Here is a 115,343-nt window from a genome sequence, read left to right as displayed (position 1 = left end):
TCTTCTGCACGAAGTAATAAATCTGTAAATGGAATTGTTACCTCGATACGTTGCTTGTCAGAGTATACTTTTAAATTAACCTTAATCTCTGGGAATGTATCAAAATAACGCTCTAATTTACTTAGTTTTTTCTCTACATATTCCTTTAATGCTGGAGTTACTTCAATATTTTCACCACGAATGTTGAATTTCATAGATGAATTCCTCCTTTCAAGCCTATGTACTATAATTTCGACATTGGCTTAAAAACTCCTTCTAATTTTTTTGAAAAATTAGTGGAATTGCGATTTTTTTATCGTTTTTTGTTGAAATGAAAAGATGCATCGTTTCTATCTTTATTTTATCCTATTAACATCATGAATAACGAATGTAACTGTGGACAATTAGTTACAGAAAAGAAACAACTTTTTGACAACTTACCCACAACAAAAAAGCCCTTGTTACGAGCAAGAGCTTTCGCCATCTATATAATGCTGTTAAAAATACAGCTCTATCTTTTCCAAAAACTTAATTTTTACAGTTTCACAACATTAGCCGCTTGTGGCCCACGTGCTCCATCAACAATATCAAACTCCACTTGTTGACCTTCTTCTAACGACTTATACCCATCTTGTTGAATAGCAGAAAAATGAACAAACACATCGTCACCATCCTCACGCTCAATAAACCCAAATCCCTTTTCTGCATTGAACCATTTTACTCGTCCTTGCATGTTCATTCCATTCCCTTCACTCTTAAAATCAGGGCATTCGCCCCATATTCTGACTATAGCGAATGACAAGACTGTAAGTCAAAGAAGACCTGTCGTCTTTTTATTACTCCTTTCGACATTCACATATTAACCTCTGCAAAGCGTCAAACAAGAAACCTCTCTCGCTCCTCGATCATACAAAAGGCTTCCAATTTGCCTAACAGTAATTCCTGTCGTATACACATCATCCACGATTAAAACATGTTGCTCATGAAACATCTCTTCTCCCTGAAAATAAAAAGGATTAACTCCCGATATCCTTTCTTTACGCTTCTTCTTACTTTGTTTTTCTGTTTCTATTCTTCTTAATGATGTACAAAACATTTTGATAGGCAAACAAGAAGCTAGTAACTCCGCTTGATTAAAACCACGCTCGTATTCTCGCTCTTCACTAAGAGGAACAGGAATGGCAACTGAAACATTCGCAAAATATTTTTGAAAAAGACTTCGAAAAGGCTGATGAAAAATATGCACTAATTCAGCATCTCCTCGAAATTTAAACTGTGCTAATATTTCTTTCATCGCTTCATCATACACATACACCGAACGATTTATGAGAGGCGGAAACCCCTGCTCGTTCGTCCACCTTATGCAGTCCATACAAATATCCCCGTTTTTATATTCAGCTGGTACAAGTTCTAAAGGCCGACCACACTCCTTGCAAATATCTCCTATAATATAGGAAAGTTTTTGTTCACATCTATCACATATATACTTTTTATGAAGCTTAACAAAAAAAGTGTACCAACTAATCGCATATGAAATATACTCATCACAAAGTAGACAATGCATCAATCTATCAGTCCTTGTTCTTTAGCATTCTTATTCATACTTTGAATATGTTTTTTCGCACGCACCATCGCCTCTGTCTTTCCATAATGAAAATAGGTAACATCTCCATGCGGTTCATCAGAGCTTCTGCCAGCACGCCCTGCAATTTGAACGAGAGCACTTTCTGAAAATATTTCTTCCTCAGCTCCTAAAACTGCAACTTGTAAATTTTTAACAGTTACTCCTCGTTCCAAAATCGTCGTTGTAACTAATAAAGGGATTTCTCCTTTTCTGAAAGCTGTTACCTTCTCTTTTCTCGCCGGATCTTCTGCATGCACACCGTCAATTTGATTGTTTAATGATTTTAATAACTGGCTAATTTCTTCTACATATCGCACATGAGGAACAAATAAAAAAATGGGGTATCGTTTCGATAAGTACAGATTTAACCATTGTAATAAAGCACGAGGAATTTTTTTACGTATAAGACCCTTTTTCCAATTTCCGCACCACCGAAATATCGGAACTGGCAATGGATGACGATGGTATCGCCCTGGAATAATAACCCCTTTTTGCTTACCACTTCGCAACTTACGCTTCCACTTTTCATCTGGAGTTGCAGTTAAATAAATACATGCTGCCTTCTCTTTCATCGCTTCGTTTACTGCATACTGCAACATCTTATCTGCATGATACGGAAAAGCATCTATCTCATCTACAATCATGACATGGAACGTCCTATAATAACGTAACAATTGATGTGTAGTTGCAACGATTAACGCCGCATCTTTTTCTCGGTCTAAACTCCCTCCATATAAAGCAGCTACATTTATATTTGGAAACACTTCTTGTAATCTCGGTGCTAATTCAAGTACAACGTCCGTTCTCGGCGTTGCAATACAAACCCTTTCTCCCTTTTGTAGTGCCTCTGCAATTCCGCGAAACAACATTTCTGTTTTTCCAGCCCCGCATACCGCCCAAATAAAAAATGATTCTTTCTGCTTAACAGCGTCAACGACACTTTGCGCAGCTAACTCCTGACCGTCAGACAAAATGCCTTCCCACTGTAACGGATTCAAATAACTTTCTCCGCTTATTTCAGCAATCCCGCGAACAAGTACAGTACATTCACTTACCCTGCCCATCGTTATACATTTCCGGCAATACGTACATACTTCATTGCACCTTTTACATAGCAATGATACAAATAGTCGCTGCTCTATATTTCCGCAGCGCTGACACATATATTTTGAAGACTTCTTAATTACCCCTTGTACACAAACGACGTCTCGATTCCTTTTCAGATGATCCAATTTATTCTGCAAATCTGAAGAGAGTTCTTCTAACAGTAACTGTCTACCAGCTAACATCATCAATAGCCACCTCCAGCACTACTATAAATCCTTCTCTTTATCTCGTAAAAACTCAAAAAAGCCGATAACCTACTTATAAAATAGTAAGCTATCGACTTTATACACGTTTTTTATTCAGTTATAAACCCTAGAATCTACCGTATCCTAAGAAATGTTTTTGGTTGTAGCTACTGCTTAAGCTAGCGTAAGCAATCCCTTTATCACCTGCATGAATCATCTGGTCGTTACCAACGTAAATACCGATGTGAGATGGACCGTCTTTATAAGTATTTTGGAAGAATACTAAATCTCCCGGCTGCGGGCTACTTACTTTCGAAACTGAATTCCAATATCCATTAACATCTTGACGTCCTACACCAAATACGTAAGAAATGAATCCACTACAGTCAAAACCACCGTTTGATGGAGATGCACTTGCCCAAACATATGGCATACCTAAGTATTGTTGCGCTTTACCAATTACGCTAGGAGCCGGAGTTGGACCTGGTACTGGCTCTGGTTTTTTGTTTTCTTGTTTAGGTGTCTCTTTTTTAGGCTCTTCTTTTTTAGGTTCTTCTTTTTGAGCTTGTCCAGCATTGTTTGCTGGTGCAGCTTGTTCTGCAGGCGCTTGCGCTGGTGCAGCTTGTTGAGCTTGTGCTTCTTTAGCAGCTTGTTCTGCTTGTTTTTGAGCAGCAGCTTCTTGTGCCGCTTTTGCTTGCGCTTCTTCTTCCGCAATACGTTGTAATTGCAGTGCTTGTTTCTCAAGATCCTTCAATTGACCTTCCGTACTTGTCATTGTAGTTACAACTGTATCCATTTTACCGCTTAAATCGTTTACTGCTGTTGCTTTTTTCTCTTTTTCAACGTCAAGTTCTTTCTTAGCAGTTTCAATTTGAGCTTGTGCTTCTTTTAATTCTTTTTGTTTTTCTTTTACTGTCTCAACATCTTTTTTCACGTTCGTTTGATCTTCTTGTTGTGTTTTCATGATATCTTCGTCAGATTCCATAATTTTAGACACAGAAGCTAAACGATCAACTAAATCTGCAACGTTTTTAGAGTTTACAAGAACTTCTGTTACAATGTTCGTATTTGGCTGTTCTTGTAGTGCAACTAAACGTTTTCTTAATAACTCTTCACGTTTTGCAATCTTTGTTTGTAGTTCTGCAATATCTTTATTTTTATTTTCGATTAATTGCTCAGTATCAGAAACTTTTTTTGTTGTTTCATCAAGTTTTGAAGCGTTCTCTTGAACAGACTTATCCAAACCTTGGATTGTTTTGTTTAAGTCATTCATTTGTTTTTGTAATTCATCACGTTCTTGTTGTTGTTTATGTAAAGTATCATTTTGTGTGTTAATTTGTGATTTCACGTCAGAAATTTTATCTTCTGCAAATACATTTGGTGTTAGCCCAGAAAACATTAACCCTGCAACTAATGCGCAAGATGCCATTTTTAGCTTTTTCATTTTATTTTTTACACCGCTTTCTTTTTTCATTTTCCGTATATAACCTATTAAAATTTATACCATAATTCGGGAGTTTTTTTGCTAATGTTACGGTTTTGTAAAATAAATGTAATATTACATTTATCTCTATAGCAAAGTATATCTAAATTTGTATATATATGTAGAATTTTAAGAGCCTTACACCGTTTTTTATAGGATTGAAAAAAAACGTAAGGGAACCCCTTACGTTTTGAAAATACTCCAATATGAATGAAATAGAAACGTTACTTCATCCATTTCTCAGCCCAATTTTGGACCTCATCCATAACACTTTCCAACGCTTTCCCTTTATCAGTTACACCGTACTCGATTCTAACTGGTACTTCTGGATAAACATTACGAACTACAATACCTTCGCCTTCTAATTCCTTTAAACGTTCTGACAACATACGATCGCTCATATTCGGTATAATATCTGCGATTTCTCTGAAACGTTTCGGCTCTTCGAGCAAAGATTTAATAATTAAGCCAGTCCATTTCTTACTAAGCATTGTAAAAGCTGACTCAAACTTTGGACATAAACAAGAATCATGCTCCATATGTTTCACCTCTCTTCTATTATAATATAGTTTCTTGTAAAAAGTAAGTAATAAAACTTTCCTCATTATTTAATTTTACATACATTTTACCATTTCCAAATATTAACTTGTCAAATCCCCGTAAAATACCCGTAAAAAAACCCTCTTCAAGTAAGAGAGCTTTTATATCTTTATCACTTCGTATACCAACCTAAACCAAGCGCACCTTCACCTAAATGCGTCCCAATTACAGCTCCGAAATAACTCGTACGAATTGTAACATGAGGGTATATCACTTCTAATTCTTGTTTCCATTCATTAGCTTCCTCTTCACGATTCGCATGAATAATAACAGCTTCCATAGGCACACCTTTATTTGCCTGCTCATCAAAGATTTCAACGATACGCTTTAACGCTTTTTTACGCGTACGAATTTTTTCGAATGGAATAATTACTTTATCTCTAAAGTATAATACTGGTTTTACTTGTAACAAACTACCAATGAAAGCTTGTGCACTATTTAATCTTCCACCACGTTGTAAATGATGTAAATCATCCACTACAAAATAAGCATCCATCGTTTGCTTCATTTCATCAAAGCGAGCGATAATCTCTTCTGGGGCTTTCCCTTCACTTACTAATTTCGCCCCTTCACGCACGTAAAACCCTTGTACTTCACAACTAATTTCAGAGTCGTACGTATATACATCAATACCATCTACCATCTGTCCAGCTGCCGTTGCTGTTTGATATGTACCACTAATTCCACTGGAAAGGTGAATGCTAATAACTGCATCATATTCTTTAGATAACTCTTCATATAACTCTAAAAACTTTCCAATTGCTGGCTGCGAAGTTTTCGGAAGTTCTTCTTGTTCACGTACTTTTATATAAAAATCATTTGCTGAAACTTCAGCCTCTTCTTGATAAGATTCCGTTCCAAACACAACGTTTAATGGAATCATATATATATTGAGTTCGTCACGAATATGCTTCGGTATATATGCTGTACTATCGGTAACAATAGCTGTTTTCATTTTCGTACCTGCCTTATAAAAAATTTTTATCCCCTAATTTTACACGAAAACTAGAAAAGGTGCATCCATACATAAAAATGCCGGCTAGAAACTACAATCACTCGCTCGACAAATTACAACAAAAAGATAAAATACTCACCAAAAATTTCAACATATTTGTAAAAAATGTTTGAATATAAAAACGCTCGCTTTTAAAATGTAAAGTACTAGTTATTTTGAAAGATAGGGGCGTATACCATTGTTATTACAATATTTAACAATAAAAGGCTATGGAGAGCACGAAATTGTGATTCAAAAATCAAGATTCATTTGCTATGTAAATCGCGCCACAACGGAAGAGGAAGCTCAAGCATTTATACAAAAAATAAAAAAACAGCATTGGAATGCAACACATAATTGTTCCGCATATTTAATCGGTGAACAAGATCAAATTCAAAAGGCAAACGATGACGGCGAACCGAGCGGCACAGCTGGTGTACCTATGTTAGAAGTATTAAAAAAGCGAGGTCTAAAGGATACTGTCGTTGTCGTCACGCGCTATTTTGGTGGCATTAAACTTGGTGCTGGTGGATTAATTCGCGCATATGGAAAATGTACAAATGAAGGACTTAATCACGTAGGTGTTGTTGAGCGAAAACTAATGCGCGTTATGGAAACAGAAATTGATTACACATTGCTTGGCAAAGTTGAAAATGAATTACGTAATTCAGAATATAACATTAAAGATATACGTTATCTAGAAAACGTCACATTCGATACGTATGTAGAAGAAAATCGAAAACAAACATATACAGATTGGATGATTGAATTAACAAACGGGAAGTGTACAATTAAAGAAGGAGATATGTTGTACTTAGAACAAGGTGTTATCTAAGAATAGCTAACGTCTCGCCTTTAAAGATTAATGTAGTGAATTAATTCCCTACAAATGAACTAAGGAGATTATATATGGAAGAACGTTATAATCATCTCCAAAATAGCAGAATAAAAAAGAAACGTAGAAGAAAGTTTTTCTTCTTTCTTATTTTCGCATTTTTATTTGGTAGCGTAGGACTTTATATGTTAAATTCCTACTCTTCTCTCATGGGGATGTACAGTGGATTTAGCCGTGAAAAATCTAAATTACGAGCAGCAGATGTGGAAATCACAAAAAAACCTTTCACAATACTCATTATGGGTATTGAAGATTATGCAACTGACGGTCAAAACGGTCGAACAGATTCACTTATGTTCGCGACAGTTAATCCAAACTCAAAAAAGGTTTCACTTATGAGTATCCCGCGCGATTCTCGTGTTAAGATTGTTGGCAAAAATAAAGAAGACAAAATTAACGCTGCTCATGCTTACGGTGGAGAAAAAATGACAGTCGACACCGTCGAAGAGTTTTTAAAAGTTCCTGTTGATCATTATATTAAAATTGATTTCCAAGGATTTAAAGGTATCGTTGATGCTGTTGACGGTATTACCGTTGATGTCCCCTTCGATTTCTGGGAACGCTCTGACGTGGATTACTATAAAAAAATCCAATTTAAACAAGGTCAACAGAACTTAAATGGTGAAGAAGCACTCGCATACGTCCGTATGCGAAAGCAAGATCCTAACGGTGATTATGGTAGAGCTGCTAGACAAAGACAAGTACTGGCTGCTGTTGCCCAAAAGCTAAACTCTGCTTCTACCGTATTTAAAATTAAAGATTTAACAAAGGTAGTTGGAAAATATATAAAAACCGATATTCCTATTTCAGACGGACTTGCTCTTTACAATAAAATCTCTGGATTCGACCCTTCTACAATACAAACGTTAAAACTTGAAGGAGAAGACAGAAAAATTGGCGGTATTTATTACTTCCTTCCAGATCCAATCAGTGTAGAGACTGTACGTAACGAAATTGAAAAGGAAATAGGAGAAAAAGCAAAAGTCCCAACAGAGACTACGAAAAATGAGAATACAAATTCCGATTCAAATTCTAAATCCAGCGCAAAAGCAAAGAAGGAGCCGAGTGAGAACAAAACACCACCACCTCCTCCCCCTTCTACAAATGCTCATGCAGAGTGGATTATGAGAAATCAGCAATAATAAAAAAGAGCCAAATCAAATACGATTTGGCTCTTTTTTCATTTCCCACGATTGGTGCGAGCTAATAATCAGTGGGATAAACACCCCATTGATTAAAGTTTCACTTTACTTCTTAAAATGTTGTAAAATCGCTTCTACAATACGCTCAGACGCACGGCCATCACCGTAAGGGTTAGATGCTTTCGTCATCTTATCATGAGCTTCTTTATCAGATAACAACTCATCAGCAAGACCAAAGATTGTCTCTTCATCTGTTCCTGCTAATTTCAACGTACCTGCTTCGATACCTTCTGGGCGTTCCGTCGTATCACGAAGGACAAGGACTGGCACACCTAGTGATGGTGCTTCCTCTTGTACACCACCAGAATCAGTTAACATTAAGTATGAACGAGCTGCAACGTTATGGAAATCAATTACATCTAACGGCTCAATTAAATGAATACGGCTATGCTCGCCTAAAATATCATTCGCTATTTCGCGAACAACAGGATTCATATGAACAGGGTATACAACTTGTACATCTTCGTGCTTATCAACAAGACGCTTAATTGCACGGAACATATTGCGCATTGGTTCTCCTAAATTTTCACGACGGTGTGCTGTCATAAGTACAAGACGATCATTTCCAAGTTTCTCTAACACCGAATGGCTATAAGTTTCTTTTACAGTTGTCTTCAGTGCATCGATCGCTGTATTTCCTGTTACGAAAATGCGTGACTCATCTTTATTTTCTTTTTGTAAGTTCGTTGCTGATTTTGTTGTAGGTGAGAAATGAAGATCCGCCATTACACCTGTTAGTTGGCGATTCATCTCTTCTGGATATGGAGAATACTTATCCCATGTACGAAGTCCTGCTTCAACATGTCCTACTGGAATTTGATTATAGAAAGCAGCTAAGCTTGCAATAAATGTCGTCGTTGTATCACCATGCACAAGTACGATATCAGGCTTCGCTTCTTTCATTACTTTATCTAAACCTTCTAAACCACGTGTTGTAATATCGATTAACGTTTGACGATCTTTCATGATATTCAAATCGAAATCTGGCGTAATTCCAAAGATATTTAATACTTGATCTAACATTTGACGGTGTTGTGCTGTTACAGTCACAATTGATTCAATCTTTTCTGGGTGCTTTTGCAACTCTAATACAAGAGGTGCCATTTTAATTGCTTCTGGTCGTGTCCCGAAAATTGTCATTACTTTTAAACGTTTAGTCATTTCATTGCCTCTTTTCTTTCACTAGTTAAAACTTCTATTATCGCATATAAAAATATGCATGTGAAAATACAGTTTTTAACGCGCCTGAGAAACATTACTATTACAGACGTCTTTTCGCCCAACTGAGTAATAATCTAATCCATGCTTCTCGGCATCCTCATTAGTATAACAATTTCTCCCATCAAATAGAATAGGTTCCCTCATAAGCTGTGCATACTTTTCTAGCGGATAGTTTCGAATTGATTCCCATTCTGTTACGATAAAAACTGCCTGCGCCTCTCTAATCGATTCATCTATACACTCAGCGTATCGTATCGTATTTCCAAATAAACCTCTTACATTTTGAATGGCTTGCGGGTCATATAAAACCACATCCGCACCTACAATAATTAATTCCTCTATTATAATAAGTGATGGTGCTTCCCTAATATCGTCAGTATTCGGTTTGAATGCTGCACCAAGAACCGCAATTCGCTTCTTCTTCATATCTATAATTTTCTTCGCTTTTTCAACTAACAACAACTGTTGTTTATTATTCACTTCAATGACTGCTTTCAACAAGCGAAAATCATGAGAAACATTCCCTGCAATTTGCACAAGTGCTTTCGTATCTTTTGGAAAACAAGATCCTCCATATCCAATGCCTGCATTTAAAAAAGATGCACCAATTCTCTTATCCATCCCCATCCCTGTAGCTACATCTACTATATCTGCACCCACTTGCTCACATATATTAGAAATTTCATTAATAAAACTAATCTTCGTAGCTAAAAAAGCATTAGATGCATATTTAATCATCTCAGCACTTCGAATATCTGTAATATACGTTTGTAAGCTTAATTTACTGTACAAATTCTCTACTTGCCTTGCAGCTTCTTCACTACATGCTCCAATTACGATACGATCACCCTGAAAAAAATCATAAATACCAGAACCTTCTCTTAAAAACTCTGGATTCGATACAATATATAATTCATGTCTACCTTGTAGTTTATCCTCAATCCATTCTCTCATTACATCATTTGTCCCTACAGGAACCGTACTTTTCGTAACAACAATAATATCGTTATTCACATATGTTCCAATATCATCACAAGCGCTACGAATATACGTTAAATCTGCTGTTCCATCTAATAAAGATGGCGTTCCAACTGCAATAAATATAAACTCTACATCATTAAATGCCGCTGATTTACTTGCTGTAAAAGTTAAATGATTATTCTCGTATGCTTCATTTATTAATTCATTTAATCCACATTCATAAATAGGTAACTCGCCTTGTTTAATCCGTTCAATTTTCCCACTATTTATATCGAAACATGTGACTGAATGTCCCAATCTCGCCAATCCTACTCCTGTAATCAATCCAACATATCCGGTACCTATTATCGTAATTTTCATTTTCTTTTCGCACAGGAATATACATAAGAAAATATACGAATACATAGAACTCCCCTGTGCTTCCCCCTCTCACACTAAGAATGAGAAAACTCTTTCACTTCTTTATTATATGAATCGTTTTTTTATTATTTTTTAAGATTTTGTAAAGTTAAATGATGCAATATATACAAAATGTAAATTCCCACAATTTAACACGGAACTTACTCATTTTACGTGCAACACTTATAATACTGAAACAAAAGTCATCGCTATATGAGAGGAGAGTACAATGTCATATTACAAGCCACAATATGAAATCAACCTTCTCAAAGGACACAACATTCCATATCCAATTGTCATATATTCTATTCACTCCCCTTTACAGTCAAAAGAAAAAAAGATTGAATTCTAATCTTTTTGTGATACCATATGTTATGAGCCTGTAAACAAACATCATAATTTTCAGATAAATACGATTGAAAAAATTACGTTAAACTATAAAGGGTGGGGTATTAATGGACTCACAAGTGATTTATGCCATTTTGGCATCTTTCATCACTGTACTCGTCGTTACTCCTTTAGTTATTAAATTAGCTTTCAAAATAGGAGCAACAGACAAGCCAAATGCGCGTAAAGTACACCAAAAAATTATGCCTCGTCTTGGCGGGTTAGCAATTTTCATCGGTGTAGCCGTAGGATTTGTTGTCGGTGGATTGTACGAACAAAGAATGTTATCGATAACTTTAGGTGCTATCATCATTGTTATCATCGGGATTTTAGATGATATGTACGAACTATCTGCGAGGGTAAAATTCGGTGGACAACTATTAGTTGCCATCATGATTGTAAAAAGCGGATTATTAGTGCAAGTATTATATATTCCAATTCTTGGAGATACTGAACTCGGATGGCTTGCTTATCCAATTACTGTATTTTGGATTGTAGGTATTACAAATGCCATCAACTTAATTGATGGATTAGATGGATTATCCGCAGGGATTTCATCTATCGTACTTGCAACGCTAGCATATATGGCCTTCACTAGCCCATGGGGTACTGGAGCAGCTATTATATTACCTCTAGCACTGATTACATTAGCAAGTACAATTGGATTTTTATTCTACAACTTCCATCCAGCAAAAATTTTCATGGGAGATACAGGAGCACTATTTTTAGGATACTGTATTTCTGTTATATCGTTACTTGGATTATACAAAAGCGTAACGTTATTCAGTTTTATCGTTCCAATCATTATTTTAGGTGTACCTATATTTGATACGACATTTGCAATTATCCGCCGTATCGTAAATAAAAAGCCTATTTCAGCACCTGATAAATCGCATTTACATCACCGTTTGCTTGCAATGGGATTCTCTCATCGTAAAACGGTACTAATTATTTACGCATTGGGTATTTTCTTTAGTGTAAATGCAATTATTTTCAGTAGTGCAACATTATGGTTATCCATTATTCTTCTTTTCATTTTAATCTTCTTTACAGAAATCATTGCTGAAGTAATCGGTCTTGTACACGAACGTTACAAACCAATTATTTCCTTCTATAAAAAAGTGAAAAAACGCGAAGACTAATTGTAGTATAGCCTTTACTATTATGAAATATTCAAATAGCATCCTCTTTTCATAAGAGGATGCTATTTTTTATTTTTTAATCCTTATTCCCCATTTCCAAAATATAGATTGTTTGAGAGTGCCTCTATTGGAGAAAGATATACGTATAACGAAAAAAGTATCAAATTTTCATTTTTACATCTTGATTGTCAAACTGAGGGTGAATGTTATGATCAAGCGATTACTTCAATGTATAATTTTATTTTTAACTATTACTATGTACGCATCATCGAATACAAAAGCAACTACAGACATTCAAGTAAAAGATTACCAAAGTACTCAAACTACCTCTCCTACAACAAAAATTGCGTACTTAACATTTGATGACGGACCAAATAAATACACACCACAAATTTTAAATATTTTAAAAGAGAAGAACGGAAAAGCAACTTTCTTCGTTATTGGCGGAAAGGTGCCACATTATAAAAAAACGATGGAGCGATTGATTAAAGATGGACATTATATCGGTCTCCATAGTATGTCGCATGATGTAAAACGTCTTTATACTGGCGATCCATCTGTTTTAATTGCAGAAATGGAGCAAACCCAAAGCATTGTCCAGCAAGTTACACATTTAAATACACATCTCGTTCGGGTCCCATACGGTAGCATGCCTTACTTAAAAAAGAATTACCGTGACGCACTCGTATCGGCCCAGTATAAAATGTGGGATTGGACAATTGATACATATGACTGGAAAAGCTATGATAATCCTTCCGCAATACTAGAAAGAGTACGAAATCAAAGCGATGAACAAGTAGAGGTTATTTTAATGCATGATTCTAGTGTCACAGTGCAAATACTCCCAAAAGTAATTGATTATTTACACTCACAAGGATATAAACTACTTCCCTACAATCCATCTTCACATCTCGAAGTGAATTTTTGGAAAGACACAAGATTGTAACAGCTTTAGTGCCTATGTACTAAAGCTGTTTTACCCCGCGTTAACGGGCAATTGGTGAAGGCTAATAATCAGTGGGAATGAACAAAAACCCCACTGATTAAAGTTTCACTTTATTTTTCTCTTCCCACACTTCTCATTTTTGTGTAAAATTTTAAATAGTGATGAAGTTTCGAGGTGAATAGAAATGAAACGAATAGATCTCATTTTTAACGCAATACAAAAAGGGAATTATACAGAAGGTATAACAGCATCAGAAATCGCTACACTTCTACAGTTAGACCGTGCAAATGTTAGTAGCGATTTAAACAAGCTTGTGAAAGATAATCGTTTATTAAAAACGAGTACACGCCCTGTCCGTTTTTATATAGAAACGAACTCTTCATTGGAAACGCATTCAACAAAGGGCACTTCATTAGATACATTTGCTATTGAAAATACAAGCCTAAAAATTGCAATTGAAAAAGCAAAAGCTTCTATTCTCTATCCTCCAAACGGTATGCATACTTTATTACTTGGAGAAACAGGTGTCGGAAAATCGATGTTCGCTTCTTTAATGCACGAATACGCAATTGAAGTGGAACAACTTCCAAAAGATGCACCTTTTATCGTCTTTAACTGTGCTGATTATGCAAACAATCCACAACTACTACTTGGACAGTTATTTGGGATAAAAAAAGGAGCTTACACAGGTGCCAGTGATCAAAAAGGGTTAATTGAAAAAGCACATGAAGGAATCCTCTTCTTAGATGAAGTACATCGCCTTCCTCCAGAAGGACAAGAGATGCTCTTCACATTTATTGATCGCGGAGTATACCGCCGCCTTGGAGAAACGGAAAATGAACGTAAGGCACGAGTGTTGATTATTACTGCAACAACCGAAGAACCGAATTCATTTTTATTAAAAACATTTACAAGACGTATTCCGATGACCGTTACGCTTCCACCACTTCGTGAGCGAACACATAAAGAACGGTTTGCTTTACTACAGCTATTTTTCACAAATGAAGCAATTCGTCTAAGGAAAGAGATTCATGTTAGTCCAAATACAATGCGTGCTTTCGTCTTTTACAATTGTCCAAATAACATCGGCCAATTGAAAACGGACGTACAAATTGCCTGTGCGAAAGCTTATTCTGATTTCGTAACAAAAAAACGTGATTCTGTCTGTGTTTCAAGTACAGATTTACCTTGGTATATGAAAGAAGGATTATTTATTGAAAGAAAGAGCCGTCATCTATATCAAATACCAAATGAAACATTTGTATTTACAGGTGATGAAGGTTGGAGTAAACATACAATAAAACCCGAAGGAAGTCGCTCTTCTATTTACGATTATATTGATTATAAATATGAAGAACTTCAAGCACGCGGCATTGAAGAGGAAGAATTAGAATTACTAATAGAAAATGATATTCAAAGCTTTTTCGTCCAATACTTTAACCAAATATCTAAAAAAACAAGTCATGAAAATGTATTTAAAATTGTGGATCGTAATATCGTTTCCGTATGTGAAAAAATTGCGGAACTAGCTGAAAAATATTTATCTAAAACTTTCGATGAAAAAGTATTTCTCGCTTTAAGTTTACATGTACAGACAACTCTACAACGTTTACAGGGCGGGAAACAAATTCACCACCCACAATTAAATCAAATTCGCACGAAATATAAAGAAGCTTTTTCCGTAGCTATGCAATGTATTCAGCTATTAGAAGAAGAATTACAAATAACAATACCTATTGATGAAGCTGGCTTTTTAACAATGTTCTTCGTTGTTGATCCAATTCCTGCCTCACAAACAGAAGTAAAAGTATTAATATTAGCACACGGTAATGGTATCGCAACAGAAATGGCAAACGTTGCAAACGAACTTCTCGGTATTGATGAAGTAACTGGTATCGATATGCCCTTGCATGAATCACCAAAAGACTTCTTAGAGCGTGTTAAAGTGTATATGAAAACACTTCAAAATGTAAACGGGCTTCTCTTACTTGTTGATATGGGGTCTCTCGCTTATATTGGTGATATATTAGAAACTGAATTCAAAATCCCTGTACGTGTTCTTTCCATGACGAGTACACCACACGCACTAGAAGCAGCTCGAAAAGCTCAGCTTGGCTATTCATTAGATGCACTATACGAAACAGTGAAGAACTTAACGCCGTTCTATTTAAACGTACAGGAAGAAAAGAAAAAGCCACTATCGCCAATGAAATCCGTGATTTTAACAGCTTGTTTAACCGGCGAAGGAAGTGCTTTAGCAATTCAAAAAATGTTAGAGAACTATTTACGCTTTGATAAAGACTTAATTGAAATTATTCCGATTAGCATCGTTCATGAAAAAGATTTAACTAAAATGATCGAGAACATAAAAAAAGAGCGTAATATCATTTGTATCGTCACGAATTTCGATATGCAAATACCTTGCTTAACATATCATTTCCAAGACATTGTGAACTACACAGCTATTCAACCAATTCAAGAATTGATTACGTATGAAGAAACATATGCAAAAATGGCTGATATTCTTGAACAACAAATGCAGCGTAACGATGGAGCATTACTTATTAAAACAATTCGTTATGCATTAAATACAATTCAAGAATTGATTTCTTTACAGCTAACTCCCGACAGTTTAATGGGTGTGATTTTGCATATGAGCTGCATGGTTGACCGTCTTCAAAAAGGCGAAAGTCTCCTCCCTCATCCTGATAAAGAGAAACGAAGACAAGATGAGTACTGGATGTATATGAAAGTGAAAAAAGCATTGCAACCTATTGAAAATACATTTGAAATACAAATCCCAGATGACGAAGTATTTTATATAATGGACTTCTTCATTAAAAATCAGCCTGTAAAAAATTAAACTAGGCAGTTTTTTAAATATATCGACCGTAACGCGAATTATATCAGCGATTTTTTAAATATATCGGCGTAACCCGGATTATATCAGCGATTTTCAAAATATATCGATTTACTGACAATAATCGCTAAAATTTGCACCTTATAGCAGAAAAGACTGTTCCAAAATGTTTTTTGGACAGCCTTTTCTCTTACTTCTTTACTTCCCTTATTCTCCCCCTTATTTCTCCCTTTTTATTAGATTTCGTATTAACATTTACATATACATTTGCTTGCATTATCTCTTGAAACAAGCTGTCAAATGCTCTCCCCTGTAAAGGCCCTTCAAAATCCTCTACTCTAGCTACACCAGTAACGACTCCTTCATTCACACTAATTCCTTGCTCTAACGGACCAAACAAACTTAAAATAACTGGACCAATTTGATTCGCTTTTCCTAAATGAATTTGGCATGACGTGATTTTTTTTATATTTTTTAATATGACCCGATATTGCAACTTCTTTAAATCTTCACTAAAAATGAGCTCTGTTACACCGTAAGCTTCTGTATTTACAGGAGGTACTTCCCTCTTCCCTGTTAACCTAGCAAAGAAATGTGTTGTCATACGGGCATTCTCCTCATATAAATTTCCCAGCACTACTTCTACTACTTTATGGTTTAGACATAATCATTTATGACTTTTTCAAATTTTAATTACGAAGAAAAGATTCACACAATATTTACATTAAAATCGTTTCTTTTGCTTTACTCGCTCTTGTATAATGCACTTAGAAAAACAGTCTAGGAGGAAATTTTGAAAAATAATAACTACTCTTTCCAATCATTAATAGAGATTTTTCTCGTATCATTTAAATTAGGACTTACTTCATTTGGTGGTCCCGTCGCCCATCTTGGTTATTTTCATCATGAATACGTGCAAAAAAGAAAATGGATGGATGAACGAAGTTACGGAGACTTAGTAGCACTATGTCAATTCCTTCCTGGCCCTGCTAGCAGCCAAGTCGGGATGGGAGTTGGCTTATTGCGCGGCGGATTATTAGGAGCCATTATTTCATGGATCGGATTCACTCTCCCATCTGTGCTCGTTTTAGTTTTCTTCGCTTCATTTCTTAACCAATTCGAGCTTGGAAGTACTGGCTGGATTCACGGGCTGAAACTTGTAGCGGTCGCAATTGTCGCTCATGCAATATGGGGAATGGCTCAAAAGTTAACACCAGACCGAAACCGTGCAACAATCGCAATTGCAACTGCCGCAATCGCCCTATTATGGCCAAGTAGCTGGACACAAGTAATTCTCATTATAGTAGCTGGTTTCATCGGTTGGTTTTTATATCGCGATCAACCAGTTAGCCAAGCTCATAAAATAAACGTACCTATTTCAAAGATGGTAGCCATATCTTGTCTCGTCTTATTCTTCGGACTATTAATACTGTTACCGATGTTACGACCATACTCTTATTTCATCTCTTTATTTGACAGCTTCTATCGCTCTGGTGCACTTGTATTTGGCGGAGGGCACGTCGTACTTCCTCTTCTTGAAAGTGAGTTTGTACAAAACGGGATGATGACAAAAGAACAATTTCTTGCTGGATACGGATTAACACAAGCAGTGCCAGGGCCACTATTTACATTCGCTTCTTATATAGGAGCAGTGCTAAATGGAACCGCCGGAGCAGTTGTTGCAACGATCGCTATCTTTCTTCCCGCCTTCCTGCTCGTTGTTGGCGTTTTACCATTTTGGGACAGTGTAAGGAGAGTATCTTACATACAAGGTGCACTACTTGGAGTAAACGCAGCCGTTGTCGGCATTTTACTTGCAGCTTTTTATGATCCAATTTGGACGAGTACAATTATGAATTCTGTAGATTTCGTTTTTGCTTCTCTTCTATTTTGCTTACTCGCTTTTTGGAAAACACCACCTTGGGTTATCGTTATAATCGGGGCCTTCGGTGGATATGTTCTATCCATTTTGTAAGCACAAAAAACTTCACAAGCTCCATTCCCTCAGGCAACTCACTCTCCGTTAAAATACGCAACTCTTTCACGCGATCCATTACGTAAGAAGAACGCTTCACAAGCTCTGGGTCAATATAAGCTGGATGCACCATAATTTCTACCGTTTGCTCGTCCTGCACTCTTTCCTTTAACTTCACAAAGTAATCTTCCGTCACACCGTCAGCGTAAAAGTCACTGTAAAATACATCTGAAAATGGGTGCACCGCTCGCTCTTCCTCACAACGACGAATTGGAACATTGTATTTACTTGCTAATCTCTCAAGAACGTCGTGTAAAAGCGGTAATCCATGCACGTGATGATGACTATCTAAATGAGTTGGTGTTAATCCGTAAGATAAAAACTTCTCTATTTGAGCAGTCCATTCTTTTTCTACCTCTTCTGGATTTATATTTCCTTCCCATACAACACTTTGTTTATGAAACAATCCATCGCTACTTACAAGTGATGGAACGTCTTTAAGAAGCGGTTCTCCTGCCGTTAATACGAGATGAACTCCTATCCCTAACGTTTTATACTCTTTCGCTAAGCGTACGGCATGCTCTGTCCCTGGCATATTCATCATCATCGTCGTTGAATTTACAATCCCGTTTTTATGTCCATCAATAATTCCGTAATTTGTACCTTCCGTAAGACCGAAATCATCTGCATTTACAATTAGTTTAATCATCGCAATACCTCCTACTAGAATTAAAAAAAGCGGGCTAAACAGCGCCGCTTTTTATTTCTCTATCTTCTTAAAGAATTGTGGAAGATGTTCTTTATGTGCTTCCAACATTTCATCTAAAATTTGTTTTGCAACTTTATCTGATGGTACAAGTGGGTTAATTGTCATAGCAAGCAGCGCCTTATGATAATCCCCTGTAACAGCAGCTTCAATTGTTGTGCGCTCAAATGATTTAATTTGCTGTACTAAACCGCGAACTGGTACCGGTAAGTCCCCGACCGCAATTGGTTTTGGACCTTCTTTCGTAATAATACAGTTCACTTCAACAGCCGAATCATGTGGCAAGCTTGCAATTGTTCCGTTGTTTCGTGTATTAACAGGCTGGATATCACCTTTATTATTGTAAATAGACGTAATTAAGCTACATGCTGCGTCACTATAATAAGCTCCGCCGCGCTTTTCTAATTGTGGTGGCTTAATATCTAAATTCGGGTCTTTATATAGCTCGAATAAATCATCTTCTAATTGTTTTACTACTTCTGCACGTGTACCTTTTTCAATCGAAGCTGCTTTCTCTTCTTCCAACATTTCACGTGTTTTATAGTAGTAACGATGATATGGACACGGAATTGCACGAAGACCGCGAATAAAGTCTGGCTCCCAGTTAAGCGCAGCAATGTTTTCCATCGTAATTTGCTTTTCTGGATCTGTTACAAGCTCTAACACACGATCCATTACGCTTACGCCATCCAAGTATACATCTAATCCGTATACCATGTGATTTAAACCTGCGAAATCAACGTGTACCCGGCTTGCATCTACTTCAAGTAATCTCGCAAGACCCATACGAATTCCAATCGGAACGTTACACAGACCAACTACTCTTTGAATGTTTGTATAACGAAGGACAGCTTCTGTTACCATACCAGCCGGATTCGCAAAGTTAATTAACCATGCATTCGGACAAAGTTCCTCCATGTCCTTACAAATATCTAAAATAACAGGAATCGTTCTCAGCGCTTTGAACAAACCACCAGGACCATTCGTTTCCTGACCAATTACATCATATTTTAATGGAATTGCTTCATCTTTTGCACGTGCTTCTAACAAACCAACGCGAAGCTGCGTTGTTACGAAGTCAGCATCTTTTAATGCCTCACGGCGATCAAGTGTTAAATGAATATCAATTGGTAAACCTGATTTTTTCACCATACGTTTCGCTAAGTCACCAACGATTTCTAACTTCTCTTTTCCTGCCTCAATATCTACTAACCAAATTTCACGAACAGGAAGCTCGTCATAACGTTTAATAAACCCTTCAATTAACTCTGGTGTATAACTAGAGCCACCGCCGATTGTAGCAATTTTAATTCCAGTCATGCTTTATTCCCCTTTCGCTTCTAGCTTTTTATAAAGGTCAATAAATTCTGCTGCTAATTCTTTTACCGTAATAGAATTCATTAAATGATCTTGCGCATGAATTAAAAGAACACTAATCTCTGTTTTTTCCCCTCTTGCTTCTGATTGTATGAGCTCTGTTTGGAAATGATGCGCTTCATTAATCGCTTCTTTCGCCTTTACCATCGCTTCATCAGCTTCTGCCATTTTCCCCTGTTTGGCAAATTGCAGTGCCTCCATTGCAAAGCTTCGTGCATTACCACTATTTAAAATCAATTGGAATGGAATTTGTTCTGCTGTAGTCATCATAATTACCGCCCTCTCTATTATGGTTCAACCGATTTAAATACCCCTTCAGTTTGAACATGTCTATTAAATTATTATTTTATTAATGATAGTTTGGTGTTCTTGTAGATGGGTTTCATCTTTTTGAACATGATATAAAGGTGATTGTTCTCACAGATAATGTTACCTGTGAGAACAATTACTATGTTACATAGGTACAGAGTTGTTATTTCCTTGTGCTGCTGCTTTTTCAGTACGAACAACAGAACGGTCAGATAATACAACGAATGGATAGTAGATTACCATCGCAATTACAAAGTTGAATAACTGTAGAATTGCACCTGAAAGATGTCCACCTGTTACAAGATAACCACTAATAATTGGTGGTGTTGCCCATGGGATCATCACAACTGTTTTTGGTACCCAACCAATAGATAGAGCTGTATAAGAAGTAATTACTAATACAATTGGTGTTAGGATAAACGGTAAGAATAAAATTGGATTTAAAATAATTGGTGTACCAAAGATTACTGGTTCGTTAATATTGAATGCACCTGGTCCAATTGATAAGCGAGATACACCGCGTAATTGTGCACTTTTCGCTACAAGTAATACGACCACTAAGAACGCTAATGTTGCACCAGAACCACCAAGATATACAAAAGTATCAAAGAATGGTTTTGTAATAATGTTTGGAACATCAAATGCAGATGTACCACCTTTGAATAACGTCATATTTTTCTCTAATGCCGGTAAGTATAATGGCTCAATAATACCACCAACGATATTTGGCCCATGTAAACCGAAGAACCAAAGAAGATGAACAAGGAGTACAATGACAATTGCACTTGGTAATGTCCCTGCTAAACTTTGCAGTGGTGATTGAATCGTGTTAAAGATAAATTCATGAACACTTGTACCAGCTAATTTCACTGCTAATTGAATACCTGCAACTACTGTTAAGATAACAAATGCTGGAACTATAGCTGCGAAAGATCTTAAAACTGCTGGTGGTACTCCATCAGGCATTTTAAAAGTAATGTTTCTTTGTACAAAGAAACGGAATACCTCAGTAACAAGGAGTGCCACGATAATTGCTACAAATAGCCCTTGCGCCCCTGTCCAAGCTAAGTTCAATCCGCCTTCTTTCGGTGTTGTTGGCGTAAGAATAATTAACGCACCAAATGAAATAATACCTGCTGACAAACCATCAACGCCGTAAGATTTTGCTAAGTTATAACTTGTTGTAAATGCTATGATTAGTGCTAGAATTGCGAAAGAACCAGTCCACATTCCACCGCCAACTTGTTTCCACGTTTCACCAAACAAACCTTTCATGAACTCTTGGAAAGCTTCAGACGGAAAACCATTAATTAGTGATGCCAATGCACCAACTAAAATAAGTGGCATAACTGCAATAAATCCATCACGGATCGCAGCTAAGTGACGTTGCGATCCGATTTTACCAGCGACAGGAACAATATACTTCTCCATAAATGCAATAAATTTTTGCATTTCGCTTCCCCCCTAATTATTTTTTAAGTGTTAATGCGTGATCTAAAACTGCTTCTCCATTCATCATGCCGTAGTGCATTGAGTTAATAACATCGACTCCAACATTTTTCTCATCGGCAAGCGTTTTCATTGTAGAAAGCATGTAACGAACTTGTGGTCCTAGTAATAATACATCTGCTTGATCGATATTGTTTTTTACTGCATCCCCAGATACAGCCCAAATTTTACCTTCTAGACCACGAGCTTTTGCAGCCGCTTCCATTTTTGTAACTAGTAAACTTGTAGACATCCCTGCTGAACAACATAATAAAATATTCATTTATAAATCCCCCTTGTGTAGTATAAAAATTTTATGTTTTATTTATTTTTCTTTACGCTATTTATTAATGCAATTAGCGTGCCAACTTTTCAAAACGCCTAAAATCAGCGTTTTTTCGAGTGATTTCTTTGTGTGTTACCGCTTTCAATCAGTGTGTCCCAAAAAAACACACAGTGTGTTATAAAACACCTCACTTTTAACACATAACTGTATGAAAATAGATTAGTGTTTAGTTGTCTAGTTGTGTTTAAACAAAAAAAACACTAAATTATTTTTTAACACATAAAAAAACCTTGCATATGCAAGGTTCATTTATCATCTTCTAATTTCCTATATAATTCTACAAACTCACTCGCCAATTCCTTCACCGTAATTGCATTCATTAAATGATCTTGCGCATGCACCATCAGAAGGGTAACTTCGGTTTTTTCCCCGGCAGCCTCTTTCTGTATGAGCTCTGTTTGTAAGCGATGCGCCTCTTGCAATTCATTTAAAGCTTCTTGTAGTTTAGCTTCCGCTTCCTTAAATTCACCGCGCTTCGCACAATCAATTGCTTCCATTGAACAACTTCTCGCATTTCCTCCATGCAAGATTAAATGAAAAGCTTTCGTCTCTATCGTATCCATGTTATTTCTTTACTCCCCCTTTTCTTCCGCTACTTTTTGTTTATCCCATATTTTTAAGAATGGCAAATAAATAAAGAATGCAATCGCAAAGTTAACGAGCTGCAAAACAACTCCTGAAATTTTCCCACCTGATCCTAAATATCCACTAAAAAGAATAGGTGTAGTCCAAGTTACAGCAGCTCCGCTCGGACGTCCAACCCATCCCCATTCCATTGCAAAATAAGAAACAACCGTTAACACGACTGGAACCAGTATAAATGGAATAAGTAAAAGTGGATTCATTACAATCGGCATTCCGAAAGTCACCATTTCATTAATATTAAAAATACCAGGTGCAATCGACAATCGTCCTAAACTTTTTAATTGCTGACTTCGTGCAAATAATAACATTCCGACAACTAAAGCAAGTGTTGCACCAGATCCACCCATATAAATCCATAGGTCAAAAAACTGTGCTGTAATTGTATTCGGTACGTCTTGCCCAGCCTGAAAAGCAATTCGGTTTTGATCCATTAACGATAACCAAATTGGGCTCATTACACCACCTACAATTGTAGCCCCATGAATTCCGCATGCCCAAAGGACATGAACGAGAATAACCGCTATAACAGCTCCCCAAAGACTAGCACCAAGTACACTAAGTGGTTCTTGCAGCAACTTCCCTACAACATTATGAATGCTACCGAAAGTCGTGTGTTCAAAGATTAATCTAATAATCCAAACAACTGTCACAACAATAAATCCTGGAATAAGTGCTGCAAATGAACGTGTTACTGCTGGTGGAACTGTCTCAGGCATCTTTATAATCATCTTTTTCTGTACAACAAATCGATAAAGTTCAGTAGATATAATTGCAATAATCATCGCTACAAATAAACCTTGGCTTCCCATTAATGCCGCTGGAATTACTCCATCTACCAGTATACTTTCTTTCGTACCCGGAACGATATATGCAACTTGAAATGGAGTTGCAAGCAAGAAGGTTACAAGCGATAATGCACCAGATGCTAAAGCATCTACTTTATAATACTCACCAAGTCTGTAAGCGATTCCAAAAACAGCTATTAAAGCCATTATATTAAAAGTTGCACTAACTGGATACCCTAATGCTACGTTCCAATTTTTCCCGAACAAACTCGCCATGAATTCATTATACCCGGGGATTGGTAATGTACTAAGAATAAGAAAAACTGATCCTATAATTAAGAAAGGCATCGTCAATACAAGTCCATCACGAATTGCTAGCAAATGCCTCTGCTCTGCAACCTTCCCTGCCACTGGCATCACATATTTCTCTAAAAACTTTATCATCTATCCCACTCTCCTCATGGTTTCATGGACAAAGCTGCTTGTAAGATAGCCTCTCCATTACAAAGTCCGTAATGGACGGATTGAATGACATCAACAGGTATTCCCTTCTCCTTACATAATTCCTTCATTTTCGGTAATAAATAACGTACTTGCGGTCCAAGTAAAAGTACATCTGCAGTATCAATATGATTTCGCACTTCTGAACCTGATACTGCCCAAATCTTTACCTGTATCCCTCTTGCCTCTGCTGCTTTCTCCATTTTTGTAACAATCAAACTGGAAGACATTCCCGCTGCACAGCAAAGTAAAATATTCATCTCGCTCCCCTCCCCCTTTTTCCAAACCTAAGTTATGGTGTAGCCCTTGCCACTACTAGGTTACAAATATATATGTCTAGATTTCTAACTGTATGCCGAGCTTAAAAACAAAAATTTCTCGGTTTTCACGCTATTCCATCTATCCGTATTTTCCTAGTAAAGAAGTCTCTAACTCGCTATAATGATTCAGTATGATTTTTTATAATCGATAGGAGGGTATATTTATGAAGGCATATCGCTTTCCGCTTATTTTATTATCTTCTATCCTAATTGGTGGTTTCATTGGTTATTTCATGGGTGCCGATGCAGTTGCTTTAAAGCCGCTTGGTGACATTTTCTTAAACTTAATGTTTACGATTGTTGTACCTTTAGTATTCTTTAGCATCGCGTCATCTATTGCTAATATGGATGGATTAAAACGTTTCGGTAAAATTATGTCTAGTATGGCTGGAACTTTCTTATTTACAAGTATTTTAGCTGCTATTTTTATGATTATTATCGTGAAAGTATTCCCGCCAGCACAAGGTGTTGTATTAGAACTAACGCAGCCTGATAAAGCTGAAAAAGCAGTTAGTGTTGCTGATCAAATTGTTGGTATCATAACAGTATCAGACTTTTCAAAGTTACTATCTCGCGAGAACATGCTAGCTCTTATTTTCTTCTCTATCTTAATGGGGGTTGCAACTTCAGCAGTTGGTGAAAAAGGGAAACCATTCGCTACATTCCTACAAGCTGGTGCAGAAATTTCAATGAAAGTTGTATCTTTCATTATGTACTACGCTCCAATCGGACTAGCTGCCTACTTCGCAGCATTAGTTGGTGAATTCGGACCACAACTTCTTGGAACTTACTTCCGAGCAGCAATGGTATACTATCCAGCTTCTCTTATTTACTTCTTCGTATTCTTTACATTCTATGCGTACCTTGCAGGTCGCAAACAAGGTGTACAAATATTTTGGAAGAACATGGTCTCTCCTACAGTTACATCACTTGCAACTTGTAGTAGTGCCGCAAGTATTCCATCGAACTTAGAAGCAACGAAGAAAATGGGTATTTCTTCTGACGTTCGTGAAACAGTTGTCCTTCTTGGATCTACACTTCATAAAGACGGATCTGTTTTAGGCGGGGTATTAAAAATTGCTTTCTTATTCGGTATTTTCAACATGGAATTCGAAGGACCGAAAACATTAGCAATCGCACTTGTCGTTTCTCTATTAGTAGGAACAGTAATGGGTGCTATTCCAGGCGGCGGTATGATTGGGGAAATGTTAATCGTTTCTCTATACGGATTCCCACCAGAAGCATTGCCAATTATCGCAGCAATTAGTACAATCATCGATCCTCCTGCAACAGTGTTAAACGTAACAGGAGATAACGCTTGTGCCGTAATGACAGCTCGCCTTGTAGAAGGTAAAAACTGGATCAAAAATAAATTTGCTTAATATATAGAAAGAGGATGCTCCTAACAAGCATCCTCTTTTTTGTTGTGATAGATATATTGGAATAATCGTTGATATATTTAAAGTTGTGATACATATATTTCGAAATAATCCATTCCGCCACAAATTTGTTATAATCTTCACAAATACTCCACACCTATCATCCATTCTCCGTACTATAATCATGTATGGAAAAGGAGATGGATATAGTGACACAAAGCGCACCAGAATTCAAAGTTTTGCAAAGCATTGCATTTCTTGCTGTCGTTTTGCAAAGTTCCTTATTATATACAATGAATCAAGGAAATGTCTTACTCGAGCAATCCCTCATTATGGGCATGCTATTTAATCTTGCAAAATTTTCAGCACCTGCATTCATATTTATCGTCGGCTTCCATTTAATTCGGCAATATACGAAGAAACTCGTTTATACAGAGTATATTTATGAAAAATCCACACATTTACTCATCCCTTATTTCTTTTGGTCTATTCTTTATCTATTAACAACAAACGATGTCATTACACTACAAGGCGGAATAAAAAGTTTATTACTCGGAACAGCTGCACCTCATCTTTGGTACGTTATTATGATGTTCCAAATTCACTTATTGTTCCCTTTACTATGCACACTATTTTATTGGTTTCAAAAACGAACAGAAAATAAAAAAGACATATATAAATATATGATCATTTTCGCTTGTCTATATTTCTTCTTAATGTGGTACTCTTCTCACTACATTTTTAATGGAGAGAAACTGACTAGTTCAACCATTTTACATTATACAGATCGTTCCTTCTTCTTCTACTCATTCTATTTCGTCATGGGAGGAATAGCTGCTGTATCATTAAAAACTTGGCGTATATTTGTCATGAAACATATTCCGCTTATCACAATACTATTTTTCATCTTATTTTTATTCATCAATTATGAGTTATTTAGTTTTTACGGCGCCAATTCTATTCATTTAACGGTTTCTACTTATTTAAAACCGTCCATGTTTTTATATATTGTTTGTGAAATTATGATACTGTACGTGTTATCTATTACAATTGTACAGCGACGTGGTTTCTTATATAAAGCTTTACGTTTTATCGGGAATTACACGTATGGCGCTTATTTAGCTCATTTTTTCTTCTTGCAACTATGTACAAAATTTCTTTCCTTATTCGCACTGCAAGAAAACACAATATTATATAGCCTATTATTATTTATATTAACGACCACAATCTCTATTTCAGCAATGGTCATTTGCAGTACACTACCACTTCATACGTGGATTACAGGGCCTTCCCCTACGACAAATATGAAATGGGCGAAGATTGCCATTCGGAAAAATCATGAAAAAGTATTTAAACCATATATTTGATATAATAGTATTTCATATAAGAAAAGAAAGTAGGACACACCTATGATTAATCAAATTGGACAAATTATGTTATATGTAAATAACCAAGATGAATCAGTACAATTTTGGACAGAAACAGTAGGATTCCAAATCGTTGCGGAAGAAAATAACGGTCAAGGATTTCGCTGGATTGAAATTGCGCCGGCAAAAGAAGCCGGAACAAGCATCGTCCTTCACGATAAAGCGTTAATTGCGAAGATGCAACCTGAATTAAACTTAAATACCCCTTCACTTATGTTCTTCTCTAATAACTTAGATCAACTGTATAAAGATCTTTCTGAGAAAAGTGTTACAGTTGGACAAGTTGTAGATTTACCTACTGGTAGAGCATTCAACTTTGCTGATAATGAAAATAACTACTTTGCAGTTATGGAAAAGAAATAAGAAAAAGCTATCCGAAAAGGTCATAATAAAACCTTTTCGGATAGCTTCTTTTATTAAGAAACTTGCTCTGCATTCGTTTCCTTATACTGTATATGACTCGTAACCCATGTGATTCCACCAGCGACAACGAGATAGCATAATAAAATTAAAATTTGCATTCGTAATTGCGACCAATCTCCTAAAGAGATAACATCTTGTAATCCTCTAAGAGAATGAGACATTGGAAGAAACTGTCCAATTTTGCTAAGCACAGCTATATTTAACTCTCCTGGGAAAGTACCTCCGCTCGTCGCTAATTGAAGAACGAGAAGCGTTACCGCTGCGAACTTCCCAACAATGCCGAATACCGTTACTAACATAAGAATAAATGTCATGAACGTAAAGGAAATAACAATACTTGATAAAATAAAGAGTGATACACTTGCAACTTCTAATCTCATAACCCCTAACACTACCACATCTACAAGTAGTGCTTGAATGAGTCCAATTAAATATACTAATCCTAGTTTATTAATAAAATGTACTGTTCCGCTTACCTTCATATTTTGTCTACGGCCAAGAGGTAAAATATTCGATGCCATAATTCCACCAACATAAAATGCCAGTGATAAAAAGTATGGTGCAATACCTGAACCGTAGTTAGGCACATCAGAAACTGTCGACTTCACTAATTGAACCGGCTCTGAGAACATCGTATTGCGTGCATCATCATTGCGAACATCCGCTATCTTCTCTGCGCCCTCTCCCAATTTCGTAGAAAGTTCTTTCGCACCATCGTCAAGTTTAACAAGTCCGTTCGTTAACTTATCAGCACCATGATTCAGCTCTGTTCCGCCACTCGCAAGGTGATTTACACCTTCTTGTAATGATGTAAATCCATTTCCCCACTTCGTAAATCCATCAGCTAAATTCGAAGTACCATCTGCTATCTTTTTCGTTCCAGCGGTAGCTTCGTTTAACTTAACTCCGAATGTATTCATGCCTTCCTCAATCTTATGCTGACCATCAGTAAGCTTCCGCGCACCTTGTGTCAATTGTTGCTGGCTATTATTTAAAGTGTTTGTTGCTTTAGCTAATCCGTTAGAAGTAGCAATGATCTTTTGAAAAGCAGGATCTTGCTGCACTTCTGGATGACTTTTCACGTACTCTTCTAATTGTTGTTTTACACTATTTGCTGCATTGTCCGCTTTCACTTGCCCTTCAGCAAGTTTCTCACTTCCGTTCACCCATTCATTTGTACCAGCACTTAATTCACTAACTCCTGATTGTAAAGTTTTTTCACCTTGCGCTAGTAACTCCATACCACTATGAAGTGATGTCGCTCCTTGACTAAGCTCATTTGCACCGCCACTTAAGGCAGATTGGCTAGAAGCAAGTTTTTCACTTCCCTCTTTCACTTTTGATGTCCCGTCACTTAAACGATGAATACCATCTGCAAGCTGATTTGCCCCATTTCTTGCATCTATCGTTCCTTCATGTAACTTCTCAGCGCCATTTCTTGCATCACTCAACCCTTGTGCCAAATCTTGAAACTTTGAAAAGACACCTTCTGTATAAGATTTCGTAATACTATTTGAGATTTTTGTTTTCATATTTTCAACAGCTGTCGTTCCAATTTGAGCTGCTACAAAGTTTTTCCCTGGATTTACTTTGTACTGCAGCCTCGCCGGCTCTGGTTTCTCATCCATTAGTGTACTTACCTTTTTAGAGAACTCCTCCGGAATCGTAACCACCATATAATACTTATCTTCTTTTAGCCCTTCATCAGCATCTTTTTCTGATACGAAATGAAACGCCAATTCCTTATTCTCTTTTAAATTTTTAACAAAATCGTCTCCAGCCTGGATTGTTTTTTCATCCATCACAGCACCCTTATCTAAATTAACAACTGCAACAGGTAATTTATCTAATTTTCCGTACGGATCCCAATATCCAGCTAAGAAGAATCCTGAATAAATTAAAGGAACGATTAATAAAAAAATTAAAGCGATACGTCCATGTTTATGGTTCCACATCGCCTTCCAATCTTTAAATATAAGTTGAATTCCCTTCATGAAACATACTCCTTCTCCTAATTTAACACCCTTCGAATGGTTTAACAGATTTACTATACACGTCACTTTCCATACTGTATAATACATCTTTAATTATCAATTCATTCCTTTTGGTCTATAGAAAGGAGATTCGAAGTGGAACTTCTTCAATTAAAATACTTTCAGACAGTCGCACGACTAGAACATATGACAAAAGCAGCTGAAGAATTGCATATCGCGCAGCCTTCACTCAGTAAAACAATCGCTAGACTAGAAAAGGACTTAGGCGTCCCCTTATTTGATCGCCAAGGTCGACAGATTACATTAAACTCTTTCGGCAAAGTATTTTTAAAACGAGTAGAACGCATTTTTCATGAATTAAGTGAAGGGGAACGCGAAATTAAAGATTTAGCTGAATTACAACAAGGCTCTATTACACTTGCAGTTTCTATTCCAAGAATATTACCCGAGTTACTCGGTTCCTTTTTACTAGAACACCCTAACGTTCGATTCCAACAATTTCTCGCATCTACTCCTTCTATGAAACGGCAACTAGATAATATGGAAATTGATTTTTGTATCTCCTCTGTACCAATTGAAGGCGAGGAAATGGTTTGGGAACCACTTATCACAGAAGAAATTTTCTTAGCTGTTCCTTCAGGACATCGGTTATCAAACCGCGAAAGTATCTATTTGCATGAAGTAAAAGACGAATCGTTTATTAGTATGAACACTGGTTACGGATTTCGGCACTTAACAGATGAATTTTGTAAAAAAGCTGGTTTCACTCCACATATCGCTTTTGAAGTAGATGAACCAACCGTGATTAGCGATCTCATTAAGCAAGGTCTTGGCATCGCCTTTGTCCCAAGTTTAACTTTATTAAAAAACTCTACTTTAGCATCAAATAAGTTACGTATTATTGAACCTAATTGCGAACGAACTATCGGCTTAAGTTGGTCGAAGAAGCGCTATTTATCAAACACCGCCCAGCAATTTCGTGAATTCGTGATTGATTACTTCTCCAATATTAGGGCGTAAAATTATATCGCTTTACAAACAAATAACGACACAAATAAAAGGTACCATCCCCATAGGGTGGCACCTTCTATTTTTTACTCTTATCCAATTCCATTTCCGCTAAAAGCGGCAATACGTTATCGAAAATATGTGTATTATTATTCTCACCTGTTACATATCCACCATAATATCTACTAAATACATTATCATTTCGGAATGTATTCATCCGCTCATACAATTCCTTCGCAAACTTTGTATCACCTGTTTGTAGTACGTACAAAATTGTTAATCCGTAAGATGCTGGTGATTCATAGTTCACAGCTTGTTTTCCCGTTTCTAAGTTATAACGACCATATAACTTTTCGTCTTCGCGAAATTTCTTCTTTATAAATTCCAAATAAGCATCTGATGAAAGACCGCCTAAACTACGATGATAAGCAACGTATGATTGATCAATAAGATTCACTTCTTTATCGTACGTAAATGTCCCATCATCTTTATACTCTTTCGGGAATGCCCAGCCCTGCCTTGGGTAATCCGCTAAAAACTGAACAACTTCCTGATACTGCTGTGCAGAAATTTTCCCATACTTTTTCATATAAGAGAATGCATGCGGATTTATGTAAGATGTTGTTGCAAAGTTATTTTGTTTCCCTGTATCTGCATCGTAATAATCAACGTAATAATTACCTTTTTTATGATAACGAAGTACAGAATCACTCAATTGATCTGCAAGGTTTTTATAGCGATCTTCCTTGTACATTTCATAAGCACGATATAATTGTTCTATAATACGAAGATCATCGATAAGTGCATTAGTAGCTGACTGCATTTCTCCCTTTTCAGAGATTTTCCATATAACGATGCGATCCTTGTGTACAAAGTTATTTTGAATAACCTTCACTTGTTCATCAAATAAAGCTTGATCATCTTTATCAAGTGTATATTGTAGCCATAACCCTGCAGATTCTGATAAAGCTTCACGGCCCTTCGCTTCACCCTTACCTGCCTTTGTATCCTCTAAGCGATACGTTGCAAGTGTCCCATTTTCATTCACCATATGTCGTAAAATAAAATGCTCGGTACGATTTCCTTGTAAAGCTGACCAAAATACAACTCCACCTAAAGCGATTAAGAGAATAACCCCAATCCCTATATATAAACGTTTTCGCAAGCTTTTCACCTCCTTTTAAGGCTAACCTTAATTTTACCAGAACATACGCAAATATAAAAAAGACAATCCTTTAGATTGTCTCTCTCACCTTATCCTTCGCAAGCCTCTTTAGAAGGTCTATATAGCGATTCCACAAGTCGATCATATTCACGACGCGTAATTTCTTTATTATACAACTTTAATAATAAATCTCTATGCTCTCTTGAAAATGCCATCTTTTTAATGACTTCAGGATACATAAAACACCCTCTCCATTTCACATAAACTTCTTCATCCCGGAAATAGAACTTACGTTCGCATAAAAGATTATAAAAGATTCAGCCCTAAAAAACAAATAAAATATTACCAAATATCAATTTCTTTTTCTTTAGAATATTTAAACATTAAATTATCGTACTCATTTTTTAAATACATATATATTTTTGGTAGTTTTTTGAATAAATTTTCCAATTAAATCAGAAAATAATGGCAAAAAGAAGAGGAGTATACATATGGATACCGTAACATTAGCAAGGGCATTTTTTGGTTCTTCATTAGCATTCCACATTATCTTTGCAACGCTTGGAGTCGGGCTTTCTTTAATGATTTTTATAAGTGAAATACTCTATCACTGGAAGAAAGATTCCGACTATGCCATTATGGCAAAAAGATGGACAAAGGCTTTTGCTATCCTTCTCGGTGTAGCAATTCCAACTGGAACAATTGTTGGTGTACAAATTTCACTTCTTTGGCCTGGTTTCGCCAAAATTGTTGGGCAAGTTATTTCCGTTCCGTTTCAAATTGAGATTTTCGCCTTCTTTTTAGAGGCTTTATTCATGTCTATTTACGTATATGCGGCTGATAAACTCCCTCCAGTTATGAGATTAATCTCGCTATTTTTCGTTATGATTGGCGCCACTGCATCCGCCGTGCTTATTACATCGGCAAACACATGGATGAATACACCTGCGGGCTTTTCAATGAATCCAGATGGCTCAGTCTTTAACGTTGATCCGTGGAAAGCTTTCTTTAATCCGAGCTTTGGCACAAGTGCATTCCACGTCGTTATTACGGCCTATACAACTGGAGCAGCTGTTATCGCTTCTATCGCTGGATTTAAATTATTAAAGAAAAATTTAAGTGCTCGTGAAATTGCTTACCATAAAAAAGGATTATTGCTCGGGCTTGTCGTTACATTTATCACAGGTGCTACTATGTGGCTTTCAGGACACGAATCTGCTATTGCCTTACATAAACATTCACCTGAAAAACTAGCATCTGCTGAAGCTTTGTTTGAAACGACATCACACGCGCCTTTATCGATTGGCGGGGTTGTGGACCCTAACACACTTGAACTAAACTATGCCCTTGAAATTCCGAACATGCTTAGCTTATTAGTGGGACTAGACCCTAACACCGTTGTAAAAGGTCTAAAGGAATTCCCACAAGAAACATGGCCACCATTTTACACACATACACTGTTCAACTTAATGGTTGGCACCGCTGCCTTTACCTTTGCAGTTGCAGCTATTGCCCTCTTATATTGGTACTTTGTTTACCGAAAAAAAGGAGTAGAGTTACCGAAGTGGCTTCTTTGGGGAGCTGCCGCCTGTGGACCCGTTATGTTGCTCGGTATTGAATTCGGATGGATTTTTAGTTGTAGTGGTCGTCAGCCATGGACAATTTATGGCATGCAACGCACGGTAGATGCTTCTACGCGCGCTGATTTCGTCGGTCCTTTATTTGTTTTATTCATCATTTTATATATCGGACTCGGTATTTTAACAGTCTTTGTACTACGGACATTCTTTAAGAAACATCCATTAAAGAATGATTTACATCACGAAGGAGGCGATTCTCGTGCATGAGGAAAGCATTGCAATCATCATCTTATGGGCTCTTATTTTCGTATATAGCATACTAGGTTCTATTGATTTTGGAGCTGGTTTTTGGGGCATGGTATACGCTAAACACCCGACACTTGCTGCCAAGCTTGCTAATCGGTACTTATCACCAACTTGGGAAGTAACAAATACGTTTCTTGTCTTTGTCGTCGTTGCTTTTCTCGGTTTCTTCCCAAAAGCGGCCTTTACCCTTGCAACCGTTATGTTTGTACCAGTTATGTTAATTTTAGTACTTGTTGCGATTCGTAGTACTTTTATGGTATTTGCTTACTCCCTGCCAAAATACCAACACCTTCTTCGGATTATTTCAGGTATTACTGGGCTCTTAATCCCAGCTCTATTAATTACCGTTCTGCCAGTTACAGAAGGTGCCTATATTACGATGTCTGAAGGAAAAGAAGTGCTCCTTTACGGAAAACTTCTTTCTAGTCCCGTTATTTATTGTTATATGCTCTTCGGACTAACTTCGGAACTATTTCTATCATCTCTCTTTCTTGCTGATTTTGCTAGGGAACAAGGTTCTGAAGATACGTACCGAATTTATAGAAGAAATGCCATCATACTTGGTCCTGCAACGCTCGTGACTGCTATTATTGCTCTCGTTGTAATGGACCCTGAAACACACTGGCTTATGCAAGGACTCATAAAGCAATTCCCATGGTTTACAGTCTCTATCATTTTATTTGTTATCGGATACTCTTCCCTTTGGTGGACAAATAAGAAATATGGCACACTAGGCTTTCCTCGCATTGCAGTTTTAGCTGTCGTCGCTCAATATGCATTTGCAAGCTACGCTTACGGCGTCGCCCATTTACCTTATATCATTTACCCGGACGTAACTGTATTTACAAGCTTTACGACGGTCGAAACATTCTATGCACTTCTTATTCTTTACGCAATCGGGATTGCAATTTTACTACCAGGATTTATTTTCTTCTGGAATTTATTCTTAAAAGATCGAACATTTTTAAAGGAAAAATAGTAAATGAGGGGCATTCACACATTGAATGCCCCTCATTTATTAGACTCCTCTCCTAATAGTTATTACACTACTACTTATACTTGCCTTATTGCTCAAAATACACATATTCACTAGATTCAGGTAGATGCCTAGTTCTTCTTATTTTCTTTTGAATATAATGCTATATAAACTTGAGACAAGCTACATTTGTTCAAGGGAAAATAGAAAGGTAGGTTAAATATGAGCATTGAAATATGGATTACTATTATTGTATTCTTCTTAACGATGATTGTTATCTTTTGGCGCCCTCGTGGTATAAATGAGGCGTGGCCGGCAGCAGTCGGCGCCGGCATTATCCTCATTACTGGACTTGTATCAAAACCAGACGTCATAGACATTATAAGTAAAATTGGAGGCGCCTCCATAACAATATTAGCGACCATCGTTATGGCAGTTATATTAGAAAGCTTCGGCTTCTTCCACTGGTCCGCAGCAAAACTCGCAAATTTAGCGAAAGGTTCCGGACACCGCCTATACTGGTACATTCAATTACTATGTTTTCTTATGACTCTTTTATTTAATAATGACGGTAGTATTTTAATTACAACTCCAATTTTAATCCTTCTTCTGAAAAATCTTCAATTAAAACCTCATCAACAAATCCCTTATTTATTAAGTGGCGCTCTAATTGCCACTGCATCTAGTGCACCAATCGGTGTAAGTAATATCGTAAACTTAATCGCATTAAACATCGTCCATATGACTCTTTATATGCATACAGCTATGATGTTTGTACCTGCAACATTAGGACTACTGTTTATGTCATGGCTCATGTATACAGTTTTAAAGAAAAAACTTCCAGAAAGATTACCTGTTTCTTCATATGATATTGAAGAAATTTTCTTCACAAAAAACTTCCATCCGTTAAAAGGACAAAATTCTGTTAATACGAAACAAAAACGTACGAAATTCATGTTAAAAGTATTAGGCTTCGTCTTCCTTATGCGCTGTCTTCTATTCGTTGCATCCTTCTTATCGATTCCAATCGAAATTGTTGCCGTACTCGGTTCACTCGTTCTTCTCATCTGGAGATGGTACTACTTACGAACAAACCCAGTCGATATTTTGAAAAAGACACCGTGGCACATTTTAATTTTCGCCTTCTCTATGTACGTAATTATTTACGGGCTTCATAACGCAGGATTAACAGCGGCGCTTGTCCATTGGCTCGAACCAGTTGTAAGTCAGCATCTACTCTATGCCAGCTTTGCAATGGGCGGACTCGTTTCCCTCCTCTCTAACGTCTTCAATAACCACCCTGCACTTATGATTGGTACAATCACATTAACAGAAATGGGACTAGATCCAGTCACATTAAAAACGATCTACCTCGCAAATATCATCGGTAGTGACATCGGTTCACTATTATTACCAATCGGTACACTAGCTTCCCTCATTTGGATGTATATCTTAAGACAAAACAAAATTAAAGTGAAATGGAAAGATTATTTAAGCGTATCTCTCATCGTAATCCCACTCACAACAGTCGTCACATTATTCCTCTTATACTACTGGGTACAATTATTCTTCGCCTTATAGACGACAGAAGCCCCCTTTGCTACCGTCTTAGCAAAGGGGGCTTCTTCTATATTTAAGTTAGGTACAGTGTGATCAATCAAGTAAAGAGGTGTGACGTGTTATTGATATAAGTGACTACCAGTTTCTTTGAATTCTACCGCTTTCTCTTTCATTCCTTTTTCAATTGCTTCTGTCGTTTCTAAGTCATTTTCTTTCGCATATTCACGAATATCATGTGAAATTCTCATACTACAAAACTTTGGGCCACACATTGAACAGAAATGCGCTGTTTTCGCCCCTTCTGCTGGCAACGTTTCATCATGGTACTCCATCGCGCGTTCAGGATCTAAAGATAAATTAAATTGGTCGCGCCAACGGAATTCAAATCGTGCTTTTGAAAGTGCATCATCACGCTGATGAGCCGTTTTATGCCCTTTCGCAAGATCGGCTGCATGCGCAGCGATTTTGTACGTAATAACCCCTTCGCGAACATCATCTTTGTTCGGTAAACCTAAATGTTCTTTCGGTGTTACATAACAAAGCATCGCCGTTCCAAACCAGCCGATCATCGCAGCACCAATCGCTGAAGTAATATGGTCATAACCTGGTGCAATATCTGTCGTTAACGGCCCAAGTGTATAGAACGGCGCGCCCTGACAAATATCAAGTTCTTTCTCCATATTCTCTTTAATTAAATGCATCGGTACATGCCCAGGTCCTTCAATCATAACTTGCACATCATGTTTCCAAGCGATTTTTGTTAATTCACCAAGTGTTTCAAGCTCAGAAAACTGCGCTTCGTCATTTGCATCTGCAATAGAACCTGGACGTAATCCATCTCCAAGAGAGAACGAAACATCGTACTGCTTCATAATTTCACAAATCTCTTCAAAGTGAGTATATAGGAAGTTTTCTTTATGATGGAATAAACACCACTGCGCCATAATCGAACCACCACGCGAAACAATACCTGTCATACGCTTTGCAGTAATCGGAATGTAGCGAAGTAATACACCAGCGTGAATCGTGAAGTAATCAACACCTTGCTCCGCCTGCTCAATTAACGTATCACGATATACTTCCCACGTTAAATCTTCTGCAATTCCGTTTACTTTTTCAAGCGCTTGATAAATTGGCACAGTTCCAACTGGTACCGGAGCATTACGAATAATCCACTCACGTGTTGTATGAATGTTTTTACCTGTAGATAAATCCATAATCGTATCTGCACCCCAGCGAGTCGCCCACGTCATCTTCTCTACTTCTTCTGCAATAGAAGACGATACAGCAGAGTTTCCGATATTTGCATTTACCTTCACGTGAAAATTACGTCCAATTATCATCGGTTCCGCTTCAGGATGGTTAATGTTCGCCGGCAAAATCGCACGACCTTCTGCAATCTCCTTACGAACAAATTCAGGTTCTACCCCTTCACGAATCGCAACATATTCCATCTCAGACGTAATAATGCCATTACGCGCATAATGCATTTGCGAAACATTTGCACCTTGCTTCGCTCTAAGCGGCTTACGATCCATTTGCGGGAAAACAGGTATATGTTTTGAAGCCACTTTCACACCGTCATCCTCAGGTTTAATTTCGCGTCCTTCATAAGCTTCCACATCACCACGCCCCAAGGTCCAAGAGTGGCGCGGCGCATGCAACCCTTTTTCCAGCTCCACTTTATACTCTGGATCTGTATAAGGTCCACTCGTATCATACACACGGATTGGCGGATTTTGAACACCGTTCGTATCGCTTTGTTCAATCTCGCGCATTGGTACTTTCATACCTTCACGTGTTCCATCCACATACACTTTCTTACTTCCTGGTAAACTCGATTTCAATTCAATTTGCTCAGCTGAAACAGACTGTTTCATAACCTTTGTTGCCCCCCTGTTCGTGACAAGGACGAGATATGGCCAGCGCATGCCAAAATAAAAAGAGCCAGGTCCATAAACGAATAAGGACCTGGCTCATAAAGACATAATTATGTAAAGCCGTTAACTTCCCTACGCTGGTACGAGCCAGATCAGGTCCAAAGGGTTAAGAAGTTCACACACTTCTCTCTCAGCCTACGCATACGTTAGGCACCCCTAGTTTATCACTGATTTAATTTTCAATACTTTCCCATCATACACTATAATCTGAAAAATGAAAAGTTTATTTCTTTTGTTGTTTACGGAATCATCCAAGTTAAATAATAAGCCTGCACATACGTCATAATCCCAACAATAGTAACGAAGAATAAACTATGCTTCAATGTAAAGCGGAACAAATCTGACTCTTTCCCAGCAAGTCCAACTGCCGCACAAGCAATCGCAATTGATTGCGGAGAAATCATTTTACCTGTTACACCGCCCGTTGTATTTGCTGCAACGAGAAGTACTTCAGATACACCGACTTGCTGCGCTGTAATTGCTTGTAAATTCGAGAACAGTGCGTTCGCTGACGTATCTGATCCCGTTAAGAATACGCCAATCCATCCTAAGAATGGTGAGAAGAACGGGAATAGTCCGCCAGTTCCTGCAAGTGCTAACGCTAATGTAGAAGATAGACCAGAATAGTTTGCGATAAATGCGAATCCTAATACGAATCCAATAGATAGAATTGGCATTTTTAGTTCATTTAACGTTTCTTTAAATGTTGCTACTGCATCTTTTGCACTCATTTTCAAAATAAAGATAGAAATGATACAAGCAATTAAAATTGCTGTTCCAGTCGCTGATAAAATATCTAATTTCAAGATTGCTTCATAAGGTGTTGGTTTATTTACAATAGGCTCTGCTTTCATTACTAAATTGTGCAAGCCTGGAACTTCAAATTTAAATACGAGACTTTCTAAAGCGCCGCCCGGAGCGAATAACGCTTTAAAGAAACTCTGGCTCCAGATGACTACCATCACAGTCAAAATAATGAACGGAGACCACGCTTTTACTACTTTTCCTACCGTTAGTTTCGGCATAGATGTCGTTGTCGTCGCCGCGGCTACTTCACTATTCGCTTGCTTAGTTTGATAAATTTCTTTCGGCTGCCAAACTTTTAAGAATAGCGATAAACTTACTAAACTTACAAGCGCTGACGTAATATCCGGAAGTTCTGGTCCTAAAAACGTCGCTGTAATAAACTGTGTAATTGCAAATGAACTACCCGCTACAAATAAAGCAGGCCACGTTTGTTTTACTCCTTTAAAGCCATCCATTAAAAATACGATAAAGAACGGAACAAATAAAGATAAGAACGGTAATTGATGCCCAGCCATTTGTCCAATTTTATGCGGATCAATGCCTGTTACTTGTCCAGCAACTGTAATCGGAATCCCCATCGCTCCGAACGCTACTGGTGCAGTATTTGCGATTAAACAAAGACCTGCTGCATATAAAGGATTTAGCCCAAGGCCTGCCAGAAGCGCTGCCGTAATCGCTACTGGTGCACCAAATCCTGCTGCCCCTTCCAAAAATGCTCCAAATGAAAATCCGATTAAAATAACGAGTAAACGATGATCATTCGTAATGGATAATACAGATGCACGAATGACATCAAATTGACCTGTTTTCACAGAAATTTTATATAAAAATACTGACATAATGATAATCCACGCAATTGGCCATAATCCGTATAAGAAACCGTATCCGGTCGCTGCCATTGCCATTGTGAATGGCATTTTATACGCAAATAACGCCACCAAAATCGTTAATACAACTGTAATAAATCCTGCCACATACCCCTTCATGCGGAAAACTGCTAAAGCTAAGAAAAAAAAGATGATTGGAATAAGTGCGACTGCTGCCGAAATCCAAATGTTACCGAACGGATCGTAAACTTGTGTCCATGTGTTCATTGTTCTCTCCCCCTAAAGAATCCCCTTTTAAATAAGATATAACCTTATCAATAGACTATCAGGTCATCATACCTTTAAGTCTAAAAAAATATAAAACGTTTAAGAAAACGTTTTCAATAATTTTATCACAACAATTTTCATTTAAAAAGATTTTTTTGAAAATTTTATCATTTAAATAGAAAATCTTACAAAAGCGTCACGTTCTTGTAATGTTAATCGATAGGAAGCTCGCCAAATTTCCTGCATAATAAAAGTATAACAACGGACATTATTTATGAGGTGATATATATGAACGGAAACAAAATATTAGCAGCTTTATCATACTTTAGTGTATTATTTGCGCCCATCTTATTCCCTATTATCGTGTGGATTGTGGGCGACTCTGAAACGAAACCACATGCAAAACGTGCTCTATGGACACATATCATTCCAAGCATCGCCACATTTATTGGATTAGTTATTCTAGGAATTATGGGTATCGGATCTGATCAATCAGACGTAACACTTGGAATCGGAGCAATGATTGTCTTATGCATTTGCGGAATCATTAGCTTATACTACTTCATTTGGAATATTGTAAAAGGGATTAAGGTACTGAAAGCTTAGTTTTAAACAAACATTTGTTTAAAAAGAAACTGTCCAAAAATTGATGTCGCATGATGGTAAATAAAATTTTATCGGCGATTCGACAAGGAATATCGACTTAACTACAAAATACGACAAGAGTAACCTACCTATTAATAAGAAAGAAACCGTCCCAAAATACCTTTTGGGACGGTTTCTTTATCTTCTGCGTTTCTTCTTTTTTCTCATCATTTTCTTTCGGCGCGTATTCGCTTTATCCGCTATAATGTGGAGCGTACTTGCCACAACAATCCCCATTACAAACGTTACAATTTCAACCTCGTGTTCCTTCGCAATTTCTATTAAATTTCCGCCGAATGCGATTATATTTAATAGGAATAAAAACGGAGAAAACACGATTAACATGTATGCAATACGAATAATATCACCAATTATAATCGTATGTGTGAAGAAGGAACGATGGGGCATTACGCTCCTATATGGATACCAAAAAATACGGAGGAATCCCCATTTATTATACGCATTACTGTACGTATCTAAATCCGGTGTTAAAAATGAAGTACCTACTAAAAAGCCAATTGCAAAAGTTAATAAAAAATCAAAACTTGTTAATCCATACGAAAAGAGCATAAACAAAACAATCGGAAGGGATATTAAGTTTATTTTCGTATGCGTTCTTCCTGATGGCATAATGCACTTCCTCGCTTACGTTCGCCCTGTCATCCTATGACAGTTCTCACCTATTGATCTAATTTTTGATCGATAAATGATGTGTCTATATCCGAACCAAACCATTCTGCCAACTTCACTCGCGACTTATCTTTCACATCTTCATTTACGTATATCGATGCTTGTAATAGTGCGGCCATTAACGCACCTAAATCATCCGTATAACCGACTCCAGCAATGAAATCTGGAATGGCATCAATCGGTGCAATGAAATAAGCAAGTGCTCCGATTACAATAATTTTCACTCGTTTTGGAACATCCGGTCTTTGCAAAACGTAAAACAACAATAAACTCGCATAGATTACCGACTGCCCTGCCTGCTTCGCAACATGTTTTATTTTCTTCCAAAACGCTTCAACTGAAAATTTTTGTTTCATTCAAAAGCCTCCCTATTTTCAAAAGAAATAAGCTACAATATGTTATGTTATCAGTAAAAGTTCATCAAAATTACACATAATCTATCAATGAAATTTCATTGTAACAAACAAAACCAAAAAGAACAAGTGTTCGTTAATTTTTTCATATTTTCCTTCATATAATAGTTTTCTAGACAACCACTTAAAGATTTCTATTCCATATTTCTCAACCAAAAAACTTTCAATTCCGCTTAACATTCTTTTCTATTTTTGTTATATTTTCTAGTTGACGGGCATATAAACGAATGTTAAAGTTTTCTCTGGTAGAGACAAATCACATACAAAAAATGTAAATTGTTATAGTGTTTCTCAGAAATGAATTTTGTTGTATAATACAGAAATGACGTTATGCTTATGAGCAGCACAAGAAACCAAAAAGGGTATGCATAGTTAAAGTCGTATATGGGTGAATATAGAAACTCTAATTATGGCCAAGAAAACTATGTATTTTTTATTTTAGCATTTTTCGCTCCAAAATCGACCAAGCCTGATAGAGAAAGGGTGGAAATGAATGAAAGAAACCATGAAATCACAATTTCAAAACGTGCGTTTTACTTTATTCGTAGCTTTGGCCGTATGGCTAAAATCCTACATCATTACACGCACTAGCTTCGATTTAAAACTTGAATCTTTCATGCAAGAATTCATTTTATTCATTAGTCCATTAGCAGCATCATTACTGTTTGTGGGTCTTGCATTATTTGCAAAAGGGAAAAAACGTAACTATATAGCACTAGGAATTAACTTTATCTTAACGTTCATTCTTGTTGGTAACGTAATGTTCTACGGATTCTACAATGACTTCGTTACTTTACCAGTACTAGGACAAACGTCTAATTTCGGAAGTTTAGGTTCCAGTGTGAAAGAATTATTTAACTTCAAAATCATCCTTGCATTTGCGGATATTATCGTATTCTTCGTTCTATTGAAGAAGAAGAAAGATTTTGCACCGACAGAGCGTGTAGCACGTCCGATGCGTTCCCTATACTTCGTGTCAACAGTTGCTATTTTCTGCGTAAACCTAGGATTTGCAGAAGCTGAGCGTCCAGAACTATTAACACGTTCATTCGACCGCGTTATGCTTGTTAAAAACTTAGGATTATATGTACACCAAGCATACGATCTTGGCTTACAAGCAAAATCAAGTTCACAAAAAGCGTTTGCTGATAGTAGTAAATTACAAGAAGCAGAAAACTATGTGAAAACAACACAAAGTAAACCAGATCCAAATATGTATGGTACTGCAAAAGGGAAAAACGTAATTGTTGTCTCTCTTGAATCATTACAAACATTCTTAATTGGTGCGCAAGTTAATGGACAAGAAGTTACACCATTCCTAAACCAATTTGCGAAAGAAAGTTATTACTTCGATAACTTCTTCCATCAAACTGGGCAAGGTAAAACATCTGATGCTGAATTCTTAGTAGATACTTCGTTATATCCACTAGACCGTGGTGCTGTATTCTTCACACACGGTAACAACGAATATACAGCAACTCCAGAAATTTTGCGTGAGCAAGGGTATCACACATCAGTATTCCATGCAAACAACGCAACATTCTGGAACCGTAATATTATGTATCCGGCACTTGGTTATGATCGTTACTACAACGAACTTGACTACAAGATTACGCCAGAAACAAAATTAAACTGGGGACTAAAGGATATCGAATACTTCGATCAGTCTATCGATATGTTAAAACAAGTGAAGCAGCCGTTCTATACTCGCTTCCTTACTTTAACAAACCATTACCCATTCACTTATGATGACAGTACGAAATTAATCGACGAGTACAATTCTGGTGATGGAGTATTTGACCGCTATATGGTAACAGCTCGCTACTTAGACGAAGCAATGAAGCACTTTATTGAGCGTCTAAAAGCTGAAGGTATTTACGACAACTCTGTTATCGTATTCTACGGTGACCATTATGGTATTTCTGAGAATCATAACCGTGCAATGGCACAGTTCTTAGGAAAAGAAGAAATCACTACATTTGACCATATGAACTTACAAAAAACACCGATGTTTATTCACGTTCCAGGTCAAAAAGAGGGTAAAACAATTTCAAAACCAACTGGTGAAATTGACATTAAACCAACAATTCTAAACCTACTTGGTGTAGATTCTTCGAATCAAATCCAATTCGGTCATGATGTATTCTCACCAGACAATAAAGGATTCGTTGTTCTTCGTGACGGTAGCTTCATTACAGATAAGTACATGTACACAAACAGTACATTCTACGATCGTAACACAGGTGAAGTTGTACAATTACCGAAAGAAGAAGCTCAACCACTTATTGATCGTGCACAAAATGAATTGCACATGTCTGACAAAATCATTGAAGGCGACTTACTTCGCTTCTCTGAAAGCAATAAGATCAAAACTGGTGAAGTAAAAACGGTTATTAAAGAAGAAAAGAAGAGCGCTGAGTAACCTCAGCCTCTTTTTTATTTTCCTCTCTACACATTCTTCTATACATTAACTTTAAAATTACATAACCTTCACCTAATATTTACACCACATTAACGAAACATCTTTATAATAAAATATGTAAACAAGGTTCTACATATTTCTTATCTCTCATCTTCAATAAGATCCCTTAAAGAAATATGTTCATCATTTGTTTTCAACTTTCTTATAATTGTCTTTCCAAGTGTTTTGTTTGCATAAATGAAACCTTTAAAGACGATGTCCCTATGAAAGATAGCTACCCTCCTTTTGCAACATTCCATACGAATGTTGCTTTTTTTTTTTCAAAAAGCAGGATTCTTATTTCTCATTTCCGAATTTGTATATACAAAATGCTATAAAGTGAAACTTTCATCAGTGGGGGTTTTGTTCATCCCACACTGATTATTCGCCCTCACCAATCGGGCGTTTACGGGCAGTTAATGCAGGATAAATCACCACTACTTCTCTGTGATTTACAAATACATATACGTCATATGTAGAGAATTGCTTACATAAAAGTTACTATAGTGATTTTTATTCATGTACTAACGAAAGGATGGGACGAAAATTGGCATACGAAAGATTTGTACTATGGAATGATGCAGTTATTGATACAACAAAACATCGCGCGTACATAGAACTTGAAGAAAGAGGTTTACAATTTGGTGATGGCGTCTATGAAGTTATTCGCCTTTATAACGGAAACTTTCACTTATTAGACCCACATTTAACAAGATTATATCGATCCCTTGAAGAAATAGAATTATCACTTCCTTTCTCAAAAGCCGAACTCATCATCTTACTCTACAAATTAATTGAAAACAATAATTTCCACGAAGACGGAACAATTTACTTACAAGTATCTCGTGGTGTACAAGCTCGAGCACATGCATTTTCATATGACATATCTCCGACAATCTATGCTTATATTTCAAAAAAAGAAAGACCATCTTTATGGATTGAATACGGTGTACGTGCTATATCAGAACCTGATACACGCTGGCTCCGCTGTGATATTAAATCGTTAAATTTATTACCAAATGTATTAGCTTATACGAAAGCTGAACGCAAAGGTTGTAAAGAAGCACTTCTCGTACGAAATGGTATTGTAACTGAAGGTAGCCACTCTAACTTCTTTCTCATAAAAAACGGAACACTGTATACGCATCCAGCCAATCACCTTATTTTAAACGGCATTATTCGTCAGTACGTCCTTTCTTTAGCTAACACTCTTCAACTTCCTGTAAAGGAAGAGCTTTTCAGCGTTCGCGATGTTTATCAAGCAGATGAATGCTTCTTTACGGGAACGACTATTGAAATTTTACCGATGACCCATCTCGATGGAACTGCGATTCAAGATGGTCAAGTTGGCCCTATCACCAAATTACTACAAAGGTCATTTTCTCAAAGCCTTTTAAAATCCAACAGCACATCTTCCTAAATACGAATAATCTTCTCATTTTTCACATCAAATATATGTATTTAAATGGAAATCAAGGTGCAGATTTATACCTTGATTTTTTTTTGTAACCTTTTTGTCATATTCAGATTACCACATAAGTCTTGACAGTAATCGACATGCTCTTTAGAATTTTTAACAGTTGGTAAATATTTCTTCACTACATTACAGACAGAAAGGAATCGAAAAATTATGAAAAAATACCTTGCCGGTCTTGCGGCAGTGTCTGTAGCAGGAGGAGCAGCTCCTACACTTGATAGTGTTCAAGCTGCCCCTGAACAAAATACACAAAAAGCTGCTACACAAACTGTCCAAGCTTCCGCATCAAACAATTCATCATATACGGTGAATGCTAGCGTACTACACGTTCGTGCAGGATCAAGTACTTCTCACGACGTCATCTCTCGCGTTTATAATGGTCAATCATTAAACGTAATTGGAGAAGAAAATGGTTGGTTCAAAATTAACGTTAATGGACAAACTGGTTTTGTTAGTGGCGAGTTTGTATCAAAAAACGGAGCAACGAATAACAATGTAAGCACAGGTGGAAACAATAAAGTTACTGCTGATGTATTACGTGTACGTACAGCTCCTAACACTTCTAGTTCTGTTTCAGGACGTGTATATGAAGGACAAACATTAAACGTAATTGGTCAAGAAAATGGTTGGGTGAAAATCAACCATAATGGGCAAGTAGGTTATGTAAGTAGCGAATTTGTATCAGGCGCTTCTTCAAATACGGGTTCTACAAACAATAATAACAATCAAACAAATGTACAACCAGCAAGCGGAAACTACACAGTAAATGTATCTTCTCTTCGCGTTCGTACAGGTCCTAGCACTTCTCATCCAACTGTAGGTTCTGTTAAACAAGGACAAGTTGTACAAGTTGTAGGCGAAGTTCAAGATTGGTTCAAAATCAATTACGCAGGACAAACTGCTTACTTAAGCAAGGACTACGTAACAAAAGGCGGTTCTAACGAAAACGTCACTCAAGGTAACAACCAAGAGCAAAATAATAATGGAACTGTTCAAACTGGCGGTACTTACGTTGTTAACGCAACATCTCTACGTGTTCGTACAGGCCCTGCTGCTTACCATAGTGTAATTGGCGGCGTGTTAAATGGTACAACATTAAACGTAGTTGGATCTGAAAACGGCTGGTTTAAAGTAAACTACCAAGGAAAAACAGGCTATGTTAGTAGCGAATTTGTAAAATTCGTTAAAGGTGGCACTGCTACTCCTGAACAACCGAAACAACCTGATCAAGGTGCAATTGGTGACTACTACATTAATGCTTCTGCACTAAATGTACGTAGCGGCGAAGGTACAAATTATAGAATCATAGGCGCACTTCCACAAGGACAGAAGGTTCAAGTAATCTCTGAAAACTCTGGATGGAGCAAAATTAACTACAACGGTCAAACTGGTTACATCGGAACACGTTTCCTATCTAAAACACCAGTTGGTGGCGCAGTAGATAATAAGCCTAACGACAACCAAAATAACAATCAAAATAATAACAACAATAATAATACTAATAATAGCGGTGACAGTTCTTCTCTACTTGCATACGCGAAATCTATGCAAGGCGTACCATACGTTTGGGGCGGTACTTCTGCTAATGGTGTTGACTGCAGTGGTTACATCTACCACGTATTTAAGAAATTTGGTCATAACATTAGCCGCCAAAGTGTTGCTGGATATTGGAGCAGCTTACCACAAACTTCAAGTCCACAACCTGGAGACTTGATTTATTTCAAAGATACTTATAAAGCAGGTCCTTCTCACATGGGTATCTACCTTGGCGGGGGATCATTCATCCAATCCGGAGATAAAGGTGTAGCAATCGCTTCATTAAACAACTCTTATTGGAAAAGCCATTTCTTAGGGTATACGAAAGCACCTTAAGTTATAGTTTCAGAGCCTTCTAGTTTACTAGAAGGCTCTTTTTAAAAGACTCAACATAGTAATCCCCTTTCATTCTCTCTACGAAAAAATTATGCGTTCATTCTCCTATTTCATACACTATATTCTATTGAAATTGCCCAAAACGTTATCATAATGAATATATTTCAACAAAAAACATAACCTATTTCATGTCTATTCATTTTATATGTGTTTTTTCAAAGAATTTTCTTTTTATTTAAACTTTTCGTTAGACGTTTGACCTCCGATGTCCATTATGATAAGTTACTTAAGATGTTATATTCGCAAAAGTATAGACAACTGGTTTATACACTTTTTTACTATGAGGAAGGAGCATACACTGCATGAATGTTTTATGGGGAATTGGCGGCGTGATTGGAGTATTAGCAATTGCTTTCTTACTATCTTCTAACCGCAAAGCTATTAATTGGCGCACAATTTTAATCGCGCTAGCATTACAAATGACATTTTCATTTATCGTATTGCGATGGGATGCTGGAAAAGCAGGCTTAAAAGTTGCTGCTGATGGCGTTCAAGGATTAATTAATTTTTCTTACGAGGGAATTAGGTTCGTTGCTGGGGATTTAGTCAACGCAAAAGGCCCTTGGGGATTTGTTTTCGTTATTCAAGCACTACTTCCAATTGTATTTATTAGTTCATTAGTTGCAATCTTATATTACTTAGGTATTATGCAGAAATTTGTTAGTATCGTTGGTGGTGCATTAAGTAAACTTCTTGGAACTTCTAAGGCAGAAAGCTTAAATGCAGTAACAACTGTATTTTTAGGACAAACAGAAGCACCAATTTTAATTAAACCATACTTAGCACGTTTAACTAACAGTGAATTCTTCACTATTATGGTAAGTGGTATGACAGCTGTTGCCGGATCAGTTCTTGTCGGATATGCAGCAATGGGAATTCCATTAGAACATTTATTAGCAGCAGCAATTATGGCAGCTCCATCAAGTTTATTAATTGCAAAACTAATTATGCCAGAAACAGAAAAAGTAGATAATAATGTTCAACTTTCAACAGAGCGTGAAGACGCAAACGTTATCGATGCAGCTGCACGCGGTGCATCTGAAGGTATACAACTTGTTATTAACGTAGCTGCAATGCTAATGGCCTTCATTGCATTAATCGCTTTATTAAATGGCTTATTAGGATGGGTTGGTTCTTGGTTCGATATTAAACTTAGCCTTGATTTAATCTTCGGTTACTTATTATCACCATTTGCAATCTTAATCGGGGTTTCTCCAGGTGAAGCTATCCAAGCAGCAAGCTTTATCGGTCAAAAACTTGCAATCAACGAATTCGTTGCATACGCAAACTTAGGACCACACATGGCAGAGTTCTCTGCAAAAACAAATATGATTTTAACATTTGCAATCTGTGGTTTTGCAAACTTCTCTTCTATCGCAATTCAATTAGGTGTAACAGGAACGTTAGCTCCTACTCGCCGTAAACAAATTGCACAATTAGGGATTAAAGCAGTTATCGCTGGTACACTAGCGAACTTCTTAAACGCAGCAGTCGCAGGTATGATGTTCCTATAAACTCATGTAAAGTCTCCTCTTTTAAAGAGGAGGCTTTTTTATATAACATAAATATAATTTTCGTATATATTAAATACTTTATGTATAGATGTATAGACGCTATGTTACAATAATTAGTATGTCTGTTTATTTTTTCTTATAAAAGAGGGATACTACTTGATGTATCTCGCCCCAAAAAACTTCCAGCTACATGGTCATTTCTTAATAATTGTGCATACTACAAATATCCAGCACGAATTATTTTTAAGGAGGAAAGTTTCGTGAAAGATAAGTCCTATAAAGTCCTCTCTATGTGGATTTTACAAATTTTATTTTATTTTACTACTGTACATGTGACGAAATATGAGCACGCGCTCATTTTTACAATTATATATGTCATCATAAATGTACTATTCTTATTTTTACCTGATAAAACAGCATTTATTTTCTTCATACTGGGAACAATCATTTCAGTATTCTATTTATTTTATCAAGCGTGGCTTCACTTATGGAGTACATCAGATCAATGGGAATATATTATTACCCACTTCCTGATGGCAGCTAACTTCTTCATTGTTTATATTTCAACCCATCTATTAAAAAAGGTTATCCTTAAAAATAAAGAGTTAACTGAACGGGTAAGAGTGCTTGAGCAATACATTGGAGAATCAAAATTATTAACAAGACAAGAATTCGAAAGACGACAAGCTTTATTAACAACTGCGATGAATCGTCGTAATGAAACAGGCATTATCATTTTCTTTGATTTCACTTCCTTTAGTAAATATACGAAAGAAAGTGTCATGGATCGTGTAGCTTCATTATTAGTTGATACAGTCAGAGCTGACTTTGACCTTGCTGCTGAATATGACAGCAACACATTAGTTATTTTATTACAAAATACAAATGAAGCCGGTGCTGATATTGTAATGAACCGTCTACATCCAAAAATGGCACAATGGCTTGCTGCTGAAGCAATTCAAGATATTAAAATAAAACGAGAACAAATCAATGCAAAGGGACATATCACATTATGATGACACTCGTTATGCTTCTTTTATTTATTTTGTTTTGTGTACTTGTTTTCTGGATTAGCATCACATTTTCAATTAAATATGTATTGATTTTTACGGCCTTTCTATTCTCTGCTTTACTCGTTTATTACTCTTTCTTAACAATTGCGGGTTTAATTCATCGAAATAGTAAACGAAAAGATCGTACGCTAGAACATTATCCAAGTGTAGATATTTTAATACCTGCCCATAATGAAGGGGTTGTTATTAAAGATACATTAGAAGCAATGGCAAAGATTGAATACCCAGGCAAACTAAACGTTTATTTATTAAACGATAACTCTCAAGATGAAACACCTGAAATTGGCGATGATTTCGACAAAGCTTATGCTCATATTCATCACATTCGTGTACCACCTGGCGAACCGAAAGGAAAATCGCGTGTATTAAACTACGGCCTTAGCATTTCGGATGGTGAATATTTCTGTGTTTACGATGCAGATAATCAACCTGAACCACATGCACTGCGAATGCTCGTAGAACATGCTGAAACAACAAAGGATGCCGTTGGAGCAGTTGGACACGTTCGTACAGTAAATGAGAAAAGAAACTGGCTTACACGAATGATTTCATTAGAATTTCAGATTTTCCAGCTCCTTATGCAATCTGGACGCTGGCTATTATTCCAAACAGGTTCACTAACTGGAACAAACATGCTTCTTCGTCGTTCTGCATTAGAAGAGCTTGGCGGCTATGATCCTTATGCAATTGCAGAGGATGCCGAATTAACATTAAGGATTACCCAAAAGGGCTATCTCTTACCAATCGTCCCGGAATCGATCACATGGGAACAAGAACCTGAGCATTTAAAAATTCTTATTAAACAGCGGACACGTTGGCTTCAAGGAAACTTATACATTTTAGAAAAAATGTTTTCTTCATTAAGCTTTTTTAAAGGGAAACTTCTCGTCCATTCCTTACAACAAGTTTTAGTGTATGTCGTATTTTGGCTATTCCTAATCATTTCAAACGTTTGGTTTGTAATTGGACTGCTCGGCATATTCCAAATTCAATATAGCATTCCATTACTATTTATGTGGTATGTCGCATATATTACATATGTTTCTCAATTATTTAGTGCCCAGAGCGTCGAACGAACCTTTACACCGACCAACATTTTCATAAGCGTCATTATGTACTTTACGTACGCACAGCTCTTTACGTATTTGTTTATTCGCAGTCTCATTCTTTACTTACGCGCAAAGAGCAAGAAACAAGTAATTGGTTGGGATAAAACAGTACGATTTAAAAAAGAAAAATAGATTTCATTAAAAAATAAGCACAGAGCGCCGTATGCTCTGTGCTTATTTTTTACCGTAATACTATATATATCAGACAATACCCCTTAGCTGAAAGTTATTTCACGTCCATCCCCCAACGAACGATCGACCTTCATTTATATACGAAAAAGTGATTGCTATTTTTGTAGAACCAATTGCTTCTCTTGATGCTCTTTACGAGTTTCAGTCTTTGGTTCCGTGCTTTCTTGGGCATTTCGATGTGCCACACGTTTCAAACAAATATGCTTCCACTTTCTTTCGTAACGTTTCATTATTCTAGTTGTCCCCCTTGAATGCGCTTTAAAACTATTTGAAATCGCTTACAGGAAATAATATAGCACATATACATAAAAGTAACAACACATTTCCGACATATTTTTGTCAAAAATATGAATATAATGTGTAAAATATCGGATATTGTCGAACTATATCGATTTTTCTTTTTAAATTACCGATATCTATAGTATTCCGCAACAAAGTAATGCTTTTCCTACAATAGTATAGAACAGTGAAAAAGGACTGCCGAATGTCAGCAGTCCTAATACTATTTATATATACAGAATTTTTTTCTTCTATTATTAATGTTGTTTCATGCGTCCTTCTTTTTGCAACTCTTTAAATAGTGCTGCAATCATAAAGAAAATAACAAATACGAACGGGAAGGCCGCAATAATCGACGCAGTTTGCAGCGCCTCTAATCCTCCGACATACAATAAGATCGAAGCTAACGCCGCTAGAACAATACCCCAAACCATTTTAATACGATTTGGTGGGTTTAAGCTACCATGTGTCGTTAACATCGCTAGAACAAACGTAGCAGAGTCTGCCGATGTAATAAAGAATGTTGAAATAAGTAAAATAGCTAACACACATAAAGCCGGTCCTATACTACCCATTTGGTCTAACATAGCAAACAATCCTACTTCTGTGCCCATTTCTTTAATTTGTCCATATATATTTGCACCATCAAATAGCTCCATGTGAATACCTGTTCCTCCGAAAACAGAGAACCAAAGCGCACCAATTACTGTTGGTACGAGTAACACACCAACAACAAATTCACGAATTGTACGCCCGCGTGACACACGAGCAATAAACGTACCTACGAATGGTGACCATGCAATCCACCATGCCCAGTAGAAAATTGTCCATGACTGAATCCATTGATTTCCGCCTTCATTTAATGGACTTAAACGGAAACTCATACTTGGCAATTCTTGAATGTATGAACCGATTGTTGAAGTGAAATAATTCATAATAAAGTTTGTTGGACCTGCAAATAATACAATTATCATAAGTGCAAACGCTAAAATAATATTCGCATTACTTAAATATTTAATTCCTTTATCAAGTCCCGTTTGCGCAGATAGCATATAAAGAACAGTTACAATTCCGATGATTACTAGCTGTGTTGGTAATGAGTTTGGAATGGATGTTAAATAACTAACACCACCCGCAATTTGCTTTGCCCCAAGTCCTAATGATGTTGCCACACCAAATACTGTTGCAAACACAGCTAGAACATCAAACATATGGGCAATACGGCCATGTTCACCGCCTTTAAATAGCGGACCGACCGCCGCACTAATTGTACTTGCTCTTCCTTTTCTAAATGTAAAATACGCAATACATAATGCTACAAGTGCATATAATCCCCACGGATGTAATCCCCAATGGAAAAATGAGAAACGAAGTGCAAGGCGTGCACTCTCTTCAGTCGCACTCTCTCCAAACGGAGGTGTGTATAAATGGTTCATCGGTTCTGCGACGCCCCAGAAAACCAAACCGATTCCCATACCGGCACTAAATAACATAGCAAACCATGTCATATAACTATAATCAGGTTCATCATCATCTTTACCTAAACGAATCGAACCGTACTTAGAAACAATTAAGAAAATAGCAATTCCTAAGAAAATAGAAACGGAAATAATATAGAACCATCCAAACTTACTAACTAACGCAGCTTGAATTATAGTCGTTACATTTCCTAAGCTACCTTTTCCAATAATAGATTCGGGAATAATCCCCCAAAGTGTAAATGCAATACATAATGTTAATGAGACAATAAATGTTTTCGTCAGTTTCCTCATCAAATCCCCCTTCGTATGTTTCATTTCTTGTAAAAATCATAAATTCCGATATGTTAAATCGGATAGAAAACCATAGTTTTTTGTGGTGATTTTCTTTCGGCTTTCTCAAGTTTGCCTTCACCAATTAGAGTTCTTATGGACAGCCTTACCTTCCGTACAACCTTTCCACTCTGCAAGAGCTACAAGATTGGAATACTACTGTCAAATTGTGTGAGAAAAATGCGGATGGGAAGAGATTTTCCCAAAAAAGGATGTGTTACAGTTTTAAAAAAGGGCAGATTTATTCTTTACAACCCTTTCTTCTTGTAACAATTATGCGGTTTTTTGCTAGTATATAGCGCGTGTTTATAACTTCACAAACGAGATGTTTATGTTTATATAACTATATTACCCATAAAACGGTAAAATACTCAAGGAATGTAACTGTATAGTAATCATTATGTAACACCCTTGTAATATTTTTATTTACGCCGAAAAAAATACGTTGTATTAAATATTTTGAATATAACTAGAAACCTACTAATTATATGGAATGAAAAACGCTTTCCTCTCATTCTAGCTATATTACAAAGTGTTAACGACTTATTACGAATGGTTTGTAATTGTGTGTTTTCCCAAAATCCGAAAAAATCTGTTGCTATAATGAGGACACGAAAACAAACGCAATGGAGGCTATCATGAAAAAATTAATTGGAATAGCAACAGCAGCAGTTTTTGGTCTTGGGATTTTCACCGCATCTGCTAATGCAGAAACTGTTGTAACAACAGACGTACTAAACGTACGAGAAAACCCTACTACTGAATCAAAAGTTGTCGGTAAATTACAGAATGGTCATAAATTAGATGTTCTAAATACAGAAAACGGATGGTCACAAATCAAATTAGATGGTAAAGACGCATTCGTAAGTGCAGAGTTTACAAAGAACTCTTACTATGTAACAGCTAACGTATTAAATGTACGTGCTGAAGCGAACACAAACTCAGAAATTCTTGGAACGCTTAAGAAAGACGATATGATCGAAACAACGAACCAAGTACAAAATGAGTGGTTACAATTTGAATATAACGGGAAAACGGCTTATGTTCATGTTCCTTTCTTAACAGGTACAGCACCTGTTATCGAGAAACAAGAAACGCCTGCTCCTGCTAAAGCTCAAGCACCAGCTAAGGCTCAAGCACCTGCACCAGTAAAAACAGCTGCTAAGCCTGCTGTGAAAGCTGCTGAAACTAGCGAACCTTCTAATGGTCGTGAGTTAACAGTTGTAGCTACAGCATATACAGCTCATCCGAGCGAAAACGGTGGCACATACGGCGGCCGTGTATTAACTGCAATGGGTCATGACCTAACAGCGAACCCAAACATGAAAATGATCGCTGTTGACCCGAAAGTAATCCCATTAGGATCTAAAGTATGGGTAGAAGGTTATGGAGAAGCGATCGCTGGTGATACTGGCGGTGCAATTAAAGGTAACCGTATCGACATTCTACTTGGATCAGATAGCGCTGCTAACAAATGGGGACGCAAAACTGTTAAAGTGAAAATTTTAAAATAACCAATGACTGCTAAGTTACAGCCGGTTCTCTTTATTGAGAGCTGGCTTTTATTTTTTATATAATACATATAAGGAGGTGACGTCCATGAATTTACAAGCTAAGGTAGACTGGGTCGGTACACCAAAACCGTACATATATAAAGATGATATAACATATGATGCTATCGCAATTGACTTCTCACTCGCAAGTGATGACAATCGCTATAAATTAATTGTGCTCAAGTCTGAAGAAAATACACATTACAAACTCGTACAATACGGAATAAAACCAGGCTCTCAAAAGCCATTCCCTATTGATATTCCATTCGAGCAAGAAATGCTACCGCTCATAAAGCAAATATTAAATGATCCATATGTAGAAGCGATATTAAAGGAAGCCCGCTTCTAATTGCAAAAAAGGATATCACCTAGTAGGATTTTCCAACTAGGTGATATCCTTTTTACTTTCCCTTCATGAACACGAGTAGAGAAAATTATATCAACGGTTCAACATGGAATATCGATTTACCGACAAAGATTGACAATAACGGCAAGCTACCTAAAGAAAGAGGCTGTTCAAAATTGAACAGCCTCTTTCTTATATTAACGAGTCGGACCAGATACTTCCTCTGATTTCAGCGTATTATTCGCTCCAAGAGAATGGTACAATATCTTTCCATTTCCATTAACAGTAACGATATGGTCATTATTAAAGCTCTTGAATTTTACAGAGCCGTCACCGTAACGAATATGATATTCTTCATATGTCGTTACTTTATATTTCGTTGCACTTTGACGTTCTACATTGCGGATATTCATTGTCAATAAATCTTCTGTAATTCCTTTTTTGTGTAGATATTGTAAGTAATCACGGTCTTCCTTATACGATTTCCCGCTCTTATCATAATTATTTTCAATTAAACTAAAATCGTTTAATGCAATTGCACGCACGTTATTATAAATATGATTTTGTACAAAATCTCCAACCGCTGAACTAGAAGCTTCTTTTGGGAACTTTAAGTAATATGTACTTTGATCTCCAACTTTAATACTTTCAGATTTCATCACACCAAATTCAGCGTTTTTCTCCAAATGTACTTCTACCGTTTCATCCGTCGGTACAGGACCAAGTTTATAACTTCCGTAATTTAACTTTCCGCGTTTCTTGCCATTAACAAATACAGTTGCATCATTTTCATCAGACGAAATGGTTACATAATTTCCTTCAAGTGATAAATTCACTTCTACTGTCCCATTCTTTTCATCTGCTAAATCCACTTCTTTTTCTGTCTCTAATTCAGCAAGTTCCGTCTTCGCCTTTGCCTTTACAACATAAGCACCCGGGAAGTATGGACCTAATTCTTTCGAAGTTTTATCACTAGAAAGCTCTGTTTCTTTTTTATCATTCACATATATTTCAGCATTCTTTGCAGTTGTGCTAACATTCATGTAATACGATTTCATGCTGAACTTATACTTCGGATACAAGAACCATTCTTTCCCGTCTTCTATAATTTTCCCATCTTTAAAAGATGCTTTATCACTTGCTAACTTTTGATCTACTGTCTCTCTTTGCAAATATGATAACAGTTCTTTATTATAAGAAGGATTCTCTTTTAAATAACGGATATACGCCTTAATATCTTCTGTCTTAACCTTTAAGGTTGGATCGTCTACTTTCAAAATCTCATCGATTGCATTCACATCTTTATTTTGGAATGCTTCAATCATTGCATTTACTTGCTTTTCCTTCGAAAACTTGCTCGCACCGAATTTATATGCGCCAAACAAAATAGCAAAAACAATGACAAAACCTATAAGTAAAAACATGTTTTTCTTACTTTTCACTGGCTTTGTTTCTCTCCGCATTTCTGAATGAGAAGAAGCTGTTTGATCAACAATTTCTTCTACTTTACTTCCGCAATCAGGACAAAAGTTCAAATGATCCGCAACTTGTTTATTGCATGTTCCACAAAACTTCAAGTATTTCTCCCCCTTATTTTTTTACTAATTTCATACCCACGAATGTTAATACGTAAGAAATAAGAAAACTACCTACTATTAAATATAGCGTGTTACTTTGAATAGATAATATCGGTCCAGAAATTCCAGCGAACTCCTTCATAATTTCCTTACTTCCTGAAGCTGTAATATGAATTTTTGCTAATCCATTTACACAAAGCATCATCACAGTATAAACAGCGCTAAACACTGCTATAGTTACGTACATATTTCGCATACGATATTGAGCCAATTTCATTCCAGCCCTAACTAGTAGAATACATGGTAGAAGAATTAATAATCCCCACCAATGTAAATATGAATTAAAATCCTCAATATCTTTTATACGATCAGCACTAGCACCATTAGCGATTTCCAGGTCTTTTAAAGACGTACCCTGTATTGATATGCCTGACATATACGATACATGCAGCGGCCCTTTTTCGACTGAATATCTATGCATTTCTCTCTCCATATTCCCCCACTCAATTTCAGTTGGAGAAAGGTGGGCCATATTCCACATGAAAGGTGTTGCTTCTAAAGAAAGTAATACTTTATACGCCTTCTCTGGAAAATCAATTGGACCCATTGATTTTGAACTACTAAATAAAATCGTAATAAGCATAATACCAAATGTAATAAGTAGTCCTTTCAAAACAGTCACTATACTATAATAAATAGACGTTACATACGGGACAAACTGACTAGTAGAAGAAAGCATACGATGCGGTCCTGCTTCAATACTCATACCAATAAAGCTGAATAATAGGCCAAATATAATACCAAACAATAAACTAACAACATGAGAATATACAACATCAATAGTCATCGTTTGATAGAAATAAGAAATAGATGTAGAAGAACTTGCCATAAAGCTTACAATACATAAGAAAATACCGTATATCATGCCAATTACACATGATGTCATGAACTTCCCTCGCCAACTAATTGAAGGTTTTTTTCTTTCAACAAAAAATCCACTTCCACCTAATATAAGTGCCGGAATAGTTACCAAGATGAATAACGGGATATGAAGAAGGAATGACATCGTGTATGCCCCGCTCCCGCTAATTTCAATACCTATTAAATGACACATTAAAATTAATGGTGCTATACCAATAAATGATTGATTAATGGTAGTCATATTCAACATACCATCCGTATTTCTAACCGCTGTCTCCACTACATCATTTATAGCAGAATCTATTATTAAACTGCCAATGAAGCCTGCAATGAACATACATACAATTGCAAAAGCACCACCGAATAATCCTTTTTTCAGCATACTTCCTGATGCATTTACATGTAATTGTGCTCCTGCATTTGGTAACTTTATGTTCGATTCTTTTTGGGCGACTCCTAATAAAGAATCACCGCATTTCTCACAATATGTAGCATATTCTTTACTTTCCTGTCCACATGTTCGGCAATACTTCGAAGATTGCGGGACTAACATAACATGGCTATCTATACTATCCGTACTTGAGCCGTCATGTGTACAATAGTTTACTGCCTCAGGCTGTTCTAAACCGCAAATTTTACAATACATGTTCCTCACTCCTTACTTTGCTTCATACCACATGCGGGACAGAATGTAGCTTCCGTTGCAATTTGTTCACCACATGAAGAACATGCTTCTTTTTCAATATTTTTTGATTGAAGGAGTAACTCATTTTCTTTACCGCACTGCCCGCAAAATTTATCATTTAATGATAATGGACCACCGCAACTACACTGTCCTTTTTGTTCTTGTCTCTGTAAATTAGAAATTTGTCTGCGCGTGTTATAAATAGCAACATCAAGCTCTTGCACTGGTGCTACAATAGCTTTCAACAAATCTACTCGAACTTCATCATCACGAAGTTGCATATACACCGTTTGACCAAGTTCAAGTAAAATTTCAGTTTTTTCTTGTAACTTCTCTTGTGTAATCTTCTTTAATTGTGCCATTTCCTGTGCTACTTGCAACTTCATCTTGCCTTGCTCAATTCCCTCTTGCAACTTATTCATGCCATTACCAAACTTCGATTGTAAATCTGACAAACAAATTCTCTCCTTTTAATTACATAGTAATATACAAAATTAACATTATATATATTACCATGATTTTCTAATTGTGTAATCAGAATTTCATTTTTTCTGTTTTGAGCATTTTTTGTTTATAATGGTAAAGGAAAGAAATCTGTGTACGGAGGAATATTATGCTGCAAGACTCAATTACGAAAGATGAAATTATGATGATTGCGAATGAGTTCGTTCAAGGGCTTGATCCACAGCAAGTTGCTGATCAAGAGCATGTCGCTACAGCTCGGCAACTATATCGTAGTGGTGTTGTCTATAACGTTGACTTTGATGGCTATACGCTATCCGGAACTGTAAATGCTGAAGGCAGTGTATATAGCGTTCACATCCCGATTCGTAATGTCACTGAAAGCTATTGCGATTGCTTCGCGCCAACGCAATGTCAGCATATGCTTGCTGTGTTACTATCTGCAGCTTCTAGTTTTGGGCAAGTAGGAGATGTATTAACTTTATTCAAAAATAATACAAAACCTTCTCTTCCTCCTATTCGAACTGCACGACAAGTATTGCAATCATCAGCTTTTGAAGAAATGGATTATAAAAGTTGGCAAACATACTTTGAAAATGAATATGAATCATTTAAAAAAGAACAAGCGCGGCTCACTTATAAACAAATGTATTTTCTTATGAGTCTTTTTACAGACTTCTATACAAAATTAGAACGAAAAGCTCCGCGCATCGTTGCTATTCATGAATTATTTAAGTTGCACGCGGCACTTTATTGCTTTCAAAAATTATTAGAAGAAATTCAAGAATTTGAAGCAAACAAACTATATTCTTATCACCAACCAGTTAACGTCGTTCGCCTATTCGTTGATAAAGTTGAATCTACCGTTAGGGACCTAAAAACAGAGGCGATTCCAGAAGAATCCAAACCGATTTTAGAAGAAACAGCGCGGCTCATACATGAATCATTCTTCTCTACCGATGCCTATACACAAGAGCGATTCTTCATTTATCGTCACGTATGGGGTGAACTGTTACGAACAGAAGAGCAGCTACAAGAAGAAAAGAAACGAATCGATACTAAAATCAATCCACTTTCCAAAGCATTAGCATCTTCTCATCTGCTCTTTTTAAACGGTGAAGATGTATCGGCAATGGAATTACTGGAAAAACAGCCTTCTTCTGTTGTGAGCCTTTACTTCTATTGGTTAGAAGAGTTATTAAGTGCGATGGAGTGGGACCGCGCTAAAGATTGGCTTTCCTTTACTTATAAACAAGTAAAAGAAACGATAACGGAACAAGAGAATACCGTCTTCATACAAGATATCGTTCGATTATTTGTGATGATGTATGAGACATATGCAACGCATACGAATGAACAAGCGGGATTAGAAATGATTTTACAAGAACTATTACCGTATAGTTTCACAAATTATGAACAATATGTACTCGCGAAGAAACAATACCATGCATGGACGGAACTTCAGCTCTTATATGGATTCGAAGTAATCGAACTTTTGAAAGAACCATTGAAAGATATTGAAAAAGAAGCGCCCGAAGCAGCACTTCCTCTCTATCACCATGCCGCAATGGAAGCAATTGAAGAGCGAAATCGCAAATCATATAAACGTGCCGTTCGTTACTTAAAGAAATTACGTATGCTTTATAAACGACTGAAACGAACTGATGAATGGGATGCTTTCATTATTCATATCGCTAACTTACATTCACGTCTGCGTGCACTACAAGAGGAATTACGGAGAGGAAAATTAATCGATGATCATACAAACTGAAGTAACAATTAGGCTCCAGCACGTTAGTCAAGGTTGGTTCCTTTGGGGAGAAGATGATGGCGGTACTCTCTTATCCGTAGCAACTTGGAAAAAAAATGCGTTCGCATGGCACTCTACTTCTTTCTACGGAACGTTTTTAAAAGAAGCAACGTACGAGGGCAAACAAGGCGTTATGTTAACGAATGCCCAGGCATTTGAATACATCGCAAATAAACCGATGAATTCATTTGCAAATATGCAAATGAACGGTCCTATTACGGCACTTACAAAGGACGCAAGTGAATTATGGGACGCTTTCGTCAGCGGCAGCTTCGCACCTGACATGAAGCATTGGTCTCAGCAGCCATCTTGGAAAGTTCAGAATACCTCAATTGAAGATGACATGTTAGCATCTCTTTTCTCTGCCGCTGTGAACGAAAGTATTTTGCAAGATGCTCGCTCAAATGACGGATGGGAAGATGCAAAGAGACTATACGAACATTACGACTTTACGAAAAGGCAATTGGAAGCAGCACTACATGAAGAGGATTGGCTTCGAAAAATTGGTTACATTGAAGATGATCTTCCATTTACAGTCGGCTTAAGACTACAAGAACCGCAAGAAGAACTTGAAATGTGGAAGCTTGAAACAATCGTTACACCAAAACGTGGTGCACATCGCATATATGTATATGAAAGTATCGATTCCTTGCCAAAACGATGGCACGATTACGAAGAACGTATCCTTGAAACACAAGAAGGATTCAGTAAGCTCGTACCGTGGCTAAAAGAGGACGACAAGTTCCGAGAAGAACTCTTTGAAACGGAAGCTTGGAACTTCTTAACCGAAGCAAGTAATGAATTACTGGCAGCAGGTATTACAATTTTACTACCATCATGGTGGCAAAATTTAAAAGCAACAAAACCGAGGTTGCGTGTACAGCTGAAGCAAAGTACAGCACAAACACAGTCTTTCTTCGGCATGAATACGCTCGTTAATTTCGACTGGCGCATTTCAACGGACGGAATTGATTTATCAGAAAGCGAATTTTTCGAACTCGTTGAACAAAACAAACGTCTTTTTAATTTAAATGGTCAATGGATGAGACTTGATCCTGCCTTTATTGAAGAAGTAAAAAAACTAATGCACCGTGCCGATAAATATGGACTTGAAATGAAAGATGTGTTGCAGCAACATTTATCTAATACGGCAGAAACAGAAATTGTAGAAGACGATAGTCCGTTTACCGATATTGAAATCGAGCTAGATGGATATTACGAAGAGCTTTTCCAAAAACTTCTGCACATTGGAGATATTCCAAAAGTAGATGTACCATCTTCACTACAAGCAACACTCCGCCCGTATCAACAACACGGTGTTGAGTGGTTGCTATACTTACGAAAGCTTGGATTTGGAGCGTTATTAGCCGATGATATGGGACTCGGAAAAAGTATTCAAACGATAACTTACTTACTATACGCTAAAGAAAACAATCTCCAAACAGGTCCTGCATTAATTGTGGCACCAACATCAGTCCTTGGAAATTGGCAAAAAGAATTTGAGCGTTTCGCACCAAGCTTACGTGTTCAGTTACACTATGGAAGTAACCGATCTAAGGATGAGTCATTTAAAGATTTTCTTCAATCAGCAGATGTTATATTAACTTCTTATGCATTAGCTCAGCTTGATGAAGAAGAACTTAGTACGTTATGCTGGGACGCCGTTATTTTAGACGAAGCACAAAATATAAAAAACCCACATACGAAACAGTCGAAAGCAGTAAGAAACCTACAAGCAAATCACAAAATTGCTTTAACCGGTACACCGATGGAAAACCGACTTGCTGAGCTTTGGTCTATTTTCGACTTTATCAATCATGGGTATCTCGGAAGCTTAGGACAATTCCAGCGCCGCTTCGTCACACCGATTGAAAAGGACCGCGATGAAGGAAAAATCCAGCAAGTTCAGCGGTTTATCTCGCCGTTTTTACTGCGTCGTACGAAGAAAGATCAAACGGTCGCATTAAACTTGCCAGATAAACAAGAACAGAAAGCTTATTGTCCACTAACTGGCGAACAAGCTTCCTTATATGAACAACTTGTTCAAGATACATTACAAAATGTAGAAGGATTAAGCGGAATTGAAAGACGCGGATTTATATTACTAATGCTGAACAAGCTAAAACAAATTTGTAATCACCCAGCCCTTTATTTGAAAGAAGAAGAACCACAAAATATCGTCGAGCGCTCTATGAAAACAAAAACGGTAATGGAGCTCATCGAAAATATAAAAGACCAAAATGAAAGTTGCTTAATCTTCACTCAGTACATTGGCATGGGGAACATGCTAAAAAGTATGTTAGAAGAAACATTTGGTCAGCGCGTCCTCTTCTTAAACGGGAGCGTACCGAAGAAAGAGCGTGACAAGATGATTGAGCAGTTCCAAAACGGAACGTATGACATCTTCATCTTATCGTTAAAGGCCGGCGGAACAGGATTAAACTTAACTGCCGCCAACCATGTCATTCACTATGACCGTTGGTGGAATCCAGCTGTAGAAAACCAAGCAACAGACCGTGCTTATCGCATCGGTCAAAAACGCTTTGTTCACGTTCATAAGCTTATTACAACGGGAACACTTGAAGAGAAGATTGATGAAATGTTAGAACGAAAACAATCATTAAACAACGCCGTCATTACAAGCGATAGTTGGATGACCGAACTATCAACCGACGAACTAAAAGAATTACTTGGCGTATAAGGTGGATAAATGAAAAAGGAGCAAATCTCTAACTGAGATTAGCTCCTTTTTCTATGCCAAAACCAATTGCTTATTATAATTCCTGTTAACCCGCCGCACGTATCAAGCAATGAATCTTGCCACATCGGTGTACGGTCTCCTGTAAACCATTGATGAATTTCATCAAATGTTGCATACCCCGCAACGAAAAGGAGGGCGTATGCAAAGCACCTTTTTCTCGAATAACCCGATCGATGAAAAGCATAATACGTCAGTGAACCGAGCATAAAGAACACCATAAAATGAGCACCTTTACGAAGGAAAAACTCAACAAATCCACCTACACCTTTATTTGCGATACTAACAGGCGTACCTCCGCCATAATCGATAGATACCCATGAAAAATGCTCTTTCACAAACTCAGCATTTACATATTGCTCAATATCCGAGCGCATATCCTGTTTTTTATATGGCTGTGCTGAAGAATAGAAAATAAGCCCCATCCATAGTAATACAGGAATCCAAAATAACCATTTACGATTCATTCTCCCGAAAACCCCTCTCTTAGTCTTTTAAGAGTACCAAAAAAAAGAAAAAATTTCACGCCAAAACATGACATTTACACCCTATTTATAAAGTGAAAGGGGGTGATAAACATGGCAGTTGAAACAATCGTAATGGATTTAACTTTACGCCTTGTATTAAACGGAGGATTAGACAAAAACGGTAAAACAGTTTTTAAGAACAAGCAATTCAAACGTGTAAAAACAAATGCAGATTTAGGAAAAGTACATGAAGTAGCACGTGCTCTTGCTTCACTACAACAATCATCACTTCACGCTGTACAACTTGTAAGCACGTCAGATCTTTCTAATCTATAATTAAAAGGAGGGAATAAAACATGCAAGTACTAGAGTTAGTTTTCGTGAAAGAAGATGGAAAAACAGTTGCCTTTTCTATTGAAAATCCCATCACACCAGTAAATGAACTAGTCGTAAATCAAGTAATGGATACCATTCTTTCTTCATCTGTATTTTCATCAATTAGTGAAAATACTCGTAAAAAAGGGGCTCGCCTCATAGAAAAAAACGTATCTGAAGTTCAAATCACTCCGTAAATCAAAAAGACGAATCTGCATTATTTTGCAGATTCGTCTTTTTTCTTCGGCATTTCAATTGGAATAAAGATGTTTGAAAAACCAACACAAACATACTTATAATTCTCTCCGCCTAAATCAAACTCTGTCGTATATGTTGAGAAGAAAATATAATCATTTCGCTTTGTATAATGCTCAATTAATAATCCAACTTGTGGTTCAACATACTTATTTGCCAATTTTTTTCCCGCCGATGCTAAGTCGCCAAGTATACCCTCTTTGTTTTCTTTCTCAACCTCTTCTAGCTTCTTACTCACATCATTACGCTTCATAAATTGTTTTGCTGCCCAATCCGTATATTCTCCCTTACCCGGATTACTGTTTGCTAAATAAACTAAGAGAACAACAGCTAGAGCCATAATAATATACTTTTTCTTCATGCTATATCACCGCCTACTCTTTTCTATTTTCATATATATGTACAAGCGATGCAAATTAGAAAGACTATCATCTATTGATTGTAAACGAACCGTAAAAATTTACAATACGAAACAAAAGATTAATAATAATTTTACATAATTCGTATATAATTATATTCAGAATAATAATTTTTACAAGGGAGGATTTTAGAATCATGGATAATGAGAATGATATTTTTATTTCTAGTTCTACAATGATGCTCGAACCTTGCAAACACCCTTATTACCGGACAAAAATTATCGGCAGTAGCGGAAACCCTCTGTACTCTTGCCAAACAGCTATCCAACTCATAAAGAAATCTTGTCTAACACATGTTCATTCTACTTATCAAGGTAGACGTCATGCAGTCCAAATAAACTTTAAGCTCAAACAAAATGTTCCAATTCCGATTAATCACAAAGAATATATTTGCGTTTTCCCTACAGAATCTCCTTCTTCTCCAAACTGCATTTGGTTGTTCTATAACCATATAGAGGAGATAGAGTTTCCCCAAAAAACTAACAAAGCAAACATTCATTTTTTTAACGGAACTACCATAACAATACAAATAGGCTCTCATAAGTTACAGCAACAATTTTTGAAAGCTGGACATATATTATCCCGAATGAACATAAAAGATTCACTACACTTAAAAAACCCCTTGCCACATTTACTGCCTTAAAGTAAATAGAATGGAACGCAATATTTCCTTTGCCTTCCATTCTACTTATTATTCTTATCCCCTTACACTATCTCTCATTTTCTCAAGTGCTTGTCGATATACCCATCTCACTTGATAGTACGTCATCCCCATTTCAGAAGCTATCTCTCCCATATTTTTCCCTGTAAAAAATCGCTCTGAAATGATATGCTTCTCCCTCTCATCTAACACACTCATAAAGTCCTTCGCCCTCGTTCCAGCATCGTCACACTCAAATCGTTCCTCATACTCGTCCGTGCATACATAGCGCTCTTGCACTACGCATTCTTTCTTCAACCTTTCCAATATATAACCACGTACCGTTACAACAGCATAAGCAGGGAAACTACCTTTCTCCTCCTCATACCTTTCATACGCATGCCAAAGACCAATTAAACCACATTGATAATACTCTTCATAATCCTGGTAAATATTTAACCTCTTTATTTGATTTACAATCATACCTTCATACAAAACAACCGTATCTGCAAAAGTCGCTGGCTTCACACAGTACCCGTTTCTAAAAGGTATACCTCTTTAGTATTCCGCGGTACCTCTACAATATAAAATGAGAAAGGAAATTTCATTGTGGGTAATTTCAAATACTGCTGCCGGAATTTGAAATAACACTAGGCAGTATTTGAAATTCTAATAGGGGTATTTGAAATAGGGGTAAAAATAAAAAAGGTTCCTCCTATACATTAGAAGCAACCTTTTGTTTATATATTGGCAAACTATATTACTCTTTAGCTACGCTTTTGAAAAATCTATCGATCGCATATAAACCAGTAGCTAAAATACAGCTTGTAACCCCAACAAATATATAAGGATTTTTATTCGGCATATATTCTACAGCTAACAACGTTACGACTAACATAAACAAAACATTTGCTAAAAACTTCTTAAGCATATTTATCTCTCCTTACAAAGATAATGCAGCAATTATTTTTATAATTGCTGCATTTCTTTCTAATGACGCAAAACATCAATATTATTGGAACATTCCTTTTACTGCGCCAAATCCAATAGTTAAGATAAAGAAGACAACCATAAGAATTGTTGCTTTCTTTTTGCTTAAACCAGCCGTAATTTGAAGACCTAACCATGTAATAACAAATCCCCAAATTGTGAACACTTCAATATTATTTGCAATACCTTTTGCAACACCACCACTTGAAGCGAAAATCGGTCCTAAACCAGTATACATTTCTTTCCCTGATCCGCCTAAAACAAGTGCTAATACTGTGTTTATTAATAAACCAAGTAATGAAATAATGTTTGAATACACACTAATCGTTAATAATTTCTTATAAGAAGTATCATTGCTCATTAACATCATTAACACTTTATACACTGCTGCACTAATAAAGAAACCTATCGCCATACCAATAGCACCAAATACTGCACCCATACCAAACGACATTATAGGTGTAACGCTAATACCCAAATCCTTATTCATCTTAATCGCCTCAGGGGTTAAAGAGTCTACATAAACAGCAAGTCCACCAACAACTGCTCCTAATAAAACAAGTATCCAAAATGCACCCCAAACCGCATTACTAGTTTTCATTCGCTCAAACTGCACACCTGGAGATGTAATCATTCCAAATAATGATGGCTTTTTCGAACCTACATCTTGCGTATTAATATTCGCTTCCATTATAACGCCTCCCTCTATTTATATAACCCGTTCTAACGGGCGGTTCACATCCTCATGTAGAGGCTACGAACCGCCCATTAGAACGGTAACTTGTAGTAGAGAACTTCTCTACTACACTAATAATTTACTCATAACGAAGTGCTTCAATTGGATCTAATTTCGCAGCTTTGTTTGCTGGAATTAATCCGAAAATAATACCAAGTGTCATAGAGAATAGTACGCCGCCAACGACAACTTCCCAAGAAACGAGTGGTGGCCATTTCGCAAATGTGGAAACAATATATGCCCCGCCATATCCAAGACCAATTCCGATTAAACCACCTAGAAGTGTTAACATAACTGCTTCAATTAAAAACTGTAATAAAATTTTACTACGTGTTGCTCCAAGTGCCTTACGCACCCCAATTTCACGTGTACGCTCTGTTACAGATACGAGCATGATGTTCATTACACCGATACCACCAACGACTAATGAAATACCAGCGATACCGCCGATGATCATCGTCATAATATTAGTCATTTTTGAAATACCTTCTTGAAGTTCTTTTAAATTCATAACCTCGTATTTACCAGTTGCATCACTCGGTTTACGACTATTTAAGACATCTGCAGCTTTTTTACCTGCTTTTTCTAAATTATCTACATTTTTTGCTTGAACAGAAATATTTTGAATTTCATCTTTTCCATACAGTGTCGGCCATAATGAAATTGGAACTAGTGCTTCTGATGGTCCCATTCCCATAAATTCGTTATCTGATTTGTAGACACCGATAATTTGCATCGGTTGCCCCTTCATTTCAATAATTTTACCGACTGGATTAGCATCCTTAAACACCTTATCTTCCATTTGTTTACTAATCATGACAACATTATTACCTTGATCCACATCTGATTCTTGTAAAGAACGTCCCTTTAACAACTTTACTTTATTTACTGAAAAATACTCACTGTCTAATCCAGTAATACTCACCATTTCTATTTTATCTTCAATATCAATTGGTTCCATACTTGAATTTGTTGTTACAACATGTGCGATATCTGGAATTTTTTTAATTTCAAAAATATCTTCTTCAGTTATCTTCGGTGCTTCTACCATCGCCATACCAAAAGGATCATTCATATCGGCACTATAATGAATCGGTACCGTTTGATTACCTGATCCAACAAATTGGGATTTCAGTGCAGCTTCCCCGCCTTGCCCAATCGCAACGACGGTAATAATAGAGCCTACACCGATAATAATCCCTAGCATCGTCAAAGCTGAGCGTAGTTTATGAGCTAAAATAGACGATAAGGCAATTTTCATACTATCTAGTAAACTCATACTGCACACCTTCTATCTTCTGTAACTTTCCCATCTCGCAGTACAATGCGACGGGAAGAATACGCTGCTACCTCTTCTTCATGCGTAACCATAACAATCGTCGTACCTTCTGCATTTAGCTTCGTGAAAATATCCATAACTTGTGCACCAGACTTCGTATCAAGTGCACCTGTCGGCTCATCGGCCATAATAAACGTTGGATTATTTGCAATCGATCTCGCAATCGCTACACGTTGCTTCTGTCCACCTGATAACTCACTAGGTAAATGATGGACTCTATCTGATAATCCAACTTTCCCAAGCGCTTCAAGGGCTCTCTGACGACGCTCTGCTTTCTTCACCCCACCGTAGATGAGCGGAAGTTCAACGTTTTCCACTGCGGAAAGACGCGGCAGCAAATTAAAGTGCTGGAACACAAAGCCGATATATTCATTACGAATTAAAGCTAGTTTTGACTCGTCTGCTGTTAAGATATTCACATCATTCAACATATATTCACCTTCTGTTGGACGATCTAAACAACCGATAATATTCATAAGCGTTGATTTACCAGAACCAGACGGTCCCATAATAGAAACGAACTCACCGCTTTGAATTGTTAAACTAATACCATGTAAAATCGGCACTGCCAATTTTCCTTGATAATATGTTTTAGCAATATTATTTAACGTAATCATTTCTCTTTCACTTCCATTCCGTCATACACGTCGTCGGAAGGATTTTTAACCACCTTTTGCCCCACTGTTGCGCCTTCAACAATCTCTGTCCAGTCTCCATCAGTAGAACCTTTTTTCACATTTTGTTTACGAAGCTTTCCTTTCTCTTCAATATAAACAAATGCATCTTCGCCTTTTTCTACAATGCTCTTACTTGGAACAGCAATCATCGTCTTATTCTCTAAATTTACTTGCAGAGAAACGTGATAACCTGGAGATAAACCATCTTGGCTATCAAGACTCGCTTTATATGTATATTGAGACATATTTTGAGTTCCCTCACCAGCAGCTTGAGCCATCTCTGCACTCGTTGGGAATTCACTTACTTCCGTAATCTTACCTGTCCACTTCTTCTTATTATTTGCTTTCGCAGTTACAGTGAACGTTTGATCTTTTTGAATTTGTGACTTTTGAAGCTCTGTTAAAGTCCCTTGAACCTGGAACGGGTCTTTAGAAGCAACTTGTAAAAATGCTTTCCCTTGACCACCTAATGCCTGAGATGAACTTTGCGCTGCATCCTTATCTAACTTCTGTACAACACCAGTAAAATTACTATAAATCGTAAGTTCTTTCTGTTTTTTACTTAACTCTTCTTTTTGTAACTTCCCTTTTTCTTTCTCAAGGTCAGTTGTTTTCTGAGCCATTTCTAACTCGCTTACTTGCTCTTCCATCGGGTCTGTTACTTCTTTCCCAGCCCCGCCATCTTTTACCTTCTTAATTTCTTTCTTCAATGAATCAATCTTCTTTTTCCCTTGATCGTAACGCATATCAGCCATCTTCTGATCAAGATCAGCTTGCTTCATTTGAAGATTAATTTCTTCATTATCATAAGAGAATAATTTCGTTCCCTTTTCTACCTCTTGTCCTTCTTTCACCGCAATATCTTTCACTTTTCCTTTAGTCGGATCCGCATAAAAACTTTCAATATTCCCTGGCTTCACCTGACCAGAAATTAACTTCGTATTATTAAGCTTACGCTCTGTCACTTTCTCAAAACTTACAGCATCTGTCTTCGCCGTACCTTTCTTCTTACCTTGCATAACAAAAATATTAACTGCTGCTACAATAACAATTAGTGCAATAACTCCGATGATAATCCATTTCTTCTTCTTGTTTGGAGTACGAACCGTATTTGGTAACATATTCTCTCTCCTTTTATATCTTAATAGTTTAATAGATATTTAATTGTATAAAACTTTCGGAAAATTTTATCCCCACTTACATTGTTACACTCATTTTACAAAGTTTTACACAATCATTTATATTGTAACAAAAATACCAATGATTAGAAATATGACATTCTATCTTTTAAGATAGTTTTAAGGAAAAGAAAAATCCAATTTAAATTAGTTTTTTTGTATTTAGATGATACATTTTCATCTTACACAACATCAATTTCATGCTCCCTCCTTTACTAAAGAACTTCCTACTAATTTGAATTATTAAACTAAATCCCCCAATTGCATCGCCCTCATTTTTGTCATATATATTTGACATTTTATTTATCCAAGTGTAAAGTGTCATATATATATGACACTTCAGTACACGAAGCCTACAAATATTAATAGGAGGTTTATATTTGAATAACGTTAAAAACTATCGGAAATCTGAAGGCCTGTCTCAGTTAGAATTAGCTAAAAAAGTTAATGTGGCTAGACAGACAATAAACTTAATTGAAAACAATAAATATAATCCTTCTTTAGCTTTATGTATCGAATTAGCAAAAGCGTTAAAAACAGATTTAAACAGCCTATTTTGGGAGGGAGATTAAATGATGAAAATTGAATGGAAAGAAAAAGTATATAATAATTTTATTGGAACAATTAGTGAAAGAGATGAGTATCAAAAACAAGAAATCAATAAAGAATTAGCTATAGCTGGAATTGGTTTATGGTGGTTAAATATGTTGGTAATGCTACTCGTCGATACTATGAACCATACAATATCTATAGGTACTATATTTATTTTTCTTATTAATATGATTTATGCTAATTATTTAATCTTTAAATTGAAAAAAAAGGGCCTAAATGATACTGAGTGTGCAACAGAAGAAGAGTATTTACAACATAAAAAAACATTAAGAAAAGCTGGCTTAAAAGCAGGTGTACTTTGGGGCTTCCAAATGTTTGTTTTTATGAATTATATCCTTCCCTATTTAGGCTCAGAAGAAATCTCGGTTTCTTTATTTAATGTTGTGCTTTACTGCTGTGGTGGCGGATTTTTTGGTCTATCCATGTATATAGTCGGTTTATTAAATCTAAAAAAATTATATTAAGTAACTAGCCCCTCAGTAACTGAAAGTACTATTTAATATATAAGCGATTTACACATAAAACTTTAATTTTACATATGGTCGTCCTTTCGATTATAAAAAAAGCGATCCAAAATAATGATTGGATCGCTTTCCCGAATAAACTATTACGCCACTTTAGGACCTTTTCTCTCATGTCCCATTTGAACAATCAGTAAGAAAATTGTTGATAAAACACCGCCTGCTAACAGTAACATGAAACAACCATCCCAGCCAGAACGATCAACAATAATACCAATTGCTGCGTTTGCTACGAAGCTTCCTCCAACATAACCAAACAGACCACACATACCAACTGTTGTACCTACTGCAAATTTCGGTACTAATTCCATTGCACTTAAACCAATTAAAAACTGTGGTACGTAAATTAAGCAACCGATAACAGAAACTGCAATACTCACAACAAGTATGCTAGTTGCTTGCCAATATACAACCGTACCAACAACAACCCCAGCCATACTAATAACACATAATGGCATACGTTTCCCTTTGAATAATTTATCACTTAAAAAGCCGACAATTAAAGAACTTGGAATCGCTGCTGCCTCAAATATTGAATACGCTGCATGCGCTTCTGTTTTTGTAAAACCTTTAACTGTTGTTAAGTAAATTGGTACCCAGTTAATAACACCGAAGCGAATTAAGTAAACAAATGCATTGGCAATACATAAATACCAAACGAACTTATTTGTCACTACATATTTCATTAAAATTTCTTTTGGTGACATCTTGTTAGCATTATCTGCTTTTTCAAGATCTTCATAGTCATTACGATACTCATCAATTGGCGGAAGACCTTCAGATTCTGGTGTATCCTTCGCATTAATCCATACTAGAACTGCAATTACCATAACGATAATCGCTGGGAAAATAAATACGCCACCTTGCCAATGACTTTCACCAAAAATACCTACACCAATTCCAATGAATGGCGGAACAAGTAATCCACCCACGTTATGTGAAATATTCCAAAGACCTGTTTTCGTACCACGTTCTTTCTTTGAAAACCATTTCGTCATAACAATACTACACGGTGGTGCTCCCATACCTTGTACAATACCGTTTAGAACAAGTAATGTTAAAATCATCCCAAAGGAAGATGCAAAACCGAAACAAATATTAACAAGCCCAGATAAAAATAAACCTACTGCAATAAATCGTTGAGCAAAAGCCTTATCCGATAAATTCCCCATAAAGAATTTACTAAGTCCATAAACAACAGCCATTACTGCACCTAATAACCCGATTTGTGTAGTGCTAAATCCGTACTCGTCTACTAAATACGTAGTAGATAAATTAAAGTTACTACGAACTAAATAATAAGCAGCATACCCAACTGAAATTCCCATTAGCACACGAATACGTAATAATTTGTATACCCTGTCAATCATATCCGCCGGCAATCTCTCAATTGCAGGTGCTGGCTTAAGCCATTTAAACATATTCTTTCGTCTCCTTTTCTCACTGCTGAGAGAGACGCTGTCTATTCCATATCTCGATTATTCCACTATTTGATATATTTTTGTTCGTCCTTCTAACCGGCTGACCTTCTATCTCTTTCTGATTCTTCGCAAACATCGTTGGTACGCCAAACGAAACTTTTTCTAAAATGTGCCCCGCTTCTTCTGATAAACAATAATCAATAAATAAGTCCGCAATAAAACCACTCGGTGCACGCTTCAGTTTCGAAATCGCATTAACAGATAATCCTGTTTGCTCAGGTTCGTTACTTAAAATAGGAAAGCCTTGTTTTTGAAGCATTCTCTGATCTCCCGCAAAATTGATGCCTATCATATATTCACCGCTCGCAACCAGTTCTGCAGGCATATAACCATTCACCGTTACTTCACCAACTTGCCTTGCAAGATTCTTAACATACTCTTTCGCTTCTCTTTCACCTAAAGTATCAATAAGTGATTGAAACAAAGTATATGCTGTGCCGGAAACATTTGGATCAGGCATTGCAATCTTATCCGTATATACCGGATCTAATAAATCTTGCCACCTTGATGGATATGGAAGACCGAGCGGCGCTATTTCTTCATTCCACCGCTCTTTATTAATCGCGATTGCCAGTTTCTCCACTTCATAACCGTACCAATAACCATCTTTATCTTTAACAGTCTTTGAAATACGATTCGCATGCTGGGTCGTAACAGGAATAGAAAGGTTCTTTTGCTTCATCATTTGATGCGCATCTACTGTACCGCCAATAATAATATCCGCCTTCGGATTTCCAGCTTCCTCTTCTACTCTCCGAAGAAGTTCTTCTGTCGATAGACGAATAAATTCATATGTACACCCGCGTTGTTTACAAAATGACGAAAGCAAAGCTTCACCAACTTCCTCGCGGGCCGCTACATACGCAACGAGATGACGATCATCCAAAATAGGGAGACCACTTTTATTATATTTAATAGAGGTTGTATCTCGAGAGCAACTAGACATCGCTCCTCCGATTACTAGCAAAAAGAAGAAAAAGGCTATCTTTCTCATGACACACTCTCCTTTACAAGGAATTCTGCTAGGGAGCCCTTCATATACATGACATTCCCGTTATTATCACCGAGATATTGCACAACAAAGTACGATGGATACACAGAAATAGTTAGAATATCCTCCCGCTCATTCTTTACACGTTTGCCTGTTTTATAGGCAGTAATATAAGCAATCGGCTCATTCTGTGATTGTAATAATTTCTGAATTTCTCCGTAATCTGTAATTTGCCTTGCGTATCGAATAGAATCAAATATGTGTGTAAGATCTATAGTACGTATTACATCCCCTTGCCTCACTACAACTTCCTTTGCCTCCGCAAAGAAATTACTAATGCGCTCTGGTGTATAATACAGACTTAACAAATATGTTTGAAATGCTGAGATCATCGGATCCGTGCCATTCTTTCCGTATACATTAGTCTCGTACTGGAACAAGTCACCTACTGCAAAAGTACGTTTATGTCCATTCAAGTACGTTACTTCTCCAGTAAATACTTGTTCTTGATTCCTCGCTTCTCTCGGTTCTATTCGAATTCGGTCAAAGAATGAAACAATCGTATGCAAACGAACTTCATCCGTTACAACAATTTCTCCCCACTTCTCATGCCTTACTTTCACTTCAGTAGGAAGAGATTCATTCACTCTTTGTAAAACGGCTTGTTTGTCATCCACAATTGTGATTCGATTATATATTTGCTTCTCAATAACATAAAACAAAATAAGAGAAACGATCATACAAAAGACAAACATAAGAATTTGAAATGATAGCCTTTTCATTTCTGCCTACCTCCAAGATAAAAAAACGTTGTTTCGAAAATACCGCATAATTGTTTCATAAATGTATCATTTAACCGCTTTCAAGTTTTTTATGTCTTCCATCCGTCTCGGAAGTAAAAATGTAATGCATATTGTAGTTCCCATTTCTTCACTACTCTCAATTCGCATACTTCCGCCTTGCTTCTTCATAATCTCCTGACAAATGTATAAGCCATAGCCATTCCCGTAACTTGAAGGAAGCACCTTACCTTCCGGAGACTCATTCCATTCTGCAAGCACACCTTCATCCATACCAATACCATCATCATGAACAAAAACTTTCGCTTCCTGCTCATTTATAATTACATTCATACGAACTTGCGTAGCATCACTATATTTAATCGCATTATCAAGCACATTCAAGAAAATTTGCTTCGTCTTATCAAAATCCGCAACGACGTGTACTTCTGTTAACTCATTCATAACTTCAATTTCAAACTGCTGCAACCTAAGTTTCACAATCGAAACCGCTTCTTCTGCCAATTCTTTAATATTCGCGACTGTAGGTGACACTTCAAACGTACTCTTCCCGTACTTTGAAGACTTAAGTAATTCCTCTACAAGTGATAATAGACGCTCACTTTCCACAGACACATAACGGAGGCTCTCCTGCACATCTTCCTTCGATTGTAACTTCGGAATTAAATCTACATAACCGATAATTGCTGTTAGCGGTGTTTTCAGCTCATGCGTAATGCGGTCCAAGAAATCTTTCTGTTTCTCTTTCTCTTCCTTCAGCTGCTTAATATGCAGCTCAATCCCATCAGCCATCGCATTAAAGGACGCTGAAAGCTGCGCAATTTCCACATACTCATTCAGCTCAATCTTACTTTCATAATCTCCATTCGCAAGCCGATATGCCATTTGCCTTAACTGATCAATTGGTTTATGCAGAGACTTCGCCAAACGAATCGCAAAGAAAATACCAGCAGCTACTAAACAAAGAGAAGTCATTAAAAACGTCCAACTCACATTTGTTAAAACTTCCTTCTCATCCGTTAACTCATTTATAAAACGAATACTTCCAATGACATCGTTTCCATAATAAACCGGACTTGAAAACAAAAGAATTGGAGCTGGGTCTCCCTCCTCGAAAACATACGATTTCTTTCCCTTCAAAGAACTCTCGATGTCAATATTCCGATGAAGTAACGCTCCTTTTTGTGTATCTGCAACAACATCTCCATTCTTCCCAATCATCTGCACCCGGACATCCATTCGCTTCGCTAAATACGAAGCAATTAAAAGCGAATTAGGACCTAGCGTCTCTACTTCTGCTTCCTTCTCTAAATAATTCATCGTATAAATTTGCGCTTCCACACTTAACTTTTCTAAGGAATCTGCCGCATTATGATACACATTCTTCTCCAGTGCAATATAAACAACCGCATACAAAAGAACAAGAATTGGAATCAACAACCCAACTATTCCAAACACCATATTTCGTTTTAAAGACATATCATCACCTTTTAGCAATCAAGCTTATACCCCACACCATAAATTGTCTTAATATACTCCCCGCTCGTGCCGAGTTTCTTTCGAAGCCTTTGCACCATAATATCAACCGCTCTCGTATTTCCGATATACTCAAACCCCCATACCTTCTCTAATAGCTCATCCCTCATGAACACACGCTGCGGATTCGAAACAAACAACTGACATAAATTAAACTCTCGGTACGTTAACTGAACCTCCTGCCCACTCACATGAAGCTTTCGTTCCTTTGGACAAATAAGTAAATCACCAGCCACAATCACCTCATGATTTAAAGGAACCTCCTTCTTCGTCACGCGCCGCGCCATATTCTTCACCCGAAGAATAAGCTCCGCATAATTAAAAGGCTTCGTCACATAATCATCAGCTCCAAGCTGAAGACCAAGTAACTTATCATTCATCTGACTCTTCGCTGTCAACATAAGCACCGGAATATCACGCTCCTTCTCTCTGAATAAGCGTAACAACTCATACCCATCCGTATCAGGAAGCATCACATCTAAAATAAGTACATCCGGCTGCTCATTCCATCTCTCTAAAGCTTCTCTCCCATCAGCCGCCGTCAACACTTCATACCCTTCCATCTCTAACTGCATCCGAATCAAATTACGAATACTCGATTCATCATCTACTACAAGTATTTTCATCATTCTCCTCCTTCCACCCTGTATTATAGTACAGTTTAGTATAGCAAAAATAAGACAAAAAAAGAGAGGGTATTGTCGAACATATTTTGTCGACGATACCCTCTCTCATTTATTAAACTTATTTCTCATACCCATTAGGTTTCTTCTGATGCCAATCCCACGCATGCTCGATAATTGTCTTCACATTTACATACTCAGGATTCCATCCTAACTTCTCTTTCGCTTTCTGAGCAGAAGCAACTAAACGTGCTGGATCTCCCGCACGGCGTGGTGCCATCTCAGCCGGAATCTCATGATTCGTAACTTCACGAACTGCATCAACGATTTCTTTTACACTAAAGCCATTACCATTTCCTAAGTTGTAGAAATCACTTTCTCCACCATTTTGCAGGTCTTTAAGTCCTAAGAAATGAGCTGCCACTAAATCTTCAACATGAATATAATCACGGATACAAGTACCGTCTGGTGTATTATAATCATCACCAAACATCATAATCTTCTCACGTTGACCTAACGCCACTTGTAAAACAAGCGGAATTAAATGTGTCTCTGGACGGTGATCTTCCCCAATAATACCACTTGGAGTTGCACCAGCCACATTAAAGTATCTGAAAATCTTATATCTTAAATTAGAGGCTTGGCTATACCAATGAAGCATCTTCTCAATTGCTAACTTCGTCTCTCCGTACGTATTCGTCGGATTTGTCGTCGTTTCCTCAGTAATAAGGTCTACATCTACTTCACCATAAGTCGCCGCAGTAGAAGAGAAAATAAACTTCTCTACTTTAAACTCATCCATTACTTCTAGCAAGCAAAGTGCGCCATACACATTGTTATTATAATATTGAAGAGGCTTCTCCATACTAACTCCAACTAAAGAATCAGCTGCAAAATGCATAACCGCCTCGATATTTTCTTGTTTAAAAACATCTCTTAAAAATTCCTTATCACGAAGGTCACCATTATAAAACTTTGCACCTTCCGTAATTGCATCTTCATGACCAGTTTGTAAGTTATCTACTACTACTACCGATAAACCTTCATCAACTAGTTTTTTAACAGCGTGAGAACCGATATAGCCCGCTCCGCCGCAGATTAAGATTGATTTCATTGTTTTCCCCCTACATATATACTAGGATTTCTTACTTACTTTACTAATATAGAAGGTATACGATTACTCGTATACCTTCTATATACCCTTCATTACTTCGCTACAAAATAATCCGTTACATATTGCGCCCAAACTTCATGCCCTTTAGCACTTGGGAAACCGAACTCTGTTTGTAAGTACGGTAAAATCGCTTTCGTTGTTGCATCAGGCCATGCTCCCCAATGATCAACATATGTATAACCATTTTGTGTCGCAAATTGTTTTAATGCTTCAATCGCTTTCGGATAATTCTTCGCACCATACACTGGGTTTGATGGTTGAATCATAATTGTAGCGCCTTTTGCACTAGTAGAAAGTGCTTGCACAAACTTCTGTGTACTCGCTACAGAATTTCCATTACCAGTTTTTCCGTTGTCGGTAATAAATGGTGGTTCAAATAAAATTACATCCGGATTGTCTTTCGCAATCTCTTTATCGCGTTTATTCGCAATTAATTCCTCTGTACTTTCACCCTTATATTCCTTTACCGTCACATTCCATAAACCTTTACCGTAAGAAGCCTCTAAATTAGCAGTGAACTTAGCTACCCAAGCATCTTTTTCAGATGAAGAAGCTTCATCACCAACAATAACAAGATTTACTGCCTTCTTATCCGCAGCAGCTTTCTTTAACTTCTCTTTCACTGCATCTGGCAAGTTCTTCGCGTATGCTTCATTAAAAGATGACTTTACATCTTGTTTTTTCTCTTCTTTTTTCTCGTCCTTCTTCGCACGGCTATCTTTCACTTCAGCCTTTGTTTTCGTTACTTCACTCGTTTGCCCTGTTGCATTCGCAATCTTCTTATTCCAATATAATTTACCGCTCACAACAGAAGCAATAAACAATACAAAAATAAATAGGACAAGTACTGCTTTCTTATTCATCGATTCACCTCATCTATTAATCTCACAATATATAATACTAATATAAATTTAAGCAAAAATAAACCCAACTCCTTCCAAAAGAGTTGGGTTCAATATATATTACTTAGTCAATTCAAGATGTGCTTTTAACTTGTTCGTTAAATCTTGTTTTGCTGCGTCTGGAACGTAGTAGTACCAAATACCGTCAGCTGCTTTGTGACCGTCACCTGGGATTTGAATTTCCTCACTGTTCTGTATGCAATCTTTATAATTCTTTTGAATATCAAACATTTGATCTTGGGTTAAACTTGTTTTGACATTTTTCTCAATTGCTTTTAATACATCACCGTAGCTTGCTAGAGAAGAAACACTAGCGCCTTGTTTAATTACTCCTTGGATTACTTGACGCTGGCGCATTTGACGTCCGAAATCACCACGTGGGTCAAGTTTTCTCATCCTAGAATAATGTAATGCCTTCGTACCATCTAAATGAATATTTCCTTTTTCAAAATGAATTCCTTCATATGTGAAATCTAAATCATTATTTACATCTACGCCACCAACAGCATCTACAATATCTTTAAATCCATCCATATTTACTTCAATATAATGATCAACTGGCACATTAAGAAAATTCTCTACTGTTTTTACAGCCATATCAATCCCGCCAAATGCGTAAGCATGATTAATTTTATCCTTTGTACCTTTTCCAACGATTTCTGTATAAGAATCACGTGGAATACTAACAATTTTCATAGATTTTGTCGTAGGATTTAATGTAAATAACATTAACGAATCTGATCTCCCTTGATCTTCACCACGTTGGTCCACACCCATCATTAAAATAGATATTGGTTTTTTATCCGAAACATCTACCTTCTGATCTCGTTTTTCAGATTTCTCGCGATCTAATGGTTTATGGACAGCATCTAATGTATTAGACACATTAGAATAAACAGTATATGCATATACTCCACCACCGACAATAAGAACGCCAATAATACCCAGAATCCAGAATAAAATTTTCTTTTTCATCTTTTTAACCCTCTTTCGAAAATCGAAATCTTTTCTCAAAAAACATAGTTACAATTATATCTTAAATACATTCAAAATATCTATAACTATGGTAAGTATTCGAACTCCCTTATGCAATTAATTGTAATAATTCAAAGTTCTATATATGCATTTTATACCAGAAATCTAACTTTTCATTTAATAAAACATATTCTTAATCAGCCGTTTGCAACTAATTCATTATACTCGTACGCCTTCTAAGCTTCTTAGTTTATATAGATTATTAAAATTGTAATAAGAAATTTGTTTACTACTTATATTCATACAATTACGCGTATCAAATATAATAGCCTTTCTTGCGTTATCAATAATGATTTGTTCGTCTACTTGTTTAAATTCATTATGGTCTGTTAGTACCAAAATACATTCTGCATTTTTCACAGCATTCTCTAGACTATATAAATTAAAATGCACCTGATTTTCATGAACATGGGGATCATGTACAGCAACTTGATAACCCTGTTCTGTAAGCAAATCTACAATTGTCATAGCTGGACTTTCTCTGACATCATCAATATTACCCTTATATGTAATTCCTAAAACTGCAACTTTTGCATTTTTATCTGGAATAATTTTCGCTAATTGTTCTACAACAAATGCAGGCATAGAATTATTTATAAAGCGCGCATTAGAAATTAATTGAGATTCTTCAGGTGCCTTTTCAATAATGAAATATGGATCTACTGCTAAACAATGTCCTCCAACACCTGGTCCTGGAAGATGTAAATTTACTCGAGGATGATGGTTAGCTAGCTTAATAACCTCTAAAGCATTTACGCCAAGTTTTTCGGAAATTTTTGCTAATTCATTTGCTAATGCAATATTTACATCACGGAATGTATTTTCCATAAGCTTAGACATCTCTGCTGTTACAGCAGTAGTTTCAAGGATTTCTCCTTGTACAAAACTACCATAAACTTCGGCTGCTTTTTGTGTAGATTTCTTATTAATTCCACCAACTATTCTTGTATTTTCTACTAATTCAATTAAAATACGTCCGGGTAACACACGTTCTGGACAATGTGCAAGGTAGATTTCTTCTCCTACATCCCATCCTTGTTCCTTAAGAATTGGAGCTACTACATCATCAATAGTTCTTGGTGGAATCGTAGATTCTACAATTACAATACTTCCTTTCTGTAAGAATGGTAAAATAGACTTAGTTGCTTCTACAACGTAGTCTAAATTTGCAGTGTGATCAGCATTATGTGGTGTAGGAACAGCAATAATAAATACATCCGCTTGTGTTGGATGTACGCTTGCGTTCAATTTCCCTTTTTCTACTACATCTTTAACTAATTCTCCTAGTCCAACTTCTTCAATATGAACTTTACCTTGATTAATCATTTCAATTGCAACTGGGTTAACATCTACCCCTATAACATCATACCCTGTTCTTGCAAATATAGCTGAAGTTGGTAAACCAATGTAACCTAAACCTATTACACAAACTTTTTTATTCATCTTCATCAATCCTTATCTTTTTTATTATTTAACTCATATATCAAAGTTATAATGAATATAAAATCTTTAAAAATTATACTTACTCAAATAATTTCATATAGACGCACTATACTTTATTATCCTTCCAGTTAATTAAATCCTATTATTACGTATCATTGATTATCCAGCCCTTAATTATAAACCTCTTTGCACTACCTATAATCTTTTATTTAGAATATACGCCTTCTATTGAGGATAGCATTTTTTCAATCGTAAAGTTTTCCTCAAATGACCTAAAGCCATTATTAGAAAGCTTATTATATAGACTAGGATTTTTTATAATTTCTAATATTTTTTGTGTGCCTTCTTTAGCATTATCTTTATCAAAAAGATAACCATTATAATCATCAACCACTATTTCATTATTACCTACAACATCCGTTGCAATAATAGGTTTTTTATATGATAATGCTTCTATTAATGAATACGGCATACCTTCGTATAAAGAAGTAGATAGGAATATATCAAAACAAATTAATTCTATATCTGGGTTTGAATGAAATCCTTTTAATTTAATAAATTCACTTAAATTATTCTTTTTAACATACTCAGAAATTTCTTTAAAATACTCTCCATCTCCAATATATACAAACTCAACGTTTTGTTTTTCCTTAATCACTTGTTCAGCTATACGAATAAATAACCATGGATTTTTTTGATAATCCATTCTCGCAATTGTTCCCACTACCAATTTCTCTTTACAACCTTTTAAAGGAAATTCGCTATCCGTAGAGGGTGAAGAAATACCATTATATACTACCATGGATTTATTTAATGAAATGACTTTATGCCCCAAAGCAAATGCTTCTTCGCCTTTGGAAACATGAAGGACCTTCGTTGTTAAAGAACCTAATAATTTTTCAACGCTCTTGTATATGAATTTTTTCTTCACTGATAAATTCGGGTTTTGAAATACATATGCATGTGGCGTATAGTATACTTGTTCCACTCCACATATTTTTGCTGCTATTCTACCTATTGCACCTGCTTTAGAGCTATGACAATGAACAATCTGCGGCTTAATTTCCCTTAGTATTTTTATAACTAATTTTGTAGCTCCTATGTCATTCTTAACTGATAATTCCCTTACCATTTCTGTGACTTCGTAAAAGTAGAGCCCCTTTCTCATAAGATTATTTTTTTCCGATAGAAATACATCATCCACCCGCTTAGTACCATGTATAACATGTACTTCATATTTATTTAGGTCTAAATTTGAGAGTACATCTACTAAATGCCTTCTAACTCCTCCACCTAATGCCTCACATATAAAAACAACTTTTTTCATTACTCACTGCCCCTTCTATCATTAGTTAGATCTACTTAATAAAGATTTAAGACCAATAATTAGCTTATTAGGAGCTACTAACAGGATAAAAGATTTTATTATTCCCACATAACTTTCTAAAACTAGAGGGTTAAAATATTTTTTTTGAATTTTTATTCTGCTATACAACTGTCTTTTTCGCCTACTTAATGAGATACTATTTGGATTGATTTCTTTACAAATGAGAACTTCATCTAAATTCGAAACCTTATATTTATTCATTATCCTGAAGAAAAACTCATAATCTTCTGCTGCTGGAAAATCAGTGTGATATACACCAATCTCTTCAATAATCACTGTTCTAAACATAACGGATGGGTGTGGGAAACAACTATTAATATGCATCCTCTTTTTTATCTCATCTGTTGAAAGCGGCACACGCTCTATAAACACTTCTTTACCATTCATATCCGTATGCCTCACGTTTGATCCTATCAACATGTAATTTGGATTATCTAACATATATTTTTTCTGCTTATAAAATCGATTAGGCTCAATTGTATCTCCTGCATCTATCCTGGCAACAAATGTATAGCCATTATCACAAATATACTTTAATCCTAAATTTAAGACATGCTCAATTCCTTTATTAACCTCAGACTTTATAAAAATAATATGGTGAATTCCAATAGTCTTAGGAACATGGATCGATTCCTTACTACCGTCATCAACAACTACTACATCTATCTTCTCTTTTGTTTCCTTCAATAAGGATTCTAAGGTTTGATTTAAACCAACTTGATCGTTATATACGGGAATTAATAATGCTATTTCTGACATATATTCTCTCCAATCCACTTATTAAACACACATAACAAAAAGGGACTTAAGATCTTAATTAATACAGATTCTCAAATCCCTCTTAATATAAAATTAGTCTTATACCTTTAATTAAATACACCTTTGAATTCATCAATCTAATCAATCTTAGCATTTAGCTTATTACTTTTGAATATATTCATATTATTAGCTGCTACAATTCCTCCCATAAATATAAGCCAATAACTTAGTGTAAAATCATAAGGTCTTTGATAAATCGATAATAAATAAATCATAGTAAAAATCCATACTTTCCTACTTTTCAAAGTAAATGCATAACCCATAAAATATAAAGTATGGAGAACAAATAATAATAATCCATTTATCACTACAAAGGTTTTCCAAGATAGCGCCTCTGAACCATACGCGTTTGCTTTATAAAGGTATTCTTTCTCTTTAATTCCTAATAATATATTTCCATCTTGCTTAAATTCTCTGTATATTTGCTCAAAACCAGCATTACCTCTATTATTTCCGTCTATATCGTTATTCCCTAAATCTAATCTATACAAAATTTTGCTATATACATAACTATCTTTAGGTACTGTATTCATCAATATTATTAAAGTTCCCAATATCACTAATATATATTTGTATTTTTTTATTGCTAAAAACAGTAGTAATATCATGAAGAAAGCGAAAGAAAACGATAATGTACCAGCAATAAAAATTATCTTCTCATAACTTCTACGTAAAGAAAATCCCTTTGAAGCTAAAATCAAACCACTAACTGTTCCAACAACACCCGGTTCATCAAACATTCCACAAATTCTATCAATACTTCCCCCCCACGGAAAGAAGTACCTTTGGTCTGCACCATTAAAGAAATGGTAGATAGAAAGATTAAAATAGTTTCTATAATATGGCTTTGTCCATGATGTACTAGATAATTGTGACCACTGTATATCAAATCCTACAAATAAGAAAATAGCTATAATTATAGCCGGAATAAGCGATATAGCAATTATTTTAATGAATTTATCATAAATCTTTAAACGATCTTCTTGTTTTATTAATACTAAAGGAATTAAGGACGCTGAGTATAAACATAAATTACGTACTATATGCTCATCCTTAAAACTAAACAGAAAAATTAACATTAAAGCAAAAAAAGCACTTAATATACCAGCTTTATTAATTTTAAAATCTGATATAAAAGCCCAAAATAAAAATATCAAAATATGGATTACCCCAAAAAGAGGAATTATGGAATTATTCCAAGTGAAAAAAGGATTCAACCATAAAAAACCATAAAATGCTGCGATATATATATATATATTATAAAAGAGTAAATCCATTCTCCCTCTTTGCATTTACTTATATCATCCTATCTTAAATTCTATTAGATACATTTAGTACTCAAATTCCCATTAATATATAGTATGATCAAACAAAAATAATAATATTATTTTCAAAACCCTATTTTAACAAATTTAAATATTTACTAGAATTAAAATCATAACTATAAAATCTCTTTAATTGATCATAATTGAATTCTAAAGGATTTAAACTAATTTCCACTAATTTATTAGCGATTTTTTCCTTCTCATTATCTACATTATCAAATAATCCATTCAAGTTATTTCCAACATTTAAAATTCGTTTATTAGCGTAAAGATAATCAATAATTTTACTAGGAATTTGACTTGTACTTTTATTATTTAAATTAATTAGTAAATCCATTTCTCTCATAATATTAAGAATCTCACTTCTACTTTTAAAATTATTAATTTTAATAGGAAGTTTTTCTATATCCAATCCTTCCATATTTAAAAACTCTTCTAAAGCCGTCACATTCCCAAAATAATGAAATTCTATTTTTTCATTCTTCTTACTAGCCAAAGATAACGCATGGATAAACTCTACTGGACTACGTATGCCCCTATAAAAAGATCCTGCATACATTATATTAAATTTATCTTTATCTACCTCATAATTACTTTTTCCCTGCTCCTCCTCAAAGAGTTGAGGAATAACATGAATTTGCGACTTATTTACGCCTAAACTAGTATAACAATCTATCGCACTTTCTGTTGGTATTACAATCGAATCTACATTATTAAGTATCCTTGATTCCAGAAATTTATCATATTTTCTTATCTCCCGATCTGGATTATAAGAGAATGGATCCCCATAATCAGCTATCCATTTTACATGAGGAGCATCTTTTTTTAATAAATGTCCTGTAATATGAGTAGACACTGGTAATCCCACCGTCACCATAGCTATACTATTGCTATGTAACTGATTTTTTTTAGTATAACGATAAGCATTTATTGCCCATTCAATTGTTCTATCTGGCCAAATAAGTAGATCGTATAATTTTTTCAACCCTTTAGTAAGGAGGTTACTATGAGAATTGTTTAATATATTTCTGTTAACATCCCATCTATTTTTTTCTTTATGGAGTAAAATACCTGGTTTAACCTGATGTAAAGTGATATTATCCATATTTTGATTCTCTATTTCTTGGTACATAGCATTTTGGGGGATTACTAAATCCACATGATATCCATCTTTTAACAAAGATGAAACTATTCCTTTCACATGAAAGGCTCGAGCTACATTTTCCGGATAATACCAGTAACTGATTACTAATACCCTTTTCATTTTCTATACTAGCCACCTTTACAGTTTATATAATAATTACATTTTTTATATGTACCATTCGCGAAAAATTTATAAGTTTTTCTTATCAAGTAAAGTACATCTTATTTTTCATTTATAATATCCATATATAAATTTAATTCTTTGTCACTATTTCTATCCCAATCAAAATTATTTAACCAATCATTAGAGAGGTTTACACTATATTTATTTTTAAGAATAGATGAAATTTTTTCAGCAAACTTCTCTTCAAAATATTGGTCATCTTTTATAACACAAGTTTTATCAATAATTACTTCCGGAATTCCACCATTACCACTTCCTACTACGGGTATACCACACGCTTGTGCTTCTAATAAAACTGAACCTAATCCTTCCTGGCGACTAGGTAAAATTAATACATCCATTACACTAAGATAGTCGATTACTTCTTGAGGTGCTACCTTACCAGTAAACAAAAATTTAGCATCAATTTTATTAAAATTTTGTTTCATCTCTTGCTTTAAATCTCCGTCGCCTATAATAAGAAAAGTAAATTCTTCGTCAGTAATTTCATTAAGTTCCTTATATATTTGAGGGATTTTATCGACTCTTTTCACTTCAACTAAATTACCAATATAACCGACTATATACCCTTGAAGACCAAAATTAGTTCTTAATTCACTCTTCTTTTTTGAACAAACTGGATAAAATTTTTCTCTATCAATACCATTATAAATAATTGCAAAATTATCTCCACAATACCCAATATCTCTAGCTTCTTTTTTTAAATATTCACTCACAAAAATAGTTCTATCCGCATATTCCAGGTTTCGAAGAATTACTTTTTTTAAATTCATACTTTGTTTAGGCATAGTATGGATATCACTACCATGTAATGTCAATGTATATGGAATTCCCAAAAAGCGTTTAATATAGTATGCTAAACTTCCTTGAGTATGCCCCCAATGAGCACTTACGATATCAAACTCTCGTATTTTCATCTTATTTCTTAAAATAACCTCTAAATAGACTAAAAAGTCTAGTCCTAATTTTTCTAAAACCTTTTTCGTTAGGGTATTTTTCAAAAAGAGTTTTCTATATTTAATATCTTCATAAATAAAAAACTCTCCCTCTTTTTGATAAATTTTTTTCTTCAGTATTTTCTTCAATATTTTCAATACTATTCCATCATAAAAATTCACACAATATTTTTCACTATCTACCTTATTATTATTCAACTTAATCCTCTTATGAGTCGCATTGAATAATCCGGTTTTATTTTGAGGATCCATATTGACAAGATATAAAATCTTCATAGATTTCTCCCTTTTAATCTTAATTCTATATACATAATGTACCGAAAAGAAAAAATAGAATGAGGGACTTTCTCCTCATTCTATTTTTAAATTTTTTTAAAATAAATTCTATTGATGAAAATGGTTACAAAATATGTAGCTGTCGTAGCTATGGCTGCGCCTAACGCTCCAAATTTATAGATTAATATAAGATTAAGACTTATATTAAATACAAAAGATATACAACTTACTTTAAAATTCAAGTCTACTCGCCCTATGCTAAGTAATGTGATTCCTTTAGGTGAATAAACGCTCCAAAAGAATAATCCTATTACAAGGATTTGAAAATAAGGTACTGAATTCACATACTCTTTTCCAAATATCAGTGGCATCATTAACGGTATTATAAAGAATGTTGATGTACATAATAACGCCGTTATCATTAACATTCTACTTTCAAATTTTTTCAACATCTTTCTTATTTGAACCCTATTATCTGTTTGCTCGGATATATACGGTATCATTAATTGATTTAGCGTATTAGGAATAATCATCATAGAAGTGATTATAAGCTGTGCTATGCCGTAATAACCTACTTCTTTTTGTTCCACATTCATGTAATTTAAAATGAGAATATTAAACGTAAGTATTAATTGACCTAATAAATTTGTAATAAACGAATAGCTACCTAATTTTAATGGTTTGGCGATCAATCCTTTGTCTATTCGCTTATATTTTATAGATTGTAACTCCGATTTAATGAAAGGTACAAATAATAATGTTGTTAATGATAATGCAATTACTAAAGTAATTATGTATCCTGTCATTCCATAAATATATGCTCCTAAGATACTTATTATTACCACAGCAATTTTAGAAATACTTTGTACATTAGACATTAAATGGATTTTTTTCTGGGATTGTAAGTAAGCCACAAAATAAGCACTTATAGAAAGGAATGGTACCTGTAAAGCATAAAATTTCATTAGATTATTTATTTTTATATCCGATGAAAACCCTCCAAATCCCGCTATAACGATGGTTAACAAAGTAATAAATACTGAGAATATCACTGTTACTTTGAAGCCATCTTCAAATAACTTCTGCTTTTTCTGTATACTAATTTTTTCAGAACACATTTTTAAAATGGCCACATTTAATCCTAATCCAGCTATAATTACTAAATTACTTAAAAAAGATTGTAATACCTTTAATCTTCCAATGTCTTCAACAGATAAAATTCTTGTTAAGAATATCTGTCCACCGAATCCCGCTATTTGTAACAAGAAATTCGCACTAAGAAGATGCACGAAACCTTTCTCCATAGCTTTACTTGTAACTAGTTTAACTTTTTCAAATAGATTTTTGCTCCGCAATGCTATCGATTTCATTCTTCATTTCACCATCATTTGCTTTCCAAACTAAATTTAATAATTCGATTTTTTTCAGCAGCTAACAAAATCTTTTTCAATTTTAAGTTGTATATAAAATTATTAATAAGCACCCTTACGTAATACAACCAATAAAACTGTTTTAAATAAGATAGTAATATCTAATTTTAAGGATTGGTTATATACATAGTATAATTCTATATCTACTCTTTCCGGATATCCTACATCACTCCTACCACTTACTTGCCAATAACCGGTTAGACCAGGGCTAACTGACAAGAAGTCTGAAGTTTTTGAGCCATATTCTTTTAATTCTTCTTGGATAACTGACCTCGGACCAACCAAGGTCATCTCACCTTTAAGAACATTAATAAATTGTGGCAATTCATCTAGACTTGTTTTTCGTAAAAAGCGTCCTATATTTGTAATACGTGGATCTTCTTCCGGTTCAAGTTTATAATTATTATCTATATATTTCTTGTATAGTACTTCATTTTTTTCTAATTTTTCTTCTGCATTAACTACCATAGAACGGAATTTATAAATACCAAAAACCTCACCATTTTTACCAATTCTAGATTGTTTAAAGAAAACTGGTCCTTTTGCTTCCCCACGCATATATAGAATAGGAATTATAATAAAAAATGGAGAAAATATTATCAAACCAACAATAGCACCTATAATATCTATAGTCCTTTTTAAGAATGCATGAACCATTGATATTTTTTTAACCTCATCTATTTCTTTCCCTACAGATTCGTTTATTACGCCTCTTTCTTCCAAGCCCTCTTCACCTCAACTTTACACATGTACATTTTTTATTTTTACAAGTTCGTTCATATACTGCATTAATTCATCTTTCAATTCATCATGTTGCAATGCCATTTCAATCGTCGTCTTAATAAACCCAAACTTCTCCCCAACATCATAACGAGTTCCTTCAAAGTCATAAGCAAACACTCGTTGGATTTCATTTAATCGTTGGATTGCATCCGTTAATTGAATTTCCCCACCAGCACCTGTTTCTTGATTTTCAAGAAACATAAAGATTTCTGGCGTTAATACGTAACGACCCATAATTGCTAAGTTGGATGGTGCTGTTCCTTGTACTGGTTTTTCTACAAACTGACGTACTTGATATTGACGACCATTTTGCGTGATTGGATCAATAATTCCGTAACGATGTGTTTCATTTTCTGGTACCGTTTGTACACCAATGACAGATGAATGTGTTGCCTCGCACTCGTTCATTAGCTGTCGTAAACATGGTGTTTCAGCCTGTACAATATCATCGCCAAGTAATACCGCGAATGGCTCATTTCCAATAAATTTACGTGCGCACCATACTGCATGTCCTAAACCTTTTGGTTCTTTTTGTCTTATGTAATGAATGTTAATTTTTGAAGAAGCTTGAACTTTCTCAAGCATTTCATGCTTTCCTTTTTCTAAAAGGTTTTGCTCTAACTCAAAAGAATGATCAAAATGATCTTCAATTGCACGCTTCCCTTTTCCAGTAACAATAATAATATCTTCAATTCCTGATTCTATCGCTTCTTCTACTATGTATTGAATTGTCGGTTTGTCAACGATTGGCAACATTTCTTTCGGCATTGCTTTCGTTGCTGGTAAAAACCTCGTCCCAAGACCAGCGGCTGGGATAATTGCTTTTCTTACTTTTTTCAAATCTTGTCCCCCTAAAAATATCATTTTATCTGTATGTAACAATAACAAAAACCCTACCTATAGAGTCATTTTTATAACTCCATAGGTAGAGTTTCTGGCATAAATAAAATTATGGGCATCTAACCCATCCTCACGCCATACTCCCGACGACAAGCGTCTAAGGTAGGTTGAAATATAATTTCTACCCACAGCACAACCGAGTGCCCCCGTTGATAACGGTTAGGAGACATCACCAAAGCTCTTCAATTAAAAAATACCAAATAATTTCTTACGACGAATTTGTTCTGGATCTTCTTTATAAATTGCTTTTTCACTAATTAACAAATATGGATTTTCCTTTAAATCACTCATAACATTCATTCCAAATTCTTTTCCGATTAATTCATAGCTTTCTGCTAAATGAAACCCTCTTGATGTTGTGTTATGTGCATCTGATGCGATCATATGCGTTAAATTATGTTCAACGAGTTGTAGTGAGAATTTTTTTATCTTTTTGCCGAACTTTCCTAGTAAACTTCCTGCCGTTACTTGTGTTAATGCACCTTTACTTACAAGATTGTATAACTTATCTGGCCGCTCGATTAACTCGGCATTGCGTTCTGGATGAACGATAATTGGGATCATTCCTTTAACACGTAATTCATATAATAGTTGCTCTGCATAGCGAGGTACGTGATTAGATGGAAACTCAATTAATATGTATTTATTCGTTTCGTTTAAGGTAACGATTTTACTAGCTTCATAGTCTTCTAATAAATCACCATATAACCTGACCTCTTGCCCTGGTAAAATTTTCAGTGGAATTTCATTTTGTTGTAGTTCATCATTTAGTTGTTTTACTTGATGAATAATTGAAGTACGTTCATTTGTATATTTACCATTTTGATGGTGTGGTGTTGCGACGATTGTATGTATTCCTTCTTGGACAGCCTTTTGTGCCATGGCCAGACTATCTGTTACTGTTTGTGCACCGTCATCGATGCCAGGTAAAATGTGACAATGTAAATCAATCATTTGTTTCATCCTCCCTCTCTCATATAAAAATCTTTTTTCCTTTGAATATGAGTTATCTCATATCCAAAGGAAAAAAGGAGATATGTTTTTGCCATATCTCACTTTTTAATTAGTTTGCACCGTAGTAATAATATAAGCCTTGTTCACGTTCACGATCGTTCAGAACAACACCTAACAATTTACCTTTTGCAGATTCTAATAATCCTTTTGCTTTTACCGCTGTTTCTTTTTCTGTCGATTCACTACGAACGACTAGAATAGATGCATCACATACATTCGCCATAATTTGTGCGTCTGTTACAGCTAAAATTGGTGGTAAATCAAAAATAACTAAATCGTACATACTATATGCTTGAGCAAGAAGCTCTTGCATCGATTTCGAACCTAATAATTCCGCTGGATTTGGTGGGATTGGGCCGCACGCTAAAAAGTGTAAATTATCTACATTTGTCGTTTGTATACACTTCTCTAAACGTTGACTATGCGTTAATACATTCGTTAATCCGACAATATTGTCTACTTGGAACATTTGATGCATCGCTGGTTTACGCATATCTGCATCAATTAATAATACTTTCTTTCCTTGTTGAGCAAAAACAACTGCCATATTCGCTGTTGTCGTCGTTTTCCCTTCACTCGGGTTAGCAGACGTTACCATTAGCGAATGTAAGTTTGTATCAACAGACGCAAATTCAATATTCGTTCGAATATTACGATATTGTTCTGAAATTGGTGATTTCGGTTGTTGATGAGCAATTAGCTGACGACGTTGACGATGATTTTTTTTCTTTTTAAATAAACTATTAAGAACCAATTGTCTGTCCCCTCACTTTTCTTGATGATGGAGCATGTGATTTCACGTTTGCTGTTTCTTCATCCATACGAGCTACAATACCTAACACTGGTAAGCCAAGTAAGCTTTCTACATCCTCTTCTTTTTTCACTGTGTTATCTAAGTATTCTAGTAAGAATGCAAGGCCAACTGAAGCCATTAAACCAACAACGAAAGCAATTACAACATTTAACATCGGACTTGGTTTAATTGGGGATTGATTTTCCGCAACTTCTGCTTTTGATAGTACCGTTACGTTATCAACATTCATAATTTTTGCAACTTCACCTTTAAATACTTCTGCAGTTGCATTAGCGATATCACGAGCTAGTTTCGGATCTTTATCCTCAGCTGTTACAGAAATGACCTGTGAATCTTTTTCATTTGCAACATTAATTTTTCCAGTTAAAGCTTGCGCAGTTATATTTAAATCTAATTTTTCATTTACTTGATCTAAGATTACTGGACTTTTAATAATAACCTTATATGTATTCGTTAATTGAATATTCGTTTGAATTTCACCAGCTTGTAACATTGCACCTTCTTGCTTTTTCTGATTCACGAGAATTTGCGTCGAAGATTGATAGATTGGTGTCATGAAGAAGAAGCTAATGATAGCACTTACAATAGCTGCACCAAAGGCGATTACGAGGATCATTGCTAAACGTTTTTTTAAGATATGAAATAACTCTTTTAGACTAATTGTTTCTTCCATAAGTTCCTCCAACTTTCTAAAATTTACACATAGGAAAAATTATAACATATAAATCTTACATTTTTCATTTTTAATAATTCAGTTCTATATTCGTTCACAAGAAACAAGTTTAATCTTACAAAATAATCTTAAATATGACAACACATTCCAATCATTTTCCAAAATTTTTATTTTATCATGTTTTTCATGCTGTGTAACTTGATAAATAATTTTCAGAAGACAATAAAAAGCCAACAAAAATTTTGTTGGCTTTTTATATTTTAGTAATAACCATACTGCTCTTTTTCTTCCTTTTTATCGTTTAAAACGACACCGAGTATTTTGCCAGATGCTTTATCTAATATTTGTTTCGCTTTTACGATCTCATCTTTTTCTGTCTTTTCACTGCGTACAACGAGTACGATTCCATCACATTTATTCGCAAGTATTTGTGCATCCGTAACCGCAAGAACAGGTGGCGTATCGATTAAAATAATATCGAACATGTTATATGCTTCGAGCAGCGCCTCATCCATAGCCCGACTACCTAATAGTTCAGCTGGGTTTGGCGGTATAGGGCCTGATGCCATTACATATACGTTCTCTATATCTGTTTTTTGGATGCATTGCATTAGTTTCGCTTGTCCTGATAATAAGTTCGTTAATCCATTTGAATTATGAATCGCAAATAAGTTTTGAATTGTCGGCTTACGTAAGTCCGCCCCAATTAACAATACTTTTTTCCCTTGTTGACCGAAAACAACTGCTAGATTAGAAATAGTCGTTGTTTTCCCGTCTCCTGGATCTGCTGAAGTGACAATGATAGAACGAATATGGTTATCTACAGATGTAAATTCAATGTTCGTACGAATGTTACGGTATTGTTCTGTAATACGTGATTTAGGCTCTTTATGTGCAATTAATTGTCGTAATGGTTTTCTTTTCTTTCTTCCGAACATGTTCTAGTCTCCTTTTTCAAAATGCGACCTTTTCCCTTTTTCTCTTTTATGCTCGATATGCTACACCTATTTTTCATTTACTTCTACCGTTAAATTTCCCCATTACTTTCCTCTACAGTTCATCATAACGAATCATAATAACCTTTGTCCTATCTTATAACCTCCATAATGTGACAACGGCATCTCTATCTTTATCGCGCTATCATTCATCTTGATTCCAAGATATTTATAGCGTCATTATATACAAACTCCCATTCATTTACAATTAAAATTCTGATTAATCTGCATTTTAACATTTCAAACAAAAAATATAGTAATTAAAAAAATCCTTCTGTAATATACAGAAGGATTTTTTTAATTACTCTCTATTCTTTTTTATCACCAATTGCAAATGTAATTTCAGCTTCACACGCAACTTCACCATCCACTGTTGCGATTGCTTTTCCTTTTCCGATTGGGCCACGTATGCGCGTCATTTCTACTTCTAAACGAAGTTGATCACCTGGGCGCACTTGTTTTTTGAAGCGGCAGTTGTCGATGCCTGCGAAGAAAGCAAGTCTCCCGCGGTTTTCTTCTTTCTTTAATACAGCAACTGCACCAACTTGCGCTAATGCTTCTACAATAAGTACACCAGGCATAACTGCATAATCTGGGAAGTGCCCATTAAAGAACTCCTCGTTTGCAGATACATTTTTAATTCCAACCGCTCTTTTTCCCTCATCCACTTCTAATATTTTATCAACAAGTAAAAATGGATAGCGGTGTGGAATGATTTCTTTAATTTGTTCTATATTTAGCATGTAACAATCGCCCCTTTTGCAATATTGGTCTTACCACTTGGACATATTGTTATTATCCCATTTTGTTTATTATTTGTCATTATAAAGTACTAATTTACTTCCAATTATAAAAAATGCATACACTCTATTCCATTAAAATAGTTGCACTTCTCAGCAACTGACACGGAGGTAGAAAAGAGTGTATGCCCAAATTAGGGAAAGGCAATATGTATTTGAACATTTTTTGCCTTAATGTCGTATTCGACTCATTATATTACAAACGTTTTCAAATATGAAAATATTAAATTTAACCATATATATGAATATTTTACCTATTTTCTCTATTTTTCTTTATTTTCCTTCCATTTTCTCAATAAATTAAAAAAATATAAAAATATAAAGATATAAAAAAATAAAAAGGACCAAGGTTTGATACCTTAGTCCTTCTCACTTTATCCCGATTGGTGAAGGCTAATAATCAGCGGGGGATGAACCTCCCACTGATTAAAGTTTCACTTTATTTCAAAGCACGTCTTGGTAGTTTATCAATATTCTCTAACATAATACCTGTACCAATAGCAACACATTGCATTGGGTTTTCAGCGATTAATACTGGTACCTTTAATTCTTCTGCTAGAAGCATGTCGATACCGTGTAATAAAGCTCCACCGCCTGTTAGAATAACACCGCGGTCGATAATGTCCGCAGATAGTTCTGGTGGTGTGCGCTCTAGTACGCCTTTTGCAGCTTGTACAATGATAGCTGCGTCTTCTTTTAGTGCTTCTGTAATCTCTTCAGAGCATACTGTAATTGTACGTGGTAAACCTGTTACCATGTCACGTCCGCGAATTTCAAGCTCTTCACTACGTGCACCTGGGAATACTGTACCAACTTTAATTTTAATATTTTCTGAAGTACGTTCTCCAATTAATAGCTTATACTTACGTTTAACGTAGTTTAAGATTTCCAGATCAAACTTATCGCCAGCCATTTTGATAGAGGAAGAGGTAACAATATCACCCATAGAAAGTACGGCAATATCTGTTGTACCTCCACCAATATCAACAACCATGTTTCCGCTTGGCTGGAAGATTTCCATACCAGCACCAACTGCGGCTACTTTTGGTTCTTCTTCTAAAAATACTGTTTTACCACCTGAACGTTCAGCAGCCTCACGAATTGCTTTTTGTTCTACAGATGTGATATTTGTTGGACAGCAAATTAAAATGCGAGGTTTTGAAAAGAAGCTCTTCACGTCCAATTTGTTAATGAAATACTTTAACATTGCTTCTGTAATTTCGAAATCTGCGATTACACCATCTTTAAGTGGACGAATTGCTACAATATTACCAGGTGTACGTCCCACCATACTTCTTGCTTCTTCACCTACTGCTAATACTTTTCCACTATTACGATCAATTGCCACAACAGATGGCTCATTTAATACAATACCCTTACCTTTAACATGAATTAATACGTTAGCCGTACCTAGGTCAATTCCGATATCTCGCGCAAACATTCCCGTCATTTCCTCCTCGATATTCAAAATCAGGTTACACCCGAATTCTTTTACACCTAATTTCTGATTTTATCATAAATTTAACAGAAACGTAATATTCGCAAAAAGAATTCTTCTGAAAAATATTACCGAATTCACAAGGAATGTTTGCTATTTTAGATTTATTGGCGCACAGGGTTTTCTGTATCTTCTTTTCGGTACTTTTGCTTTGTTGCTTCTCCACCTCTTAAATGACGAATAGACTTATGATAATCAAGAATTTCTTTCACTTCATTTGCGAGCTCTGGATTAATTTCTGGCAAACGTTCTGTTAAATCTTTATGGACTGTACTCTTTGATACCCCAAACTCCTTTGCGATTACACGCACTGTCTTTCTTGTCTCCACGATATACTTGCCAATCTTGATAGTTCTCTCTTTGATGTAATCGTGCACACCACTCGCCTCCCTAAATTGGATGTGAGAAGTGTGAAATGAGACTCGCTGCATACGACTATGAAGTAAATGTGAGTGCTGTTTGTAAGCGTTAAATATTCTTGGATTTATAATGAAATGATTCACGATTTCTCACCTCAAACACTCTCTTTGCATTGGTTTATACCATTGTATTGCCCGCACTACTGATATATGCTACATGTTCACTATTTTTGCGGACTAAGTTAAGAAAAATTACGTTTTTTTGTGAGAAATACGTTAACGATGACAATTATGGCGAAAAAAAGTGACACCTCTTTATAAAAGGTGTCACTCTTCTCTTTCATATTCTTCTTCTAACAACTGATGGTGGGGAACTTCTTTCTTACCGGCAATATAATAATATAAAGCGAATAAAACAAACAATAAAATGATAGCAATCGACAGAACAGATAAAAATGACACAGTATCCCCTCCCTTTTGTAATATATATTCGAGAATCTCGTCATTTTTCCTTGTTATTGCAACTTTTTTCTCGAAATTGATTATTTTTATATGAAAATAAAAAAATCAGCTCTCCTAATGAGAACTGATTTTTTCACTTTATTATTCTTGTGAAGAAGAACCGTTAGATGATTCTGTAGAACCATTCGTTGATTTTTCTTCTTTTTGAGATTTGTCATCTTGTTTGCCGTTCGTCTCTTTATCACTAGTCGAACCGCTTGTTGATTTCTCTTCTTTTTGAGATTTCTCATCTTGTTTGCCGTTCGTCTCTTTATCACTAGTCGAGCCGCTTGTTGATTTCTCTTCTTTTTGAGACTTATCTTCTGGTTTCGTGCTTGTCGACTTTTCTTCTTTTTGAGATTTGTCATCAGCTTTTTTACCAGAAGCATTTGTCGCCTTTGCAGCACCTGCATCAGCTTTAATTTCTGCTACTGATTTATTTAAATAACGCTCAGGGTTCACAGCCACATTGTCTTTACGTACTTCAAAGTGAACGTAAGAACCTGCATCTTTATTCATTGCATTTAGACCTGATTTTCCTAACACTTCACCTTGCGCGACTCTTGCACCTTTTTCTACTTTCACACTGCCTAAGCTTTGATAAGATGCTGCTACACCATTTCCACTATCTACTGTTACAACATAACCAAGAAGTGAATCTTTTTCAGCTTTCGTTACTGTACCACTTAAAGCAGCTGTAACATCAAATTCTTTTCCGTTTTTCGCAGCAATGTCAATTCCTTTATTCGGGGAATATGTGTTGTTATAAAAGACAAGTGCTTTTTCTTGTTCCGCCTCTGATGCTGCATCTTCATAGAATTTCTTCTGTACTACTACTTCTGCATTTGCTGCAGTTGGCATTTTCACTACTTCTGAAGATTTTGTTACTGGTACTGCCGGATCTTCCGTTTGTGTATACGGTGTTGCTTGATCTTGGTTCGGAGCTTTCTTTGGATTAGCTCCCTGGAACCATAGCGCAACCATTAAGATTACCGCTGCACAAGCAATGTATAGTGCCGGAAACACCCATCTTTTTTGAAATAAATGTACTACTTTTTGCGACTTTTTACTATTTCTTCCTCGCATTCCATCATCACCTCAGCAATCATTTTGAACAATATTCACTCATCCTATACAACCTATAACTAATTACTTTTCGACAAAATCTGTAAAAATATGTATAGGAATTGCAAAATTTCCGAGGAAATGATAGAAAAAGGAAAAAACTGAGCGTTTCAGCTCAGTTTTTTAGTCTAGTTGTTTCTTTTTATAAACGATAATACAAAGAATAATAGAAAGTACACACCAAATTATTATATTTATTAAATCACCACTAACAGTTGATAATCCCTTTCCGTTCATTAGCTTCGGCATTGCATCCGCAAGGTGTTTCGTTGGAAGAAAATCAATCATTTTTTTTACAAAATCATTTTTTAAAAAAACTCCTAATATTGGAGCTAGAAGGAAAATAAATAAGATTGGCATACCTACTACTGATGTTGATGCTGTTGTTTTAGCTATTAATCCAATCGCCGTACCTAACATAAGAAAGAAAAATATACTAATAAGTAAAAATAGCACTATTAATGGAATATTCCCCTTTACTACACCTAAAATTGCGAAGTTACTAAAACAAATTGCAAATGTAATAAGACCTGTTAATGCGCTTTTTCCTAGTAACACTTCTAACGATGATGCTGGTGATAACATCAGCACACGTAGCGTATGCTTTTCTTTTTCTTCTGCAATTAAAGCCGCTTGAACAAAGCTTCCTACCATTGTTAAAGCCATTAAAGTTACCATATTAGATATTTCATCTTTCGGCCCATCCATCTGTCCATAAACAAAAGCAAATATAATTGGAAGTATTGCCATTACAAGTACAGATGCATTTGCTTTAATATCCTGTAACTCTTTCCGAAAAATAGCTGAAAATCGTCTCATTGAAAATGTCATTATAATCCCCTCCCAGTAACTTCAATAAAGATATCGCCTAGCGTTGGTTCGTGTGAATGAATCGATAGTAATTCGCCCTTTTTCATCCATTCTGAAATACGTTTTGCACCTAATTCGTCTTTTTGCACTACTTCTTTTTGCTTATCTTTTAATACGACTTGTATTTGATCTTTCGCGTATTGTAAGCGAAGGTTTTCTGGTGTATCAAGCGCTACAATTTCTCCGCCGCACAGAAAGGCGATGCGGTTACACAGTGTTTCTGCTTCGTCCATATTATGAGTCGTTAAGAAAATCGTTGTTCCTTCTTTATTTAAGTCTTTTAAGATTTTATGAATGTTTTGTACGTTTACTGGATCAAGTGCAGATGTTGGTTCGTCTAAGAAGAGGATATCTGGTTTATGAAGGATTGCTCTAGCTAATGTGACACGCTGCTTCATTCCTTTTGATAGCTTCTTTACTGGTGTTTTTTTATCATCTAATAGATTCACTTGCGCTAGTACTTCATCGATTCGTTCTTTTTTACAATCGTATAAGTCACAAAATAATAGTAAGTTATCATAAATGCTAAGTCTTTCGTATAAGCCGCTATTGTCTGTTAAAATACCGATTCGTTTGTAATCGATACTACTTGGCCCTGTAATGTCTTTCCCTAACACTCGTACTGTTCCAACGCTATGAAGCAATTGAGAAGTTAAAATCTTTACTGTTGTTGTTTTCCCAGATCCACTCGGTCCGAGGAATCCAAAGATTTCTCCTTGCTTTACCTCAATATTTACATTTCGAAGGGCCGTTTTTCCATCGAAACTTTTCATTACATCTTTCATTTCAATTGCCAATGTCATTTCGTCATCCCCTTTGTTTTTCTTTTTATAGATGAAAGTCGCTTTAGCGCTTTTCGTTTGTTTGTTTCGCTTTTCTTGACTCAATCATATGAAAAACAAAGGGTAGGCGCAGTAAAATACCGGCAAAAGGAGTATTTTTACTGTTGAATGAATCGTATTTTGAGCTTATCGGAGCATTTTTATAGCCCAATTACACCTTTTAACTCATCCATTCGTCCTTTTGAAAGCGGGATTGAACTTTTTCTTTCGTCATCCAAAATTAAACTAAAGCTATTACGTGTCCACGTAATCACTTCTCGTACTCTTTGTAAATTAACGAGGTACGAGCGATGACATCTGAAGAACCCGAATCCTGTTAATCTCACTTCTAGTTCACTTAATGTTAATGCACATACGAAATCTCCTTCGCGCACATGAATATGCGTCACTCCGTTTTGCGTTTCAATGAAATGGATCTCCATCGGATCCAGTAAAATGATTTTATCATTCACTTTCGCCGGTATTCTTTCAAGTTTCATTTGCGGAATCATTTGAACGACTTTTTCTTCATCGACTTCTTCAGCTTCTTCTTGCTCTATTTCTATCTTTTTCACACCATCTTGATTTAATATGTATACATCTTCTGTCAGCGAAAGGGCATCTGATAAAAAGGAGGACGTAATAAAGATTGCCTTTCCTTGTTCTTTCATTTTCATAATCGCTTTTCGAATAATAATCGTACTCTCTGTATCTACATTTTGCTCTGGCTCTTCTAAAATAACTAAATCCGGATTATGAATCATAATCCTCCCAATATGAAGACGACGTTTCTCTGAAAATGACAATTTTTCTATTTTAACGTTTAACTTATCGAGGAGGCCGACATATTGTACTACTTCTTCCATACTCATATTGGATTCATAAAGTCCTAATAAGAATTTGAAGTATTCTTTCACCTTCAAACGGTCATATGCTTCATCTTTCAAAAAACAAAAACCAATGCGGGAATAATTCTTCTTTCCAATCGCTGTGCCTTCAAATAGTACATTGCCAGTTGAAGCTTCTTCTTCACCGATAATGATGCGGTGCAACACTTTAGCTGTATGATTATTGCATTGCAAAACAACACATTGTCCTTTTTCAACCTTCAGTTCAACTGCCGGTAACTGGTTTGTTTTCCCTAACTGTTTCAACTCCAATAACGCCATTCTGTCTCCCCCAAATGTTTTTTAGTTCATTATACCAAACAAATAATGGAAAATTACGATATTTTAAGCAGAACAAAAAGGAGCTATTTTAAATTAGCTCCTTTTTTACTATGTCGAAAAATCACTATACGTCCAATCCTACAGCCTATTTTTTCACCATCAATTTTCCTTCATAATCATTCATCGTCTTTATTTCAATGCCTTTATAGTAATGAGCAACTATCTCTGTATATTTCTTACCTTCCGCTGCCATGCCATTCGCTCCGTATTGGCTCATACCAACGCCGTGACCGAACCCTTTCGTCGTAACGGTGATGTTATCTCCTTCTTGTTTCCACGTAAAGTCTGAGGAGCGTAAGTCTAATTTTTCACGAACTTGTTTTCCTGTTAATGTTTTCCCTTGAAACTCTACATCCTTTACTCGCTTTCCTTCCGTAAGGTCTTTAATATTACCAACCTTTCCGTTTGCTAGTACTTTCACACCGAGACGTTTTTGAAAATCAGCTACTGTGAATTTTTGCTCACTCGTAAATTTTGGAGAGGCTTGATCCCACGGACTATCTACGCTTTTCAAGTACGGATAATCATTTCCCCAATAATCAGCTGCATTTTCTGTTCGTCCGTTACTCGTTGAGAAGAAGGATGCTGAAATTGGTTTTCCATCATACGTTAAAACTTGTCCTGCGGTTTTCGAAACGGCTTCCTCAATTTTCTTTAAATTACTTTCGTAGTTATTACCCCATTGTTTCTTCAATTCCTCTTTGCTTTTGTACACTTGATCTTTCACCGTATCTGTCACGTCCGCATTGTTTTTCTTACCTCCGCTTAGCATACGCTGCACTACAAATGTTCTTGCTGCTAATGCCTGCGCCTTTAGCGCCTCTATTTCAAAGCTGGCATTCATCTCAGAAGCTACTACACCGGCCACATACTCCTCCATAGGTAATGTTTCTACCTTCTTCTGCTGATCACGATATACAGCAACTTGAACCGCTGTATCCACTTTCCCTGGAGCTGGTATACTTTCTATCGCTGGAGGAGTTTTAGAAGCTGCTCCTTCCCCTACTTTTGCTTTCGCAAACGGAATAACAAGAGCAGCAGGTACAATGATAACGAGCGCTATTAAGAGCGCTACTGTAATGAAAAGCGGCTTTGAAAATTTCATCCTATTCCCCCAATATAAAGTGAAACTTTAATCAGTGGGGGGTTTTGTTCATCCCCCACTGATTATTAGTTGAACCAATCGGGCATTTACGGGCAGCCCGACTCCCACTTAACTTCTTTGCTTCAGCCGAATTTTGAGGTGGGAGTTTTACTGACCGTTAATGCGGGATAAAGTTGGATTCCTTTCATTCTTATGGAAATACGGGATCTTTTAGAACATACTTGGGGGTATCGATATAAAGTGAAACTTTAATCAGTGGGGTTTTACTGACCGCAAATAGTGGAATAAAACAAAAATTTTCTAAATATTTTTACTGAGACGTGCATAAGTATAGAATTTATTGACTATAACAGTAATAACCCAAAAAAAAATAGCCCCTATGTCAAAAGACATAGAGACTACTTCAATTAAGCGTGAAGATCAGAAACTTCTTGTTCTTTCACTTCTTCTACTTTTTCGTTTACACGTTCAATAGTTGCACCTAATGCAGCTAATTTCTTATGGAAGTCTACATAACCGCGGTCAAGATGTTTTAACTCTGTTACACGAGTATAACCTTCTGATACTAAACCAGCTAAGATTAATGCTGCTGCAGCACGTAAATCAGTTGCGCCAACTTCAGCTCCTTGCAAGCTACTTGGACCGTTCATAATTACAGAACGACCTTCGATTTTAATATCAGCATTCATACGACGGAATTCTTCAACGTGCATAAAGCGGTTTTCGAATACCGTTTCTGTAATCATACTTGTTCCATCAGCATGTAGTAATAATGCCATCATTTGTGATTGCATGTCTGTTGGGAAACCTGGATGAGGCATAGTTTTAATATCAACCGCTTTTAACTTATCTGGGCCGATAACACGTACACCTTCATTTTCCTCAATAATTTTAACACCCATTTCTTCCATTTTCGCTGTAATTGAGCGTAAATGTTCAGGCACAGCATTTTCAATTAAGATGTCTCCACCTGTAATTGCCGCTGCAACCATGAATGTTCCTGCTTCAATACGGTCAGGAATAATAGGGTGGTTTGCACCATATAATTTTTCAACGCCTTCAATACGAATCGTTCCAGTTCCAGCTCCGCGTACTTTCGCTCCCATTGCATTTAAGAAGTTAGCTAAGTCAACAATTTCTGGCTCTTTCGCTGCGTTTTCAAGGACTGTTGTCCCTTTTGCTAATGTAGCTGCAGACATAATGTTTTCTGTCGCGCCTACGCTTGGGAAGTCTAAATAAATTTTAGCTCCTTTTAGTTCGCCCTCTACGTGTGCCTCAACAAATCCGTTACCAACTTTTACTTTCGCTCCCATTGCTTCGAAGCCTTTTAAATGTTGGTCAATTGGACGTGAACCAATTGCACATCCACCAGGAAGTGCAATACGAGCACGACCGTTACGTGCTAATAATGGTCCCATTACTTGAACAGATGCACGCATCTTACGTACATACTCAAATGGTGCTTCAATGTTTAATTCTTTAGAAGAATCGATTGTTACTTGGTTATTTTCAAATACGACTTCAGCATTTAAATGACGTAATACCTCGTTAATTGTGTATACATCAGATAATACTGGTACTTCAGATAGTACATTCTTTCCGTCACTCGCTAATAGGGCTGCAGCGATTATAGGTAATACAGCATTTTTTGCGCCCTCAACACGCACTGTGCCGCTTAACCGCTTTCCGCCACGGACGATGATCTTTTCCAAATTATTCCCCTCCGTGTCCTTTTTTCAGTATCTATTCACTCAATACTCAGAAGTTATGATCGGTGTGCCAACCACAATTGTATCTTTGTTGTTTGTAGAACGTATTGCTATTTGCACATTTATTTTCTCTCTATTTGTTGAAAGAGCGTCATTCCACTTTTTATTATATGCGGAGACTGATACAAATGCTCTTTCTTCTATCTGTTCGATCGCTCTTGCTGAAAGATCTTTCAAAACCTGATTGGTTTTATTTTGCAAAACACCTTCAATCTTATCATTCAGTACACCTTGAACACAAGTGTAAATTATAGGTTTTTCACTAAAAATTTTATCCATGTTCTGAACGTACTTCGGGTCCCATTTCGCCCCGCTCACTTCAAAAATAATAAAAGTGTTTTCTTTAGTATTTTCCTTACTCCAAGTTACTACTATTCGTTCTTCATGTGAAGAAGATTTTTTATAGGATGTAGCCTTATATCCATCTGGAGATTGTTCTAATTCCCAACTTTCGATGTTTGCCTCTTCCTTCACATCGTTTAACAATTTTTGAAACGTATGTATATTAGAAATTGTTTTCGTTTCTCGCGCTAACCATGACCACCGCTCTACTTTTGCATCGTTCTTCTCTAAAGCTGCAATCATGCTCTCCATTTTCTGTTCATCGCTTATAGGTTTCATCTCTTTATATCCAACCAAAAATAAAACAACACTTACGATAACGATAAGAATGGCTTTAAACTTCAATTTCATCCCCTCCTATCCCCATTGTTAACGGAGATATGAGGTTCTATACACTTACTTTACTAAATACGTTAAACTCTTTGAATAGCCTAAATAATCAAGGAAAAAGTTACTTACAGATGTCCCAATTGCAATTGTAATTAGGATAAGTAATACTCTCGTCTGCATCAATTTTCCAGACTTCATTAAGCGCTCAATGTGAATACCTTGTAAGGCCCACCACGTAATGGTAATAAACAATAAATGCGAAACAATGGCAATCAGTGCTTGTTGCCCTAAAAGATGTGCCAAAAAATCGACCCCTTTTTTTGCTTGGCTACTACTTACGCAAAATGTAAAAAACGATACCATAAATAAGTAGGAGCCACACTTTTTCAAACGTAAATAAGCATCTTACATCGTAATTTTCTCTCGGAAAACATATACCTATAGACGTTTTCATTTGCTGTTACTCCAAAATAAAAAGCGTAGAGTACGGACTCTACACCTTTTATTTCCACTATTGTACCACGTTCCCCAAGAAGAAGAAATCCTTCATTAATGGAAAATGTTCATAAAAGAAATTGTAACCAATCATCGGCATAATCCCTAGTATTACAATTGAAATTGCGCAAAGACTCATGACAATCTTTATATTTAACGGTAATCGGAGCTTTTCTTCTGTCTCTCCCTTGCGGAAAAACATTTGCTGTAATATTCGGAAATAATATACGAATGAAATAACCGTCGTCCCCATCATAATAGAAGCTAATACGTAATGAGCAGGTTCAACATGAAGTGCCCCTAAAAAAATGTTAATTTTTCCGATGAAACCTGCTGTCCCCGGTATTCCAGCTAACGATAAAATAAAGATCGTCATCACTATAGCTGTAAAGGGGGATCGCTTATATAACCCTGTAAAAATCGTCATATTTTCCTTATCATTTTGTAAGATTAATCCGTGGATGATTGCAAATGCTCCTATATTCATAAGCATATATGCAAGCATATAAAACCACATACTATCCATCGTAAACTGCGATAGCGCTACAAGAGGGACTAGCAAATACCCAGCATGCGCGATACCTGAATAGGCAAATAGACGTTTTACGTTGTATTGCTTTAATGCTACTACGTTCCCAACAATCATTGTAATACTAGCTAGTACCGCAATGTATATACTCATACGCCCGTACAAAGATTGTGCGTCTCCTTGGATTGCCACACCTGCAAACACCATAAGAAACAAACGCGTAATGAGTAGAAAACCAGCAATTTTAGAAATCGTTCCGAGAAAAGCAGTGACAGGTGTAGCCGCTCCCTCATACACATCTGGTGCCCACATATGAAATGGCACTGTTGCAATTTTGAATGAGAGTCCAACGAGCAAAAGTAGAAATGCGAGAGCTAACAATAACTGAATGCCCCCGGCCAATCCTTGCGTAAATACCTTTTGAATTTCCACTATGTTGGTCGACCCTGTAATACCGTATAAATAACTCATTCCAAAGAGTGTAATTGCTGTTCCAATTCCTCCATTAATGACATATTTCATTGCAGCCTCATTCGATGCACGGTTTCTTTTTCGGATTCCTACTAAAATATAGGAAGAAAGCGAAAGCAACTCTAAACCAACGAACAATGTGATGAAATCAACGCTAGACGCCATGAACATCGCTCCAAGAAGCGCCATTAAAAACAAATAATAATATTCCCCTTTATCTTGAATAGGCTCCTTCTTGTCATCGCTTATTGCCATACATAAAACGAGAGCTGCTCCGCCTAATAACAACGTTTTAAATCCTTTTGAAAATCCATCTAGTACAAACGATCCATTTAAAATATCTCCTGCCGGTTCGCTATATAGCGTCATTAATGACACTATCGCTAACAAGGTAGCGGCAATTGCACCAATCGCAACGTACCTATGGTTTAGCTTAAAAAACAAATCACATATGGAAAGAAGGATGGCTGCCCCGAGAATAATGAATTCTGGTACCATGAGATGCCATGATAAGCTAAGTAACGTGTTCATATCCATCCTACTTCACCCCCAATGTTTTCAATGTAGTTTGAAGTGGATCCCCTAGTAGTTCTGGCATTACCCCAATTGCAATAATACAAACGATAAGCACTATAACAGGAACGTACTCCCATCCGTGTATATCAAATTTCGCTTCCCATTCTTTCTTACCAAATATCACTTGAAGTGTCGCTCTTAATACGTATACAGCGGTTAAAATAATTCCAATTACACCGGCAGCCGCGATAACAGGTTTCCCTTGGAATAAACCGAGAAAGGCAAGGAATTCGCTAATAAATCCGGACATCCCTGGCATTCCAAGCGATGCCATACCGCCCGCTAGGAAGAAACCGCTAAGCACCGGAACACTTTTTGCAAGTCCACCAAGTGCTGTAATATCCGAAGTCCCGAAACGCTCTTCAATAATGCCAAGCAAGAAGAAGAGTAAGGCCGCAATTAAACCGTGAGACACAACTTGGAACAATGCCCCTTGTGTACCTGGTGCATTTAACGCTGCCAGCCCCATTAATACAATGCCCATATGCGAAATACTAGAGTAAGCAAGTACCTTTCTAAAGTCCGTTTGGATGAGTGCTAGAAAGGCCCCATACAATAAATTAATTACCCCTAAAACCGCAATTAGCGTTGCAAAATCACGAAAATATTCTGGGAATAATCCTTTCCCGAAGCGAACAATACCGTACGCGCCAATCTTCAGCAAAACCCCCGCGTGAAGCATAACTACAGCAGGATGCGCTTCTATGTGTACATTGACCATCCAGCGATGTAAAGGGAAAACAGGGAGTTTAATCGCAAAAGCAATCATTATGGCAAGAAACAAGCCGAACTGTACGCTACTTGAGACAGCCATTCCTCCCCCAGCACCTACACTCGTTAATATTTCTTTAAGCTCCGCAATATTTGTTGTACCTGTTTTCGCAAATAAAACCGAGAAAACGATAAGTAAAATAGCTGATCCAATACCGTTATATATTAAATAACTATATGCAGCCTTTTCACTCGACAATTTCCCCCACTTGCCAATTAATAAAAACATTGGTGGCAACGTAATCTCAAAGAACATGAAGAACAACATTAAATTTTGAGCAGCGAAGACACCGAGCATACCTATTTCTAACATGAGTAACAGCATGTAGAATGCTTTCAAATTTCTTTTAATAGAAAATGCCGCAATAGCTGCAAGCATCGCTAGAAGGGCTGTGAGCACCATCATTACAAGCGATAAGCCATCAATACCGAGCTCGTAATAAATTGAAAACCACCTTTTGTCCACTGCTGTGAAATCCCCAAATTTAATCCATTTCACTTTTTCATCAAATATCGATAAGCTCTTTCCTGAAGCGTATGTACAAGCAAGAACGATAGCAATTCCAAATGGAAGCGCCGTTCCGAATAAACCAAGCGCCTGCACTGTACGCGATTCTCGTTTCGGTGTTAATAAAAGCAAGAGAATTCCTAAAAGCGGGGAAAAAATGAAGAACGTTAATAGCAATCCATTCACCGTAAATCCCCTCCCGTATATAACAAAATAATTAGGAGAACTGCGAGCGAAACTGCTGTTACAGTTCCGTACACTTGTACATTCCCGTTTTGAAGCCGCGATCCTAGACCACTCATACCTTTAACGAGTCCAGCAATTAAAACTGCGATTCCTTCTACAACGTATACTTCAAATAAGCGAAGCACATGAGCGATTCCTTTCGTAATAGGAAGCACCGTCACATTGTATAGTTCATCCACATAATATTTTCCTTTCAAAAGGTTATAAAGAGGCGTCCCTTCTCCGCCGGCCCAATCTCTAGAGATAGATTTCTTGCCGTATATGAAATATGCAAGGGCAATTCCCGCAAATGAAACGAGCGTCGCAACAACCATAATCCAAACAGGTCCATGCACTTCCTTCACCTGGAATCCTATATCTTTCGTAAGCCAATCCCCAAGAAACGTTCCGAACCACGGTGTATTTATATAACCTGCAACTACCGCAAGAACACCAAGGACAATCATCGGATACGTCATTGTGCGAGGTGATTCATGCACCTCTTCCTCCGTCTTCGTTTCCCCTGTAAAAACAAGAAAGTATAGACGGAACATATAAAATGCTGTTAGAAATGCCGCAATTACTGCTAAAACGAATAGAAAGTAATTGCCATTCATCCAAGCCGCCGCTAAAATTTCATCTTTACTAAAAAATCCGGAAAGCAGAGGAACACCACTAATTGCAAGTGTGCCTATTAAAAATAGTGCACCGGTTACTTTCATCTTTTTCTGTAAACCGCCCATTTTATTAATGTTTTGCGTATGGACTGCATGAATTACGCTTCCTGCTGCCAGGAACAATAATGCTTTAAAAAAGGCGTGTGTCGTTAAGTGAAAGATACCAGCTACATAACCCGCCGAGCCTAGCGCAAGCATCATATACCCGAGCTGACTAACTGTAGAGTAAGCAAGAACCCTCTTAATATCAGTTTGTACTAGACCAATAGAGGCCGCAAAGATTGCGGTGAAAGCCCCAACGATTGCCACAGTTTGCATCGCTACCGCACTTGCTGAAAATAGCGGGAACATTGTCGCTACTAAATATACGCCGGCTGCAACCATCGTTGCCGCGTGAATAAGTGCCGAAACAGGCGTCGGTCCTTCCATTGCATCTGGCAACCATGTATGAAGCGGGAACTGACCCGATTTCCCCATCGCACCGATAAAAATTAATATCGCCGTTATTGTAATCATAGAAGGAGAGAGGTCGCCCGTATGAATCGCTTTAAAAATCGCGTCATATTCAAAACTACCTGCGTGCCAAAAAATTAATATCATCCCAATAAATAGCCCAACATCCCCAATGCGTGTCATAATAAAAGCCTTTTTCGCAGCAGCCTTCGCTTCTTCTTTAAAGAAATAAAAACCGATAAGTAAAAACGAACCAAGGCCGACTAACTCCCAAAATATATAAAGCTGTAATAAATTTGTCGATATAACTAGCCCAAGCATCGCAAAGGTAAAGAGCCCTAAATATGCATAAAAGGTTGGTAATCTGGTGTCACCTTTCATATAACCTTTTGAGTACACATGTACAAGAAAACTCACAAGCGTAACGATAAACAACATTAAAGCCCCTAATGCGGTAACTTCAAAACCAAATGATATATCTATATCTCCTACCCTAAGCCATACCCACTTATGCTTCACTGCCTCGGATGAAAACCGTTCTATTAGTACCACTACCGCGGATATAAAGGAGAGAAAGGTAAAGAAAATACCTAGTACACTACTTCCCTCTCTAATTTTCTTCCCGAACATAATAAGTAACAAAAACGAAACAAGCGGGAAAAGCGGTATGAGCCATGCATAATCGATCATTGTTTCCTTCCCCCTTTTCGGTCACAATGCTATCCTTTGAGCGTATCCATCTCATCTACATGAACTGTCGGGCGATTACGGTACAAAGCAATCAAAATTGCAAGACCTACCGCTGCCTCCGCTGCCGCTACAGACATCGTAAACAGCGAAAAAATTTGTCCTGTTAAATTCGGAAACAAGCCTAATTTACTAAACGCTACTAAATTTAAATTGGCGGCGTTTAACATCAATTCGATACAAACTAGTACAATTACTGTATTTCGCTTTGTTAAAGCTCCAAATAAGCCGATGCAAAACAAAATAATCGCAAGTGTTAAATACGCAGAAGCCGGAACGCTACTCATGGGAATCCTCCTCTCCCTCATCCTTCTTCGCAAGGATAATCGCTCCTACAAGTGCTACAAGTAAAATAACTGAGGTTAATTCGAATGGAATAATATATTTTGAATAGAGAAGTGTACCGATTTGAAGTGTGTTATTTTCATGGAGAGGTAAACTTCCTTGTGTGCTTTGATTTGAAAAATCGATACTATTAACAGCGAAATACATAACTGCTCCAAATGCTACAACCGCAAAGAAGATAATCCATTTTCGAAGAGTAAGGCGCGATTCATTTTCCGCGTTATGTTTCGTTAACATAATGCCAAAAATCATAATAATAGTGATTGCACCAGAGTAAAGTAAAATTTGTGCCACTCCGATAAATTCGGCTGATAAGAGAAAGTACAAACCCGCAATGCTAAGGAACGTAAGCACAAGGGCCAGCATCATATGCATTACTTTCGTTAAATTCAGCATAAGAACGCCGCCGATAATCGCAGACAAGGATAATATAAAGAAAGCTACAAACTCGCCATTCATGCTTTATTCTCCTTCCTGACGTTCTCGTCGTTCTCGTCAAGCCACTGCAAATTTTTAAATAAATCATCACGTGAATACTCTGCGAGTTCAAAGTTATTTGTCATTACAATCGCCTCTGTCGGGCAAACTTCTGTACATAAATCGCAAAGAATACAAATTTCAAAATTAATATCATACGTGTCGATAATTTTCCCTTTTTTCGTAGGATCAGGATGTTTTTTTCCTGTTAATTGAATGCAATCTGTCGGACAAATGTTGGAACACTGATTACAAACAATACATTTCTCTGGATAAAACTTTTGAATACCTCGAAAGCGGTCTGGTAATGGCAACGGTTGATTTGGATAATCATACGTCACCTTTTTCTTACTCAAATTACTAAGCGTATATTTTAACCCTTTAAATAGTCCTTTCATCTCTTGCTGGCACCCCCTTTATAGATTAGAAGAATAGCTCCTTAATCAATGCCGTTAAGAAAATATTTGCAAGTGCGATTGGTAATAATACTTTCCATCCAAACTCCATTAACTGGTCACCTCTTATACGCGGGAACGTAACACGGAACCAAATCAATAGAAAGACCACACTGCTGAATTTTAAAGCAAACCATACGGCTCCTGGAATAAATCCAAGGAACATAACTGGATTCCATCCGCCTAAAAAGAGTACTGTAATTAAAGATGACATCCCGAAGAAATACACATACTCTGAAAGCATGAAAAACGCCCAGCGAAAACCTGAGTATTCCGTATGGTATCCTGAAACAAGTTCTGACTCCGCTTCTGGTAAATCAAACGGCGTCCTATTTAACTCTGCAACTGCCGCGATTAAGAAAATGACGAAACCGATTGGCTGTGCGAAAATGTACCATACCTTCTCCTGCGCCGCTACAATTTCATTCAAGTTAAGACTACCAGCTAACAAAACGACACCAATTACACTCATCACAAGTGGAATCTCATAAGAAATCATTTGTGCCGCCGCACGCATCCCTCCTAAAAGGGAATACTTATTATTTGATGCCCATCCCCCAGTTACAACTCCGATCGTCGTAATCCCAGAAACAGCAATGTAATACAGTAACCCTACGCCAATATCCGCGAACTGAAATTTATCGGTAAACGGGATAACCGCAAGTACCATAAATGCTGGTGCGAATGCAATAACAGGTGCTAATATAAACAACGGTTTATCAGCAGCTTTCGGAATGCTATCTTCTTTTAATAATAGTTTCAAAACATCAGCTACCGTTTGGAGTAAACCGAACCGGCCCCCAACTTGATTTGGTCCAATCCGTCCTTGCATAAATCCCATCACTTTCCGTTCTGCCAAAATACCGTATGTAACGAAGCCAAGGACTGCAAATAATAGAAGCACCGCTAACCCGAAAAAAATGAAGAAATTCGTCCAGCTTGAAGGTGATTGTAAGAGCGTCTCAATCATTAGCCGTCAACCTCCCCAAGTACAATATCAACCCCACCTAAAATCGTAATTAAATTGGCGATATTTTCACCTTTCAATAATTTCGGTAAGATTTGCAAATTATAAAAAGACGGTCTGCGAAATTTCAAACGGTACGGCTCTTTCTTTCCATCACTAGCAATATAACAGCCAATCTCCCCGCGTGGTGACTCTATACGGACGAACGCTTCTCCCTTAGGTGCTTTAATAATTTTCGGGACTTTCGCCAGCACAGCGCCGTCTTTCGGGAACTGCTCGGCTGCTTGCTCAATAATTTTCAATGACTCCTCAATTTCCTCCATCCGGCAAACGTAACGATCCCAAGCATCTCCCGTGCTCCCAACAGGAACATCAAAGTCAAAACGATCATAAATAGAATACGGCTCATCTTTGCGAAGATCAAAGTGGACTCCCGTGCACCGCAAATTTGCGCCGCTTAAAGAATACGAGATCGCCTCTTCCGCGCTATATACGCCAACGCCCTTCACACGATTTAAGAAAATTTCATTTCCGCTAACGAGGTCGTGGTAACCTGCCAATTGCTCTCTCATATACGGAACAAACTCTTTCACCTTTTCAATCCAGCCGTCTGGCGCATCCCACTTCACACCGCCAACTCTCATATAGTTGAAAGTAAGCCTTGCACCGCACAATTCACTTAATAAATTTATAATCATCTCTCGTTCACGAAAGGCATATAAAAATGGACTAACCGCTCCTATATCAAGCAAGTTCGTTCCCCACCAGACGAGATGGCTCGCAACCCTCCCAAGCTCCATCGCAAGCACCCGTAAATATTCAGCACGCTCTGGAATCTCAAGATCCATCATCGTCTCTACAGCGTGGCAAAGGACGTAATTATTCGTCATTGCTGATAAATAGTCCATTCGATCTGTATACGGGATAATTTGTGTATATTGCAAGCTCTCAGCAATCTTTTCTGTTCCGCGATGCAAATATCCGATAACCGGTGTAGCCTCTTTAATAATTTCCCCGTCAATCTTAATTACAAGCCGAAACACACCATGTGTACTCGGATGCTGCGGCCCTACATTTAAGAGCATCTCTTCCGTACGGATCACAAGCTACACCTCCACATCATACGGTTCATAATCTTTCCTAAGCGGATACCCCACCCAATCATCCGGCATTAAAATGCGAGATAAATTAGGATGACCTTCAAATATAATACCGAGCAAATCATACGCTTCACGCTCCGGCCAATCTGCCCCTTTCCAAAGCGGCGTCACTGATTTCACTTGCGGCGCTTCCCTATCCAGCTTTACCTTCACTGCTACTGACTGTTTCTTTCCATATGAAAATAAATGAACGTATACTTCCATGTGTGTCACAAAATCTGTCGCATGTAGCTCTGACATATAATCAAAAGCAAGTCCTTCATGGAATCTTAGCAATTCCATCACTTCATAATATTTCGAAGGCTCCGCCACAAGCGTTGGAACATCTTTTGAAAGCTTATTAATATAGGAATCTACTAATGCATATTCTCCTACCCTCTCCTTAACAACCTCCACATAGCGATTTAAATATGGTTGGTTAACTGATGGTTCTTCCTGCTGCAGCTCGTCTTCTATCTTATTTACAGATCCCTTTGCCCTTGCCGCAGCAGCGGCTTTCGCTTTCACGGCTGCAATTGCCTTTGCTTTCTCATCTCCAGAATCCTCCTCACCTTGTGAGGCTTTCTGCTTCGCTAACGCTGCTGCTTTTGCTTTTGCAGCTGCTACGGCCTTCGCTTTGGCTTTTTCTTCGTCCGTTACTTCTTCTGATCCTTCTCGCTTCTGCTTCGCTAATACCGCTGCTTTTGCTTTTGCGGCTGCTGCAGCTTTCGCCTTCGCTTTGGCTTTTTCTTCGTCCGTTACTTCTTCTAATCCTTCTCGCTTCTGCTTCGCTAATACCGCTGCTTTTGCTTTTGCGGCTGCTGCGGCCTTTGCCTTCGCTTTGGCTTTTTCTTCGTCTGTTACTTCTTCTGATCCTTCTCGCTTTTGCTTCGCTAATACCGCTGCTTTTGCTTTTGCGGCTGCTGCGGCCTTTGCCTTCGCTTTGGCTTTTTCTTCGTCTGTTACTTCTTCTGATCCTTCT

Annotated in this window: 108 protein-coding genes, 1 pseudogene and 1 riboswitch (2 of these 110 cut by a window edge); of the genes and pseudogenes, 29 read left to right on the top strand and 80 right to left on the bottom strand. The window is 36.5% G+C overall.

Features of this window, described 5'->3' with window-relative positions:
* The 7 genes from hpf to DET63_RS07090 form a co-directional block, all read right to left on the bottom strand.
* On the bottom strand, window positions 1–194 hold the beginning of the coding sequence (gene hpf / locus DET63_RS07120) for a ribosome hibernation-promoting factor, HPF/YfiA family (RefSeq protein WP_002034758.1). It extends 349 nt beyond the left edge of the window; the window shows 194 of its 543 coding nt (coding positions 1–194); it begins with the start codon at window positions 192–194; its stop codon lies beyond the left edge, outside the window.
* Window positions 195–514: 320 nt separating this feature from the next.
* Window positions 515–712 (bottom strand): cold shock protein CspC, encoded by a 198-nt coding sequence (gene cspC / locus DET63_RS07115; protein WP_001990088.1) that lies wholly within the window; start codon window positions 710–712, stop codon window positions 515–517.
* A 126-nt stretch (window positions 713–838) separates the two neighbouring features.
* On the bottom strand, window positions 839–1,543 hold the full coding sequence (locus DET63_RS07110) for a ComFC family protein (RefSeq protein ID WP_113936255.1): 705 nt from the start codon (window positions 1,541–1,543) through the stop codon (window positions 839–841).
* On the bottom strand, window positions 1,543–2,892 hold the full coding sequence (gene comFA / locus DET63_RS07105; RefSeq protein WP_142675675.1) for an ATP-dependent helicase ComFA: 1,350 nt from the start codon (window positions 2,890–2,892) through the stop codon (window positions 1,543–1,545). Before comFA ends, DET63_RS07110 begins: the two co-directional genes overlap by 1 nt.
* A gap of 130 nt (window positions 2,893–3,022) precedes the next feature.
* Entirely contained in the window at window positions 3,023–4,369 is a 1,347-nt protein-coding gene (locus tag DET63_RS07100) for a C40 family peptidase (protein ID WP_113936253.1), read from the bottom strand.
* A 233-nt stretch (window positions 4,370–4,602) separates the two neighbouring features.
* Window positions 4,603–4,917 (bottom strand): winged helix-turn-helix transcriptional regulator, encoded by a 315-nt coding sequence (locus DET63_RS07095; protein WP_113936252.1) that lies wholly within the window; start codon window positions 4,915–4,917, stop codon window positions 4,603–4,605.
* Between the two features lie 173 nt (window positions 4,918–5,090).
* Window positions 5,091–5,933 carry a DegV family protein gene (locus DET63_RS07090; RefSeq protein ID WP_113936251.1) on the bottom strand — a complete coding sequence of 281 codons (843 nt, stop codon included), beginning with the start codon at window positions 5,931–5,933 and terminating at the stop codon, window positions 5,091–5,093.
* A 238-nt stretch (window positions 5,934–6,171) separates the two neighbouring features.
* Here DET63_RS07090 and DET63_RS07085 point away from each other — a divergent pair, with 238 nt between their 5' ends.
* Together DET63_RS07085 and DET63_RS07080 are read left to right on the top strand one after the other, a co-directional pair.
* Window positions 6,172–6,807, top strand: a complete 636-nt coding sequence (locus DET63_RS07085; protein WP_113936250.1) for a YigZ family protein — start codon at window positions 6,172–6,174, stop codon at window positions 6,805–6,807.
* A 74-nt stretch (window positions 6,808–6,881) separates the two neighbouring features.
* Window positions 6,882–8,009, top strand: coding sequence for an LCP family protein (locus DET63_RS07080; RefSeq protein ID WP_113936249.1), 1,128 nt, complete (start codon window positions 6,882–6,884; stop codon window positions 8,007–8,009).
* 105 nt (window positions 8,010–8,114) lie between these two features.
* Here the strand turns inward: DET63_RS07080 and wecB are convergent, their stop codons facing one another.
* Both wecB and DET63_RS07070 read right to left on the bottom strand, forming a co-directional pair.
* Window positions 8,115–9,230 carry a non-hydrolyzing UDP-N-acetylglucosamine 2-epimerase gene (gene wecB, locus DET63_RS07075; RefSeq protein WP_113936248.1) on the bottom strand — a complete coding sequence of 372 codons (1,116 nt, stop codon included), beginning with the start codon at window positions 9,228–9,230 and terminating at the stop codon, window positions 8,115–8,117.
* Window positions 9,231–9,305: 75 nt separating this feature from the next.
* Window positions 9,306–10,676, bottom strand: coding sequence for a UDP-glucose dehydrogenase family protein (locus DET63_RS07070; RefSeq protein WP_113936247.1), 1,371 nt, complete (start codon window positions 10,674–10,676; stop codon window positions 9,306–9,308).
* Window positions 10,677–11,125: 449 nt separating this feature from the next.
* On the opposite strand from DET63_RS07070, the gene DET63_RS07065 reads away from it, so the two are divergent.
* From DET63_RS07065 to DET63_RS07055, 3 genes are all read left to right on the top strand, one after another.
* Entirely contained in the window at window positions 11,126–12,199 is a 1,074-nt protein-coding gene (locus DET63_RS07065; RefSeq protein ID WP_002068377.1) for a glycosyltransferase family 4 protein, read from the top strand.
* A gap of 208 nt (window positions 12,200–12,407) precedes the next feature.
* Window positions 12,408–13,145: a polysaccharide deacetylase family protein gene (locus DET63_RS07060; RefSeq protein ID WP_107887206.1), complete on the top strand. Its 738-nt coding sequence runs from the start codon at window positions 12,408–12,410 to the stop codon at window positions 13,143–13,145.
* 184 nt (window positions 13,146–13,329) lie between these two features.
* Entirely contained in the window at window positions 13,330–16,008 is a 2,679-nt protein-coding gene (locus DET63_RS07055; RefSeq protein ID WP_107887205.1) for a sigma-54-dependent transcriptional regulator, read from the top strand.
* Between the two features lie 187 nt (window positions 16,009–16,195).
* On the opposite strand, the gene exsM is transcribed toward DET63_RS07055, so the two are convergent.
* On the bottom strand, window positions 16,196–16,609 hold the full coding sequence (gene exsM, locus DET63_RS07050; protein WP_002166452.1) for an exosporium regulatory protein ExsM: 414 nt from the start codon (window positions 16,607–16,609) through the stop codon (window positions 16,196–16,198).
* 189 nt (window positions 16,610–16,798) lie between these two features.
* On the opposite strand from exsM, the gene DET63_RS07045 reads away from it, so the two are divergent.
* Window positions 16,799–17,980, top strand: coding sequence for a chromate transporter (locus DET63_RS07045; protein ID WP_113936246.1), 1,182 nt, complete (start codon window positions 16,799–16,801; stop codon window positions 17,978–17,980).
* Here the strand turns inward: DET63_RS07045 and chbG are convergent.
* From chbG to DET63_RS07005, 8 genes are all read right to left on the bottom strand, one after another.
* The gene (gene chbG, locus DET63_RS07040) at window positions 17,937–18,689 is read right to left on the bottom strand and encodes a chitin disaccharide deacetylase (RefSeq protein ID WP_113936245.1); all 753 of its coding nucleotides are present in this window, start codon (window positions 18,687–18,689) and stop codon (window positions 17,937–17,939) included. The genes DET63_RS07045 and chbG overlap by 44 nt on opposite strands.
* A gap of 51 nt (window positions 18,690–18,740) precedes the next feature.
* Window positions 18,741–20,066, bottom strand: a complete 1,326-nt coding sequence (gene celF / locus DET63_RS07035) for a 6-phospho-beta-glucosidase (protein WP_002034744.1) — start codon at window positions 20,064–20,066, stop codon at window positions 18,741–18,743.
* Between the two features lie 3 nt (window positions 20,067–20,069).
* Entirely contained in the window at window positions 20,070–20,393 is a 324-nt protein-coding gene (locus tag DET63_RS07030) for a PTS lactose/cellobiose transporter subunit IIA (protein ID WP_000989054.1), read from the bottom strand.
* 183 nt (window positions 20,394–20,576) lie between these two features.
* Window positions 20,577–21,884, bottom strand: a complete 1,308-nt coding sequence (gene celB / locus DET63_RS07025) for a PTS cellobiose transporter subunit IIC (protein ID WP_113936244.1) — start codon at window positions 21,882–21,884, stop codon at window positions 20,577–20,579.
* 16 nt (window positions 21,885–21,900) lie between these two features.
* On the bottom strand, window positions 21,901–22,203 hold the full coding sequence (locus tag DET63_RS07020; RefSeq protein WP_002089627.1) for a PTS sugar transporter subunit IIB: 303 nt from the start codon (window positions 22,201–22,203) through the stop codon (window positions 21,901–21,903).
* Between the two features lie 308 nt (window positions 22,204–22,511).
* Window positions 22,512–22,829 carry a PTS sugar transporter subunit IIA gene (locus DET63_RS07015; protein ID WP_113936243.1) on the bottom strand — a complete coding sequence of 106 codons (318 nt, stop codon included), beginning with the start codon at window positions 22,827–22,829 and terminating at the stop codon, window positions 22,512–22,514.
* A gap of 9 nt (window positions 22,830–22,838) precedes the next feature.
* On the bottom strand, window positions 22,839–24,140 hold the full coding sequence (gene celB / locus DET63_RS07010) for a PTS cellobiose transporter subunit IIC (protein ID WP_113936242.1): 1,302 nt from the start codon (window positions 24,138–24,140) through the stop codon (window positions 22,839–22,841).
* A 14-nt stretch (window positions 24,141–24,154) separates the two neighbouring features.
* Window positions 24,155–24,457: a PTS sugar transporter subunit IIB gene (locus tag DET63_RS07005; RefSeq protein ID WP_002089630.1), complete on the bottom strand. Its 303-nt coding sequence runs from the start codon at window positions 24,455–24,457 to the stop codon at window positions 24,155–24,157.
* Window positions 24,458–24,681: 224 nt separating this feature from the next.
* On the opposite strand from DET63_RS07005, the gene DET63_RS07000 reads away from it, so the two are divergent.
* The 3 genes from DET63_RS07000 (at window position 24,682) to DET63_RS06990 (ending at window position 27,686) form a co-directional block, all read left to right on the top strand.
* Complete coding sequence (locus tag DET63_RS07000; RefSeq protein ID WP_002089631.1) at window positions 24,682–25,899, top strand: dicarboxylate/amino acid:cation symporter; 1,218 nt, start codon at window positions 24,682–24,684, stop codon at window positions 25,897–25,899.
* A gap of 206 nt (window positions 25,900–26,105) precedes the next feature.
* Window positions 26,106–27,263, top strand: coding sequence for an acyltransferase (locus DET63_RS06995; RefSeq protein ID WP_113936241.1), 1,158 nt, complete (start codon window positions 26,106–26,108; stop codon window positions 27,261–27,263).
* A gap of 42 nt (window positions 27,264–27,305) precedes the next feature.
* Window positions 27,306–27,686 (top strand): VOC family protein, encoded by a 381-nt coding sequence (locus DET63_RS06990; protein ID WP_002034775.1) that lies wholly within the window; start codon window positions 27,306–27,308, stop codon window positions 27,684–27,686.
* Window positions 27,687–27,739: 53 nt separating this feature from the next.
* On the opposite strand, the gene DET63_RS06985 is transcribed toward DET63_RS06990, so the two are convergent.
* Window positions 27,740–29,740: a YhgE/Pip domain-containing protein gene (locus tag DET63_RS06985; RefSeq protein ID WP_113936240.1), complete on the bottom strand. Its 2,001-nt coding sequence runs from the start codon at window positions 29,738–29,740 to the stop codon at window positions 27,740–27,742.
* A 135-nt stretch (window positions 29,741–29,875) separates the two neighbouring features.
* On the opposite strand from DET63_RS06985, the gene DET63_RS06980 reads away from it, so the two are divergent.
* Window positions 29,876–30,760 (top strand): LysR family transcriptional regulator, encoded by an 885-nt coding sequence (locus tag DET63_RS06980; protein ID WP_002129960.1) that lies wholly within the window; start codon window positions 29,876–29,878, stop codon window positions 30,758–30,760.
* 67 nt (window positions 30,761–30,827) lie between these two features.
* On the opposite strand, the gene DET63_RS06975 is transcribed toward DET63_RS06980, so the two are convergent.
* Window positions 30,828–31,913, bottom strand: coding sequence for a transcriptional regulator (locus DET63_RS06975; protein WP_113936239.1), 1,086 nt, complete (start codon window positions 31,911–31,913; stop codon window positions 30,828–30,830).
* Window positions 31,914–32,002: 89 nt separating this feature from the next.
* Window positions 32,003–32,152, bottom strand: coding sequence for a hypothetical protein (locus tag DET63_RS30150; RefSeq protein WP_002016173.1), 150 nt, complete (start codon window positions 32,150–32,152; stop codon window positions 32,003–32,005).
* Between the two features lie 252 nt (window positions 32,153–32,404).
* On the opposite strand from DET63_RS30150, the gene cydA reads away from it, so the two are divergent.
* The 3 genes from cydA (at window position 32,405) to DET63_RS06960 (ending at window position 36,356) form a co-directional block, all read left to right on the top strand.
* Window positions 32,405–33,760, top strand: a complete 1,356-nt coding sequence (gene cydA / locus DET63_RS06970; protein ID WP_002034780.1) for a cytochrome ubiquinol oxidase subunit I — start codon at window positions 32,405–32,407, stop codon at window positions 33,758–33,760.
* Window positions 33,753–34,778: a cytochrome d ubiquinol oxidase subunit II gene (locus DET63_RS06965; RefSeq protein ID WP_002089640.1), complete on the top strand. Its 1,026-nt coding sequence runs from the start codon at window positions 33,753–33,755 to the stop codon at window positions 34,776–34,778. Before cydA ends, DET63_RS06965 begins: the two co-directional genes overlap by 8 nt.
* 219 nt (window positions 34,779–34,997) lie before the next feature.
* Window positions 34,998–36,356 carry an arsenic transporter gene (locus DET63_RS06960; RefSeq protein ID WP_113936238.1) on the top strand — a complete coding sequence of 453 codons (1,359 nt, stop codon included), beginning with the start codon at window positions 34,998–35,000 and terminating at the stop codon, window positions 36,354–36,356.
* Window positions 36,357–36,454: 98 nt separating this feature from the next.
* On the opposite strand, the gene thiC is transcribed toward DET63_RS06960, so the two are convergent.
* Both thiC and lldP read right to left on the bottom strand, forming a co-directional pair.
* Complete coding sequence (gene thiC / locus DET63_RS06955; RefSeq protein ID WP_113936237.1) at window positions 36,455–38,215, bottom strand: phosphomethylpyrimidine synthase ThiC; 1,761 nt, start codon at window positions 38,213–38,215, stop codon at window positions 36,455–36,457.
* 112 nt (window positions 38,216–38,327) lie between these two features.
* Window positions 38,328–38,443, bottom strand: a riboswitch (TPP riboswitch).
* A 71-nt stretch (window positions 38,444–38,514) separates the two neighbouring features.
* Window positions 38,515–40,176, bottom strand: coding sequence for an L-lactate permease (lldP, locus tag DET63_RS06950; RefSeq protein WP_002143782.1), 1,662 nt, complete (start codon window positions 40,174–40,176; stop codon window positions 38,515–38,517).
* A 288-nt stretch (window positions 40,177–40,464) separates the two neighbouring features.
* Here lldP and DET63_RS06945 point away from each other — a divergent pair, with 288 nt between their 5' ends.
* Entirely contained in the window at window positions 40,465–40,782 is a 318-nt protein-coding gene (locus DET63_RS06945; RefSeq protein WP_001014110.1) for a magnetosome magnetite crystal formation protein family, read from the top strand.
* Between the two features lie 177 nt (window positions 40,783–40,959).
* On the opposite strand, the gene DET63_RS06940 is transcribed toward DET63_RS06945, so the two are convergent.
* Complete coding sequence (locus DET63_RS06940) at window positions 40,960–41,451, bottom strand: metal-binding protein (RefSeq protein WP_113936236.1); 492 nt, start codon at window positions 41,449–41,451, stop codon at window positions 40,960–40,962.
* Between the two features lie 50 nt (window positions 41,452–41,501).
* Window positions 41,502–41,867 (bottom strand): YkvA family protein, encoded by a 366-nt coding sequence (locus DET63_RS06935; protein ID WP_002089647.1) that lies wholly within the window; start codon window positions 41,865–41,867, stop codon window positions 41,502–41,504.
* A 550-nt stretch (window positions 41,868–42,417) separates the two neighbouring features.
* Between DET63_RS06935 and DET63_RS06925 the strand changes: the two genes are divergently transcribed.
* The 6 genes from DET63_RS06925 (at window position 42,418) to DET63_RS06900 (ending at window position 51,622) form a co-directional block, all read left to right on the top strand.
* On the top strand, window positions 42,418–44,346 hold the full coding sequence (locus tag DET63_RS06925; protein ID WP_002089649.1) for an LTA synthase family protein: 1,929 nt from the start codon (window positions 42,418–42,420) through the stop codon (window positions 44,344–44,346).
* A gap of 574 nt (window positions 44,347–44,920) precedes the next feature.
* Window positions 44,921–45,805, top strand: coding sequence for a D-amino-acid transaminase (locus DET63_RS06920; protein ID WP_002016184.1), 885 nt, complete (start codon window positions 44,921–44,923; stop codon window positions 45,803–45,805).
* Between the two features lie 210 nt (window positions 45,806–46,015).
* Complete coding sequence (locus DET63_RS06915) at window positions 46,016–47,734, top strand: C40 family peptidase (RefSeq protein WP_113936234.1); 1,719 nt, start codon at window positions 46,016–46,018, stop codon at window positions 47,732–47,734.
* Window positions 47,735–48,096: 362 nt separating this feature from the next.
* Window positions 48,097–49,308 carry a NupC/NupG family nucleoside CNT transporter gene (locus DET63_RS06910; protein ID WP_002016182.1) on the top strand — a complete coding sequence of 404 codons (1,212 nt, stop codon included), beginning with the start codon at window positions 48,097–48,099 and terminating at the stop codon, window positions 49,306–49,308.
* 260 nt (window positions 49,309–49,568) lie between these two features.
* Window positions 49,569–50,324 carry a diguanylate cyclase domain-containing protein gene (locus DET63_RS06905; protein ID WP_078421824.1) on the top strand — a complete coding sequence of 252 codons (756 nt, stop codon included), beginning with the start codon at window positions 49,569–49,571 and terminating at the stop codon, window positions 50,322–50,324.
* Window positions 50,321–51,622: a glycosyltransferase family 2 protein gene (locus DET63_RS06900; RefSeq protein WP_002139087.1), complete on the top strand. Its 1,302-nt coding sequence runs from the start codon at window positions 50,321–50,323 to the stop codon at window positions 51,620–51,622. The genes DET63_RS06905 and DET63_RS06900 overlap by 4 nt, the downstream gene beginning before the upstream one ends.
* A 155-nt stretch (window positions 51,623–51,777) precedes the next feature.
* On the opposite strand, the gene DET63_RS30555 is transcribed toward DET63_RS06900, so the two are convergent.
* Window positions 51,778–51,912: a hypothetical protein gene (locus tag DET63_RS30555; RefSeq protein WP_002068447.1), complete on the bottom strand. Its 135-nt coding sequence runs from the start codon at window positions 51,910–51,912 to the stop codon at window positions 51,778–51,780.
* A 306-nt stretch (window positions 51,913–52,218) separates the two neighbouring features.
* Complete coding sequence (opuD, locus tag DET63_RS06895; protein ID WP_113936233.1) at window positions 52,219–53,733, bottom strand: glycine betaine transporter OpuD; 1,515 nt, start codon at window positions 53,731–53,733, stop codon at window positions 52,219–52,221.
* 677 nt (window positions 53,734–54,410) lie between these two features.
* Between opuD and DET63_RS06885 the strand changes: the two genes are divergently transcribed.
* Window positions 54,411–55,286 carry a cell wall-binding protein EntA gene (locus tag DET63_RS06885; protein ID WP_085312816.1) on the top strand — a complete coding sequence of 292 codons (876 nt, stop codon included), beginning with the start codon at window positions 54,411–54,413 and terminating at the stop codon, window positions 55,284–55,286.
* Window positions 55,287–55,371: 85 nt separating this feature from the next.
* On the top strand, window positions 55,372–55,674 hold the full coding sequence (locus DET63_RS06880) for a DUF3910 family protein (RefSeq protein ID WP_113936232.1): 303 nt from the start codon (window positions 55,372–55,374) through the stop codon (window positions 55,672–55,674).
* 194 nt (window positions 55,675–55,868) lie between these two features.
* Here DET63_RS06880 and DET63_RS06875 read toward each other — a convergent pair whose 3' ends face one another.
* The 3 genes from DET63_RS06875 to DET63_RS06865 are packed head-to-tail and all read right to left on the bottom strand — an operon-like array spanning window position 55,869 to window position 59,309.
* On the bottom strand, window positions 55,869–57,248 hold the full coding sequence (locus tag DET63_RS06875) for a zinc ribbon domain-containing protein (RefSeq protein ID WP_113936231.1): 1,380 nt from the start codon (window positions 57,246–57,248) through the stop codon (window positions 55,869–55,871).
* Window positions 57,249–57,261: 13 nt separating this feature from the next.
* Window positions 57,262–58,815, bottom strand: a complete 1,554-nt coding sequence (locus tag DET63_RS06870) for a zinc ribbon domain-containing protein (RefSeq protein WP_113936230.1) — start codon at window positions 58,813–58,815, stop codon at window positions 57,262–57,264.
* Between the two features lie 5 nt (window positions 58,816–58,820).
* Window positions 58,821–59,309, bottom strand: a complete 489-nt coding sequence (locus DET63_RS06865; RefSeq protein WP_002016260.1) for a zinc ribbon domain-containing protein — start codon at window positions 59,307–59,309, stop codon at window positions 58,821–58,823.
* Between the two features lie 158 nt (window positions 59,310–59,467).
* Between DET63_RS06865 and DET63_RS06860 the strand changes: the two genes are divergently transcribed.
* On the top strand, window positions 59,468–61,087 hold the full coding sequence (locus DET63_RS06860) for an SWIM zinc finger family protein (RefSeq protein WP_113936229.1): 1,620 nt from the start codon (window positions 59,468–59,470) through the stop codon (window positions 61,085–61,087).
* Window positions 61,071–63,827, top strand: coding sequence for a DEAD/DEAH box helicase (locus tag DET63_RS06855; protein ID WP_113936228.1), 2,757 nt, complete (start codon window positions 61,071–61,073; stop codon window positions 63,825–63,827). The genes DET63_RS06860 and DET63_RS06855 overlap by 17 nt, the downstream gene beginning before the upstream one ends.
* 38 nt (window positions 63,828–63,865) lie before the next feature.
* Here DET63_RS06855 and DET63_RS06850 read toward each other — a convergent pair whose 3' ends face one another.
* On the bottom strand, window positions 63,866–64,351 hold the full coding sequence (locus tag DET63_RS06850) for a VanZ family protein (protein WP_113936227.1): 486 nt from the start codon (window positions 64,349–64,351) through the stop codon (window positions 63,866–63,868).
* A gap of 111 nt (window positions 64,352–64,462) precedes the next feature.
* Between DET63_RS06850 and DET63_RS06845 the strand changes: the two genes are divergently transcribed.
* Both DET63_RS06845 and DET63_RS06840 read left to right on the top strand, forming a co-directional pair.
* On the top strand, window positions 64,463–64,687 hold the full coding sequence (locus DET63_RS06845) for a DUF1659 domain-containing protein (protein ID WP_002016256.1): 225 nt from the start codon (window positions 64,463–64,465) through the stop codon (window positions 64,685–64,687).
* A 20-nt stretch (window positions 64,688–64,707) separates the two neighbouring features.
* A complete protein-coding gene (locus DET63_RS06840) occupies window positions 64,708–64,923 on the top strand; it encodes a DUF2922 domain-containing protein (protein ID WP_113936226.1) in 216 nt (71 codons plus the stop codon).
* 20 nt (window positions 64,924–64,943) lie between these two features.
* On the opposite strand, the gene DET63_RS06835 is transcribed toward DET63_RS06840, so the two are convergent.
* Complete coding sequence (locus DET63_RS06835) at window positions 64,944–65,342, bottom strand: DUF4359 domain-containing protein (RefSeq protein ID WP_002034805.1); 399 nt, start codon at window positions 65,340–65,342, stop codon at window positions 64,944–64,946.
* Between the two features lie 194 nt (window positions 65,343–65,536).
* On the opposite strand from DET63_RS06835, the gene DET63_RS06830 reads away from it, so the two are divergent.
* Window positions 65,537–66,043, top strand: coding sequence for a competence protein ComK (locus DET63_RS06830; protein ID WP_113936225.1), 507 nt, complete (start codon window positions 65,537–65,539; stop codon window positions 66,041–66,043).
* 54 nt (window positions 66,044–66,097) lie between these two features.
* Here the strand turns inward: DET63_RS06830 and DET63_RS06825 are convergent, their stop codons facing one another.
* The 6 genes from DET63_RS06825 to DET63_RS06805 all read right to left on the bottom strand — a co-directional run bounded on the left by DET63_RS06825 (window position 66,098) and on the right by DET63_RS06805 (window position 70,903).
* Window positions 66,098–66,568 carry a sigma-70 family RNA polymerase sigma factor gene (locus DET63_RS06825; RefSeq protein WP_113936224.1) on the bottom strand — a complete coding sequence of 157 codons (471 nt, stop codon included), beginning with the start codon at window positions 66,566–66,568 and terminating at the stop codon, window positions 66,098–66,100.
* A gap of 232 nt (window positions 66,569–66,800) precedes the next feature.
* Entirely contained in the window at window positions 66,801–66,971 is a 171-nt protein-coding gene (locus tag DET63_RS30145; protein ID WP_181777898.1) for a hypothetical protein, read from the bottom strand.
* A gap of 81 nt (window positions 66,972–67,052) precedes the next feature.
* Window positions 67,053–67,721: a YknW family membrane protein gene (yknW, locus tag DET63_RS06820; protein WP_113936223.1), complete on the bottom strand. Its 669-nt coding sequence runs from the start codon at window positions 67,719–67,721 to the stop codon at window positions 67,053–67,055.
* A gap of 124 nt (window positions 67,722–67,845) precedes the next feature.
* The gene (locus tag DET63_RS06815) at window positions 67,846–69,045 is read right to left on the bottom strand and encodes an ABC transporter permease (protein ID WP_033731086.1); all 1,200 of its coding nucleotides are present in this window, start codon (window positions 69,043–69,045) and stop codon (window positions 67,846–67,848) included.
* Window positions 69,042–69,722, bottom strand: a complete 681-nt coding sequence (locus tag DET63_RS06810; protein WP_002130002.1) for an ABC transporter ATP-binding protein — start codon at window positions 69,720–69,722, stop codon at window positions 69,042–69,044. Before DET63_RS06810 ends, DET63_RS06815 begins: the two co-directional genes overlap by 4 nt.
* The gene (locus DET63_RS06805; protein WP_113936222.1) at window positions 69,719–70,903 is read right to left on the bottom strand and encodes an efflux RND transporter periplasmic adaptor subunit; all 1,185 of its coding nucleotides are present in this window, start codon (window positions 70,901–70,903) and stop codon (window positions 69,719–69,721) included. The genes DET63_RS06810 and DET63_RS06805 overlap by 4 nt, the downstream gene beginning before the upstream one ends.
* 437 nt (window positions 70,904–71,340) lie before the next feature.
* Between DET63_RS06805 and DET63_RS06795 the strand changes: the two genes are divergently transcribed.
* Together DET63_RS06795 and DET63_RS06790 are read left to right on the top strand one after the other, a co-directional pair.
* A complete protein-coding gene (locus tag DET63_RS06795; protein ID WP_002089683.1) occupies window positions 71,341–71,532 on the top strand; it encodes a helix-turn-helix transcriptional regulator in 192 nt (63 codons plus the stop codon).
* Window positions 71,533–72,036, top strand: a complete 504-nt coding sequence (locus DET63_RS06790) for a DUF3278 domain-containing protein (protein WP_113936220.1) — start codon at window positions 71,533–71,535, stop codon at window positions 72,034–72,036.
* A 143-nt stretch (window positions 72,037–72,179) separates the two neighbouring features.
* Here the strand turns inward: DET63_RS06790 and pgtP are convergent, their stop codons facing one another.
* The 42 genes and pseudogenes from pgtP to DET63_RS06580 form a co-directional block, all read right to left on the bottom strand.
* A complete protein-coding gene (gene pgtP, locus DET63_RS06785) occupies window positions 72,180–73,514 on the bottom strand; it encodes an MFS transporter (protein WP_002034819.1) in 1,335 nt (444 codons plus the stop codon).
* Between the two features lie 19 nt (window positions 73,515–73,533).
* Window positions 73,534–74,568, bottom strand: a complete 1,035-nt coding sequence (locus DET63_RS06780; protein WP_113936219.1) for an ABC transporter substrate-binding protein — start codon at window positions 74,566–74,568, stop codon at window positions 73,534–73,536.
* On the bottom strand, window positions 74,565–75,347 hold the full coding sequence (locus tag DET63_RS06775; RefSeq protein WP_016102280.1) for a DUF3919 family protein: 783 nt from the start codon (window positions 75,345–75,347) through the stop codon (window positions 74,565–74,567). Before DET63_RS06775 ends, DET63_RS06780 begins: the two co-directional genes overlap by 4 nt.
* Window positions 75,348–75,413: 66 nt before the next feature.
* The gene (locus DET63_RS06770) at window positions 75,414–76,844 is read right to left on the bottom strand and encodes a HAMP domain-containing sensor histidine kinase (RefSeq protein WP_113936318.1); all 1,431 of its coding nucleotides are present in this window, start codon (window positions 76,842–76,844) and stop codon (window positions 75,414–75,416) included.
* Between the two features lie 11 nt (window positions 76,845–76,855).
* Window positions 76,856–77,527 carry a response regulator transcription factor gene (locus DET63_RS06765; RefSeq protein ID WP_113936218.1) on the bottom strand — a complete coding sequence of 224 codons (672 nt, stop codon included), beginning with the start codon at window positions 77,525–77,527 and terminating at the stop codon, window positions 76,856–76,858.
* Window positions 77,528–77,645: 118 nt separating this feature from the next.
* On the bottom strand, window positions 77,646–78,638 hold the full coding sequence (gene galE / locus DET63_RS06760) for a UDP-glucose 4-epimerase GalE (RefSeq protein ID WP_113936217.1): 993 nt from the start codon (window positions 78,636–78,638) through the stop codon (window positions 77,646–77,648).
* Between the two features lie 92 nt (window positions 78,639–78,730).
* The gene (locus DET63_RS06755; protein ID WP_113936216.1) at window positions 78,731–79,561 is read right to left on the bottom strand and encodes an SGNH/GDSL hydrolase family protein; all 831 of its coding nucleotides are present in this window, start codon (window positions 79,559–79,561) and stop codon (window positions 78,731–78,733) included.
* Window positions 79,562–79,660: 99 nt separating this feature from the next.
* Window positions 79,661–80,575, bottom strand: a complete 915-nt coding sequence (tagU, locus tag DET63_RS06750; RefSeq protein ID WP_016102283.1) for a polyisoprenyl-teichoic acid--peptidoglycan teichoic acid transferase TagU — start codon at window positions 80,573–80,575, stop codon at window positions 79,661–79,663.
* Between the two features lie 219 nt (window positions 80,576–80,794).
* Window positions 80,795–82,078, bottom strand: coding sequence for a nucleotide sugar dehydrogenase (locus DET63_RS06745; RefSeq protein ID WP_113936215.1), 1,284 nt, complete (start codon window positions 82,076–82,078; stop codon window positions 80,795–80,797).
* Between the two features lie 205 nt (window positions 82,079–82,283).
* A complete protein-coding gene (locus DET63_RS06740; protein WP_113936214.1) occupies window positions 82,284–83,405 on the bottom strand; it encodes a glycosyltransferase family 4 protein in 1,122 nt (373 codons plus the stop codon).
* Between the two features lie 21 nt (window positions 83,406–83,426).
* Window positions 83,427–84,224 (bottom strand): glycosyltransferase, encoded by a 798-nt coding sequence (locus tag DET63_RS06735; protein WP_113936213.1) that lies wholly within the window; start codon window positions 84,222–84,224, stop codon window positions 83,427–83,429.
* Window positions 84,225–84,361: 137 nt separating this feature from the next.
* The gene (locus DET63_RS06730) at window positions 84,362–85,576 is read right to left on the bottom strand and encodes a transcriptional regulator (RefSeq protein ID WP_113936212.1); all 1,215 of its coding nucleotides are present in this window, start codon (window positions 85,574–85,576) and stop codon (window positions 84,362–84,364) included.
* A 106-nt stretch (window positions 85,577–85,682) separates the two neighbouring features.
* Complete coding sequence (locus DET63_RS06725) at window positions 85,683–86,873, bottom strand: glycosyltransferase family protein (RefSeq protein WP_002130024.1); 1,191 nt, start codon at window positions 86,871–86,873, stop codon at window positions 85,683–85,685.
* A gap of 101 nt (window positions 86,874–86,974) precedes the next feature.
* Window positions 86,975–88,168, bottom strand: a complete 1,194-nt coding sequence (locus DET63_RS06720; RefSeq protein ID WP_113936211.1) for a glycosyltransferase — start codon at window positions 88,166–88,168, stop codon at window positions 86,975–86,977.
* Between the two features lie 86 nt (window positions 88,169–88,254).
* Window positions 88,255–89,538, bottom strand: coding sequence for a flippase (locus tag DET63_RS06715; protein ID WP_235661762.1), 1,284 nt, complete (start codon window positions 89,536–89,538; stop codon window positions 88,255–88,257).
* A 102-nt stretch (window positions 89,539–89,640) separates the two neighbouring features.
* On the bottom strand, window positions 89,641–90,321 hold the full coding sequence (locus tag DET63_RS06710) for a sugar transferase (protein ID WP_113936210.1): 681 nt from the start codon (window positions 90,319–90,321) through the stop codon (window positions 89,641–89,643).
* Window positions 90,322–90,339: 18 nt separating this feature from the next.
* Window positions 90,340–91,221 carry a UTP--glucose-1-phosphate uridylyltransferase GalU gene (gene galU / locus DET63_RS06705; protein WP_033715177.1) on the bottom strand — a complete coding sequence of 294 codons (882 nt, stop codon included), beginning with the start codon at window positions 91,219–91,221 and terminating at the stop codon, window positions 90,340–90,342.
* A 246-nt stretch (window positions 91,222–91,467) separates the two neighbouring features.
* Window positions 91,468–92,235, bottom strand: a complete 768-nt coding sequence (locus DET63_RS06700) for a tyrosine-protein phosphatase (protein ID WP_113936209.1) — start codon at window positions 92,233–92,235, stop codon at window positions 91,468–91,470.
* Between the two features lie 109 nt (window positions 92,236–92,344).
* Complete coding sequence (locus DET63_RS06695; RefSeq protein WP_113936208.1) at window positions 92,345–93,049, bottom strand: CpsD/CapB family tyrosine-protein kinase; 705 nt, start codon at window positions 93,047–93,049, stop codon at window positions 92,345–92,347.
* Entirely contained in the window at window positions 93,039–93,782 is a 744-nt protein-coding gene (locus tag DET63_RS06690; RefSeq protein ID WP_113936207.1) for a YveK family protein, read from the bottom strand. Before DET63_RS06690 ends, DET63_RS06695 begins: the two co-directional genes overlap by 11 nt.
* A 260-nt stretch (window positions 93,783–94,042) precedes the next feature.
* On the bottom strand, window positions 94,043–94,720 hold the full coding sequence (locus tag DET63_RS06685; RefSeq protein WP_113936206.1) for a CpsD/CapB family tyrosine-protein kinase: 678 nt from the start codon (window positions 94,718–94,720) through the stop codon (window positions 94,043–94,045).
* 365 nt (window positions 94,721–95,085) lie between these two features.
* On the bottom strand, window positions 95,086–95,520 hold the full coding sequence (gene fabZ / locus DET63_RS06680) for a 3-hydroxyacyl-ACP dehydratase FabZ (protein WP_113936205.1): 435 nt from the start codon (window positions 95,518–95,520) through the stop codon (window positions 95,086–95,088).
* Window positions 95,521–96,016: 496 nt separating this feature from the next.
* Window positions 96,017–97,018 carry a rod shape-determining protein gene (gene mreB / locus DET63_RS06675; RefSeq protein WP_113936204.1) on the bottom strand — a complete coding sequence of 334 codons (1,002 nt, stop codon included), beginning with the start codon at window positions 97,016–97,018 and terminating at the stop codon, window positions 96,017–96,019.
* 161 nt (window positions 97,019–97,179) lie between these two features.
* Window positions 97,180–97,452, bottom strand: a complete 273-nt coding sequence (gene spoIIID, locus DET63_RS06670) for a sporulation transcriptional regulator SpoIIID (RefSeq protein ID WP_002089714.1) — start codon at window positions 97,450–97,452, stop codon at window positions 97,180–97,182.
* A gap of 309 nt (window positions 97,453–97,761) precedes the next feature.
* Window positions 97,762–97,896, bottom strand: a complete 135-nt coding sequence (locus DET63_RS06665; RefSeq protein ID WP_002016211.1) for a hypothetical protein — start codon at window positions 97,894–97,896, stop codon at window positions 97,762–97,764.
* A gap of 141 nt (window positions 97,897–98,037) precedes the next feature.
* Window positions 98,038–99,021: a stage II sporulation protein SpoIIQ gene (spoIIQ, locus tag DET63_RS06660; protein WP_002167338.1), complete on the bottom strand. Its 984-nt coding sequence runs from the start codon at window positions 99,019–99,021 to the stop codon at window positions 98,038–98,040.
* 162 nt (window positions 99,022–99,183) lie between these two features.
* Complete coding sequence (locus DET63_RS06655) at window positions 99,184–99,891, bottom strand: ABC transporter permease (protein WP_113936203.1); 708 nt, start codon at window positions 99,889–99,891, stop codon at window positions 99,184–99,186.
* Window positions 99,891–100,733, bottom strand: a complete 843-nt coding sequence (locus tag DET63_RS06650; RefSeq protein ID WP_113936202.1) for an ABC transporter ATP-binding protein — start codon at window positions 100,731–100,733, stop codon at window positions 99,891–99,893. The genes DET63_RS06655 and DET63_RS06650 overlap by 1 nt, the downstream gene beginning before the upstream one ends.
* A 179-nt stretch (window positions 100,734–100,912) precedes the next feature.
* Window positions 100,913–101,920 carry a LytTR family transcriptional regulator DNA-binding domain-containing protein gene (locus tag DET63_RS06645; RefSeq protein WP_113936201.1) on the bottom strand — a complete coding sequence of 336 codons (1,008 nt, stop codon included), beginning with the start codon at window positions 101,918–101,920 and terminating at the stop codon, window positions 100,913–100,915.
* Between the two features lie 145 nt (window positions 101,921–102,065).
* Window positions 102,066–103,085 carry a stage II sporulation protein D gene (gene spoIID / locus DET63_RS06640; protein ID WP_113936200.1) on the bottom strand — a complete coding sequence of 340 codons (1,020 nt, stop codon included), beginning with the start codon at window positions 103,083–103,085 and terminating at the stop codon, window positions 102,066–102,068.
* A 407-nt stretch (window positions 103,086–103,492) separates the two neighbouring features.
* Window positions 103,493–104,797: a UDP-N-acetylglucosamine 1-carboxyvinyltransferase gene (murA, locus tag DET63_RS06635; RefSeq protein WP_002068497.1), complete on the bottom strand. Its 1,305-nt coding sequence runs from the start codon at window positions 104,795–104,797 to the stop codon at window positions 103,493–103,495.
* A 39-nt stretch (window positions 104,798–104,836) separates the two neighbouring features.
* On the bottom strand, window positions 104,837–105,541 hold the full coding sequence (locus DET63_RS06630) for a YwmB family TATA-box binding protein (RefSeq protein ID WP_002139032.1): 705 nt from the start codon (window positions 105,539–105,541) through the stop codon (window positions 104,837–104,839).
* 51 nt (window positions 105,542–105,592) lie between these two features.
* Window positions 105,593–105,829 (bottom strand): DUF1146 family protein, encoded by a 237-nt coding sequence (locus tag DET63_RS06625; protein ID WP_113936199.1) that lies wholly within the window; start codon window positions 105,827–105,829, stop codon window positions 105,593–105,595.
* Between the two features lie 208 nt (window positions 105,830–106,037).
* Window positions 106,038–107,552: an NADH-quinone oxidoreductase subunit NuoN gene (gene nuoN, locus DET63_RS06620; protein ID WP_113936315.1), complete on the bottom strand. Its 1,515-nt coding sequence runs from the start codon at window positions 107,550–107,552 to the stop codon at window positions 106,038–106,040.
* A 7-nt stretch (window positions 107,553–107,559) separates the two neighbouring features.
* Complete coding sequence (locus DET63_RS06615; RefSeq protein WP_113936198.1) at window positions 107,560–109,062, bottom strand: NADH-quinone oxidoreductase subunit M; 1,503 nt, start codon at window positions 109,060–109,062, stop codon at window positions 107,560–107,562.
* Window positions 109,059–110,921, bottom strand: a complete 1,863-nt coding sequence (gene nuoL, locus DET63_RS06610) for an NADH-quinone oxidoreductase subunit L (protein ID WP_113936197.1) — start codon at window positions 110,919–110,921, stop codon at window positions 109,059–109,061. The genes DET63_RS06615 and nuoL overlap by 4 nt, the downstream gene beginning before the upstream one ends.
* Window positions 110,922–110,950: 29 nt before the next feature.
* The gene (gene nuoK / locus DET63_RS06605) at window positions 110,951–111,265 is read right to left on the bottom strand and encodes an NADH-quinone oxidoreductase subunit NuoK (RefSeq protein WP_000100081.1); all 315 of its coding nucleotides are present in this window, start codon (window positions 111,263–111,265) and stop codon (window positions 110,951–110,953) included.
* Window positions 111,258–111,782, bottom strand: coding sequence for an NADH-quinone oxidoreductase subunit J (locus DET63_RS06600; RefSeq protein ID WP_001012819.1), 525 nt, complete (start codon window positions 111,780–111,782; stop codon window positions 111,258–111,260). The genes nuoK and DET63_RS06600 overlap by 8 nt, the downstream gene beginning before the upstream one ends.
* The gene (gene nuoI / locus DET63_RS06595; protein WP_000677191.1) at window positions 111,779–112,198 is read right to left on the bottom strand and encodes an NADH-quinone oxidoreductase subunit NuoI; all 420 of its coding nucleotides are present in this window, start codon (window positions 112,196–112,198) and stop codon (window positions 111,779–111,781) included. The genes DET63_RS06600 and nuoI overlap by 4 nt, the downstream gene beginning before the upstream one ends.
* 25 nt (window positions 112,199–112,223) lie before the next feature.
* Complete coding sequence (nuoH, locus tag DET63_RS06590; protein WP_002068471.1) at window positions 112,224–113,225, bottom strand: NADH-quinone oxidoreductase subunit NuoH; 1,002 nt, start codon at window positions 113,223–113,225, stop codon at window positions 112,224–112,226.
* Complete coding sequence (gene nuoD / locus DET63_RS06585) at window positions 113,225–114,325, bottom strand: NADH-quinone oxidoreductase subunit NuoD (RefSeq protein WP_113936196.1); 1,101 nt, start codon at window positions 114,323–114,325, stop codon at window positions 113,225–113,227. Before nuoD ends, nuoH begins: the two co-directional genes overlap by 1 nt.
* 3 nt (window positions 114,326–114,328) lie before the next feature.
* Window positions 114,329–115,343 (bottom strand): annotated as a pseudogene (locus DET63_RS06580) (NADH-quinone oxidoreductase subunit C) (it continues 446 nt past the right edge of the window).

The sequence above is a fragment of the Bacillus sp. DB-2 genome (genome assembly GCF_003315125.1).
Classification (GTDB): domain Bacteria; phylum Bacillota; class Bacilli; order Bacillales; family Bacillaceae_G; genus Bacillus_A; species Bacillus_A mycoides.
The sequence above is the reverse complement of the archived record's forward strand: the minus strand, read 5'-3'. Positions and strand labels throughout refer to the sequence as shown.

Excerpts from the sequence above, each read along its gene's own strand:
- cspC (WP_001990088.1), bottom strand. The coding sequence starts at position 712 with ATGCAAGGACGAGTAAAATGGTTCAATGCAGAAAAGGGATTTGGGTTT.
- DET63_RS07110 (WP_113936255.1), bottom strand. The coding sequence starts at position 1,543 with ATGCATTGTCTACTTTGTGATGAGTATATTTCATATGCGATTAGTTGG.
- comFA (WP_142675675.1), bottom strand. The coding sequence starts at position 2,892 with ATGTTAGCTGGTAGACAGTTACTGTTAGAAGAACTCTCTTCAGATTTG.
- DET63_RS07100 (WP_113936253.1), bottom strand. The coding sequence starts at position 4,369 with ATGAAAAAAGAAAGCGGTGTAAAAAATAAAATGAAAAAGCTAAAAATG.
- DET63_RS07095 (WP_113936252.1), bottom strand. The coding sequence starts at position 4,917 with ATGGAGCATGATTCTTGTTTATGTCCAAAGTTTGAGTCAGCTTTTACA.
- DET63_RS07090 (WP_113936251.1), bottom strand. The coding sequence starts at position 5,933 with ATGAAAACAGCTATTGTTACCGATAGTACAGCATATATACCGAAGCAT.
- DET63_RS07080 (WP_113936249.1), top strand. The coding sequence starts at position 6,882 with ATGGAAGAACGTTATAATCATCTCCAAAATAGCAGAATAAAAAAGAAA.
- wecB (WP_113936248.1), bottom strand. The coding sequence starts at position 9,230 with ATGACTAAACGTTTAAAAGTAATGACAATTTTCGGGACACGACCAGAA.
- DET63_RS07070 (WP_113936247.1), bottom strand. The coding sequence starts at position 10,676 with ATGTATTCGTATATTTTCTTATGTATATTCCTGTGCGAAAAGAAAATG.
- DET63_RS07065 (WP_002068377.1), top strand. The coding sequence starts at position 11,126 with ATGGACTCACAAGTGATTTATGCCATTTTGGCATCTTTCATCACTGTA.
- DET63_RS07060 (WP_107887206.1), top strand. The coding sequence starts at position 12,408 with ATGATCAAGCGATTACTTCAATGTATAATTTTATTTTTAACTATTACT.
- DET63_RS07055 (WP_107887205.1), top strand. The coding sequence starts at position 13,330 with ATGAAACGAATAGATCTCATTTTTAACGCAATACAAAAAGGGAATTAT.
- exsM (WP_002166452.1), bottom strand. The coding sequence starts at position 16,609 with ATGACAACACATTTCTTTGCTAGGTTAACAGGGAAGAGGGAAGTACCT.
- chbG (WP_113936245.1), bottom strand. The coding sequence starts at position 18,689 with ATGATTAAACTAATTGTAAATGCAGATGATTTCGGTCTTACGGAAGGT.
- celF (WP_002034744.1), bottom strand. The coding sequence starts at position 20,066 with ATGACTGGAATTAAAATTGCTACAATCGGCGGTGGCTCTAGTTATACA.
- DET63_RS07030 (WP_000989054.1), bottom strand. The coding sequence starts at position 20,393 with ATGATGACTACAGCAGAACAAATTCCATTCCAATTGATTTTAAATAGT.
- celB (WP_113936244.1), bottom strand. The coding sequence starts at position 21,884 with ATGCAAAAATTTATTGCATTTATGGAGAAGTATATTGTTCCTGTCGCT.
- DET63_RS07020 (WP_002089627.1), bottom strand. The coding sequence starts at position 22,203 with ATGAATATTTTATTATGTTGTTCAGCAGGGATGTCTACAAGTTTACTA.
- DET63_RS07015 (WP_113936243.1), bottom strand. The coding sequence starts at position 22,829 with ATGGATACGATAGAGACGAAAGCTTTTCATTTAATCTTGCATGGAGGA.
- celB (WP_113936242.1), bottom strand. The coding sequence starts at position 24,140 with ATGATAAAGTTTTTAGAGAAATATGTGATGCCAGTGGCAGGGAAGGTT.
- DET63_RS07005 (WP_002089630.1), bottom strand. The coding sequence starts at position 24,457 with ATGAATATTTTACTTTGCTGTGCAGCGGGAATGTCTTCCAGTTTGATT.
- DET63_RS07000 (WP_002089631.1), top strand. The coding sequence starts at position 24,682 with ATGAAGGCATATCGCTTTCCGCTTATTTTATTATCTTCTATCCTAATT.
- DET63_RS06990 (WP_002034775.1), top strand. The coding sequence starts at position 27,306 with ATGATTAATCAAATTGGACAAATTATGTTATATGTAAATAACCAAGAT.
- DET63_RS06985 (WP_113936240.1), bottom strand. The coding sequence starts at position 29,740 with ATGAAGGGAATTCAACTTATATTTAAAGATTGGAAGGCGATGTGGAAC.
- DET63_RS30150 (WP_002016173.1), bottom strand. The coding sequence starts at position 32,152 with ATGTATCCTGAAGTCATTAAAAAGATGGCATTTTCAAGAGAGCATAGA.
- cydA (WP_002034780.1), top strand. The coding sequence starts at position 32,405 with ATGGATACCGTAACATTAGCAAGGGCATTTTTTGGTTCTTCATTAGCA.
- DET63_RS06960 (WP_113936238.1), top strand. The coding sequence starts at position 34,998 with ATGAGCATTGAAATATGGATTACTATTATTGTATTCTTCTTAACGATG.
- thiC (WP_113936237.1), bottom strand. The coding sequence starts at position 38,215 with ATGAAACAGTCTGTTTCAGCTGAGCAAATTGAATTGAAATCGAGTTTA.
- lldP (WP_002143782.1), bottom strand. The coding sequence starts at position 40,176 with ATGAACACATGGACACAAGTTTACGATCCGTTCGGTAACATTTGGATT.
- DET63_RS06945 (WP_001014110.1), top strand. The coding sequence starts at position 40,465 with ATGAACGGAAACAAAATATTAGCAGCTTTATCATACTTTAGTGTATTA.
- DET63_RS06940 (WP_113936236.1), bottom strand. The coding sequence starts at position 41,451 with ATGCCATCAGGAAGAACGCATACGAAAATAAACTTAATATCCCTTCCG.
- DET63_RS06935 (WP_002089647.1), bottom strand. The coding sequence starts at position 41,867 with ATGAAACAAAAATTTTCAGTTGAAGCGTTTTGGAAGAAAATAAAACAT.
- DET63_RS06925 (WP_002089649.1), top strand. The coding sequence starts at position 42,418 with ATGAAAGAAACCATGAAATCACAATTTCAAAACGTGCGTTTTACTTTA.
- DET63_RS06920 (WP_002016184.1), top strand. The coding sequence starts at position 44,921 with ATGGGACGAAAATTGGCATACGAAAGATTTGTACTATGGAATGATGCA.
- DET63_RS06915 (WP_113936234.1), top strand. The coding sequence starts at position 46,016 with ATGAAAAAATACCTTGCCGGTCTTGCGGCAGTGTCTGTAGCAGGAGGA.
- DET63_RS06910 (WP_002016182.1), top strand. The coding sequence starts at position 48,097 with ATGAATGTTTTATGGGGAATTGGCGGCGTGATTGGAGTATTAGCAATT.
- DET63_RS06900 (WP_002139087.1), top strand. The coding sequence starts at position 50,321 with ATGATGACACTCGTTATGCTTCTTTTATTTATTTTGTTTTGTGTACTT.
- DET63_RS30555 (WP_002068447.1), bottom strand. The coding sequence starts at position 51,912 with ATGAAACGTTACGAAAGAAAGTGGAAGCATATTTGTTTGAAACGTGTG.
- opuD (WP_113936233.1), bottom strand. The coding sequence starts at position 53,733 with ATGAGGAAACTGACGAAAACATTTATTGTCTCATTAACATTATGTATT.
- DET63_RS06885 (WP_085312816.1), top strand. The coding sequence starts at position 54,411 with ATGAAAAAATTAATTGGAATAGCAACAGCAGCAGTTTTTGGTCTTGGG.
- DET63_RS06880 (WP_113936232.1), top strand. The coding sequence starts at position 55,372 with ATGAATTTACAAGCTAAGGTAGACTGGGTCGGTACACCAAAACCGTAC.
- DET63_RS06870 (WP_113936230.1), bottom strand. The coding sequence starts at position 58,815 with ATGTATTGTAAAATTTGCGGTTTAGAACAGCCTGAGGCAGTAAACTAT.
- DET63_RS06860 (WP_113936229.1), top strand. The coding sequence starts at position 59,468 with ATGCTGCAAGACTCAATTACGAAAGATGAAATTATGATGATTGCGAAT.
- DET63_RS06855 (WP_113936228.1), top strand. The coding sequence starts at position 61,071 with ATGATCATACAAACTGAAGTAACAATTAGGCTCCAGCACGTTAGTCAA.
- DET63_RS06850 (WP_113936227.1), bottom strand. The coding sequence starts at position 64,351 with ATGAATCGTAAATGGTTATTTTGGATTCCTGTATTACTATGGATGGGG.
- DET63_RS06845 (WP_002016256.1), top strand. The coding sequence starts at position 64,463 with ATGGCAGTTGAAACAATCGTAATGGATTTAACTTTACGCCTTGTATTA.
- DET63_RS06840 (WP_113936226.1), top strand. The coding sequence starts at position 64,708 with ATGCAAGTACTAGAGTTAGTTTTCGTGAAAGAAGATGGAAAAACAGTT.
- DET63_RS06835 (WP_002034805.1), bottom strand. The coding sequence starts at position 65,342 with ATGAAGAAAAAGTATATTATTATGGCTCTAGCTGTTGTTCTCTTAGTT.
- DET63_RS06830 (WP_113936225.1), top strand. The coding sequence starts at position 65,537 with ATGGATAATGAGAATGATATTTTTATTTCTAGTTCTACAATGATGCTC.
- DET63_RS30145 (WP_181777898.1), bottom strand. The coding sequence starts at position 66,971 with ATGCTTAAGAAGTTTTTAGCAAATGTTTTGTTTATGTTAGTCGTAACG.
- yknW (WP_113936223.1), bottom strand. The coding sequence starts at position 67,721 with ATGGAAGCGAATATTAATACGCAAGATGTAGGTTCGAAAAAGCCATCA.
- DET63_RS06815 (WP_033731086.1), bottom strand. The coding sequence starts at position 69,045 with ATGAGTTTACTAGATAGTATGAAAATTGCCTTATCGTCTATTTTAGCT.
- DET63_RS06810 (WP_002130002.1), bottom strand. The coding sequence starts at position 69,722 with ATGATTACGTTAAATAATATTGCTAAAACATATTATCAAGGAAAATTG.
- DET63_RS06805 (WP_113936222.1), bottom strand. The coding sequence starts at position 70,903 with ATGTTACCAAATACGGTTCGTACTCCAAACAAGAAGAAGAAATGGATT.
- DET63_RS06790 (WP_113936220.1), top strand. The coding sequence starts at position 71,533 with ATGATGAAAATTGAATGGAAAGAAAAAGTATATAATAATTTTATTGGA.
- pgtP (WP_002034819.1), bottom strand. The coding sequence starts at position 73,514 with ATGTTTAAATGGCTTAAGCCAGCACCTGCAATTGAGAGATTGCCGGCG.
- DET63_RS06780 (WP_113936219.1), bottom strand. The coding sequence starts at position 74,568 with ATGAGAAAGATAGCCTTTTTCTTCTTTTTGCTAGTAATCGGAGGAGCG.
- DET63_RS06775 (WP_016102280.1), bottom strand. The coding sequence starts at position 75,347 with ATGAAAAGGCTATCATTTCAAATTCTTATGTTTGTCTTTTGTATGATC.
- DET63_RS06770 (WP_113936318.1), bottom strand. The coding sequence starts at position 76,844 with ATGTCTTTAAAACGAAATATGGTGTTTGGAATAGTTGGGTTGTTGATT.
- DET63_RS06765 (WP_113936218.1), bottom strand. The coding sequence starts at position 77,527 with ATGAAAATACTTGTAGTAGATGATGAATCGAGTATTCGTAATTTGATT.
- galE (WP_113936217.1), bottom strand. The coding sequence starts at position 78,638 with ATGAAATCAATCTTAATCTGCGGCGGAGCGGGCTATATCGGTTCTCAC.
- DET63_RS06755 (WP_113936216.1), bottom strand. The coding sequence starts at position 79,561 with ATGAATAAGAAAGCAGTACTTGTCCTATTTATTTTTGTATTGTTTATT.
- tagU (WP_016102283.1), bottom strand. The coding sequence starts at position 80,575 with ATGAAAAAGAAAATTTTATTCTGGATTCTGGGTATTATTGGCGTTCTT.
- DET63_RS06745 (WP_113936215.1), bottom strand. The coding sequence starts at position 82,078 with ATGAATAAAAAAGTTTGTGTAATAGGTTTAGGTTACATTGGTTTACCA.
- DET63_RS06740 (WP_113936214.1), bottom strand. The coding sequence starts at position 83,405 with ATGAAAAAAGTTGTTTTTATATGTGAGGCATTAGGTGGAGGAGTTAGA.
- DET63_RS06735 (WP_113936213.1), bottom strand. The coding sequence starts at position 84,224 with ATGTCAGAAATAGCATTATTAATTCCCGTATATAACGATCAAGTTGGT.
- DET63_RS06730 (WP_113936212.1), bottom strand. The coding sequence starts at position 85,576 with ATGCAAAGAGGGAGAATGGATTTACTCTTTTATAATATATATATATAT.
- DET63_RS06725 (WP_002130024.1), bottom strand. The coding sequence starts at position 86,873 with ATGAAAAGGGTATTAGTAATCAGTTACTGGTATTATCCGGAAAATGTA.
- DET63_RS06720 (WP_113936211.1), bottom strand. The coding sequence starts at position 88,168 with ATGAAGATTTTATATCTTGTCAATATGGATCCTCAAAATAAAACCGGA.
- DET63_RS06715 (WP_235661762.1), bottom strand. The coding sequence starts at position 89,538 with ATGAAATCGATAGCATTGCGGAGCAAAAATCTATTTGAAAAAGTTAAA.
- DET63_RS06700 (WP_113936209.1), bottom strand. The coding sequence starts at position 92,235 with ATGATTGATTTACATTGTCACATTTTACCTGGCATCGATGACGGTGCA.
- DET63_RS06690 (WP_113936207.1), bottom strand. The coding sequence starts at position 93,782 with ATGGAAGAAACAATTAGTCTAAAAGAGTTATTTCATATCTTAAAAAAA.
- DET63_RS06685 (WP_113936206.1), bottom strand. The coding sequence starts at position 94,720 with ATGTTCGGAAGAAAGAAAAGAAAACCATTACGACAATTAATTGCACAT.
- fabZ (WP_113936205.1), bottom strand. The coding sequence starts at position 95,520 with ATGCTAAATATAGAACAAATTAAAGAAATCATTCCACACCGCTATCCA.
- mreB (WP_113936204.1), bottom strand. The coding sequence starts at position 97,018 with ATGTTTGCGCGAGATATCGGAATTGACCTAGGTACGGCTAACGTATTA.
- spoIIQ (WP_002167338.1), bottom strand. The coding sequence starts at position 99,021 with ATGCGAGGAAGAAATAGTAAAAAGTCGCAAAAAGTAGTACATTTATTT.
- DET63_RS06655 (WP_113936203.1), bottom strand. The coding sequence starts at position 99,891 with ATGACATTTTCAATGAGACGATTTTCAGCTATTTTTCGGAAAGAGTTA.
- DET63_RS06650 (WP_113936202.1), bottom strand. The coding sequence starts at position 100,733 with ATGACATTGGCAATTGAAATGAAAGATGTAATGAAAAGTTTCGATGGA.
- DET63_RS06645 (WP_113936201.1), bottom strand. The coding sequence starts at position 101,920 with ATGGCGTTATTGGAGTTGAAACAGTTAGGGAAAACAAACCAGTTACCG.
- spoIID (WP_113936200.1), bottom strand. The coding sequence starts at position 103,085 with ATGAAATTTTCAAAGCCGCTTTTCATTACAGTAGCGCTCTTAATAGCG.
- nuoN (WP_113936315.1), bottom strand. The coding sequence starts at position 107,552 with ATGAACACGTTACTTAGCTTATCATGGCATCTCATGGTACCAGAATTC.
- nuoL (WP_113936197.1), bottom strand. The coding sequence starts at position 110,921 with ATGATCGATTATGCATGGCTCATACCGCTTTTCCCGCTTGTTTCGTTT.
- nuoK (WP_000100081.1), bottom strand. The coding sequence starts at position 111,265 with ATGAGTAGCGTTCCGGCTTCTGCGTATTTAACACTTGCGATTATTTTG.
- DET63_RS06600 (WP_001012819.1), bottom strand. The coding sequence starts at position 111,782 with ATGAATGGCGAGTTTGTAGCTTTCTTTATATTATCCTTGTCTGCGATT.
- nuoI (WP_000677191.1), bottom strand. The coding sequence starts at position 112,198 with ATGAAAGGACTATTTAAAGGGTTAAAATATACGCTTAGTAATTTGAGT.
- nuoH (WP_002068471.1), bottom strand. The coding sequence starts at position 113,225 with ATGATTGAGACGCTCTTACAATCACCTTCAAGCTGGACGAATTTCTTC.